The 115,343-nt window shown below is 31.2% G+C and carries 108 protein-coding genes, 1 tRNA gene and 1 riboswitch (2 of these 110 cut by a window edge); of the genes, 49 read left to right on the forward strand and 60 right to left on the reverse strand.

What is annotated here, in order from left to right; genetic code table 11:
- The 21 genes from Ollyesu_RS00315 to Ollyesu_RS00415 form a co-directional block, all read right to left on the reverse strand.
- On the reverse strand, positions 1-718 hold the 5' portion of the coding sequence (locus Ollyesu_RS00315) for an acylneuraminate cytidylyltransferase (protein WP_279301824.1). The gene continues 437 nt to the left of window position 1, outside the view; the window shows 718 of its 1,155 coding nt (coding positions 1-718); the start codon lies at positions 716-718; the stop codon falls past the left edge of the window.
- Between the two features lie 105 nt (positions 719-823).
- Complete coding sequence (locus tag Ollyesu_RS00320; RefSeq protein WP_279301825.1) at positions 824-1,993, reverse strand: DegT/DnrJ/EryC1/StrS family aminotransferase; 1,170 nt, start codon at positions 1,991-1,993, stop codon at positions 824-826.
- Positions 1,986-2,924 carry a GDP-L-fucose synthase gene (locus tag Ollyesu_RS00325; protein WP_279301826.1) on the reverse strand — a complete coding sequence of 313 codons (939 nt, stop codon included), beginning with the start codon at positions 2,922-2,924 and terminating at the stop codon, positions 1,986-1,988. Before Ollyesu_RS00325 ends, Ollyesu_RS00320 begins: the two co-directional genes overlap by 8 nt.
- A gap of 1 nt (position 2,925) precedes the next feature.
- Positions 2,926-3,981: a GDP-mannose 4,6-dehydratase gene (gene gmd / locus Ollyesu_RS00330; protein WP_279301827.1), complete on the reverse strand. Its 1,056-nt coding sequence runs from the start codon at positions 3,979-3,981 to the stop codon at positions 2,926-2,928.
- Complete coding sequence (locus tag Ollyesu_RS00335) at positions 3,978-4,889, reverse strand: hypothetical protein (RefSeq protein ID WP_279301828.1); 912 nt, start codon at positions 4,887-4,889, stop codon at positions 3,978-3,980. The genes gmd and Ollyesu_RS00335 overlap by 4 nt, the downstream gene beginning before the upstream one ends.
- A gap of 1 nt (position 4,890) precedes the next feature.
- Positions 4,891-6,330, reverse strand: a complete 1,440-nt coding sequence (locus Ollyesu_RS00340; RefSeq protein ID WP_279301829.1) for an MBOAT family O-acyltransferase — start codon at positions 6,328-6,330, stop codon at positions 4,891-4,893.
- Positions 6,331-7,215 (reverse strand): glycosyltransferase, encoded by an 885-nt coding sequence (locus Ollyesu_RS00345; protein WP_279301830.1) that lies wholly within the window; start codon positions 7,213-7,215, stop codon positions 6,331-6,333.
- On the reverse strand, positions 7,216-8,367 hold the full coding sequence (locus Ollyesu_RS00350) for a glycosyltransferase family 4 protein (protein ID WP_279301831.1): 1,152 nt from the start codon (positions 8,365-8,367) through the stop codon (positions 7,216-7,218).
- Between the two features lie 2 nt (positions 8,368-8,369).
- Positions 8,370-9,314, reverse strand: a complete 945-nt coding sequence (locus Ollyesu_RS00355; protein ID WP_279301832.1) for a glycosyltransferase family 2 protein — start codon at positions 9,312-9,314, stop codon at positions 8,370-8,372.
- Positions 9,314-10,267 (reverse strand): glycosyltransferase family 2 protein, encoded by a 954-nt coding sequence (locus Ollyesu_RS00360; protein WP_279301833.1) that lies wholly within the window; start codon positions 10,265-10,267, stop codon positions 9,314-9,316. Before Ollyesu_RS00360 ends, Ollyesu_RS00355 begins: the two co-directional genes overlap by 1 nt.
- 1 nt (position 10,268) lies before the next feature.
- The gene (locus tag Ollyesu_RS00365; protein ID WP_279301834.1) at positions 10,269-10,991 is read right to left on the reverse strand and encodes a hypothetical protein; all 723 of its coding nucleotides are present in this window, start codon (positions 10,989-10,991) and stop codon (positions 10,269-10,271) included.
- Complete coding sequence (locus Ollyesu_RS00370; protein ID WP_279301835.1) at positions 10,981-12,009, reverse strand: glycosyltransferase family 2 protein; 1,029 nt, start codon at positions 12,007-12,009, stop codon at positions 10,981-10,983. Before Ollyesu_RS00370 ends, Ollyesu_RS00365 begins: the two co-directional genes overlap by 11 nt.
- A 2-nt stretch (positions 12,010-12,011) precedes the next feature.
- On the reverse strand, positions 12,012-12,833 hold the full coding sequence (locus Ollyesu_RS00375) for an alpha-1,2-fucosyltransferase (protein ID WP_279301836.1): 822 nt from the start codon (positions 12,831-12,833) through the stop codon (positions 12,012-12,014).
- Positions 12,834-13,520: an FkbM family methyltransferase gene (locus Ollyesu_RS00380; protein ID WP_279301837.1), complete on the reverse strand. Its 687-nt coding sequence runs from the start codon at positions 13,518-13,520 to the stop codon at positions 12,834-12,836.
- Between the two features lie 11 nt (positions 13,521-13,531).
- Entirely contained in the window at positions 13,532-14,584 is a 1,053-nt protein-coding gene (locus Ollyesu_RS00385; protein WP_279301838.1) for a glycosyltransferase, read from the reverse strand.
- Positions 14,581-15,423, reverse strand: a complete 843-nt coding sequence (locus Ollyesu_RS00390; RefSeq protein ID WP_279301839.1) for a hypothetical protein — start codon at positions 15,421-15,423, stop codon at positions 14,581-14,583. Before Ollyesu_RS00390 ends, Ollyesu_RS00385 begins: the two co-directional genes overlap by 4 nt.
- A gap of 1 nt (position 15,424) precedes the next feature.
- Positions 15,425-17,317 carry a hypothetical protein gene (locus Ollyesu_RS00395; protein WP_279301840.1) on the reverse strand — a complete coding sequence of 631 codons (1,893 nt, stop codon included), beginning with the start codon at positions 17,315-17,317 and terminating at the stop codon, positions 15,425-15,427.
- Between the two features lies 1 nt (position 17,318).
- The gene (locus tag Ollyesu_RS00400; protein WP_279301841.1) at positions 17,319-18,599 is read right to left on the reverse strand and encodes an ABC transporter ATP-binding protein; all 1,281 of its coding nucleotides are present in this window, start codon (positions 18,597-18,599) and stop codon (positions 17,319-17,321) included.
- A 1-nt stretch (position 18,600) separates the two neighbouring features.
- On the reverse strand, positions 18,601-19,497 hold the full coding sequence (locus Ollyesu_RS00405) for an ABC transporter permease (protein ID WP_279301842.1): 897 nt from the start codon (positions 19,495-19,497) through the stop codon (positions 18,601-18,603).
- Between the two features lie 22 nt (positions 19,498-19,519).
- Positions 19,520-21,982: a polysaccharide biosynthesis tyrosine autokinase gene (locus Ollyesu_RS00410; RefSeq protein ID WP_279301843.1), complete on the reverse strand. Its 2,463-nt coding sequence runs from the start codon at positions 21,980-21,982 to the stop codon at positions 19,520-19,522.
- A 9-nt stretch (positions 21,983-21,991) separates the two neighbouring features.
- Positions 21,992-22,792 carry a polysaccharide biosynthesis/export family protein gene (locus Ollyesu_RS00415; RefSeq protein ID WP_279301844.1) on the reverse strand — a complete coding sequence of 267 codons (801 nt, stop codon included), beginning with the start codon at positions 22,790-22,792 and terminating at the stop codon, positions 21,992-21,994.
- Between the two features lie 221 nt (positions 22,793-23,013).
- On the opposite strand from Ollyesu_RS00415, the gene Ollyesu_RS00420 reads away from it, so the two are divergent.
- The 7 genes from Ollyesu_RS00420 (at position 23,014) to Ollyesu_RS00450 (ending at position 31,718) form a co-directional block, all read left to right on the forward strand.
- The gene (locus Ollyesu_RS00420; protein ID WP_279301845.1) at positions 23,014-24,879 is read left to right on the forward strand and encodes an ABC-F family ATP-binding cassette domain-containing protein; all 1,866 of its coding nucleotides are present in this window, start codon (positions 23,014-23,016) and stop codon (positions 24,877-24,879) included.
- Positions 24,880-25,158: 279 nt separating this feature from the next.
- Positions 25,159-25,938, forward strand: coding sequence for a class I SAM-dependent methyltransferase (locus Ollyesu_RS00425; RefSeq protein WP_279301846.1), 780 nt, complete (start codon positions 25,159-25,161; stop codon positions 25,936-25,938).
- A gap of 47 nt (positions 25,939-25,985) precedes the next feature.
- A complete protein-coding gene (locus Ollyesu_RS00430) occupies positions 25,986-26,558 on the forward strand; it encodes a cob(I)yrinic acid a,c-diamide adenosyltransferase (protein ID WP_279301847.1) in 573 nt (190 codons plus the stop codon).
- A gap of 164 nt (positions 26,559-26,722) precedes the next feature.
- Positions 26,723-26,944: a DUF2795 domain-containing protein gene (locus tag Ollyesu_RS00435; protein ID WP_006989959.1), complete on the forward strand. Its 222-nt coding sequence runs from the start codon at positions 26,723-26,725 to the stop codon at positions 26,942-26,944.
- Positions 26,945-27,223: 279 nt separating this feature from the next.
- Positions 27,224-30,580: a preprotein translocase subunit SecA gene (gene secA / locus Ollyesu_RS00440; protein WP_279301848.1), complete on the forward strand. Its 3,357-nt coding sequence runs from the start codon at positions 27,224-27,226 to the stop codon at positions 30,578-30,580.
- A gap of 107 nt (positions 30,581-30,687) precedes the next feature.
- Positions 30,688-31,104, forward strand: a complete 417-nt coding sequence (locus tag Ollyesu_RS00445) for a hypothetical protein (RefSeq protein WP_279301849.1) — start codon at positions 30,688-30,690, stop codon at positions 31,102-31,104.
- Positions 31,105-31,115: 11 nt separating this feature from the next.
- Positions 31,116-31,718 carry a DUF1801 domain-containing protein gene (locus tag Ollyesu_RS00450; protein ID WP_279301850.1) on the forward strand — a complete coding sequence of 201 codons (603 nt, stop codon included), beginning with the start codon at positions 31,116-31,118 and terminating at the stop codon, positions 31,716-31,718.
- A 59-nt stretch (positions 31,719-31,777) separates the two neighbouring features.
- Here Ollyesu_RS00450 and Ollyesu_RS00455 read toward each other — a convergent pair whose 3' ends face one another.
- The 5 genes from Ollyesu_RS00455 to Ollyesu_RS00475 all read right to left on the reverse strand — a co-directional run bounded on the left by Ollyesu_RS00455 (position 31,778) and on the right by Ollyesu_RS00475 (position 41,732).
- A complete protein-coding gene (locus tag Ollyesu_RS00455; protein WP_279301851.1) occupies positions 31,778-38,428 on the reverse strand; it encodes an Ig-like domain-containing protein in 6,651 nt (2,216 codons plus the stop codon).
- 260 nt (positions 38,429-38,688) lie between these two features.
- Complete coding sequence (gene yajC / locus Ollyesu_RS00460) at positions 38,689-38,985, reverse strand: preprotein translocase subunit YajC (protein ID WP_279301852.1); 297 nt, start codon at positions 38,983-38,985, stop codon at positions 38,689-38,691.
- Complete coding sequence (locus Ollyesu_RS00465; protein ID WP_279301853.1) at positions 38,985-39,482, reverse strand: DUF1573 domain-containing protein; 498 nt, start codon at positions 39,480-39,482, stop codon at positions 38,985-38,987. The genes yajC and Ollyesu_RS00465 overlap by 1 nt, the downstream gene beginning before the upstream one ends.
- An 89-nt stretch (positions 39,483-39,571) precedes the next feature.
- Complete coding sequence (gene nusB / locus Ollyesu_RS00470) at positions 39,572-40,516, reverse strand: transcription antitermination factor NusB (RefSeq protein ID WP_279301854.1); 945 nt, start codon at positions 40,514-40,516, stop codon at positions 39,572-39,574.
- Between the two features lie 112 nt (positions 40,517-40,628).
- On the reverse strand, positions 40,629-41,732 hold the full coding sequence (locus Ollyesu_RS00475) for a Glu/Leu/Phe/Val dehydrogenase (RefSeq protein ID WP_279301855.1): 1,104 nt from the start codon (positions 41,730-41,732) through the stop codon (positions 40,629-40,631).
- 144 nt (positions 41,733-41,876) lie between these two features.
- On the opposite strand from Ollyesu_RS00475, the gene Ollyesu_RS00480 reads away from it, so the two are divergent.
- Positions 41,877-43,619, forward strand: coding sequence for an ABC transporter ATP-binding protein (locus Ollyesu_RS00480; RefSeq protein ID WP_279301856.1), 1,743 nt, complete (start codon positions 41,877-41,879; stop codon positions 43,617-43,619).
- 84 nt (positions 43,620-43,703) lie between these two features.
- On the forward strand, positions 43,704-44,114 hold the full coding sequence (locus tag Ollyesu_RS00485) for a PUR family DNA/RNA-binding protein (RefSeq protein ID WP_279301857.1): 411 nt from the start codon (positions 43,704-43,706) through the stop codon (positions 44,112-44,114).
- Positions 44,115-44,172: 58 nt separating this feature from the next.
- Here the strand turns inward: Ollyesu_RS00485 and Ollyesu_RS00490 are convergent, their stop codons facing one another.
- The 7 genes from Ollyesu_RS00490 to Ollyesu_RS00520 form a co-directional block, all read right to left on the reverse strand.
- Entirely contained in the window at positions 44,173-45,201 is a 1,029-nt protein-coding gene (locus Ollyesu_RS00490; protein ID WP_279301858.1) for a 1-acyl-sn-glycerol-3-phosphate acyltransferase, read from the reverse strand.
- Between the two features lie 8 nt (positions 45,202-45,209).
- Positions 45,210-46,109 (reverse strand): bile acid:sodium symporter family protein, encoded by a 900-nt coding sequence (locus tag Ollyesu_RS00495; protein WP_279301859.1) that lies wholly within the window; start codon positions 46,107-46,109, stop codon positions 45,210-45,212.
- 3 nt (positions 46,110-46,112) lie between these two features.
- Entirely contained in the window at positions 46,113-46,448 is a 336-nt protein-coding gene (locus Ollyesu_RS00500) for a tRNA-binding protein (protein ID WP_279301860.1), read from the reverse strand.
- A 168-nt stretch (positions 46,449-46,616) separates the two neighbouring features.
- Positions 46,617-46,692, reverse strand: a tRNA-His gene (locus Ollyesu_RS00505).
- A 75-nt stretch (positions 46,693-46,767) separates the two neighbouring features.
- Positions 46,768-47,484, reverse strand: coding sequence for a bacillithiol biosynthesis deacetylase BshB1 (gene bshB1, locus Ollyesu_RS00510; RefSeq protein ID WP_279301861.1), 717 nt, complete (start codon positions 47,482-47,484; stop codon positions 46,768-46,770).
- Positions 47,485-47,487: 3 nt separating this feature from the next.
- A complete protein-coding gene (rlmF, locus tag Ollyesu_RS00515; protein WP_279301862.1) occupies positions 47,488-48,381 on the reverse strand; it encodes a 23S rRNA (adenine(1618)-N(6))-methyltransferase RlmF in 894 nt (297 codons plus the stop codon).
- A gap of 10 nt (positions 48,382-48,391) precedes the next feature.
- Complete coding sequence (locus Ollyesu_RS00520; RefSeq protein WP_279301863.1) at positions 48,392-49,540, reverse strand: PLP-dependent aspartate aminotransferase family protein; 1,149 nt, start codon at positions 49,538-49,540, stop codon at positions 48,392-48,394.
- Between the two features lie 139 nt (positions 49,541-49,679).
- On the opposite strand from Ollyesu_RS00520, the gene Ollyesu_RS00525 reads away from it, so the two are divergent.
- Positions 49,680-50,051 carry a hypothetical protein gene (locus Ollyesu_RS00525; RefSeq protein ID WP_279301864.1) on the forward strand — a complete coding sequence of 124 codons (372 nt, stop codon included), beginning with the start codon at positions 49,680-49,682 and terminating at the stop codon, positions 50,049-50,051.
- A gap of 32 nt (positions 50,052-50,083) precedes the next feature.
- Here the strand turns inward: Ollyesu_RS00525 and Ollyesu_RS00530 are convergent, their stop codons facing one another.
- Both Ollyesu_RS00530 and mscL read right to left on the reverse strand, forming a co-directional pair.
- Positions 50,084-50,233: a hypothetical protein gene (locus Ollyesu_RS00530; RefSeq protein ID WP_279301865.1), complete on the reverse strand. Its 150-nt coding sequence runs from the start codon at positions 50,231-50,233 to the stop codon at positions 50,084-50,086.
- Positions 50,234-50,235: 2 nt separating this feature from the next.
- A complete protein-coding gene (gene mscL, locus Ollyesu_RS00535) occupies positions 50,236-50,682 on the reverse strand; it encodes a large conductance mechanosensitive channel protein MscL (protein ID WP_279301866.1) in 447 nt (148 codons plus the stop codon).
- 564 nt (positions 50,683-51,246) lie between these two features.
- On the opposite strand from mscL, the gene Ollyesu_RS00540 reads away from it, so the two are divergent.
- Positions 51,247-52,092: a hypothetical protein gene (locus tag Ollyesu_RS00540; protein ID WP_279301867.1), complete on the forward strand. Its 846-nt coding sequence runs from the start codon at positions 51,247-51,249 to the stop codon at positions 52,090-52,092.
- Positions 52,093-52,162: 70 nt separating this feature from the next.
- Here the strand turns inward: Ollyesu_RS00540 and ccsA are convergent, their stop codons facing one another.
- Both ccsA and Ollyesu_RS00550 read right to left on the reverse strand, forming a co-directional pair.
- Positions 52,163-55,375: a cytochrome c biogenesis protein CcsA gene (ccsA, locus tag Ollyesu_RS00545; RefSeq protein ID WP_279301868.1), complete on the reverse strand. Its 3,213-nt coding sequence runs from the start codon at positions 55,373-55,375 to the stop codon at positions 52,163-52,165.
- A gap of 85 nt (positions 55,376-55,460) precedes the next feature.
- Positions 55,461-55,871, reverse strand: a complete 411-nt coding sequence (locus Ollyesu_RS00550; protein ID WP_279301869.1) for a group III truncated hemoglobin — start codon at positions 55,869-55,871, stop codon at positions 55,461-55,463.
- A gap of 59 nt (positions 55,872-55,930) precedes the next feature.
- Here Ollyesu_RS00550 and Ollyesu_RS00555 point away from each other — a divergent pair, with 59 nt between their 5' ends.
- The 7 genes from Ollyesu_RS00555 to corA are packed head-to-tail and all read left to right on the forward strand — an operon-like array spanning position 55,931 to position 61,375.
- Entirely contained in the window at positions 55,931-56,689 is a 759-nt protein-coding gene (locus Ollyesu_RS00555; RefSeq protein WP_279301870.1) for a DUF2520 domain-containing protein, read from the forward strand.
- On the forward strand, positions 56,679-57,209 hold the full coding sequence (locus tag Ollyesu_RS00560) for an HAD-IIIA family hydrolase (protein WP_279301871.1): 531 nt from the start codon (positions 56,679-56,681) through the stop codon (positions 57,207-57,209). Before Ollyesu_RS00555 ends, Ollyesu_RS00560 begins: the two co-directional genes overlap by 11 nt.
- Positions 57,210-57,253: 44 nt before the next feature.
- Entirely contained in the window at positions 57,254-58,189 is a 936-nt protein-coding gene (locus Ollyesu_RS00565) for a geranylgeranylglycerol-phosphate geranylgeranyltransferase (RefSeq protein WP_279301872.1), read from the forward strand.
- A 3-nt stretch (positions 58,190-58,192) separates the two neighbouring features.
- Entirely contained in the window at positions 58,193-58,786 is a 594-nt protein-coding gene (locus Ollyesu_RS00570) for a Maf family nucleotide pyrophosphatase (protein WP_279301873.1), read from the forward strand.
- 31 nt (positions 58,787-58,817) lie between these two features.
- Positions 58,818-59,723 (forward strand): septum formation inhibitor Maf, encoded by a 906-nt coding sequence (locus Ollyesu_RS00575; protein WP_279301874.1) that lies wholly within the window; start codon positions 58,818-58,820, stop codon positions 59,721-59,723.
- A gap of 32 nt (positions 59,724-59,755) precedes the next feature.
- On the forward strand, positions 59,756-60,286 hold the full coding sequence (locus tag Ollyesu_RS00580; RefSeq protein ID WP_279301875.1) for a mechanosensitive ion channel domain-containing protein: 531 nt from the start codon (positions 59,756-59,758) through the stop codon (positions 60,284-60,286).
- A gap of 9 nt (positions 60,287-60,295) precedes the next feature.
- The gene (gene corA, locus Ollyesu_RS00585; protein ID WP_279301876.1) at positions 60,296-61,375 is read left to right on the forward strand and encodes a magnesium/cobalt transporter CorA; all 1,080 of its coding nucleotides are present in this window, start codon (positions 60,296-60,298) and stop codon (positions 61,373-61,375) included.
- Positions 61,376-61,468: 93 nt separating this feature from the next.
- Here corA and Ollyesu_RS00590 read toward each other — a convergent pair whose 3' ends face one another.
- On the reverse strand, positions 61,469-62,173 hold the full coding sequence (locus Ollyesu_RS00590) for a lysoplasmalogenase (RefSeq protein WP_279301877.1): 705 nt from the start codon (positions 62,171-62,173) through the stop codon (positions 61,469-61,471).
- A 184-nt stretch (positions 62,174-62,357) separates the two neighbouring features.
- Between Ollyesu_RS00590 and Ollyesu_RS00595 the strand changes: the two genes are divergently transcribed.
- The 3 genes from Ollyesu_RS00595 to Ollyesu_RS00605 all read left to right on the forward strand — a co-directional run bounded on the left by Ollyesu_RS00595 (position 62,358) and on the right by Ollyesu_RS00605 (position 67,269).
- Positions 62,358-64,886, forward strand: a complete 2,529-nt coding sequence (locus Ollyesu_RS00595; RefSeq protein WP_279301878.1) for a PIG-L family deacetylase — start codon at positions 62,358-62,360, stop codon at positions 64,884-64,886.
- Positions 64,887-64,997: 111 nt separating this feature from the next.
- Positions 64,998-66,701 (forward strand): sodium:solute symporter, encoded by a 1,704-nt coding sequence (locus tag Ollyesu_RS00600; protein WP_279301879.1) that lies wholly within the window; start codon positions 64,998-65,000, stop codon positions 66,699-66,701.
- Between the two features lies 1 nt (position 66,702).
- Positions 66,703-67,269, forward strand: coding sequence for a hypothetical protein (locus Ollyesu_RS00605; RefSeq protein WP_279301880.1), 567 nt, complete (start codon positions 66,703-66,705; stop codon positions 67,267-67,269).
- A gap of 31 nt (positions 67,270-67,300) precedes the next feature.
- On the opposite strand, the gene Ollyesu_RS00610 is transcribed toward Ollyesu_RS00605, so the two are convergent.
- Positions 67,301-68,545, reverse strand: coding sequence for a glycosyltransferase family 4 protein (locus Ollyesu_RS00610; protein ID WP_279301881.1), 1,245 nt, complete (start codon positions 68,543-68,545; stop codon positions 67,301-67,303).
- 33 nt (positions 68,546-68,578) lie between these two features.
- Complete coding sequence (locus tag Ollyesu_RS00615) at positions 68,579-69,052, reverse strand: heme-binding domain-containing protein (RefSeq protein ID WP_279301882.1); 474 nt, start codon at positions 69,050-69,052, stop codon at positions 68,579-68,581.
- 36 nt (positions 69,053-69,088) lie between these two features.
- On the opposite strand from Ollyesu_RS00615, the gene Ollyesu_RS00620 reads away from it, so the two are divergent.
- From Ollyesu_RS00620 to Ollyesu_RS00630, 3 genes are all read left to right on the forward strand, one after another.
- Complete coding sequence (locus Ollyesu_RS00620; RefSeq protein ID WP_279301883.1) at positions 69,089-69,655, forward strand: adenylosuccinate lyase; 567 nt, start codon at positions 69,089-69,091, stop codon at positions 69,653-69,655.
- Between the two features lie 87 nt (positions 69,656-69,742).
- A complete protein-coding gene (gene purB, locus Ollyesu_RS00625; protein WP_279301884.1) occupies positions 69,743-71,086 on the forward strand; it encodes an adenylosuccinate lyase in 1,344 nt (447 codons plus the stop codon).
- Positions 71,087-71,088: 2 nt separating this feature from the next.
- Positions 71,089-71,274, forward strand: a complete 186-nt coding sequence (locus Ollyesu_RS00630) for a hypothetical protein (protein ID WP_279301885.1) — start codon at positions 71,089-71,091, stop codon at positions 71,272-71,274.
- Positions 71,275-71,346: 72 nt separating this feature from the next.
- Here the strand turns inward: Ollyesu_RS00630 and Ollyesu_RS00635 are convergent, their stop codons facing one another.
- The 4 genes from Ollyesu_RS00635 to Ollyesu_RS00650 are packed head-to-tail and all read right to left on the reverse strand — an operon-like array spanning position 71,347 to position 73,470.
- The gene (locus Ollyesu_RS00635) at positions 71,347-71,889 is read right to left on the reverse strand and encodes a DUF4252 domain-containing protein (RefSeq protein ID WP_279301886.1); all 543 of its coding nucleotides are present in this window, start codon (positions 71,887-71,889) and stop codon (positions 71,347-71,349) included.
- 5 nt (positions 71,890-71,894) lie between these two features.
- Entirely contained in the window at positions 71,895-72,485 is a 591-nt protein-coding gene (locus Ollyesu_RS00640; protein ID WP_279301887.1) for a DUF4252 domain-containing protein, read from the reverse strand.
- Positions 72,486-72,497: 12 nt separating this feature from the next.
- Positions 72,498-72,974, reverse strand: a complete 477-nt coding sequence (locus tag Ollyesu_RS00645) for a hypothetical protein (RefSeq protein ID WP_279301888.1) — start codon at positions 72,972-72,974, stop codon at positions 72,498-72,500.
- Positions 72,961-73,470, reverse strand: coding sequence for a sigma-70 family RNA polymerase sigma factor (locus tag Ollyesu_RS00650; RefSeq protein WP_279301889.1), 510 nt, complete (start codon positions 73,468-73,470; stop codon positions 72,961-72,963). Before Ollyesu_RS00650 ends, Ollyesu_RS00645 begins: the two co-directional genes overlap by 14 nt.
- A 107-nt stretch (positions 73,471-73,577) precedes the next feature.
- Between Ollyesu_RS00650 and Ollyesu_RS00655 the strand changes: the two genes are divergently transcribed.
- On the forward strand, positions 73,578-75,041 hold the full coding sequence (locus Ollyesu_RS00655) for a S41 family peptidase (protein WP_279301890.1): 1,464 nt from the start codon (positions 73,578-73,580) through the stop codon (positions 75,039-75,041).
- 41 nt (positions 75,042-75,082) lie between these two features.
- Here Ollyesu_RS00655 and Ollyesu_RS00660 read toward each other — a convergent pair whose 3' ends face one another.
- Positions 75,083-77,008 (reverse strand): TonB-dependent receptor, encoded by a 1,926-nt coding sequence (locus Ollyesu_RS00660; protein ID WP_279301891.1) that lies wholly within the window; start codon positions 77,006-77,008, stop codon positions 75,083-75,085.
- A 66-nt stretch (positions 77,009-77,074) separates the two neighbouring features.
- A riboswitch (cobalamin riboswitch) is annotated at positions 77,075-77,296 on the reverse strand.
- A gap of 70 nt (positions 77,297-77,366) precedes the next feature.
- Between Ollyesu_RS00660 and Ollyesu_RS00665 the strand changes: the two genes are divergently transcribed.
- The 12 genes from Ollyesu_RS00665 to Ollyesu_RS00720 all read left to right on the forward strand — a co-directional run bounded on the left by Ollyesu_RS00665 (position 77,367) and on the right by Ollyesu_RS00720 (position 85,848).
- Positions 77,367-78,512: an ABC transporter substrate-binding protein gene (locus Ollyesu_RS00665; protein ID WP_279301892.1), complete on the forward strand. Its 1,146-nt coding sequence runs from the start codon at positions 77,367-77,369 to the stop codon at positions 78,510-78,512.
- Positions 78,509-79,540 carry an iron ABC transporter permease gene (locus Ollyesu_RS00670; RefSeq protein ID WP_279301893.1) on the forward strand — a complete coding sequence of 344 codons (1,032 nt, stop codon included), beginning with the start codon at positions 78,509-78,511 and terminating at the stop codon, positions 79,538-79,540. Before Ollyesu_RS00665 ends, Ollyesu_RS00670 begins: the two co-directional genes overlap by 4 nt.
- 12 nt (positions 79,541-79,552) lie before the next feature.
- Positions 79,553-80,206 carry a hypothetical protein gene (locus tag Ollyesu_RS00675; RefSeq protein WP_279301894.1) on the forward strand — a complete coding sequence of 218 codons (654 nt, stop codon included), beginning with the start codon at positions 79,553-79,555 and terminating at the stop codon, positions 80,204-80,206.
- Positions 80,199-80,993, forward strand: a complete 795-nt coding sequence (locus Ollyesu_RS00680; protein ID WP_279301895.1) for an ABC transporter ATP-binding protein — start codon at positions 80,199-80,201, stop codon at positions 80,991-80,993. The genes Ollyesu_RS00675 and Ollyesu_RS00680 overlap by 8 nt, the downstream gene beginning before the upstream one ends.
- Positions 80,994-81,069: 76 nt before the next feature.
- A complete protein-coding gene (gene rmuC / locus Ollyesu_RS00685; RefSeq protein WP_279301896.1) occupies positions 81,070-82,389 on the forward strand; it encodes a DNA recombination protein RmuC in 1,320 nt (439 codons plus the stop codon).
- Positions 82,390-82,400: 11 nt separating this feature from the next.
- On the forward strand, positions 82,401-82,769 hold the full coding sequence (locus tag Ollyesu_RS00690) for a 6-phosphogluconate dehydrogenase (RefSeq protein ID WP_279301897.1): 369 nt from the start codon (positions 82,401-82,403) through the stop codon (positions 82,767-82,769).
- The gene (locus tag Ollyesu_RS00695) at positions 82,769-83,020 is read left to right on the forward strand and encodes a hypothetical protein (protein ID WP_279301898.1); all 252 of its coding nucleotides are present in this window, start codon (positions 82,769-82,771) and stop codon (positions 83,018-83,020) included. The genes Ollyesu_RS00690 and Ollyesu_RS00695 overlap by 1 nt, the downstream gene beginning before the upstream one ends.
- On the forward strand, positions 83,017-83,574 hold the full coding sequence (locus Ollyesu_RS00700) for an acyl-CoA thioesterase (RefSeq protein WP_279301899.1): 558 nt from the start codon (positions 83,017-83,019) through the stop codon (positions 83,572-83,574). Before Ollyesu_RS00695 ends, Ollyesu_RS00700 begins: the two co-directional genes overlap by 4 nt.
- A 71-nt stretch (positions 83,575-83,645) precedes the next feature.
- Complete coding sequence (locus tag Ollyesu_RS00705) at positions 83,646-84,023, forward strand: hypothetical protein (protein WP_279301900.1); 378 nt, start codon at positions 83,646-83,648, stop codon at positions 84,021-84,023.
- 7 nt (positions 84,024-84,030) lie between these two features.
- Complete coding sequence (locus Ollyesu_RS00710; protein ID WP_279301901.1) at positions 84,031-84,876, forward strand: DUF5777 family beta-barrel protein; 846 nt, start codon at positions 84,031-84,033, stop codon at positions 84,874-84,876.
- An 11-nt stretch (positions 84,877-84,887) separates the two neighbouring features.
- Positions 84,888-85,253 (forward strand): hypothetical protein, encoded by a 366-nt coding sequence (locus Ollyesu_RS00715; RefSeq protein ID WP_279301902.1) that lies wholly within the window; start codon positions 84,888-84,890, stop codon positions 85,251-85,253.
- A gap of 40 nt (positions 85,254-85,293) precedes the next feature.
- Positions 85,294-85,848: a YceI family protein gene (locus Ollyesu_RS00720; RefSeq protein WP_279301903.1), complete on the forward strand. Its 555-nt coding sequence runs from the start codon at positions 85,294-85,296 to the stop codon at positions 85,846-85,848.
- A gap of 68 nt (positions 85,849-85,916) precedes the next feature.
- On the opposite strand, the gene Ollyesu_RS00725 is transcribed toward Ollyesu_RS00720, so the two are convergent.
- The 4 genes from Ollyesu_RS00725 to rpmH form a co-directional block, all read right to left on the reverse strand.
- Positions 85,917-86,708 (reverse strand): T9SS type A sorting domain-containing protein, encoded by a 792-nt coding sequence (locus tag Ollyesu_RS00725; RefSeq protein WP_279301904.1) that lies wholly within the window; start codon positions 86,706-86,708, stop codon positions 85,917-85,919.
- Positions 86,709-86,715: 7 nt separating this feature from the next.
- Positions 86,716-87,204 carry an ankyrin repeat domain-containing protein gene (locus Ollyesu_RS00730; protein WP_279301905.1) on the reverse strand — a complete coding sequence of 163 codons (489 nt, stop codon included), beginning with the start codon at positions 87,202-87,204 and terminating at the stop codon, positions 86,716-86,718.
- Positions 87,205-87,412: 208 nt separating this feature from the next.
- The gene (gene carB, locus Ollyesu_RS00735; RefSeq protein WP_279301906.1) at positions 87,413-90,268 is read right to left on the reverse strand and encodes a carbamoyl-phosphate synthase large subunit; all 2,856 of its coding nucleotides are present in this window, start codon (positions 90,266-90,268) and stop codon (positions 87,413-87,415) included.
- 102 nt (positions 90,269-90,370) lie between these two features.
- Complete coding sequence (gene rpmH / locus Ollyesu_RS00740; RefSeq protein WP_028281753.1) at positions 90,371-90,532, reverse strand: 50S ribosomal protein L34; 162 nt, start codon at positions 90,530-90,532, stop codon at positions 90,371-90,373.
- A gap of 209 nt (positions 90,533-90,741) precedes the next feature.
- Between rpmH and Ollyesu_RS00745 the strand changes: the two genes are divergently transcribed.
- Positions 90,742-91,320: a DUF2892 domain-containing protein gene (locus tag Ollyesu_RS00745; RefSeq protein ID WP_279301907.1), complete on the forward strand. Its 579-nt coding sequence runs from the start codon at positions 90,742-90,744 to the stop codon at positions 91,318-91,320.
- Between the two features lie 8 nt (positions 91,321-91,328).
- Here Ollyesu_RS00745 and Ollyesu_RS00750 read toward each other — a convergent pair whose 3' ends face one another.
- The 5 genes from Ollyesu_RS00750 to Ollyesu_RS00770 all read right to left on the reverse strand — a co-directional run bounded on the left by Ollyesu_RS00750 (position 91,329) and on the right by Ollyesu_RS00770 (position 98,197).
- Positions 91,329-94,607 (reverse strand): T9SS type B sorting domain-containing protein, encoded by a 3,279-nt coding sequence (locus tag Ollyesu_RS00750; RefSeq protein WP_279301908.1) that lies wholly within the window; start codon positions 94,605-94,607, stop codon positions 91,329-91,331.
- 100 nt (positions 94,608-94,707) lie between these two features.
- A complete protein-coding gene (locus tag Ollyesu_RS00755) occupies positions 94,708-95,082 on the reverse strand; it encodes a sulfite exporter TauE/SafE family protein (RefSeq protein ID WP_279301909.1) in 375 nt (124 codons plus the stop codon).
- A gap of 17 nt (positions 95,083-95,099) precedes the next feature.
- Positions 95,100-96,557, reverse strand: coding sequence for a cardiolipin synthase (gene cls / locus Ollyesu_RS00760; protein ID WP_279301910.1), 1,458 nt, complete (start codon positions 96,555-96,557; stop codon positions 95,100-95,102).
- Positions 96,558-97,487 carry a lytic transglycosylase domain-containing protein gene (locus Ollyesu_RS00765; RefSeq protein ID WP_279301911.1) on the reverse strand — a complete coding sequence of 310 codons (930 nt, stop codon included), beginning with the start codon at positions 97,485-97,487 and terminating at the stop codon, positions 96,558-96,560.
- A gap of 50 nt (positions 97,488-97,537) precedes the next feature.
- A complete protein-coding gene (locus Ollyesu_RS00770) occupies positions 97,538-98,197 on the reverse strand; it encodes an alpha/beta hydrolase (RefSeq protein WP_279301912.1) in 660 nt (219 codons plus the stop codon).
- Positions 98,198-98,319: 122 nt separating this feature from the next.
- On the opposite strand from Ollyesu_RS00770, the gene Ollyesu_RS00775 reads away from it, so the two are divergent.
- Positions 98,320-98,616: an N-acetyltransferase gene (locus tag Ollyesu_RS00775; protein ID WP_279301913.1), complete on the forward strand. Its 297-nt coding sequence runs from the start codon at positions 98,320-98,322 to the stop codon at positions 98,614-98,616.
- A gap of 41 nt (positions 98,617-98,657) precedes the next feature.
- On the opposite strand, the gene mtaB is transcribed toward Ollyesu_RS00775, so the two are convergent.
- Complete coding sequence (mtaB, locus tag Ollyesu_RS00780) at positions 98,658-99,989, reverse strand: tRNA (N(6)-L-threonylcarbamoyladenosine(37)-C(2))-methylthiotransferase MtaB (RefSeq protein ID WP_279301914.1); 1,332 nt, start codon at positions 99,987-99,989, stop codon at positions 98,658-98,660.
- A gap of 132 nt (positions 99,990-100,121) precedes the next feature.
- On the opposite strand from mtaB, the gene Ollyesu_RS00785 reads away from it, so the two are divergent.
- On the forward strand, positions 100,122-101,750 hold the full coding sequence (locus Ollyesu_RS00785) for an ABC transporter substrate-binding protein (RefSeq protein ID WP_279301915.1): 1,629 nt from the start codon (positions 100,122-100,124) through the stop codon (positions 101,748-101,750).
- Here the strand turns inward: Ollyesu_RS00785 and Ollyesu_RS00790 are convergent.
- From Ollyesu_RS00790 to Ollyesu_RS00805, 4 genes are all read right to left on the reverse strand, one after another.
- Entirely contained in the window at positions 101,737-102,453 is a 717-nt protein-coding gene (locus tag Ollyesu_RS00790; RefSeq protein WP_279301916.1) for a lysoplasmalogenase, read from the reverse strand. The two genes, Ollyesu_RS00785 and Ollyesu_RS00790, sit on opposite strands and share 14 nt — an antisense overlap.
- A gap of 104 nt (positions 102,454-102,557) precedes the next feature.
- Complete coding sequence (locus Ollyesu_RS00795) at positions 102,558-103,274, reverse strand: lysoplasmalogenase (protein WP_279301917.1); 717 nt, start codon at positions 103,272-103,274, stop codon at positions 102,558-102,560.
- A 96-nt stretch (positions 103,275-103,370) separates the two neighbouring features.
- Entirely contained in the window at positions 103,371-104,546 is a 1,176-nt protein-coding gene (locus Ollyesu_RS00800) for a GlmU family protein (protein WP_279301918.1), read from the reverse strand.
- A gap of 118 nt (positions 104,547-104,664) precedes the next feature.
- A complete protein-coding gene (locus Ollyesu_RS00805) occupies positions 104,665-104,916 on the reverse strand; it encodes a type B 50S ribosomal protein L31 (protein WP_279301919.1) in 252 nt (83 codons plus the stop codon).
- Positions 104,917-105,075: 159 nt separating this feature from the next.
- Here Ollyesu_RS00805 and Ollyesu_RS00810 point away from each other — a divergent pair, with 159 nt between their 5' ends.
- The 7 genes from Ollyesu_RS00810 (at position 105,076) to Ollyesu_RS00840 (ending at position 112,010) form a co-directional block, all read left to right on the forward strand.
- Entirely contained in the window at positions 105,076-105,606 is a 531-nt protein-coding gene (locus tag Ollyesu_RS00810) for a DUF4199 domain-containing protein (protein ID WP_279301920.1), read from the forward strand.
- Positions 105,607-105,642: 36 nt separating this feature from the next.
- Positions 105,643-106,596 (forward strand): glycosyltransferase family 2 protein, encoded by a 954-nt coding sequence (locus tag Ollyesu_RS00815; protein ID WP_279301921.1) that lies wholly within the window; start codon positions 105,643-105,645, stop codon positions 106,594-106,596.
- 71 nt (positions 106,597-106,667) lie between these two features.
- Positions 106,668-108,398, forward strand: coding sequence for a phospho-sugar mutase (locus Ollyesu_RS00820; RefSeq protein ID WP_279301922.1), 1,731 nt, complete (start codon positions 106,668-106,670; stop codon positions 108,396-108,398).
- Positions 108,399-110,228 carry an ABC transporter ATP-binding protein gene (locus Ollyesu_RS00825; protein ID WP_279301923.1) on the forward strand — a complete coding sequence of 610 codons (1,830 nt, stop codon included), beginning with the start codon at positions 108,399-108,401 and terminating at the stop codon, positions 110,226-110,228.
- A gap of 263 nt (positions 110,229-110,491) precedes the next feature.
- Positions 110,492-111,037, forward strand: a complete 546-nt coding sequence (locus Ollyesu_RS00830) for an RNA polymerase sigma factor (RefSeq protein WP_279301924.1) — start codon at positions 110,492-110,494, stop codon at positions 111,035-111,037.
- 33 nt (positions 111,038-111,070) lie between these two features.
- Positions 111,071-111,553: a hypothetical protein gene (locus Ollyesu_RS00835; protein ID WP_279301925.1), complete on the forward strand. Its 483-nt coding sequence runs from the start codon at positions 111,071-111,073 to the stop codon at positions 111,551-111,553.
- Between the two features lie 10 nt (positions 111,554-111,563).
- Complete coding sequence (locus tag Ollyesu_RS00840; protein ID WP_279301926.1) at positions 111,564-112,010, forward strand: hypothetical protein; 447 nt, start codon at positions 111,564-111,566, stop codon at positions 112,008-112,010.
- Between the two features lie 33 nt (positions 112,011-112,043).
- Here the strand turns inward: Ollyesu_RS00840 and Ollyesu_RS00845 are convergent, their stop codons facing one another.
- Complete coding sequence (locus tag Ollyesu_RS00845; RefSeq protein WP_279301927.1) at positions 112,044-113,147, reverse strand: oxidoreductase; 1,104 nt, start codon at positions 113,145-113,147, stop codon at positions 112,044-112,046.
- Between the two features lie 105 nt (positions 113,148-113,252).
- Here Ollyesu_RS00845 and Ollyesu_RS00850 point away from each other — a divergent pair, with 105 nt between their 5' ends.
- Entirely contained in the window at positions 113,253-114,464 is a 1,212-nt protein-coding gene (locus Ollyesu_RS00850) for an RsmB/NOP family class I SAM-dependent RNA methyltransferase (protein ID WP_279301928.1), read from the forward strand.
- Between the two features lie 124 nt (positions 114,465-114,588).
- Positions 114,589-115,343, forward strand: the 5' end (the start) of a protein-coding gene (locus Ollyesu_RS00855; protein ID WP_279301929.1) for an endonuclease. The gene runs 1,117 nt beyond the window's last position; 755 of the gene's 1,872 nt are visible here — the first part of the coding sequence; it begins with the start codon at positions 114,589-114,591; the stop codon falls past the right edge of the window.

Here is a 115,343-nt window from a genome sequence, read left to right on the forward strand (position 1 = left end):
CACCATCTACATCTAGTATTAAATGTGTGATTTTTTGGGCTGATTTGGCACGTTTTTGACGTTCAATCAACAATTGCTCAACAACAATCCAATCGCTTTCGCTATCAATCTCTTGTAAACTATCCTCTGGCATTTTAACAATACCTATGGTATCGCCTAATCTATTTTTTTTGTTTTGAAGCACTTCCTTTTTACAAACATAAACTGCTCCGTTTTCTATTAATAATCCCTCAAAATCTTGACGTCTTGGACGTTGTAACGGATTATAATTTATAGGTGTTCCATCTTCTTTCCATAAAAAACGATGTGTGTTGACTACAGTTAAAGCAGAATCTTTTCCGTTTTCAACTTCTTGCAAACATTTATTAATATCGGAAGCTTTTGTAAAAGGCGAAGTCGCTTGTAATAAGCAAAACACGTCAAAATCATAATTGATTTTTTTAGCTAGTTCAAGCATAGCACTTTCTGTAGACGCAGTGTCTGTAGCACTTTCGTCGCTTCTTAATAGTCCTTTAATTTTTGTGGTGTAATGGTATTCTTTATTGATAAAATCGATGATAGATTGATCGTCAGTATAAACATAAACTTCATCTAGATTAGATTGAAATGCCTCACCCAAAACCCAAGTAAACAAGGGTCTACCGACCATTTTACGTTTGTTTTTATTGGGAATACCTTTAGAGCCTTTACGTAAAGGAATAAAACCGATTTTTTTCATTTAATATTAAAAGATTCGAATTCTTAATTTATCGCTAAAATACACTTTTTTTCGGATGAAAGTTAAGAAATTTCGGATAAAAGGAGGATTAAAGATGATTTGAAATTAAAAGTTTTTATTTGAAACTTCGTGTAAATATTCAATTTCAGTTTTTAATGGAATTTGGTGATTTCCTACAAACAATCCATTAGCGTCAAGATACTTAGCATTTGTCATCTCTCCGAAGACTTCATAATCAAAATATTTTAAGACTTCATTTTTAGTAAAATCTCCTGTAACTATGGGTCTACAATCAATATGATGCGCTGTTAATACCTCAACTACATCCTTACGTTTAATGTTAGATTCTGGTTTAATGATTAAGCTAAATCCAAACCAGCTACTTTTATCTATATTTTTCTGAATATAAAAGTGTTTGTGATTTTTAAACAGATTAACAAAATACTCTGCATTTGCTCTTCTGTGTTTCAAAAAATCTGGAAGTTTTTTTAATTGCTCAACTCCTATAGCACCACTCATTTCTACAGGACGCAAATTATAACCTGGTAATACAAAACGGAAAGACTCTGTAAACCAATCGTCCGATTTGTTTGATACTTTGTTTTCTTTTGGTAAATGCCTAGTCCAACCATGTGCTCTTAAACTAATTAACACGTGGTATAATTCTTCATCGTCTGTTGCAACCAAACCACCTTCCATAGTAGCCATATGATGCGAAAAAAACGTTGAAAAAGTACCCATTAAACCAAAAGTACCAGCTTGCTTTCCTTTGTACTCTGCTCCCATAGACTCGCAATTATCTTCTAATAAAATAATATCTGTTTTGTCTATGTATGATTTTATGATATCAAAATCGTTAGGGTTTCCCAATAAGTTAACTGCAAAAATCATTTTTGTCTTATCTGTAATTGCAGCTTTTAATTGATTTAAGTCAAAATTTAATGTATGTAAATCAACATCTACAAACTTTAATTTTAAACCGTATTGATATAATGGAAAATAAGTTGTAGACCAAGATACTGCTGGTACAATGACTTCATCACCTTTTTTTAATTTAGGGTTTTTAGTATAAAACAATGCAGCTACAGCTAGTAAATTAGCTGAAGACCCAGAATTAACCATCACACAGTATTTGGAATCTATAAATGATGCAAATTCGGTTTCAAATTTAGCAACATGTTTACCCATAGTGTACATATCACTATCGATAACCGTTTTAATAGCTTCAATTTCTTTATCATCCCAAGTGGATGTTGCTAATGGATATTTAGTCATGTTTTACTTCTGTTTTATAGTAACTATAGGTTAATTGCAATCCTTGTTCTAAATCTGTTTTTGCAGTCCAACCAAAAGCTTTAAGTTTTGTATCATCAATCAATTTTTGATACATACCAACTGGTTTTGATAAATCATGTTCAAACTGTCCCTCAAAACCAATAACTTTAGCTATGGTTTTATAATAGTGATTAATAGTAAAATCATACCCTAATCCTACATTAATATTTTGTGGCATAGCAGTAAAATTTGATACTGCATAAAATATAAAATCTGCTAAATCTTTAGCGTACATAAACTCTCTTCTAGCTTCTCCATTTCCCCAAATTGTAATTGTTGAGTTTCCATTTAGTTTGGCTTCATCTATTTTTTTAATCACTGCAGGAACCATATGAGAGTGTTCTGGAGAAAACTTATCATACTTCCCATATAAATTACATGGAATTACCGTTTTGTATTGAAAATAATCATCCTCTTTATTGATGTACTCACAAAGTCTTGTCGTTACTATTTTAGCCAATGCATAGCCTTCATTTGTGGGTTCCAATTCGCCTTTTAAAATTAAGTCTTCTTGTAAAGGATTTTTGGCCTCTCTTGGATACATACAAGAGCTAGACAGATTTATAAAGTTTTTAACTCGGTTAGATTTAGCAGCCATAATCAAGTTACGACCAATATCAAGGTTTTTTATTAAAAAATCTACTGGTCGTGCTATATTGTCTTGAATACCACCTACCAATCCTGCTGCGTGAATAATAAAGTCTGGTTTTTGTTGCTTTATATAATTAAATACCGCATTATAATCTTCAAGATTTATTTCTTTTCTATTTGGTGCTAGAATAGTAATGTTAGGGTTTGTATTATATTCTAGAATATTCTTACCAACCATTCCATTGCCTCCTGTTAAAAAAATCTTGATTTGTTGAGGCATGTTATTTGTTTTTAATCAGTTTTAAATCATGTTGGGTCATAATTTTTACTAACTCTTTAAAAGAGGTTTTATTAGGATTCCAGCCCAAATTAGCTTTGGCTTTGGCTGGATTACCTAATAAGGTTTCTACTTCGGCTAGGCGGTAATAATTTGGATCAATTTCTATTAAAACACGTCCTGATTCTGCACAGACTCCTTTTTCGTTCTCGTCTTTACCTTCCCAATTAATTGTAATATCAGCTTCTTTAAACGCCAGCTCACAAAATTCTCTAACGGTATGCTGTTCTCCTGTTCCAATAACATAATCTTCAGGAACCTCTTGCTGTAACATGAGCCACATACATTCTACATAATCTTTAGCATAACCCCAATCACGTTTGGCGTCTAAGTTTCCTAAATATAGCTTATCCTGAATACCATGTGCAATTCTTGCTGCTGCTAATGTAATTTTTCTAGTGACAAACGTTTCACCACGACGCTCAGACTCATGATTAAATAAAATTCCGTTAACCGCATACATATTGTACGATTCGCGGTAGTTTTTAGTAATCCAAAAGGCATATAGCTTAGCAACTCCATAAGGCGATCTTGGATAAAACGGAGTTGTTTCTGTTTGTGGCGTCTCTTGTACCTTACCATATAGTTCTGAGGTAGATGCTTGATAGATTCTAGTTTTATTGGTCAGTCCACAAATGCGAATTGCTTCTAATAATTTTAAGGTACCTATACCATCTGTTTCTGCGGTATATTCTGGTAAATCAAAAGAGACTTTTACATGGGACTGTGCTGCGAGATTATAAATCTCGTCTGGTTGGATTTCTTGAACTAAACGAATCAAATTAGAACCATCTGTCATATCTCCATAATGCAATTTTATATTTTGCTGTTTATGAATATCTTTAAGTATGGTGTCAATATATAAATGCTCTATACGTTCTGTATTAAATGTTGAACTACGTCTAATTATACCATGTACCATATAGCCTTTATCAAGTAAAAGCTCTGCAAGGTAAGATCCATCTTGTCCGTTTATTCCTGTAATTAATGCAACTTTCATTGGTTGTTTATTGAGTTGATAAAGGTACTAATTTCTGAAGTGAATATTTGTGCTCCGTTTTTAAAAAGGTGCGAATAGTCGTTATAATATTCTTTTTCTCTGTAAATTGGATTTAAGGTATCATAAATAAATAATCTCTCCTTTGGATTCATTAATGATTTAAAACGTGATACAAATGTTGAATTGAAAGTTTTAAAATTTGGTGGCAAGGCAAAAATTAATTCAATATTATTCATTTTACACATATATTGAATATTTGTAAACGAGGTTAGCTTATTTGTAAGTTCTTCTTTTGCATTATATGAAATCACATTATTTGAAAAATCTAATTTTTTCTTGTTATTTCTTACAATATACGGTCTAGATCCTGAACTATCTATTGGATTAAAATGAAACGGTTTTCTTTTATGAAATTCAAGATTAGAACGATTAATTCTTGATAACATAAAAAACCACGAAAGAAAATTTTTCTCTTTCTGTTTAATTAATTCAGAATTGATATAATTGTATTTAGATAGTGGTATTAATCGATCTATCCTAAATTTAAGAGACGCTTCTTCAATAAACTCATAAGGAGTATCTATGACTAAAACAACAATTTTAGGTACACTATTGTATTTTAAAAGAGTTTTTAAAACAAACTCATGAAATATGACATTTGAACCTTCATAGGATAAATTATAAGATGTAAACCCTGTCTCATTCTCTAGTTGTCCTGCTAATACATCTGAGGCTCCTTTAGAAGAACCTAGTACTATTAACTCTTTATTCATTTTACCTTCTAAAACAGTTTCTAGTCTTTTATCATACTCACGTTTTGGTGCTTCTAGCAAAAAAATATAGGTGATTTTTTCTACAATAAAAAAGAGTAGCACAAATAAAACGATATGTTTTAAAAAACGTTTCATCTTAAAACTGGAAATAAATAAATTCTTGTTGTTTTTCGTTACTAAATACAAATACTAATGCTATAATAACCATATAAAAAGCCCATCGTAACACTCTGGATTGTTTTAATAACATGACCTCAATTGCATATTGTTGTCGTCTTCCAATCCACTCAACTACTATAAATATAAATATCAATATGATTATATTAGTTGGCCTTATCGTTGGTAAAGACAATAAGCTTTTACTAAAAATACTTTTTAGGTAAGAAATTGCATGCGTAATGGTCTCTGCCCTAAAAAAGACCCAAGCTAAAACAGTAATCCCAAAAGTAATAAGCATTTGTACACTTTCTTTTAAATTAGGAAAACGTCTATCTTGAGCTATAACATTTAGATTATTACGGTTACGTTTTGCTAGTAATAAAGGTAAAAAATAAAGTGCATTTAAAAATCCCCAAACCAAAAACGTCCAATTAGCACCATGCCAAAAACCGCTAACTAAAAAAATAATAAATGTATTGCGGACTTTCATCCACGTGCCACCTCTACTTCCTCCTAACGGAATGTATAAATAGTCTCTAAACCAAGTAGATAAAGAAATATGCCAACGTCTCCAAAATTCAGCAATATCACGCGAAAAATAAGGGAATGCAAAATTTTGTTTTAAGTTAAATCCAAACAATCTAGACGTCCCAATTGCAATGTCTGAATACCCTGAAAAATCACCATAAATCTGAAAGGTAAAAAACAAAGCACCCATCAATAAAGTACTTCCTGAATGTTCTGCAGAATTATTAAATATTTGATTGGCATATTCTGCACAATTGTCTGCAATCACAACTTTTTTGAAAAATCCCCAAAGGATCTGTCGGCATCCATCAACCGCTTGACTGTAATGGAAATGACGTTTTTTATAAAATTGAGGTAATAAATTAGTAGCACGCTCTATAGGTCCTGCAACTAATTGTGGAAAAAAGCTGACAAACGCTAAAAAAGACACAATATCTTGAGTGGGATCTAATTTTCTTTTATAGACATCAATAGTATAACTTAAGGTTTGGAAGGTGTAAAAACTTATTCCGACTGGAAGAATAATATCCAAAGTATTAGGTTGAATTTTAGTCCCGAAAAACGAAAACGCTTCCACAAAATTATCAACAAAAAAATTATAATATTTAAAAAAGCCTAAAAACCCTAAATTAACAAGAATACTAGTCCATAGCAGTAATTTTCTTTTGCTGGGTAAATCTTCTTTTTTTAATTGTAAACCTATAGTATAATCTACTAAAGAACTGAAGATAATTAAAGACAAAAAACGCCAATCCCACCAACCATAGAACACGTAACTGGCTAATACTAGTAATGCATTTTGCAGTTTCAGGTTTTTATCTGTTATAAACCAATACAGTATAAATACTATAGGTAAAAAAACAGCAAAATCTAGTGAGTTAAATAGCATTTACGCAGAATAATTTAGCGGTTTTAAACTTAATTTTCTAATAATAGTGTCTTGTTGTACAGGTTGTCTGTATTTTAATATACTTGGTAGTTTAATTAGCGTAGTAAAACATACAAAAACAAACGACTTAAAATAGTTCCAATCTTTTAAAGCATACTTATTAAAGTTATGCCATAATGTTTTAAATACCTTTTTAATTGGTTTAGGGTAATAGACCAAATAATAACGTAATGTGTTTTTTAATTGTCGTTCAAATCTAAAATAGTTGCGACCTTGTAATTGTCTTTTTTTGACATCAATACGATGGTTGACTTTAATATTTGGTTGATAAATAATATCAAATCCTAAATCCAAAACTTCTAATGCTACTGCTGGTTCTTCACCATAAATATCTATCCAAACTGGAAAACCGTTTGTAGCTTGATACACTTCGTTTTTAATCGCAAAACCACAACCTACAAAGTCATTGGTCAAATGTGACTCTAAATCTTTAGAATGCTGTAAAGCGTCTTCATCGGTTTTAAACATCCCTCTAACTTCCTGAAATGCAATAATGCCCAAATGTGTATTGTGTTGAAATTCGGCTTCAATTGCTTCAATAAAATGAGGACTTATCGGATGTGCATCATCATCTAGTCCTATAAAAATTCTTCCTTTTGCTTTTTTATATAATATATTTCTTGCAGGAGACGCACTAACACTTTGCTTTGAAACTGTCCAATGTACCCAATAAAAATCTGCAATAATACTTTCGGTATTAGAACAACCATCAATAAATACCAACACTTCATGAATAGATAAATCTATTATAGTCTTCAACTTATTTAAAGTTAAAGCCAAATCTTCTGGTCTATTTTTAGTGACTATTAAAAATGAAAGTTGCATTTATGAATGTTCCGACAAAACGGTTTGATATAGGGTTTGTATTTTGGGTTGCAATGTAGCACGATTATACTGTTTTTGTATAAGATTAGTATTAAAAACTTGAGATTGCTCTCTTAAATTTTGATTTTGAAGTGATTTGTTAATGTGATTAGCAATTTCTTTTTCATCAAACGGATTAGCAATTAGTAATCCATTTTTACCATGTATAATGACTTCTTCAGTGACTTGACCTGGATTTGATTGAATTGGGAATGCTCCCATTGACATCGCTTCCAATAAGGCGTTAGGCATTCCATCTGAAATACTATTGGCTATATGAAGACAGCTTCTACCCATTAACTCTAACAAGTGTTGATTTTGAATGAAGGCATATCTAGAGTGAATGGTTATAGCTAAAGTTGGCAATATCTTAGATTGATTTATTTGTTTTTGGATACTATCATCTGCACTATAAATAACAATTTGCTTATCTTCTAAAAGTTCTACTGTAACTAACTCCAAAGCGTTTAATACTATTGAAGCTTTACCCACACCATCGTCGTAACCTTTAATTAAAATAACTGGTCGTTCTGAAACAGATTTAATTTTAGAATTATCGATAGTTAGTCCTCCATTTCCAGGGAAAACGCCTAAAAACTGATTGTTAAATCCATTTTTAACTGCTAAATGATAATCCCGTTTGCAATCTGTTATCAGATAATTGGCACGCTTATAAAAGCGTTGCAATTCGTTTTTTGAAACGCCTAATTGTTCAAAATAAAACACATCGCTTCCCCAAGACGAATAGATTAATGGAATAGTATTCTGTTCCATAATAGGAAGAATAGGCAGTCCTGCTAATTGCATTTCAAAACAATGGATAATATCTGGTTCTATGGATTCTACAGCTTTTTGAAAAGCACTTGACACACTATTTTCATTAATCTTCTTTATACTTTTATATATTTTTGGGAACCTTTTTTTAATTGCACTTCTAAACGGAAAATTCAATTTTAATTTCCATCCTTTTATTTGAGTCACCCATTCTATTTTTGGCGATTGTGGTCCACCATCTGTTATGTCAAACCAATAGACATCATACCCAGAATCTTTCAATTGGTTGACCCATTGAAAGAAATGATGGTTTGGTATGGCGACCATTAAAATCTTCATAATTACAACTTAAATAAAGGTTTAAATTTTGTATCTCCTTTTTTGATGACTTTAAAAATACCATAGAAAAAACGAATTCGAGATAGTTTTGATTTTAAATCATCGTTATAAGCTAATTGTTCTTGTTTTATAAAATTTAAACAGCTCTTAGCTGCTTTAAAATTTCGTTCTGCCAAAGCTTGCCTGAAAAATCCTAAAGTCATTTTTAAGATGGCTAGCTTAATATTTTTGGAATCTGACGACCTCAATACGGTTCTTTTAGCTTCAAAATAAGAGGCTAAACCATAATCGACATTAGTATAAAAACTATGGGTTGAAGAGTTTAATCCAACACGATAAAAAATCAATGGTTTGTTTATTATCGCATAAGTTTTATTCTCAAAAAGCGCACGTGCATACAGCTCGTGATCTTCCAAAATATGTAAATCCTCTCTAATGGGCAAATATGGTAACAAACTTGAGGCTTTCCAAAGTGGAGCTACCATCATCATAGGGAAAGTACCTGTAGCAAAATCTTCAAACAAGTTTTTACTTTCTTGTATTTGAGGTTGAGATTTTGCATATAAATTCTCATTAAAATCTCCTGTAAATTCCTGTAATTGGCAAACTACAAAATCATTATCTTGAATCGCTTCTATCTTCAACTTAAGATGTTCTGGATGCATAATATCATCACTATCAAAAAACTGAATGTAATGGCCTTTAATCTTAGTAATTGCATAATTCCTGCAACTGCTAGGTCCTTTTTTTAAATTAGATGGACGCTCAAACAGTTGAAAACGCTTATCTGCTTCAATTATTTTTTTAGTAATGTTAACAGTCGTGTCTGTACTACCATCATCTACAATTATACACTCCCAACTGGTATAGGATTGTGCTTTAATAGAAGCTATAGTTTCTTCTATTAAATGTTCACGATTGTATATGGGAATGATGATAGAAATCATTATCTAAAAGCTATAATTTTTAAAATATAAAACTGAGATTTAATGCTATCTAATGGCGACATCTGAGGACTTGAATACACGTATTGAAGTCTTCTGTAATACTTTATAAAATCTTTTAATCTTTGTTTTAAATTGGTCTCAAAACGCAAACCTGCATAAAAAGCCCACAATGTTTTTTTGGCTATTATTTTATTAAAATTAGCATCTACACTAATGCTATTATCCTTAGCCAATTTTAAACATTGGTAACGGTAATAAAACACGTCATATAATTTTTGCTTAGTGATGTTTGCTTTTGCGCTGATTTGACTATCATGTCCATCACCACTTCTAATGGTTGCTAATACTTTATCAAGAATTACTAGTTTAGGTTGTTGGGCAATCATCCGTATATGAAACTCGTTATCTTGATAGCGCATAATGGCTTCATCAAATAAGGGTTTTCCTTCAAGAAAAGTCTTTTTCCACATAAAACCACAGGTTTGTATTTCTATAGTTTCCATTGCGTAATTATAGAATAGAGACTTTCCGTTTTGATATTCAAATTTACTGTCTCTAAATACTGTTAATTGATAATTTGCGTAATTGTTTCTGTGGATAACAGCATCGGTATTAGTTGTAAAGGCATTTACTTTGTCTTCTAAAAATGTAGACTTCATGACATCGTCACTATCAAACCAATTAATATATATTCCTTTTGCTAAAGTAAAACCATAATTACGACAACTATTGGCACCTTTTACTAAGTGATTTGGTCGTATTTTATACTGTATTCTATTGTCTTTATTACTATACTCTGCAATGGTTTGTTCTGTATGATCACTACTACCATCATCAATAACTAAACACTCCCAATTATTATAAGTTTGTGCTTGTATAGAATCTAGTGTCATTTTTATAATAGACTCACGATTAAAGACTGGAATTATAATAGAAACTAATGGTAAATTCACTTTAAAAAGAAGTTACATACTTATACTTTTTTGTAGCTATTACAAAAACACTCTTATTACCAACATATTCCTTAGTAAAAACTTCAATATTTATGAGCTTTAAAAGATCCAAAATAGATTGTGTTGTTTCTTTCTCTCCAATTCGTTCATAATCATCTATAATAACCATAAATTCATCTCCTTTAGATTTAAGCTTTAAAAGAGCAACAATATCATGACGCGAAAAATGAGGCGATCCAAAAGGACCATCAACAATGTATAAATCAAAAGCTTCTGTTATTTTGCTCTCGATATCTTTGTAACCATTACTGTTATGACCATTAATTTGTTTTTTTGTTAATTCAAAAATTTCGATTTTAGAGTTAGTTGATGCTTTAAAATTATTTAAAAATAATGTTTTCCAATTGTCATCATGTTCTATAGTTAGTAATTGAGAGTTTGATAGATAATGATCTAAAAATGTAGAAATAAACTTAGTAGACTCACCAAGTCCAAACTCTATAATTTTTTCAGGTTTATACTCAGATAAAATCCTATTCAACAAATAAAAGAACGTATAGTTTCCAGCCCATCTACCAACATTTATTGGTAAATTTTCAATCTCTTTCTTCCCTCTAATACTGTCATGATAAATTTGAGCCCATTCCAACTCTTTGGATTGTAAATACATCAAACGTTGTAACTTTATTTGCTCTCTAAGTATTCTTTTAATTTTACTTATCATTTTTAAAAAATATTAAAGACTTTATATATAATTTTACTTTGTCTAAAAAACTAAAATTTGTCGCTGTTAATCTTGAAATTTCTTTCAACTGATTAATCATTTTTGGACTGTATTTTTTATTTGCTTTAAAATACTGATTTATAGCTTCTGTTTGAAAAGTTTGCAGAATAGTTTTTAAATTTTCTTGATTAAAAAACCCTTTAGCATTTGCTTTAAAGGCTTTATTGTTCAATTTAATCAAAGCAACTAACTCTTCAAAATTAAGTCTTTCAGTATAAGAAAACTGTTTGATATAAGCTTGTTTTTCTAACTCTGTATAATCTAAATTTAATTGATTTAACATATTAAATCTTGATAAACTAGCACTTTTACGCTGTATTTCTTTTTTAGTTATTGACACTTGATTGTCGTGCACGCGATACAAAAACAAGACGTCTTGGATGTTGTATAATTGACCTACTTGAGACAGTCTTACCCATAAATCATAATCTTCTGCAGGTTCATAAGCAGTATTATAATTAATGTTATGTGTGTTTAACACTGATGTTCTAATCATAGCAGTTGGATGACCAATACAAGACTCTTTTAGTAAACCTAGCTTTATAGCATCATGATGCTCTGGAGCTTCTATGATAGTTTCTGTATCTATTAGTTTAAAAATAGAACCACAGACAACAATATCGTCATTTTGTTCAAAAATAGCGACTTGTTTTTCAAATCGATTTGGTAGACTAATATCGTCGCCATCCATTCTAGCAATATACTTTCCTTTTGCAATGGTCAATCCATAATTTAAGCTATTGGTATAGCCAGAATTTTTTGGTTTAACAATTAGGTTGATGCGTGGATCGTCAAATGTTTTTATAATATCTACTGTACCATCTGTACTACAATCATCAATTATAATACACTCAAAATTAGTATAGGTTTGGTTTAAAATACTTTGTACTGCATCGTGTACATATTGTTCACAATTATAAGTTGGTATTAAAACGGTTATAAGTGGTTGTTGAATCATAACTATAGCTTTATCCAACTTTTAGGAACAACATCAGTGTAGTCATATTGGTCTCCATTAAACCATTGTTTTGGTGCAATAACTATTTTATTTGGATTGGTATTTAACCAAGCAGACCACCAACTAAAACTGCTATTTGCTATAATATTATGTTTACAATTAGACATGAGTTTAATGTCTTCAAAAGCTGTTGCAGCATCATTACAATCGACATAAACTGCTTTATGATTAGTTTTAAAGTTCGCTTTTACCCATTCCATATCATCCGAAAATAAATAATAGGTTGGTTGTTCTATTTTACTTTCAATAACTGCCATAGCGTCTTTATAGTATTGCGCTTTAGAAGTATTGTGCACCTCATGTTTTAAAAAATCCCCTCGTCTAATATGAATGGATACTGCATTGGTCTTAGCCATTTCTGCTAATAAATATTGAGTTTGTTGTTTTAATGGTGAAACAATTTTAAAGTTGTTTAAAATATCGTTTCGATAATTTATAAAATAGTCTTCTGACTGAAAGTAACCGTTTAACTGAATGTTTTTAGTATTAATATTGAATACTTCTGGGTTAAATCTAAAAGATTGCTCATTATAGTAAGTGGTTAAATTTAGCTTGTGTTCTAGCTTTCTAATCCACTTGCTTTTTTGATTAAAGAGTTTAGCATTAATATTAAAATGATGCAACCCATAATCATGTAAATTATAATCGTCAAAACCTGATGTGTCTAATTTTAATTCTTGTTTAGTATGTAGTGCTACTGCTTTTGCAGCAGCATACTGAAACATTTGATTACCCAAACCACCTATTAACTTTATAACGATCACTTAGTATTGTTTTAATGTCCAATTTTCCCAAACAAACTCGTATTGATAGGTTAATTGGTGCGTTTTTGACAATTCGTTTTGAATGGCTTTCATTCTTTCAGCAGCATTTGGTATAATAAAATCATGAAACTGAATTTGTAAATCTGTAAATAAAGGAAGCATATTATGAGCTATTAACGCTTCTAACACGTCATATTCGCCACCTTCGATATTTATTTTTATTAAATCAATATGCTTTATGTTATTAGCTTTTATAAAATCTACAATGGATTTAAGCTGAATGGTTTCCGCATGTTTAGATTTAATATAGACTGAGGACGAATTGTCTGTTAAACTAATTTGCATGGTTTGATCTTGACCTGCTAAACCATACTGATACGCTTTAATTTTAGGGTTATCTGCAAACTTCTGCTTAATAATATTATAAAACGATTGAATAGGCTCAAAAACATAAATTGTGGATTCATATTTATTGTAAATATCTGATGCAAATTCACCTTTATAACCTCCTAAATCAAACACAACAGAATCCTTATTTAATGGATAATTTAAACGTAACGTTTCATCGCCTTTTACAGTAAACCAAGGTTTGCAACGCTCATATTGCAACTGATTTTGTTGATTTTGTTGGTCTATTTGCTTTTTAAATAGAATGTATTTTAATTTTCTTTTAATTTTTTTAATCATTTTACTTCTATTTAGTCTTTATCACTCAAAAAGTCACGTTCTAAAAAGTTATAAATTTGCTCTTTAGTGAGTCCTTTTTGTTTATAAATCCATTGTTTAAAACCTTTATATTTAAATAATTTTTTGAATATTTTTTCTGAAATTATATATTTTAAAGGACTTGCTTTTAACGTACTAATAGCTTCAAAATCGTTATAATGTTTTTCTTCTGTTTTTAAATTTTCAAATTCCTTTTCTATCCATTCTTCAGAAGCATTACCCATATGATACGCATAATTATCATACGTTGCTAACTGGTAACCTCCCATTTTAAGGATGGGTAAATCATTATACAAATACTCGCTTGTACCACCAAGTTTATAGTTGCTATTGGTATCTGGAATTTTATTAAATACTTCATTTTTATAGGTTCCAACAAAATGAGAGTTACCAACTACTGCTTTTGTATTGTTTTTACCTTCTAAAGTAGCTATGACGTCTTTTAAATGTGGTTCTAAATCTGGCCAACCTACACTTTTTGCAAATTTGGTTAAGCCTTCTGGGCTTTTAACTGGACTAAACTTTAGCTTGCTTGAAAATAAATAATCCATCCATATATTTCCTGTATGACGTAATTGGGTTCTATAAATTGGTACAGGACTTACCATTCCTGCTTTTGGAAAGGCTTCAAAAGTTGCTAAAACTGCTTTCTCCCAATCGTTTAAAAACAAAACGTCTGCATCTGTAATTGTGATTAAGCGTTCTTCTGCGGTCCGTAAAGCTTTTAGTATACTATTTATTTTACCTATGGTTTCAGTTTCTATAATAAGCTCGTCAATGTGATTATCTTCATATAATTTGAATAGTCTTTCATTGACTTTAGATGTACTTCCGTTTGAGACTACAGATATTTTTAAAGGTGATACAGCTGTTTTTTGCACTGACAATACACACATTTTAAAAATCTTAAAAGCATCTTTATAATAGCCTTCCTCATTTGGAATATATAAAGGAATAATTACACGATGCGAGCAAGGTTGTAACTCTAGTGTTTTATTACGTACTATGTTTTCCCCTTTTCTCATGAATGCGTTATGATAAATCTATTTAAATATCCTAAACCTAGTTTAGATACTGTATTAGCTAAAAATAATTTTATTTTTATGGTTTTTCTACTTCCCCATTTATCATGAAATAATATTAAACCTTCAATCATTTTTTTATTATTTAATACCCAAGTCCAGTTTTCTTTAATGATATAATTTGGTGTTTTTGCTGGTAACTCAAACGATTTATTTTTATTATCTCCAACACTACTTTGTCCATGTAAATGGTGTACTATTGCGTTAGTGACTAATGCGTGTTTAATATTATATTTTTGTAATTGCATAGCATAGTCATTATCTGCATAATAAAAACCGAAACGTTCATCTAATTTTTTTATAGCTTCAAACACCTTTTTATGTGCTACAATACACCAACCTGTAAGGTGTTTTTGTATTTGATAACCAACAATATAATTATTATTTTCTAATGCCTCTTTAGGTAAGCTATTAGCTTTAGGATCTAATGGCGAAACGGATAACAATTTGGGATTATGTTGCAAAACGTTATTAGTTTCGACTAACCAATTTATATCAAAAACGACATCGTTATTGCTTAAAATATAGTACTCTGCATTAGCATGACTTACTCCAATATTTAAAAACTTATGAAAACTAAACGCATCCTTGGGTGTAATAATTTTTAAATGCTGAACGTTGTATTGGTAATGGCTGTTTTTGTTGCTTTCTATCAATAATATCTCATAATCTACTTTGGCCTTAATAGCACTTTTTATAAAGGTGTCAAAGCATTCTACATTCATATCGTACGTAGATTGTTGATCTGTTTTTGACAATACTATTAAAGAAAATTTTGGCATATTATGATTTAAACCTTTTTAAAAAACTCATTATTTTCGTCACATTTTTGACTCCTATTAAAGCTTTACCTTTTTTTAAGGCAAATTGTTTTCTATCGTTAAAACTTAACTTATTTTTTTTATTTAATTGTTCCTTAATTTTAGATAGTTTGAAAGTTGTTTCATCTTTACTTAAAGAGGAATCTAAACCAACTTTAATTAAACTATTAATCGTTTTTTTAGTAAAATCAAACTTTCCAATATATTCATTTAAAGTTAATGCGACAGAGTATATATCTGAAAATCTATCAGATTGTAGTTTAAATTTATCGCCTAATCCAACAGGAGTAATTTTATTTTTATCGTAATTATAGACACTCCATCCAAAATCTATTAACCTTGGAGATAATTTGCCTCTATCATTGCTTACTACTAGTATATTATTTGGTCTAATATCTCTATGTATAATATCATTATTATTAAGTTCTATTAGCATGTCTATTAAGTCTTTAATAAAATCATTAATACCACTTGTAGACCAAAATGAAGCAATATTATTAATCTCTAAAAAAGAAACACCATTAATTTTCTCAATTTCAACTTTATCGTAGTCTCCTACTTTACTAAAAGACAATACTTTTGGAAAATAAATGGAATCCTTAAGTGTATTTAGAAAACGATTTTCGTTATGACTAACAGGGAACGATGCGATTTTTATTATGCTATTAGGTGTTTGGTAAACCTCAGTAAAAAACGACTCGTTTTCAGTTCTAGTAGTACTAGATGTAATTAGTGTCCCTAAGTTAGTTGTTACATTTTGAATATTAGAAAATTCAATATTCTTTTTATTAAAATGAACCGAAAAGTCTTTTGGAAGCGAATATTGGTAACCGTTTTGAAGCATAAATTGATTTAATAACTCGCCTGTTTCTTTTAAACTAAGCGTTTTATTATAATTGATATCACTTCTTTCTGCAATAGTTTCTAGTTTGATTTTATAATCTTGTGCAATATGTCTTTTTTGTACATAGGCATGATATAAGAGTGAATAAAAATGATTTTTATCATCTGGTATATAAAAGTTATAATCAGATAATTGACGGTTTTTTAAAATATTAAACTCCCATTTTTTATCATAATAATCATCACCCAAATACCTGAAATCAAATGGTACTTCTTCGTTATTAATATTTATATAATGGTAAACACGATGCTTTAAATCTGGAAAAGCAGTCTTTGCACCTGTTATGTATTTAGTATAATTAAGATGCTCTACCAATAAATCAATATCGCCATGTCCTTCTACGTGATAGTCGTTTGGTAGGCAATCAAAATTTCTAAGCACAACGTATTCCAGACTATTATTTAAAGCAAAAAACAACTCGTCTATTGATTTCCAAAAAGGAACACCTAGAACATTATTTTTCTTATTTATAGTTTTTGAAGTCTGTTTGTAATTATTTTTATAATCTTTTAATGTGGTATTTAATAAAAATGAAATGTCTTTATTAGATTCAAAGTAATTGTCTGACGCGTGTATTTTGTGTCCTCCACCTGTTAACGCTCTAAATTTTGCTTTTTTATCAAAAACATTTGTGTTTACAGTAGTAATACCGTTTGAAGTCTTACGGTTTTCAAATTTAGGATTTTCATCTTCAAAAATTAAAACAGTAAAATCATCTGATCCACAATGTTCAATTTTTCCTGTTATTATTGCATCAAATTCAGCTTCGGTTTTATCTTTTTGAGAATGTGAATAAAAACGTTTTAGATTTTCATGAAACAATTCTTCTTTCCATGAAAATTGAAACGTATTTAATACATTAAATGAATTAGAAATGTCTTGAGAAATTGCTTGTAAATGCGATTTTCCTTTTGACCAAACAATTAATATATGAATTAAAGCTTCATTCATATTATTTAGTAAAATGCCACTCGTTACGTTTTAAAATAAGTGGGATATCTGATGTCACTAAACGTCCAGAATTAAAATAATCTGTAGGATCAATAATTAAATCTGAAACTTTTACTATATGATCTAAAAGTGCATCGGGTGATTTAACCGAAATATTTATATAATATTCTCCAGGCTTAATTTCTAGACCGTTTTTTAATGAACAGATAAGCGTATTTTCGCCTTTAGATAAATCAAAGATTGTTGAAGTGTCTCTAGAATCGAAAGCTAAAATCCTTGTTTCATTTTGATCAAATATAGTTATACGTACAGTTACTTTAACATCAACTTTACTGCTCAATTTTATTTCAAAATATGTAGGTTCATTAATTAATAGCCTATCAGTAATTTCTTTTTTATTATTTAACGTTTCAAACCCAATAAAACTAACAGGTTTGTTGGCTCTATTTCTATTTAAAAAATCAAACTTATTAACCTCTTGTGTGACTTGTTTTCTATAATTTTCAATAGTCTCTTCTATTGGACCTTCAAAAGCTATTGTACCATTAGACAACAACAAACCTCTTGTACATAGTTTTTGTACAGACGCCATGTTATGGCTTACAAACAACACTGTACGTCCTTCACCTCTTGAGATGTCTTGCATTTTTCCAATTGCTTTCTTTTGAAACTCAGCATCACCTACAGCTAAAACCTCATCTATAACTAATATTTCTGGTTCTAAAAAAGCAGCTACTGCAAAAGCTAAACGGACTGTCATTCCAGAACTGTAGCGTTTTACAGGAGTATCTATATAGCGTTGACAGCCTGAAAACTCTATGATTTCTTCAATTTTTGAGGAGATTTCTTTTTTGGTCATTCCCAAAATGGCTCCATTTAAGTATACGTTTTCACGTCCTGTCATTTCGCCATGAAATCCTGTACCCACTTCTAATAAAGAGGCTATACGTCCTCTGGCTTTAATTTCACCAGTGGTTGGTCCTGTGACTTTTGATAAGATTTTTAGAAGGGTTGATTTTCCTGCTCCATTTTTTCCAATAATCCCTAAAACTTCTCCTTTTTTGACTTCAAAATTAATATCCTTTAAAGCCCAAACATATTCCGAGTCTCCTTTAGTACTTCTATCATTAGACTCACCAACTTTTAAATACGGATCCTCTTTACCACGTACTTTATGCCACCAACGATTTAAATCGTGACTTATGGTGCCTGTTCCAACCAAACCTAAACGGTATTGTTTGGAAATATTTTCTGCTTTTAATATTACACGCTGCTCTGACATACTAAACGGTATCTATAAAAGATTTTTCTGTTTTATTGAAAACCACTAACCCTAACAAAGCTATAAATACAGTAACAAACAAGGTTATTAGTATACCTTTTATTGAAAAACTACCTTGAGAAAAAAACATGTATCTAAAGGTTTCCACAACATTTGCTAACGGATTATTTTCTATTATAGGATTAATAATATTTGCTGTTTTCGGGAAATTATTTTGAATTTTTTCAACCGCTACATTTATTGGGTACATTACAGCAGAAATGTACATAAGTAATTGCACGCCAAAACCAACAAGAAAAGTTAGGTCTCTATATTTTGTAGTCATAGACGATATAATCATCCCTAAGCCTAAACCCAACAATCCCATTAGTAAAACCAAAAGGGGAAATAGCATTAAAACTTTAAAGTCTATAATACCTGCATTATTTTGCATTGCAAAAAACACATAAAAACCAATAAATATTAAAAATTGTATAGCAAATTTTAATAATGCAGAAATAACTACAGTCATAGGCATAATGACTCTTGGAAAATAGACTTTACTAAATATACCTTGATTTTTTTTAAACGAATCACTAGTACCTTTTAAACATTCTGCAAAATAATTCCATATAGTGATTCCAGCTAGATTAAACAAAAAAGGATGTACACCTGTACCGACGTCAATATTAGCAATACCATTAAATATTATTGTAAAAATTACAGATGTTATTAAGGGTTGTATTAAATACCATAAAGGACCTAACACAGTTTGCTTATACATAGTAATAACATCTCGTTTTACAAATAGCACAAGCAAATCACGATAACGCCAAATCTCTTTAAAATTAAAATCGACAAGCTTTTGCTTTGGTGAAATGGTATATAACCAATCTGATTTTAGATTATCCTTTTCCAAGTTTTCAACTTTTTATAGATGTTTATTTAAAAGGATTTAAAAAAGTAGTTACTTTTTTAATAAATGAGTCCTTATTTTTTTCTTCTTCATGATAACCATTAGTATAATTACCATAACCGTAACCATAACCGTAGCCATAACCATAGCCATAACCATATTTTCCTTTTTGGTCATAACCGTTATACAAGAAACTAATATTATTAATCTCGCCTTTTTTGTGTTTATCGTTAATAAGGTTAAGCATTTCTTTTTTGGTATAATCTTGTCTTACTACATACAATGACGCATCTGCGTAGGTTAATAATTCCATTGCATCTGCAACCAAACCAACAGGAGGTGTATCTAAAATAATATAGTCATAATTAGCTTTAAGGTGATTCATTAACTCATCCATTTTTTCACTAATCAATAATTCAGACGGATTTGGTGGTATGGGTCCAGAGGTTATAACATCTAAATTGTTAACTTTTGTACTTTGTGTCACCTCTTCCAAAGTTTTTTGACCTATTAAGTAATTAACTGCTCCAATATCGTTTTGGATATCAAAATCTCCAAAAATTTTAGGCTTACGTAAGTCTAAGCCAACTAATACTGTTTTTTTACCACTTAAAGCAAAAACGGTTGCAATATTTATAGAGCAAAATGTTTTCCCTTCTCCACTAACAGACGACGTAATCATAACGGTTTTAGTACTATCCAAATCGTGTTGCTTATACATATATTGCAAACTTGATCGTATAGCACGAAACGCTTCCGCAACTGCAGACTTTGGTTTACGGTGTACCGCTAAATTATTATCTAATAAATTTTTACCGACAACACCTAATAATGGTATATTACTTAAATTTTCTAAATTTTTAGGTGTATGTATTTTAGTATCAAAAAAGATAACTAAAAACGCCAGCAATAATGGTGGCAAAATCCCACCAAAAAATGCAAATAAATATCTAGAGCTTAGTTTTAAATCTATTGGACGCGCGCCTGTATTTTTAGCAGAGTCAATCCATAAAATATCAGAGACTGTTGCTGCTTTAATAATATCTGCCTCACCACGTTTGGACAGAAATAGATTATATGTTTTTTCGTTTAATAGATATTGACGTTCTATATCTAATAAGTTTTGTTGATCTCTTGGTAATTTATTAAACTGTCCTTTGGCAGTTCCAATTTTACCATTTATTAAATTAAGTTCTCGGTTTAATCCAATTGATGCAGAACTGATATTTTCTAGCAATACCATTTTAATACTTTCAATTTGTCTATCTAAATCATCAAATATAGATGCTCCTGGTTGTACAGTAGCTTCGTATTTAGCACGTTGTACAGATAGTGCATTAATTTTTGAAATATTATTTAAAATATTACCGTCGTCTATTCCAGCAACTGATGGTGCTGGTAAGTCTGTAAACGTTTTACTGTTTTCTAAATAGGATTTTAAACCTGCATAATAGGCCTTTTTACGATTAATATCATCTCGCTGAAATTCTAAATCTGTTAACTTTTGTGAGATTTGCTCACTTTCTTGATCTAAGTTGTAAATTCCGTTTCTAGAACGGTATTCATTTAAAGCATCCGCATTTCCTGTTAAAGAGTCTTTAACGCGATTTAGTTGACTATCAATAAACTCAATTGTATTAGTTACAAACTGATTTTTTCGTTCTAGTTGCTCTTTTGTGACTACCTTGACAGTTTCATTTAAATAATCTTCAATCTTCTTAGTATTATGATCAACCATACTTAGGCTAATGATGGCAGAATTTCTAGGATTATTAATAGTTAATTTTCCTCTGTATTTTGCAACAACAGCATCAAATGGCAGTAGCTGTAGAAAATAAGAGTCTCCAGATTTAGGTGTACTGTCCTCAACAATATTTATAGTTCCTTTTAAGTAGGGTAAATCAATAAACTCTCCCAAGGTAAAGCGTTTTGTATTTACCCCTTGAGGCACATCCACTGATTTAACTGCAAAATTAGAATACTTTTGAGCACTAGCGACTGTAGTTTCAAAATTAAATTCCAATTCAGCTTCACCTTGTCCTAAAAAAGTAATTTTAATAGGCTTATTTAGTAATTGAAATCCAGTAGTATCTAAAGTAAATCTAAATGGTGCGTCCTTATAGACATCATCTTTTCTAAATCTAGATTGTTTCAAATACGTTACATAAAACTCTAAGTTTTTTACAACTTGTTCATGCAAGCTTCTAGATTGCAATGTATTTATTAATGTTTGTACTTTACCAGAAACTCCTCCATAATTAAAGGTTAAATTAGTGTTGGAGGTAAACAACGGGTTTTTATCGTCTTCAATAGATATTTTAGTACTTAATCTATAGGATTGCTGCTTGCGTATATTTTGTTGATAGACAATAAAAACACCAATCCCAACACATAATATAAACAGCTTCCAATAACTAAGCGCTTTAAATAAAAAGGCTTTAATATCAAATGCAGGACTAGAGTCTAAAACATCAAATTCTTCATTCATAATAACTAATTAAAGGTTTTTAGCTAAAAAATAAGTAGAAATCAAAACAGAGAAGATACTTGCTATTGTAGTAAAGGTTTGCGTAGCAGTTTGACCTGCACCTAATGCCTTACGTTTAAGAGGTTTTACTAATATCATATCGTTTGGCTGTATGTAATAGTATGGTGATTTCATAGCTGCTTTATCTGTTAAATCGATATGATGAATTTTTTGTCCATTAGGATATTGCCTAATCACCAATACATCTTTACGGTCACCAGTATCTGAAATATCTCCAGCATTAGCTAAAGCCTCGATGATATTTACACGATCTTGAAATAAAGTTAGAACTCCACCTCCACCTACTTCTCCTGTTACAGTATAACGCAATCCTGCTAGTTTAACAGTCACAAATATTTTAGATACATCTTTTAAGTACTTATCTAACAATGCTTGCTTCACTTTATCCTCAATTTCATCTGTTGTAAATCCTAATACATTCACTTTTTCTAAAATAGGAAACTCAATATTTCCGTGTAAATCGACAGTAAACCCATTAAAATATAAATTCTGACTGTTACCAGAACCTGCAACTTGTTCTGTTGGTTGAAAAATTTCAACTAATTTTTTTAATTCACTATCTGTAGATTTTATACTAACACTTAATATATCATTAATTTGAACTCGGTAAGGTGTTGCTAATGCTTGGATTTGAAGTGAGTCATCTACAATCGTTCCTTTATCTTGTAGATAAACCACGTCTTTATTTGTAATACATGACGTACTTAAAAGGCTAAATACTACCATGATACAGACTATAATTTGCTTCATTGTTGAGGCGTTTGTTAATTGACAAATATAACCTTTCATCGTGAAAAACAAAACATTTATCGGTGTTTTTGGTTTTTAATCTAACATTTCTAGAAAATTATACTACATATTCTATTATAAAAAAAGCAAGTTCATTAAATATGTCACAAAGCGTGTAATATTTAAACTTCAAAACTTTCTACTTTTAAACTATAATAGCATCTTTGTAAAAAAATCGAATATTGAATTATCTAACAGTAGAACATATAGCCAAATCTTATGGCGAGCTTACCTTATTTGAAGGCCTATCCTTTAGTGTACACAAGGATCAAAAAATTGCTTTTGTTGCCAAAAATGGTACTGGAAAAACCTCCATTTTAAATATGTTGGCTGGACTTGATGTCCCTGATACTGGGAATATAATTTACAGGAAAGACATAAAGGTTGCGTTTTTACCTCAAGAACCTATCCTTGATACAAATTTAACTGTAGAAGAAACTATCTTTAACTCAGACAACCCTATTTTAGATATTATTAAAAACTATGAGAAAGCTTTATTAAATCCAGAAGATGAAGATGTCTATCAAAAAGCGTTTGAGCAGATGGACAGGCACAATGCATGGGATTTTGAAACCCAATACAAACAAATCTTATTTAAACTAAAACTTGATAATTTAGAGCAGAAAGTAAGTAACTTATCTGGTGGACAAAAAAAGCGTTTAAGCTTAGCTAACGCCTTAATTAATAAACCTGATTTATTAATATTGGATGAGCCTACCAACCACTTAGATTTAGAGATGATTGAGTGGCTAGAAGCCTTTTTTGCAAAAGAAAACATCACTTTGTTTATGGTCACACACGACCGTTACTTCTTAGAACGTGTGTGCAACGAAATATTAGAACTGGACCATGGACAATTATACAGTTACAAAGGAAACTATTCGTATTATCTAGAAAAGAAAGAAGATCGTATTGCTAGAGAACAAATCGAAACTGGAAAAGCCAAACAACTGTATAAAAAAGAATTAACGTGGATGCGTCGCCAACCTAAAGCGCGTACCACAAAATCTAAATCTAGAATAGACGATTTTGCAGACATTAAGCATAAAGCGCATCAACGTAGAAAAGATCATGTGGTCGAGTTAGAGCTTAACATGGAACGTCTTGGAAGTAAAATTGTCGAGCTAGTTAAACTCTCCAAATCGTTTAAAGACAAAATAATTCTGGATAAGTTTGATTATAACTTCCAACGTGGCGAACGTGTTGGTATTATTGGTAAAAACGGAACAGGAAAATCTACGTTCCTAAATATGCTAACCCAAACCATACCTCCTGATAGTGGTAAAATTATTATTGGCGAAACGATTAAGTTTGGATACTATACCCAAGCTGGAATTACCCCAAAACCAGATCAAAAAGTGATAGATGTAGTTAGAGATTTTGGCGATTATATTCCGTTAAAAAAAGGACGCCAAATTAGCGCACAACAACTATTAGAACGCTTTTTATTTGATCGTAAAAAGCAATATGACTTTGTTGAAAAACTTAGTGGTGGCGAGCGTAAACGCTTATATTTATGTACGGTGTTAATCCAAAATCCAAACTTTTTAATTCTGGATGAACCTACAAACGATTTAGATATTGTAACTCTAAATGTGCTTGAAGATTTCTTATTAGATTTTCCGGGTTGCCTCATTGTAGTGTCTCACGACCGTTATTTTATGGATAAGATTGTGGACCATCTATTAGTTTTTAAAGGAGAAGGCAAGGTTGAAAATTTTCCTGGAAATTATTCAGATTATCGTGCTTATGAAGACAGTAAAGCTCCGGAAAACACAGATAACACCGAAGATAAAAAAGAAAAGAAAAACTGGAAAAAAGACAGCAACATAGCGCTATCTTATAACGAGCAAAAAGAGTATAAAAATTTAGAAAGCAAAATCAAAGCACTAGAATTTGATAAAAAAGACATAGAACAACAGTTTTTAAACCCAGATTTAACACAAGATCAAATCACAGAACTGTCTAACAAAATTCAAACTATTATAGATAGTATTGAAGAAAAAGAGTTACGCTGGTTGGAGTTAGCAGAGAAGATGGAGAGTTAGTTTCAGTATACAGTAAGCAGTAAGCAGTAATCAAAAAATAAAACTTGGGATTAAAAACCATACAGAGTAAAAAGGTCTAATCCTAAAATCAATTCGTAGAATTGAACATTGAAATGCAGAAATAATGAGCGAAGGAATGGAGATGCAAAGCGAAGCTTTAAGCACGTAATTCCGAAAGCGAATGGTACTTTAGTAATTTCCTCATTTCAATTTGATTTTTTGGTTCGTTTTGTATCAAGACAAAATGAACAGAAAGATAGAAAAAAGAAATAGCAAAAAATGAGCACTTCTCATCAAATAACATCCTACTTCAAATTTTTAAAACGCTCCACCAATCAACATGGTGTCCACTCCCCTTTTGTATTTGACTTAGTAACTAAATGCTTTTATAATAAATCAAATCACGTTGCTTATAAAACAATTAAAGACTACATCAATCAGTTATTAAAAAGTAATCAAACCATTGATGTCAAAGATTTAGGCTCGGGAAGCCAGGTGTTTAAAACCAACTCGCGATTGGTTTCAAAAATGGCAAAGGTTGCAGGTTCTAGCTTTAAAGACGCAAAATTATTATATAGACTATCAAATTATTTTCAATTTAATTCTATTTTAGAACTAGGCACATCGCTTGGTATAGCAACACATGCGATGCATTTAGGGAATCCTAAAGCCAAAATCACCACTGTTGAAGGCTGCCCAAATATTTCAACATTTTCGCAAAACACGTTTAATAATTTCAATTTAAATAATATAGATCTCTTAACAGGTGACTTTACTATTGTTATTAATCAATTAAAAACAACAACTTTCGATTTGATTTACTTTGATGGAAATCATCAAAAAGAAGCTACTTTAAATTATTTTGAAACGTTACTACCCAATAGTCATAACAATTCTGTGTTTATTTTTGATGACATCTATTGGTCCAAAGACATGACAGACGCTTGGGAGAGTATTAAAAAACACCCTAAAGTCACAGTAACTATCGATACTTATCATTTTGGACTGGTATTTTTCAGAAAAGAACAGGCTAAAGAGCATTTTACTATTAGAATTTAGCAATACTAACTTTTGCCTTTTGCCTTTTTACTATTAACTTTACGATTATGAAAATTTACACAAAGACAGGAGATAAAGGAACCACTGCATTATTTGGTGGTACACGTGTACCAAAACACCATATACGCATAGAAAGTTACGGAACAGTAGACGAGCTAAACTCGCATATAGGACTAGTTAGAGACCAAAACATCAACCAACATTACAAAGACATCCTTATAAACATACAGGACAAACTATTTACAGTAGGTGCTGTCTTGGCAACAGATCCTGAAAAAGCCATTTTAAAAAACGGAAAAGAGCGTTTAAACATAGAAAAAATCACTTCCAAAGATATAGAATTACTAGAAACAGAAATGGACACCATGAATGAAGCTTTACCACCTATGACACATTTTGTATTACCAGGTGGTCATCAAACTGTGTCATTCTGTCACATCGCACGTACCGTTTGCAGACGTACAGAACGCTTAGCATCAGCACTTAACGATTTAGAACCTTTTGAAGCGAATACATTAACCTATTTAAACCGTCTTTCTGACTACCTTTTTGTATTGGCACGAAAATTGTCTCATGACTTACAAGCAGACGAAGTTAAGTGGATACCAGAAAAAAAGTAAACTACTTTACAAAGTGCTGTTATTAGTAACACTGCAAAACACTTTAGTATCAAGTAGTTTCAGTTTAGAAGACGTTCTTTTTTTTAATGAAAAAAATAATTCACTTTTTACTTGACTATTTAAACTAAAAATTTATTTTTGCAAAAATTAAAACCGCATAAAAAATGTATTGGACATTAGAATTAGCATCTTATTTAAGTGATGCACCTTGGCCAGCAACTAAAGATGAGCTTATTGATTACGCTATTAGAACAGGCGCACCTTTAGAAGTTGTAGAAAACTTACAGTCTATTGAAGACGAAGGTGATTCGTACGACTCCATAGAAGAAATTTGGCCAGATTATCCAACTGATGAAGATTACCTCTGGAATGAGGACGAATATTAATAACCTATAAATAGTATCAAAAAAGTCTCAATTAGAGACTTTTTTTGTGCTTTAAAATTTAGCCAAACGCAGCTAAAAACGTATATTTAAACCCTATTTAAAAGGAATAAATATAAACTACTGTTATTCTGAGCAAAAGAAAGAATTTCATTATATATCAAAATATATCAAACCAAAATGATAATGCTAAGCACTGTCGAAGCATCTCATTATAAAAAAACTAAAACATGAAAGACTTTATATAATAAAGGATTTCATCTTAAATAAAACACAAAACCTATGAGTTTTTTAAATTCCGTACTAAAAGTGTTTGTTGGAGACAAGTCTAAACAAGACGTTAAATCCATCACACCTATAGTAGATAAAATTAAAACCTTTGAAACAGCTTTAGAAGCTTTATCACACGATCAATTACGAGCTAAAACTGCCGAGTTTAAGGCTATTATAGCAGAAGCACGTGAGCCTTACTACACAAAAATAGAAACGCTTAAAACAGAAGCAGAAGCAACTGAAGATATTGACCAACGTGAGGATATCTATCAAGAGATTGATAAAATTAAAGAAGACGCTTACAAAGTAACTGAAGATGTATTAAACCAAATCCTTCCAGAAGCATTTGCTGTTGTTAAAGAAACTGCTAAACGTTTTAAAGACAATACAACTATTACTGTAACTGCTAACGAGTTTGACAGAAGCTTATCTGGAGACAAAGACTTTATAACCTTAGATGGCGACCAAGCTGTATGGTCTAATTCTTGGGATGCTGCTGGTAAAGCCATTACTTGGGACATGGTCCACTATGATGTTCAACTTATTGGTGGTGTTGCGATGCACCAAGGTAAAATTGCAGAGATGCAAACAGGTGAAGGTAAAACTTTAGTAGCAACATTACCTGTCTATTTAAATGCTTTAGCTGGAAATGGTGTGCATTTAGTAACTGTAAACGATTATCTAGCAAAGCGTGATAGTGCTTGGATGGCTCCTATCTTTAACTTTCATGGATTAAGCATCGATTGTATAGACTACCATCAACCAAATAGTGATGCACGTCGAAAAGCCTATAACGCAGATATCACCTATGGTACTAACAACGAGTTTGGTTTTGACTACTTACGTGATAACATGGCACATGCACCAGGAGATTTGGTACAACGTCCTCACCACTACGCGATTGTTGATGAGGTCGATTCGGTATTAATTGATGATGCACGTACGCCTTTAATTATTTCTGGTCCAATCCCTAAAGGTGATGAACACGAGTTTACAGAACTAAAGCCTAAAGTAGAAAACATAGTTGCTGTACAACGCAAATATTTAACCCAAGTCTTAGTTCAAGCTAAAAAATTAATTGCTGAAGGTGATACTAAAGAAGGTGGTTTTCAACTATTACGAGTGTACAGAGGTATCCCTAAAAATAAAGCTTTAATTAAGTTTTTAAGTGAAGAAGGTGTAAAACAAATTCTTCAAAAAACAGAAAACTTTTACATGCAAGACAACAATCGTGAGATGCCTAAGGTAGATGCGGAGTTGTATTATGTTATTGAAGAAAAAACTAATCAAATTGAGTTAACAGATAAAGGGGTTGAATTCCTTTCAGGAAAAGACAATCCAAACTTTTTTGTGATGCCAGAAATTGGTGTTGAAATCGCAAAAATTGAAGCTCAAGGCTTATCAAAAGAAGAAGAAGCTGACGCCAAAGAAGACTTATTTAGAGACTTTGGTGTTAAATCAGAACGAATTCATACCCTAAACCAGTTACTTAAAGCCTATGCTTTATTTGAAAAAGACACGCAATACGTAGTCATGGATAATAAAGTAATGATTGTAGATGAGCAGACTGGTCGTATTATGGATGGTCGTCGTTATAGTGACGGATTACACCAAGCAATTGAAGCTAAAGAAAATGTAAAAATTGAAGATGCAACGCAAACTTTTGCAACGGTAACGCTTCAAAATTACTTTAGAATGTACAAAAAACTGTCTGGAATGACAGGTACTGCTGTTACAGAAGCTGGCGAGTTCTGGGAAATTTACAAATTAGACGTTGTAGAGATTCCAACTAACAGACCAATTGCAAGAGATGACAGACAAGATTTAGTTTACAAAACCAAGCGTGAAAAATACAATGCAGTTATTGATGAGGTGACTAAGTTATCGCAACAAGGTCGTCCTGTATTAATTGGTACAACCAGTGTTGAGATTTCTGAATTGTTAGGAAAAATGCTATCCATTAGAAAAGTACCACACAACGTCTTAAACGCAAAGCAGCATAAAAAAGAGGCAGAAATAGTTGATCAAGCTGGTAAAGCTGGACAAGTTACCATTGCAACCAACATGGCTGGTCGTGGTACAGATATTAAATTATCTGATGAAGTAAAAGCTGCAGGTGGATTGGCAATTATTGGTACAGAACGTCACGATTCGCGTCGTGTAGATAGACAGTTACGTGGTCGTGCTGGTCGTCAAGGAGATCCAGGAAGCTCGCAATTTTACGTGTCGCTAGAAGATAATTTAATGCGTTTGTTTGGTTCAGATCGTATTGCTAAAATGATGGATAGAATGGGATTAAAAGAAGGTGAAGTAATTCAGCATTCTATGATTTCTAAATCTATTGAGCGTGCTCAGAAAAAAGTAGAAGAAAACCAATTTGGTGTTCGTAAGCGATTATTAGAGTATGATGATGTCATGAACTCACAACGTGAAGTAGTTTACAAACGTCGTTATCATGCCTTATTTGGAGAGCGTCTTCGCGTGGATTTAGCCAATATGATTTATGACACATCAGAAGGTATTGCGGAAACTAACAAGGAAGCTAATGACTTTAAGAATTTTGAATTTGAGTTGATTAGATATTTCTCTATGTCCTCACATATTTCTGAAGAAGAGTTTAATAAACTATCTGCTTTAGAGGTTGCACAAACCATTTATAAATCTGCGTTTACACATTACAAACAAAAAATGGAGCGCAATGCAGAAATTGCTTTTCCTGTTATTGAAAACGTATATCTTAATCAACGTGATAAATACAAACGTATAGTCGTACCGTTTACTGATGGTGTAAAAAACTTGCAAGTTGTTACGGATTTAGAAAAAGCATATGAAACTAAAGGAAAGCAATTAGTAACTGACTTTGAGAAAAATATCTCATTAGCTATTATTGATGACGCTTGGAAAACGCATTTACGTAAGATGGACGAGTTAAAGCAATCTGTGCAATTAGCAGTCCATGAGCAAAAAGATCCTTTATTAATTTATAAGTTTGAAGCTTTTGAATTGTTTAAAAGTATGATTGACCAAGTGAATAAAGATGTGATTTCATTTTTATTTAAAGGTGAATTACCTACAGAAACTACAAATGCTATTAGTGAAGCTAGAGAAGTCCGTAAAAAGGAAAATTTACAAACCCAAAAAGATGAAATCCCTAATATGGATGAGCGCGCAGCACAAAGTAGAGCTGCAGGAAACACGCAACGTCAACAACAAGTGGTTGAAACTATTGTTAGAGACCAACCAAAAATTGGACGTAATGATAGAGTAACCATTAAACATGTGATGAGTGGTGAAAACAAAACCTTAAAATATAAACAAGCAGAGCCTTTAATTGCTAAAGGCGAATGGGTTTTGGTTAACGAGTAACCGCTTACACACATTAATTAATACAAATCCTAAAGTACAATACTTTAGGATTTTTTTGTAAATTGAAATACTAACTAACTCAGTATTGAGTATTAATTCTTTATATTATGCTTAAAAATATACTAGCAACTATTGTCGGCTTAGTGATTGCATCAGGAGTCGTCTATCTATTTGAGTCACTAATTGGACATCATTTTTTTCCGTTACCAAAAGGTATAGACCCAATGAATATGGAATCCATAAAAGCAAATATGCATTTAATACCAACAGGAGCCAAAGTATTTGTGGTTATTGGTCATTTTGCTGGGATTATATGTGGGATGTGGATAGCAGGAATAATATCTAAAACAAGTATGATTCCAGCTTACATAGTAGGAGGTGTTATGCTTGCTGCTACTGCCTTTAATATTATTATGCTTCCAAAAGAATTATGGTTTAGTTTGGCAGATGGTTTATTTGCAATTGCAGCTTTTTTCTTTGGAAAATCTTTAGCCAATAGATATGTTTATGGAAAGTTAATTTAGGATTTAATACTATGAAAAAAGTTTATTCAGTAGAAGAATATATAGAAAATAATGCGCACTTTAAAGATGCTTTAGAAACTTTACGAGAACTACTTCTATCCACTAATTTAGAAGAATCCATTAAATGGAGCGCACCAGTATATAGTTACCAAGGTAAAAATGTTGTAGGATTAGGTGCTTTTAAAAATCATTTTTGTTTGTGGTTTTTTAATGGTGTGTTTTTAAAAGATGAACAAAATTTGTTGTACAATGCACAAGAAGGTAAAACCAAAGCCTTACGTCAATTAAGATTTACAGCTATTGACGACATAAACAAACCTATTGTTTTGGCTTACATAAAAGAGGCAATAGACAATCAAAAATTAGGTAAAGAATTAAAACCTGTAAGAGCAACAAAAAAAGATGTCGTTATTCCTACAGAGTTAAAGGATGAATTAAAAAACAATACTGAATTAAACGCTGCATTTAAAGCACTGTCACCTTCTCACCAAAGAGAGTATTGCAATTATATAGCAGAAGCAAAACGAGATGCCACAAAAGTCTCTAGGCTAGAAAAAATCAAACCTATGATTATTGAATCCAAAGGTTTGCACGACAAGTACAAAAACTGTTAAACTAAAAAAGCGGTTATAAATTAATATAACCGCTTTTAGTATTAATAGCTTACATAAAACTATTCAATAACTATCTTTTTAATACCACTACTAGATTCAGCTACTACCCTAACCAAATAAGCTCCAGAGCTTAATCCAGTAATTGATATTCCATTTTTAGCTTCTTCTGTTGTCACATCTTTAAACGAAACAACTTGTTGACCCAACATATTTATTAAACTAATGGATTTAATGTCTTCTTTTAATCCACTAATTACTAATAAGTCTTTGGTGTTATTAAAGAAAACTGTGACTCCATCTCCTAACAGTAAATCATCAGTAGATAAAACTGTTTGCTCTTTAAACACAACTTCAAATCTATCATTAAAGCTACCTGCTTGACTTGTAAATGTGAAGTCTGATTGTCTGATATCATGAAAAGTATTTGTATAATTATCTTTAATAAATACATCTTGATCAGAATCAAAATCAACAAAACCACCTATACTTATTGTAAAAGACTGATTAGTTGAAGCGCTAAAAATTAACGGTATTACTTTATTTGGTGTTATTGGACTATACGCTTGCATAACCATTGGTATGTCATTTAAAACCAAGTTTAAATCATCATTTTTAAAAGATTCACTTCTTGCATCGTAACCATAATCAAATGTATCAGTAGTGTTGTTGCTAAATCCTAAAACTAATTCTCTTGTTGCTCCATTTTCTGCATTCATAAATAGCCTAAACTTACTTATTGTAGTATCAGAATTATCAGAATCTGAGTTTGATTGGTTGTTTGTTGTTCTAAAGAATACTGATCCAGCATAAAATGATCCGTTTGCATCTGCTTCTTTAACAAATACACGTTGAGAATTATTGAATTCAATAGTTCCATCAGCAACCACTTCAGTAATAAAACCTTGTCCTACAGGCAAATATCTTGTTGCAGATAATGTACCGTCTTGAGCAGAACTATCTATGCCTCCTTCTATGCCAACAAATTGATATGCATCTACAGATGCAAGTTTATTCACTACAGCATACCCACCATTATAGTCGGATAAGTTGTGAGAACTACCACTCCATTGTTGCCATAATTTAATACTTCCATCTATTACACCTGCATTATCATCTATAAATTTAAAAAGATCTATAGCAGAAGGATAAGGGTTTCCTAACAAGTATTCTGTTTTTGTATAACCACCAGCTTGAGTTGGATCAGAGCCTGGTCCACCTACATCTACAGCATTAATATGAATAACGCCGTTATTCGGTTTACCTTTAAATATATATTGTTGTTCTGTTCCCATTCCTGTACCTTTTTGAGTATACCCAGTACCAGCAGGTATTACATCTGATGGACTAATGTGTGACCAATCATAATAGGACACTCCATTAATAAAATCGTATAACCAATAAGTACTTATACTACCATTTGCATGATAAGCATTAGTAAATGATACAGGACTTTCATCTCCATATTGTAAATTATTTAATGAATATCCAATATTATTTACATTATTGAAGGCATTATTATCTGTTAATGAAGATGCTGATGAGTTACTTACTGGTGAGCTAAAATAGTTGTACCAATAAACGCTTGATGTCCCTTCTTGTCTTCTTAAGATTTCTCCTGTACTAGAAGTTACTAAATCACTCTGGATCCCTTGTATTAACTGAGAATCATCTTTTAAATCAATAGTACCATCTAAACCTAAATACCAACTATTAACAATCTCATTATCATTATTGACAGTTATTTTTTTATTTGGACTTACAAGTAATCCTAGTGTGTTAAATGACTTATCAACAATAATATCATGATCCACTTGTATAATTGCATTTCCTGAATCACTTAATTCATCTAAATTCCATACATCACCATATAACCAACTATTAACGTTGTTAATATTGCCTGCTCCAGAAGTTCTGTATGGCATTGGAGCGGTTTGTTCTTGATAAGTTGTTATATTATTTAAGTAAAGAGTGTTACCATTACCCGAATAATCTGTAGTTCTTCCTCCTACAATATCTGTCATTGGGTAGTAGGCTTTTAAGTTAGACCAAGAAATAGTTAATGAAGTGTTTTTATCCACAATCGTTTTAGGGATAATTAATCCTGATACACTTCCAGAGTTTTCTTCAATTTCTTGATGCATAATTTTTTTCATCTGGTCTTCTGATAAGGTAACATCAAAAACTCGAATTTCATCAATACATCCTTTAAAATACCCTGAATTATCATAAGGTCCTTTTCCAACATTAAAACTAACGTCTTCTGTTATTAAAGGATTTTTTAAATCTGCATGACTACTAGTGCCCAAAAGTTGCCCGTCCACATAAACTTTTAAATTATTTGATGGCAAAGAACTATCAAAAATTAGTGCTATGTGATACCAAATATTTGAATCCAAAATAACATCTGTTGAAAAATCAGCATTCACATTATTGACTTCTACAATTAGTTTTCTTGTGGCATCAACTTCAATATTTAAAGCACCTTGACTTAACACATATCCACTATTAGCAAAAGATGGGTCTAATTTTACCCAAGCCATAATAGTTGATTTAGAATAACCTCCAACATTTAAATTACTATCTAAATAATCATCTACTCCATCGAAATCTAAAGTTGATGCTGAGTCAGAGAATAAACAATAATTTGCTGGAATTTCAAGCTCATAATCCTGTATTGAACAATTGCCTGAATCATCTGTTATAGTAAAAACAAAGGTGGTATTTGTATTGTTAAATGGTCCCAATATTAACGGTGTTCCGTATGTACCAGTTCCAGATATATCTCCTGTAACAGTATAAGAAGCTCCTAATCTAGATCCTTCTGGATTTATGGAAATGTTAAAACCATCGTCTGTAGAGTCTTTAGGTGTACCGTTATCATCACATACAATATTTACATTTGGATTTTCTAAATAGCATCTAAGTAAACCAAAATCATTTGATTTTGAGCAATTTCCAAAACTTCCTGGAGCAAAAGTAGCTACTTCAATATTATCAGTACTGAATATATAACCAGATGGCAAAGTGGAAGTATCTACTTCCATTACAATATCTTCACCACTTACTTTATATCTAATTACTATATCATCAAAAAAGAAATATTCATCACTAGCAGTATAGCCATTTACTACAGCTCTAATGGTTGTTGTAGCTGTTAGTTTATCTGCGTCTATTGCTAGTCCATTAATTGTAGAACTTATAAAATCGTTAGCTTTAAAAAATAAGGTTTGACAGTTAGTAAAAGAATTGTTGTCACAAATTTGTATAGTGATATCATCAGAAGCATCTATTTTTCCTCTTTCTAATACTTTAAAAGAAATATTTGCTTCTGTTACACCAGATAAGTTTACGCTTCTGTAAGCAGAAACATTATCATGCATTCTAAGTCGCTTTTTACTCCCCCAAATTTGTACGTCACCTGAGGCACTATTGGAGTCATCCCCAACTTCTGTCCAATTTGTTGACCATCCATTTCCTCCACTATAATTGTTAGAATCAAAACTATCTGAAATTTCTACATTATAATTTGGAGACTCAAAGTAATAAAAACCGTCTTCTTTAGTTGTCACTTGAGTAAACAATACGTCTGTACCAGCATCTATTAATCCATTGGTGTTTATATCATCATAAATATTTATATCAATATTTCCAATTCCAATATCATCATTATTGACGGTATCTTCGTTTAAATCAAAAAAGACTTGACCATAAATAATATTTTTATTTCCTGGTGTTGGACAATCTGCAACATTTACAGTTACTAGAGCAGTATCACACGTTCCTGGAAACTCTAAAGAACAAATATTGTATTCAAAAGTATCTTCGCCAATAAAACCAGTATTAGGTGTATACGTGATTGTACCGTCGTCATTTACAATTAAAGTACCATTTTGAGGTTGTATTAACCCATCTGTAGTAATTGAAGTTAAATCTATATTTGTTAAAAACTGCGTGTCATTATAGGAGACATTTACATTAATTGGTGTTTCAAATAACGCATAAGCATTATCATTATTTGCAAAAACTAGCGCTTTTAAACACAATGGTTGCATTGTTGTACCAACGTCCAAGGATCCAGTACCAGCACCACTTGCTGCTATACCAGCATCTTGACCAAAAACTGAAAATATTTTTGTACCATCACAAGTAAATACCGCTAGTCCACTTTGGTCATTGTCTGCATTTAGCGTATCAAATATTTGAGTATAATTTAGCGCATTTAAAGTTCGTGATTCATCATAAGGAATGTTACATGGGCTTAAAGCTGCGCTGGAGTCTGTTAAATCTCCATCATATTTTATGTATATAGTTGTATTACTTGTTGGTGTCACCCAAACTGGATTATAGTTATTTTGAAAATCCAAAGTACCAGGAGCCCAAGCAATAGCAGCAAAATCTGTTAATCGTTCTTCTGATATTAAATTAAAAGCCCAATCGTAAGCTTGTCCGCTTGAATCTGAATCAACTACTTCACTTGCAACATAAGATGACCCATCTTGACTTTTAAATTTATATCCTGAATTATCACTTAAACTTATGGATGAAGATGATTTTGCAGGAATAGTTATTGTTCCGTTATTACTGTTAGAATTCCAATCTATAGCAATACTTCTATTTAAACTGTTATAAAAATAAACCACAGCTGGAGCTGCACTATTAGTAGTAGGAACTGGTGAATAATATGTATCTGAATAAAATTTTGAAGGATATATATTTATTTGACGTGTACCAAAACAATCTTTAGCTCCAAAAAACAAATCAACTCCTACTGGTAAATCACTTGTAATAATTGCTCCAGATTGCACGCCACCATCAACAAACATAACTTCTCCTTCATCTAAGTTATCTGTAACATCGACAACTCCATCATTATCCAAGTCCACATTAACAGTAGTACCGTTCTCTGAAGCTCTAACAAATAAAGCTGTATATATAAATTCTTGTCCTAAATCTTCACCAAAAGGAACTGTAAAGGAAGTTCCAAACTTATCAATACTGTAAACATCTGTTTTAGCTAATTGCACCTCAAATCTGTCAATATCTCCTGCAATAGCAGACATCGCAATATCATTAGATGTCACAATTTTATCTCTTCCATCATAAACAATAGTAGATGAATTTCTAGGATTATAGTTATAAGTGTTCTCTAAAACAATATCTCCTCCAGAAGGAATATAATCCGTAGAGTAATTAGGCGAAGTACCATTTGTAATATCCTCATCTCCCCAAACTTGCGTTGTTGCTTGTACTGGGTTATTAATGTCAACTTCATAACCATCTTCCCAGTGATCATAAACTATAACTGTACCTGGATAAGGACTTTTTATACTTACAATTCTATTGACCTCATTTGTAACAGGAAGATTACATACTGCTGTATTAGTATTTCCAGAATTATTAAAAGCTGTTCTTAAATCGTCGTCAGAAAAAGGCACATAATAGACTTGTTCTTGTACTGCTTGTATACAAGGATCTATATAATTCTCATCAACATCTATAGTTACTGTGGCTGTATCACATAAAGGTATTGGTAATGTTGTATCACAAATTTCATATGAAAATGTATCAGTACCAAAAAAGTTACCATTAGGTGAATAAATAATATTACCAGAACTATCTATACTTACACTTCCATCCATTGGTTGGGTTGTAATAACTAATGATGAGCTATCAATATTATCATCTCCATCTGTATCATTATCTAAAACATCAATCGATACTGATTCTCCTTGAATTACTGTAGCAAAATCATCTTGTGCTACAGGATTACAATTGGGACCACACATATATAGTCCAAAATTGTTATTACAATCTCTCTGACCTATATTGTTAAAAGATACAGCAATTGTACTTGCTGATGTTTTTGTCATACCAGAAGGTATAGTTGCATCATCAAGACTTACTATTAAATTTTCGTAAAAACCACCACCTAAAGCTAAATCTAGATTTACATTATCAAAATACAAATAATTACTTCTTTCTTCTCCTATACTACCACTACCTAAAAATCGAATGTAAGTACTTCCTCCAATAACCGATGATACATCATAAGAATAATTTTGTTCTGCATCAGAAAAAGAGATGTTATCTATAGTAGTAAAATTAGTTCCATCTGAAGATATTTGAACATTGACTGAAAAATTTTGTCCACTTGAAGAGTTAATATTTTTGGTGAAATCAAATGAAAGAGTTCCTGAAGCATAACTGGATGTAGTTATTAACCTTACTACACCATCTCCGTTTATGTTAGATCCGTCTTCTGCATATCTACCAAATCTTAATTTATTGTTATCAACCCTAACATTTCCAGAAGTTACTCCACTTTCACCCAATTCTTGCCAATTGTTATCCCAATTGATTGATCCATTATTTCCAGACCACGATGTAGCATCAAAGTTATCAGCAACGTTATCGTAAGTAAATAATTCGGGAGCTACTAAAGTATAGTTACCTGTGGCATCAGATATATCAGAATCTATTAAAACATCTTCCGAATCTAAAATACCATTAACATTAACATCTTGATACAGATTAACACCTATATTTTGTATGGTAGGCTCAATTCCGCTTTTATTACCATTTTGATTTAAGTCATTAAAAACTAAACCGTAAACGGTGTTTTGATTTGGAATAACTGATCCACATTGCGCAGTTAATTTTTGTGCACAAAAAAGCGCACAAACAACTATGGTTAATAAAATTTTCTTCATTTGTAGGTTATAGTTATTAAACTTGGGGTTTAATGTTAATTAAGTACTTTTTTGAGGGTATAAAAGTACAGACTAACAGACAATAATACATTTTCACAATGCAATAATACAATATTTTCTGACAAAATGTATGAAAAATCGGATAAAATGCATTTTTATTAAAAAATAGCATCCTGATTTAGAGACAAGTATCTTTTAGTACATCACAAAAAAGGCGACCAAAATTGGTCGCCTTTTTTGTAATAAAAATTATATAAAAACTACTTTTTTAAGTCTGTAGTTGTTTTGTTAAGGGCTTTGCTCATTTCCATAGAAATTGCAGAACGGTCAAACTTTAACTTTCCAGACATCGTCTCAATAATACAACTGTTGTCTTTATCATTAAGGTCGGCAATCTTTCCGTGCATACCACTTTTTGTTATTACTTTATCACCACGCTTTAATGCAGAAGCAAATTGTTTTTCTTGTTTAGCGCGTTTCATCTGAGGTGCAATCATAAAGAAATACACTACAGCAAACATGGCTATAATCGGTAAAAATCCGCTAATTCCTTCCATTACTGCGTTACAGGTCCTAAGTTAGTGTTAGCTGCTGGCTTTGGTGCATTAGGATCTGGCTTAATAAAAGCAGTAATCTTAACAGATTCTTTTCCTGTTGCAGTATTTGCAGTAATATTAATCACTTTTGAGGTTTTATTAGCACCTTTTCCGTTAAATTTAACTGTAAATTTATCAGACTCTCCTACTGCTAATGGCTCTCTTGACCAATCTTTTGGTACAGTACATCCACAAGTACTTTTAATATCTGTAATAACTAAAGGTGCTTCTCCAGTGTTAGTGTAAGTAAATACAGTTTCTTGAGGTGTTCCAGAAATTATTTCTCCAAAATCGTGTTCTTTTTTATCAAATGTAATTACTGGTAATTTGTTAGATTTTGCATCTCTCTCTGCAGCTTCTGCTACATTTCCTGAATTAATTTTTGCTGTCGCATCTTCTTTACAAGATGTTAAGCTTATTAAGCAAATTGCGCTTAATAGAATCATTACTTTTTTCATAATACTTATTTTTAGATTTGGTGAAGTCTTTATGTAATGGACTTCTATTGTTTTAAATTTTGGATTGTAAAAATAATAATATTTTTTAACTACATCAATCCTCGACCAACTTTATTTAGTTTGCCTTGTTCTTGGTACTCTTTTAATAGTTTATCTAAAATACCATTAATAAAAATACTACTTTTTGGTGTAGAATATTCTTTGGCTATTTCCAGATATTCATTAATTGTGACTTTGGTTGGTATAGACGGGAAGTTTGTTAACTCGCTAATAGCCATTTTTAGTAATACTAAATCTAAGCTTGCAATACGCTCTGTATCCCAATTATTAGTTTTTCCTGCTATTTCTTCACCTAATTTAGATTGGTTTAGTAATGTTTTTTTAAACAAGTCTATTGCAAACTGTTTGTCTTCTACATCTTTATACAGTTTAGGTGTTAACAGATATGCATTGGAAGTTTCTTTTAATTTACGAAGCAACTTTACAATAGAAGTGTTAACCGTTGGTAAATCATCTAACCATGTTAAGTTTTTATCTTCTATATAGTCATATAACTTATCATTTGGTGCAATAATTTCTTTATATATATCAATTAAAAACTCCTTATCTTCCTTAAAAGTAGATGTCTTAGTTTGCATATAATCTTTATACAATTCACTTGCAACTATCGCTTTGTAAATAATATCTACATACTCATTATCTAACTGCCAATTATTAATTTTATTGGCTTCAAAAGCTGATTGTAACGCTTCGTTGTTAGCAATTAGCTGAAGTACCTGGTTATTTATAAATTTTTTATTTGGATTTTTTTCTTCTGGAGTCGCTAAGTGCTTTTTTTGGATATTTTCTAATTGAACTTTAGATTTTTTATTAATCTCAATAAGTAAGGACATCATCATCAAGTATAAATTATACATATTGTCTATACTGTATAATAAAAACTTCTGATCTTTTGAGAAATCGTCACTTTCTGTACCATTAAATGCATATAATACTTGCATTACTTTAACACGAATATGTCTTCTACTTAGCATACTTACAAAGAACTTTAAATTTCAATTGAGTTTGAAATACTTTTTTTTAATGAATTAAAAAGGCGAAAGTCTTAACTTTCGCCTTGCAAAAATAGTATAATTTATATGATATTTATTGCTGATTTTCTTTTTTTCTAGCTTCAATTCTACTTTTAGCAATATTCAATGCTGCTTGATGTGTAGTAATACCATTAGTATTGGCATTGTTTAAAATTTCTAAAGTAGTATTATAGATATTTTCGGTTTTACGCATAATCTCTTGCTTACCATAATTTTCAAGTTCTGCATAGACATTTATAATTCCACCAGCATTGATTAAAAAGTCTGGTGCATACACAATACCTTTTTGCTGTAATAATTGTCCATGCTTCAGCTCGTCAGCTAACTGATTATTAGCAGCTCCTGCAATAACTTTAGCTTGTATGGTATTAATTGTAGCATCATTGATAGTAGCACCTAAAGCACATGGTGCATAAATATCTACATTTTCGGCATAGATATTTGATCCATTATAAATAGTGGCACCATACTTATTACTAATAGATTCTAAACGCTCCTCGCTGATATCATCAATAATAACTTTTGCTCCATCATTAGTTAAATGCTCTACTAAAGATTCACCTACATGACCAATACCTTGTACAATTACCGTTTTATCCTCTAAAACATCTGTTCCAAATTTGTATTTAGCAGCAGCTTTCATACCCATAAATACACCATATGCAGTAATTGGTGACGGATTACCTGCTCCACCTTTAGCTTCAGAAATACCTGTAACGTAAGGTGTAACATCTCTTACTAAATCCATATCTGCAGTTTCCATACCAACATCTTCAGCAGTAATGTATTTTCCGCTTAAACTGTGTACAAATTCCCCAAAACGCTTCATTAACTCTGGAGTTTTCTGTGTTTTAGCATCACCTATAATAACTGCTTTTCCTCCACCTAGATTTAAACCAGTAATAGCAGATTTAAAGGTCATACCTCTTGATAAACGCAGAACATCGTTTAGTGCTTCCCACTCGTTAGCATATTGCCACATTCTAGTTCCTCCTAATGCAGGTCCTAAAACCGTATTATGTATTCCAATTATTGCTTTTAATCCTGTATCTTTGTCATTGCAAAAAACGACTTGTTCGTGATTGTCAAATGATAATTGCCCAAAAACAGGATCTGCTTTTGATAATTGATTAGTGTTAATTAATTCTGAAACCATTTAATAAACATTTAATTAATGTATAAATATTATGTTATTTATAAAATAAGCACGCAAAATTAATTCATAATTAATATTAAAACAATTATTAGCATTCAAAATTGCGAAATTGTTAAAAACTTTCGAAACCACCATTTATATTAAATGAAAGAATTACAGCATCTAAACAAATACTTTTATAAATATAGAGTCCAAATTATAATAGGTATCTTAATTACCATTGGCTCTAAATTGTTTACCGTTTTTGTACCAAAATTTATAGGGTCAATTATAGATGTTGTTAATAACCAGCTACTTCAACCTGACATTGACGAAACGGTTTACAAAGCAGAATTATTAAAATTTATTTTGCTTCTACTTGGATCTGCTGTACTCTCAGGAATTTTAACCTTTTGGATGCGTCAAACCATTATTAACGTGTCACGTTATATTGAGTTTGATTTAAAAAATGAGATTTATCAACAATACCAAAAACTGTCCTTAAATTTTTACAAAAAGAACAGAACTGGCGATTTAATGAATCGTATTAGCGAAGATGTTGGTAAAGTCCGTATGTACGCTGGTCCAGCTATTATGTATAGCATCAATACACTAACACTATTTGCTGTAGCATTGGTATTTATGTTTAGACAAGCACCAATGTTAACCTTATACACTATTATACCATTACCCATTTTATCTGTGATTATCTATAAAATAAGTTCTGAAATCCACAAACGCAGCACCATAGTTCAACAATATTTATCTAAACTATCTACATTCTCTCAAGAGACGTTTAGCGGAATTTCAGTAATAAAAGCTTACGGAATAGAACCCGAAACCTTTACTAATTTTGACGAATTATCTGAAACAAGTAAAGACAAGCAACTAAACTTAGTACGTATTCAAGCCTTATTTTTTCCGATGATGATTTTATTAATTGGATTAAGTAATGTGTTAGTTATATACATTGGAGGAAAACAATATATGAATGGCGAAATAAGTTTAGGTACCATTTCGGAATTTATTATGTATGTTAACTTATTGACTTGGCCAGTTGCAACAGTTGGTTGGGTAACTTCTATTGTACAAGAAGCAGAAGCCTCTCAAAAACGAATCAATGAGTTTTTAAAAACCAAGCCAGAAATACAAAATAATAGTAACGAACTGTCTGACATCAAAGGTGATATAGAGTTTAAAAATGTATCATTTACTTATGACGACACTAATATACAGGCACTAAAAGAAATTAGTTTTAAGGTGAATTCTGGCGAAACCTTAGCAATTATAGGAAAAACTGGCTCTGGAAAATCTACAGTTTTAGATTTAGTGGGACGTTTATACGATGTGGACACAGGTGAAATACGTATCGATAACCAACCTATCGAATCCCTAAACTTATACAGCCTACGTGATGCAACTGGATACGTTCCACAAGATGCTTTTTTGTTTAGTGATACCATTAATAACAATATAAAATTTGGTAAAGAAAATGCTACTGATATCGAAGTTATTGAAGCAGCCAAACTAGCACAAGTACATAAAAATATTATTAAATTTAATAACAAATACGATACTGTTTTAGGTGAACGTGGAATCACACTTTCAGGTGGTCAAAAACAACGTGTTTCTATAGCCAGAGCTATTATTAAAAAGCCTCAAATCATGTTATTTGATGACTGCTTATCTGCAGTAGATACTGAAACAGAAGAAAAGATTTTAAATAATCTAAAAACTATTACCGAAGGTAAAACAACTATAATTGTTAGTCACAGAATATCTTCTGCTAAAAATGCAGACCAAATTATAGTATTGGATGATGGACACATTGTACAATCAGGTACGCATGAAGAGCTTATAAATATTGACGGTTACTATAAAGAGCTATATTTAAAAACGACCAAATAAAAAGAATTGTTCTAAAATGTTGTGTCATTCAACTTTTTTTTTGATTTTTGAGATTAAGAATTAACTAACAAATAAATTCAAATTATGCGCAATAACGAGATGATGGAGAAGGAAGAAATTTTTTCGAAAGTATTAAGAGCAGGACGACGTACTTACTTTTTTGATGTAAGAGCTACTAAAGCAGATGATTATTACTTAACTATCACGGAAAGTAAAAAGTTTACTAATGATGATGGATCGTTTCATTACAAAAAACATAAAATCTATTTATACAAAGAAGATTTTAATGAATTTAATGATATTTTAAAAGAAATGACGGATTACATCATTACTGAAAAAGGAGATGAAGTAATTAGCGAGCGTCACCAAAAGGACTTTAAAAAAGAATACGATACACCAAAAGCAGAATCAACTGAAGATACTGCAAGTACAGAGTCTACTGATGCATCAAGTGCTGAAAGCAGATTTACTGATGTAGATTTTGATGATATTTAAAAAAATACAATTATAGTTTTATTACTAAAGGTCAATTTTAATAAAAATTGACCTTTTTTTATGACTTTATGTAAACTAGCATTAATAGTATTATAATGCTAAACCCAATACTTGCTATTATTAGCCCAAACGCATAAAATAATATTACACATAAAACCAAAACCCATAAAGGAACCAAAGTTAAACAGATCGCAAATCTAAAGGTCGATAAAAACTCTTCTTCATCAACTTTAGGTTTGACTAAGGTCCTCCAAATAATAACTGGAACACATAATATAAGATACACCAAGGGTTGTAATAATATTTTGATAAAGGAAGCCTTATTAGGCTTAGACACACAGTTTTCAAACCCATTATCAATGCAAGCATTAACTTGCTCTGGATTAGTAAAATCAACATTTAAATCTTGTAACTGTTGTAATGTGGCTTCATAATTAGTCTCAGGAATTTGAGTGGTCAATTTACTCATTGCCTCAAAAACATCTTGTTTTAATAGATTAGTAGCTTCGACTGTACTTAAATTATTATACGATGAAGATAAGATTGGCTGTCCAAAGTAAATAGACACACGACTACCTTTTTCTTTTATATTTTCATAATTAAACCCAACTGGAATAAGGTAAATAGTTTGATCGGGAAACTTTTCAGCAAACTCTAAAATAATTCTAGTAAACCCTTTACTTAAAGGTCTAACGCGTCTAACTAAATTATGGCTACCTTCAGGAAAAATAGTAATTGCGTTATTATTGCTTAGCAATTGAACACTTTTATTAAAAATTAAATTATTTTTAGTTATAGTGCTCCAACCATCTCTAACACGATAAACCGGAAGCATATTTAAGCTTTTTAATAAGCGACTTACTAATGGTTTTTTAAATACTGCAGCTCTGGTTAAGTAATAACAAAATCGTCCAGATTGGGTTGCAATTAATAAAGGGTCTAATAAAGCATTTTGATGATTACCTAAGAATAAAACAGGTTGTGTTTTAGGTATGTTGGTTTTTCCTTTTATGATGATTTTTTTATAATAAAAAAACATTCCTATTTGGATGTATAATCGTACACTATGTAACCATAAAGACTTCAAAATAAATACTAATTTTTATTAGTTTTAGACCAGAAAAACGCCAATATCAATCCAGATACAATATGCCAAATTCCCCAAAAGGCAACTAAAACAGCCATTCCACCCAAGCCATTAAAAAAAGTAAACACTAGCAACAGACCTAAACCAGAATTTTGAATTCCAGTTTCTATACTTAACGTTTTTTGATTTTTAAAAGATAGTCTAAATAGTTTAGCTATACCAAAACCTAGTAGTAAAGCTAAAATATTATGACCAATACCTATTGCTAACACATGATGTATAAAACCTATAAACACCTCTAAATTTTTAGAAAACGCAATAACAACAATACTAATAAAAATCAAGATAGATATTGGTTTTAAAATAGTGGAGAGCTTAACTGCTAGTTTAGGCTTATAATTATTGAATAGCATACCTAATAGTAACGGAATACCAAGAATTAAAATCATAATCTTAAAAATATCCATAGGATGCAGTGTTACAGCTTTTAAAATAGTAGCTGTAGGTTGATAAAAGTTTCCATACAACTGAAAATTAAATGGTGTAAAAAACAAAGCTAAAGCAGATGCAAAAGCTGTTAAACTTACAGATAATGCGGTGTTACCTTTGGACAAATGAGTCATAAAATTACTAATGTTTCCACCAGGACAAGCTGCTACCATAAACATACCTAAAGCTATACTTGGTACAGGATTAATTAATATTACAAGAAAAAAGGTTACTAATGGTAATACTATAAACTGAGATAATAACCCAATAAGGATAGGTTTAGGTTGCTTAAATAGCTGTTTAAAATCTTTAATATTAATACCTAAAGCCACGCCAAACATTACAATTGCCAATGCTATATTAAGCATAAACAATCCGTTAGCATCAAATTGGACTTGTGCTTGATTAACGTCTAGCATAAATTAAGATACGACTGTTCCATTAGGCACTTTATTTTCTGGATTAAGTAAAATAACATCTTTATTATTAACTGCTCCAAGCACTAAGCACTCACTCATAAATGTAGCAATTTGCTTTTTAGGAAAGTTTACTACAGCTATTATCTGTTTATTTAGCAAGTCATCTTTTGTATATAAAGCAGTAATTTGTGCGCTACTTTTTTTAATGCCTAAATCTCCAAAATCTATAGTTAGTTGATACGCTGGGTTTTTAGCTTCAGGAAAATCGATAACCTCAACAATAGTCCCTACTCGTAAATCTACTTTAGTAAAATCGTCAAATTGAATGGTATGACTCATAGAATTAGTTAGTTATTAGTATGCAATTTAATGTTTTATATTGAAACCAATAAAATGAATATTTAGATGACACTATGAATCAAGCTCAAAACCATTTAGCGAGACCAACACATCGTAAATATTTAATAACAAAAAAAGCTTCTCTAAAAAAAGAAGCTTTTTGCTTTTGGGTGGAAGACCGGGTTCGAACCGGCGACTTTCGGTACCACAAACCGACGCTCTAACCAGCTGAGCTACAACCACCATTTGTGTGCATTAAATAATGCGTGTGCAAAGGTAAATTATTTAGTAGTTATTGCAAACGTTTTTATTAAAATTTTTATTTTAAATCAAATAAACTATCTACTGCAACGTAACGCTCTACAGTAAAGCCTTCTGCATAATCTACGTGTATTAATCGTCCTAAATCTCTTGCTCTGTAAGTCACACTATCTGTAAAATTTTTACTTGATATAGGTGTTTCTGGCTCTTTGCTACTAGGATCAAAAAATTGAGTTTTATAGGCTAACACGCTTTTTAATTTTACATCCATAAAATCTGATACATCAACCACAACATCTGGAGTTATATTTTTCCATTGAATATAATGATAGACTTGTTTTGGTCGATATTGCTTTTGTTGCTGACCATTATATGTGGTTTCAATTTTAATTAATCCACTTAAAAAACATGCATCACTAATAAGCTTACTGCCTTTACTATGATCTATATGTCTGTCGTCAATAGCATTACACAACACTATTTCTGGTTGATACTTGCGTATCATTTTAATAACTTCTAATTGATGTTGCTTGTCATTTACAAAAAAACCATCTGCAAATCCAAGGTTTTCTCTATGTGAAACTCCTAAAATATTTTTAGCGTCTTCAGCTTCAGATTGTCGTGTAATGTCTGTTCCACGAGTACCCAATTCTCCTTTAGTTAAATCTACAATCGCTACAGTTTTTCCGTTAGCAATTTCTTTAGCTATTGTAGCTCCTGCTCCTAACTCGACATCATCAGGATGTGCACCAAATGCTAGTATATCTACTTTCATATATTATTTATTATTCCAATCTTGTTGTTCTTCTTTGTTTAAAAACGTCCAAGCTACTATCCTACTCTTTTTATTTCCAATATTCATTCCAATAGTTAATACAGCTGTTGCGCCTAATTTTTTTAGAGATTGATTTATAGTTTTTACATTATCCTTGTTAGACACTAAACTAGTGTACCAAAAGCTATCTGTTTTTTTTAATGAGCTTTCATATAAATACGTATGTAAAAAAGCCTTCTCACCTCCTTTATACCAAAGCTCGTGTGCTTGACCAGCAAAGTTGCGTACCATCTCATCTGTAGGTTGTCCTAATCCTTTTAACTTTCGTTTTGTTGCTGCTAGTGCATCTGCTTCATTTTTAAAAAAAGGTGGATTACACATGGTAACTGTAACTTTATCTTTTTTGGTTAAAACACCTTCCAGAACATGAGACGTGTCATTTTGATGTCTTAATGTTATCTTTTCTTGCAGATTATTTTGATTGATAATATTTTGTGCAATTGCCAATGCCTCTTTATTACTGTCAACTCCAATAAAATTCCATCCATATTCTGAAGTACCTAACAAAGGATAAATGCAATTGGCTCCTGTACCAATATCCATAACTATGACGTTTTCATTAATTTTAGAACGCTCTAGCAAATCTGCTATATGATGGATATAATCTACGCGACCAGGAATTGGAGGACATAAAAAATGATCTGGAAACTCCCAATAATTGATATTATAGTGCTCTTTTAACAACGCTGTATTTAAAGCTTTTACTGCTTTAGGGTTAGCAAAGTCTATAGTCTTTTTGTTGGTAGCATTAGTAAAAATATAAGGTTGTAAGTTTGGATAGACTATGACCAATTGATCAAAATTATAATTATCTGTGTGCTTATTTTTTTTGTGCATTGTATTGTAATTATAGATTTTGAATGGCTTGTAAAATATCTGTTTTTAAATCTTTAACGTCTTCTATTCCAACTGAAAATCTGATTAATCCATCAGTAATTCCAACCGCTTCGCGTTGTTCTTGAGTTAATAATGAATGAGACGTTTGTGCAGGTGATAGCATTGTACTTTCAATACCTGCTAAACTCATTGACGATTTTATTAAATGTAATTGCTTCATAAATTGATTAGAATCTATCGAGTCTAATAATTCAAAGGATAACATAGCTCCAAACCCTTTCATTTGTGAGGCTGCTAATTGATGCTCTGGATGCGACTTTAGTCCTGGATAGTAAACCTGTTTAACAAATGCTTGCTTATTTAACCATTTAGCTAACTTCATAGCGTTTTTGGTTTGTGCTTTAACACGTAAACCCATGGTTTTCATACTACGCTCTAACATCCAGACTGTAAAATCGCTTAAACTTCCTCCATAGTTTTTAGACACATTCCATATTTTATCCATATGACTTTTACTTCCAGCAACAGCTCCTGCACAAATATCACTATGACCTCCAAAATACTTAGTTGCAGAATGCATGATTAAATCTATACCAAAATCTGCTGGATTTTGGTTAACAGGACTAGCAAATGTATTATCAATACTTGTCACAATGTTTCTTTGCTTAGCTAAGGTAGCAATAGCTTTAATATCTGTGATAGTTAGTAACGGATTTGATGGTGTTTCTATATGTATCAACTTGGTGTTGGGCTGGATTGCTGCCTCAAAATCTTCAACTTTATATCCATTGGTAAACGTAAATTTTATATTGAGTTTAGGAAATTCTTCTCTAATAAAATTAGTTGTACCACCATACAAGGTATTTTGTACAACAATATGATCACCCGATTTTAAAAAAGCTAAAAACATATGGCTAATAGCAGCCATTCCGGAACCAAAAATCATAGCAGTATCTGTATGCTCTAAAGCTGCAATCTTTTTAGCTAAGTATTCTTGATTTGGTGTATTAAAATAACGAGGATAACGTTTGACATCTACATCCATAAACTCATAAGATGACGATAAATAAATAGGTGAAATTGCACCTTTAAACTGGTTGTCAGGTACTTCTCCTACGTGCGTACATACAGTATTTAGACCAACGTTTTTAGATTTCATTTTTAGACAGTGATTTAAAAGTTCTAAATTACTAATTAAAAAGATGAATATTAAATTGTAATGACATTAAAACTGACTGATTACATGTTTTAACGTGTCTTTAACGGAGTTTTCAGGATTAATTTTGTATACTATTAACATGATAGCACAAGATAAAGAAACACACGAAGACATTTTAAAACAATCTATTAACCATTTAGAATTTTTAGGTTACGAAAACATTAAAGCAGATCTAGAAGGTTATGAGCAACCTAAAGCATTTGTAAAAAAAGAAAATGATTTGGTCATGACTCCAGATATTACAGCTTATAAACGTACCAAAAAATATTTTTTTGAATTAGGTATCAAAAGCGAAAAACCAAAGCTACTAAAAACCAAATGGCGACTATTAGATGTTGTAACTAGAATGAAAGATCAGCGATTTAAAATTATTACAACTAGAGGTCATTATAGTTTTACCAATAAAATATTAAATGATTTGAATCTGGATAAAACTTTGATTAAAATCTAAACAAAATAAAAAAACAGCTTCCGCTGTTTTTTTTATTTCTCTTTATTTTTTTTATTAATAATAGCTCTTAGCTTTTCCTTTCTTAGAGCTTCTTCCTTTTTCTTCTTATTGATTTTTCTAGCCATTAAATTGGAGTGCTTTGCCTTGTTTTTTGTATTTTTTTGACCTTTAGGTTTAGGCATTTCTATTTTTTTGAAGCTTTTAACAAAGCGTTTTGCTCTTCCATTAAATCAGATAATTTTGCTAAAAGCTCGATATCTTTTGGTGTTTTTACCGTTTTATTTTTTACATCTTGAGATTTATCCCGCAATTTATTCATGGCTTTTACCACTAAAAAAACCGTTAACCCTACGATTAAAAAGTCTAACACAACTTCAAACAGTTCTCCATAATATATTGCAACTTCTTCTGTTGTAGTTTTACCTTTACTATTTAAAACCTCTTCTCTTAATATGTAGCGTTTATTTTGAAAGTTTAAGCCATCAGTCATTAACGATAATGGTGGTAAAAACACTTTTTTTACTAATACATCTATCACTTTATTAAAGGATGCACCTATTATAATACCAATAGCCATATCCATCATATTGCCTTTAACAGCAAATTCTTTGAATTCTTTTAGAAATTTCATTAAAAAATAAATTTGATTAGGAAACTCACCGAGCTGAGTTAGTTATTGATTACGAGTTTTATTATAGGCTCTTACCATAACCAAAGCCCATGCAAAAACGCATAAAAACACAATAATAGAAAACCAAAATACTATACTATCTCCTTCCATTATTGACCATTTTAATATAAATCATTACACCCAAGAGTGTAGGTGCCCATAAGCCTATAAAGATACCATGTAGTTGATCTCCTTGAAGAAAAAGATACTCTGCAACTAAAATAATAGCTAGGCATAATACTAATAATAAAAAGTTGCTTACTCCAAAATTTTTAATGTATTCCATTAATGTATTTATAATTTTTCAACAAGTTAATAAATAATTAAATGATATCAAACAAAGCGAATGGAAAGAGATAAAAAAACATTTTAACGATTAAATATGCTTTTTGTCGATATAATTTAATCATAAAAAATTATTTTGAGTATTTCATCGAAAAAATATGTGTTTTATGGTGTTTTTGTAAAAACATATATATATTAGTCGAAGAAATTAACTGTTTAACCGATTTATTATCCCTTATCATGAAAAAAGCTACTTTATTTTTATTGTCATTAATCTTTTGTCATTCTATTTTTGCAACAACCAAAGACCAAAACACGTCATCTGCAATTAATAATGTTCAAATAGTCAGATTAGATTTTACTGCTCCAAATGGAGCTTCAAGAGAACTGATATTAGGTTTCACAGCAGACAACTCTGCATCGGATGGTATCGATTATGGTTATGATGCTTCAGTAAGCTCTCCGTTTGCTAATGATTTAAATTGGTTAATTGAAGATAATAGATATGTAATACAAGGTGTTGGATCCTACCAAGAAACTAGTCAATATCTTTTTGGAATGTATAGTGAGATAGGTGGATCTGCTAAAATTGAATTAATCAGTTTAGAAAATTTTGAATCAGATATTAACGTATATATCTACGATGCATTATTAGACACTTACACTAACATTAATGATTCAGCCTATATTGGTAATATTGACGCAGGAAATTACACAGATAGATTTTATATTACATTTAATGAACCTGCAGCAGAAAATGACTCAGTAGACACAAGCGATATTTCAGATAACTCAAACTCTTCAAATTTATTAGGACCAAACGGTATTTCAAGCTTAAAACCAAAGAAGAAATCTAATATTAGCTACCTTATTTCTAATAACCAATTAAAAGTAAGTGCAAACGATGAAGAGTTAATAAAAGAAATTACTATTTATGATTATAACGGAACAGCTTTAGAGTCTGTAAAAGACATTAATAAAGTTAATACGTTAATAAATATTGATGCTGACAACAAAATACTGATTGTACATATAGTTACAGAAAATGAAACAATTGTAAAAAAGATTATCTTAAGTAAAAAATAGAAGATAATTTTCAACATAAAAAAGCTCACTAGAAAATAGTGAGTTTTTTTATGCTTACAGTTTAAAATATTTACTTTTTATAATGAAGGTTATATTTTCTGTAAGAGAAAAAACCAATTATAGCAATTACAACCAGTGTACCAGCTATAAATTGGAAACTCAATATTTGGTCTCCACTAGCATAACTATGTAATCCTGATAAGTAAAAGTTAACCCCAAAATAGGTCATTAATATACTTCCAAAAGTAAGGACAGACATTAAATTAAATAACCAACGTCCACGTAAGCCAGGAACTAAACGCATATGTATTACAAATGCATATAACATAATACTAATTAATGCCCAAGTTTCTTTTGGGTCCCAACCCCAATATCTTCCCCAACTTTCATTAGCCCATTGTCCACCAAGAAAATTACCAATAGTCAACATAACTAAACCTACAGTTAAAGCCATTTCATTAATAATGGTTAACTCTTTAATATTTAGGTCCATTTTAGTTTTATTGTCTTTATTAGTTAAAATCATTAAAACTAAAGTTACTAAACCTAATATCATTCCTAAGGTAAGTGGTCCATAACTAGCAACTATAACAGCAACATGTATCATTAACCAATAGCTGTTCAATACAGGTTGTAAGTTAGCAATTGCTGGATCCATCCAATTCCAGTGTGCAATCATTAAAATCATTGCTGTTACAAAAGCGGTTGACGCTAATGTTAAATCACTTTTTCTTCCAAATGCTAATCCAAAAAACATGGTTGCCCAAGCAACATAAATCATAGACTCATATGCATCACTCCAAGGAGCGTGACCAGAAATATACCATCGAGCAATTAAACCTAAAGTATGGATAATAAACAATCCTAAAATAACAAATTTAAATATCGTGACACTAGTATTTAACCACTTATTGGTAGTTTTAAAAATTTGCCATATTAAAAGAATAAACAGCAAAGTACCTGCGTATAAATACCAACTGAATAATTTTTTAAACACATCGTATTTATTATATATTATTTCAGCATCAATCTTATCGTCACTTAGCATCACCTCTGCTCCTACTTTTGATTGCGAGGTTTTAAATGCATTTAATAGTTTTTCTGGTTTGGTATAATCTCCTGATTCTTTAGCCTCATTTAACGAGTATAGATACCAGTCAAAGCCAGAGCCTATAAAACTACCATAAGTACTGTCTTTAATTTTTTGATTATAACCTTCATTTTTATATTCAAATGGAGATATCCAAGTATTATTTTCATCTTCTGGCACAGGAAAAATCTTTAACGATCTACCTTCAATAGCATTACTAAGCAAATTAACACGCTGGTTTGTATCTAAAAATTCTTTTTGTATTCCTGTTTGCGCCTTTACTGCTGAAGCTTCCTCTAAATAAGGATCTAATTTATATTTAAAATCGTCTGTAAAAAAGTCTAATAAACTAGCATAATCTTGGTCTTTAGGAATACCAATAACACGTCTAATAGAGTCCGCTTTTTTGGGTTTTATATAAATAATAGGCACATTATACCATAACATCGGACTTTCTTGAATACTCAAAAAGATCTGATTAGCAGTCATTCCCTCATAAGTATCATATTTAGTTAATTTACGCAACAATTCTGAAGCATAGGTATCAACAGGCATCATACGTCCATCTAAATCTTGGATAACAATTCTACCAAATTTATCCGCATGGACTTTAGGCGCAACATTAGCTTTTAAAATAGAATCAACTTGAAATTTTGAAGCTCCTTTACGTTCCGTTTTTTGGTGGTCGTGCCCATCATTCTCAGAATGTTGTACAATTTGCCCAAAACTTGATAAACCAAAACATAACAACAATACTGTAGTTAGCTTTGCTTTTTTATTTTTTATTTTTTCTAATCCGTTTTGTAAATCTCTAAATCGAGTATGGTTTGCAAACAAAATAGCCATCATACCAAAATACAGTAAAAAGTAACCAATATAAGTCACCCAAGTACCCCAAAAATCATGATTAACAGATAAAATGGTTCCTTTTAAATCTTTATCAAAATCTGCTTGAAAAAACCGATATCCTCTATGATCTAAAATATTATTCATGTAAATATGAAAATCAAAATCGCCCTGTTCTTTGTCGATTACAGTCACTTTGCTCTCATATGACGAGTAGTTTTTCTCAGTTCCTGGGTATTTTTCTGCAATAAAGTCATTCAACTTGACCTCAAAAGGGAGTTCTAAAACCTTAGACCCATATTTTAATGCAATATCCAGTCCACCCACTTGTATTTGCTTAAACGGATTATTTGACCATTGACTTCCTAATAATTTTACTTCTTTAGTTTCTCCATTAGCAGTTACATTTAACACTACTGCGTTTTCATCTTGTTTTAATAGTGTTGACTTTTTAACGACATCAAAAGTACCTTTTACTACAGGTTTAGGAAACACCAACTGCATATCTCCAATGATGTATCTTGAGCGTAACATTAAAGGTTGCAAACTATCCTTTACTAACTTACCTTGCGTCATAGTAGCCATCTGCAAATACTCACCTTCAAAAGGCGACTCAACCATTAATCCATTATCTGTTGTGGTAATATTTACAGCTCCAGGAGTTGGGTTATCTAGTGCTACTAGAAGGTTGTGGATATTCTCAACCTCACCTTGTTTTAAAAAATGATTATGTGGATTATCCCCTCTAGCCTCTACTATTTTTAGGTAGTTTTCACCATTTTCATCTGGCACGACATCCATTTCTGCACCTTGAATAAAATCGGTTAATTCAAAGCTAACAGGTGTTTTATTATATTTTACATCAAGGTTAAAACTATTATCCATACGTGGAGAAAAATCCACCTCAGCTTCAACGGGTAAACGTTGTGGAACACCATCAATTTTATAGTCGCCATCAATGTAAGCTGTAATGTAGGTTTTTTGAGATAAAAAAGCACGTTCGGTTTCGCCTTCTCGAATAGCTATCATCCCTTCAAAGCTAAAATAACGCGTGATTCCTGCACCAACAATAATTAAAATAAATGCCAAATGCAGAATTAATGTGGCCCATTTCTCTTTACGTAACAATCTGAATCTAAAGATATTTCCAATAAAATTAATTATAAAAAATACCATAATAGCTTCAAACCACCAGGCATTGTATATTAAATTTCTAGTGTAAGGAGTTGGAGACGTATCCATATTTCTATCCAAAATAGTTCCTGCAGCCATAGCAACAGCAAATACAATAAATAAAATAGAGGTTAATCGTGTAGAAAATAGGATTTTGGCGATTTTATTTTGCATAATAATAGGCCTTTTTTAGCTCGTGCAAAGATAATTGTTTTTGTTGGTTTTAATTCCTCAAAAACATCCAAATCTTGTGTTAAAATTATAGTTTTTTATTATGTCTAGCTTCAAAGATTTTTAGATACATAAAAGTGCCCATTTTTCTGGCACGTCGCTTTGCATTATCTGCAACGTCACCCTCAAAATACTGGTCAATTGTAGCATACCATAAGTTTAACCATACACCAAAATGTAATTCGGTAATTGTCTGATTATATCTTGTATCTATTTTTACATGCGCTTCAAGTGGGTTTCCTGTGTACTTGTGCTCTAATTTTCTACCAATAAACAAGCTAGTTTCCCAAAATGTAACTAAATGATCAAGGTGTGTTTCCCAATCTGTAATAGCATCATTAAAAATTGGTCCTAATAACGCATCAATCCTAACTTTTTTGTAAAACTCATGGACCAATAAAGTCACATCATCTCTAGTACTAATTGTTTTTCTATTCATCTTAAACAAAGATAGAGCTTTGTTATTTCAATTATGTAATTTCTTAGTATTTTAGCACTATGATTAAAATAGTTTTGCTTGGCGCAGGAAACGTTGCCACACATCTTTATAAGGCTTTTAAAAGCCCTTCTAATATAGAAGTTGTGCAATGGTATAACCGAAACAAAAAAACCATTGAAGCTTATAAAAATGAAGTTAACGTTACAGACAATATTAATCAATTGGTTGACGCAGATGTATACATCATAGCAGTCAATGATGATGTAATTGAAACTTTAAGCAGCGCATTACCCTTTGACAATAGATTGGTGGTACACACCTCTGGTAGCGCTAGTTTATATGATATTGACAAAAAACAATATAGAGGCGTGTTTTATCCATTACAAACTTTTAGCAAAACGGTTGATTTAGATTTTACTACTGTACCGATTTGTATTGAAACCCTTAGAAAACAAGATTATAAGCTACTTAAAACGTTAGGCGAATCTCTTGGATGCAAAACCTACAAGGTAAATCCAGATCAAAGACCTGCTTTACATCTGGCAGCTGTTTTTGTAAATAATTTTACTAATCAGATATACAGAATTGCTCATGAGATTACCGAAAAACATGGTGCCGAATTTGATATTTTGAAACCGCTAATTACAGAAACTGCAAGAAAAATACAAGACGTTTCACCATATATGGCACAAACAGGACCAGCAAAGCGAAATGACAAAAAAACTATAAAAAGACATTTAAAATTACTGGATAATCAACACCATGAAGCCATTTACAAATTGCTAACCTCATCTATCAAAAAAACGCATGGACAATAAAAGCTATAAAGAATATTTACATCAAATAACAACATTTATTTTTGACGTAGATGGTGTATTAACTAACGGGATGGTTACTATCACTACTTCTGGAGAAATGATAAGACATATGAATGTTAAAGACGGTTATGCTATAAAACAAGCACTAAACCATGGATTTAATGTTTGTATTATCTCTGGAGGTACTAATGAAGGAGTAAGACTACGTTTGCAACACCTTGGCGTTAAAGATGTGTATTTAGGTGCTCATAAAAAAATTGAACCATTTGAAGAGTACTTACATAACTACAAAATCAAACCAGAACAGGTGTTGTATATGGGTGACGATATACCTGATGTGCCAGTTTTAAAATTGGTTGGTTTGGCAACTTGTCCGCAAGATGCTGTTCAAGAGGTGAAACGTATTTCAAAATATATTTCTCATAAATTAGGAGGTGAAGGTTGTGTAAGAGACGTTATTGAGCAAGTACTAAAAGTACAAGATAAATGGGATAGCAATTTTGATGCACAGACGTATTAACAGCATAATTAGATAATTAACCATCAATTTAAATAATTACAACCTTGAAACTACTTAAACTTATAAGATATAAAAACTTGCTACTCATTGCATTAGTACAAATTTTAATTAAGTATGCGCTATTTCCTTCGTTAAATATGCTTATTGATGGTCAACAAGTATTTGTATCAACCACACTAACTCATTTTCAATTTGTATTATTGATACTTTCTACACTTTGTATTGCAGCTGGAGGATATATTATTAACGACATTTTTGATGTTGAGGCTGACAAAATTAACAAACCCAAGCAACAAATTATTGGTCAACATATTACTACAGAACAAGGTTATAACTATTATATGGCTTTAACAGTTATAGGTGTTGTGCTAGGGTTTTATTTATCGCATATTGTAGGTGTTAGTAGCTTTTTTGCCATTTTTGTTATTATTGCTGCGCTACTCTACATTTATTCTTCTTTCCTGCAACACATGCTTCTGGTTGGCAATATTATAATAAGTATGTTGGTTGGTCTAAGCCTTATGATTGTTGGTGTTTTTGAATTATTTCCAGCTATTACACCTCAAAATCAATTTATTCAATCGTCCATGCTAGAGGTACTTTTTGATTATGCTGTTTTTGCATTTTTAATATCATTAATAAGAGAAATTGTAAAAGACATACAAGACGTAGATGGCGACTATAAAGCGCAACTTAAAACCTTACCAATTGTATTGGGTAAGGATAGAGCAGCAAAAATAGCGTTTGGAATAACAGTAATTTCAATATTGGTTTTAGTGTATTATTTAGCATCGTTTTTATTCATGCAAAAAATTGTTGTTATTTATTTTATAGTAACAGTTGTTGGACCATTAATATATATTGCAATAAAACTATTTACAGCTGAACATAAAAAAGACTTCAAAACCATAAGTAATTTGCTTAAATTAGTCATGCTATTTGGTATGTTGTCTATGATAATATATTTATTAACAAAATAAATTATGCTCAAAGAAAAACTTAAAAATCGACATATTATTTTAGCATCTGGATCACCCAGACGTCAACAGTTTTTCAGAGATTTAGGTTTGGATTTTGAAGTCCGTTTAAAACACATAAAAGAAGAATATCCAAATAAATTACTCCATTTTGAAATCAGTGACTATCTAGCACAACTTAAATCGCTTCCCTTTTTAGATGAACTAAAAGATAACGATATCTTGGTAACTAGTGACACTATTGTTTGGCACAATAATACTGCTTTAGGCAAACCCAGAAATAAAGATGAAGCATTTGCTATGCTTAAGGCCTTAAGCGATGACACACACGAAGTTATCACTTCTGTTTGTATGCGTACAAAAAAGTATCAAAAAACGGTTAATGCTGTTACAAAAGTTAGCTTTAAAAGTTTTACAGACGAAGAAATTTGGCACTACATAAACACTTATGCTCCTATGGACAAAGCAGGTGCTTATGGCATCCAAGAATGGATTGGACAAATTGGTGTTATTGGTATAGAAGGCTCTTTTTTTAACGTTGTTGGTATGCCAACACATCTTGTTTACGAAACGTTAAATACCATTGCAGACGAGTTTTAGAGTTGTATTTTTATACTAAATAAAATCGACTATGAAAACCCTTAAAACACTCCTATTTGTTACAACAATACTACTTTTTAGCTGTAATAAAAATAACAGAGTTAATATAAAAGATGTTGCCAAAACTACAGTTATAGATTTAGACATAACAGAAGAATCAACATACAAACCCAACAAACAATTCAATGACTATTGGTATGCAGGTGAAGCAGAAATCACGTCCTACAAATTAGAACAAGCACGTTACGGAGAAATTAGAGAAGGTCATGCAGTTTTAGTTTACGTCACAGAATCTTTTTTAGCAGAGGCACAAGTTAAAGCAGACCAGAGTAACACTTCAAATATTAATGTTTTAAAATTAAATAGTACTAAAAACTTCAATACAGGAATTTACCCTTATTCTATAATGCAAAGTACATTTTATCCTGTAGCAAACAACCAACATGCTATAAAAGTTAGTGCCTCTATACAAGAATGGTGTGGACAAGTCTACACACAACTTAATAACAGAGAGCAGTTTCAAGTAACGTCTCACTCGTATTTTCAATGGGAAGCAGACCAACAATTTACGTTAGAAAAAACAGTGTTAGAAAACGAAATTTGGACACAACTTCGTATTAACCCAAACAGTTTACCAACAGGTTATTTTTCTATAATTCCAAATTTAGAATTTATTAGACTCAATCATAAACCTTTAAAAGGTTATAACGCTTTCGCGGAAAACGCGCCAGGAAAATTTAAGCTTACCATTAAAGATTTGGATAAGATATTAGAGATATACTACAATCCAGAATTTCCTTATGATATTAAATCTTGGTCAGAAACCACCAATGGTTTAACTACAAAAGCAACTAAACTTAAAAGTATAAAATCTGCCTACTGGAATAAAAATAGTAATACAGATTTGGACTTAAGAAAAACCTTAGACTTAGAATAAAAACTATATTTGTTTTACAATTAAACTAAGTTATGTTTTTAGACAATTTTAAAACAGAATTAATCAATTCGGCTATTATTTTAGCCATATTTCTTGTTATTCGTTTTACTGTAAAACTATTCATTAAAAAAATTGGTCAAAAAAGCGGAATTAACGATGCTAGAATCGGATTAATTTCTCGTTACACAACAGTGACACTATTTTTAATTTTCATCTTATTTGTAGCCTATATTTTTGGAGCAAAATTTGAAGATTTAGCAGTAATTTTCTCTTCTGTATTTGCAGTTATTGGTATTGGTCTATTTGCCATTTGGTCCATATTAAGCAACGTGACTTCGGGAATAATTATGTTTTTTTCGTTTCCATACAAAGTGGGAGACAAAATTAAAATTCATGATAAAGACGCACCAATTGAAGCCATAATAGAAGATATACGTGCATTTCAACTACATCTTAGGTTGGATAATGGCGACTTAGTCACTTACCCGAACAATCTAATTCTACAAAAAGCTGTAACTTTAGTTCAGAAAGATGCTATCGAAGATTTTGGAGATATGCATTAAACGGTAAGTATGGCTAAAAAAAGACAAAAAAAACGTACCCAAAATTATAAAAAACAGATAGGTCAAGTTCCTGGTGCATTAATTTATACAGGAGCCAAAGAAGATAAATCTTTACATCTGCATGTTTTTGATTATAATGATGATGACTGTAAGGAAGCAGATCTGGACTCTGTAGAAGATGCCTTTCGTTTTAAAGATTCAGAAACCATAACTTGGTTTAATCTTAACGGTCTAAACTTTATTAATGAAATTGAAAAAATTGGTAATTACTACAAATTACATCCACTAATTCTGGAAGATATTGTAAATACTACTCAGCGTCCTAAAATAGACGAGTATAATGACTATATATTTATTGTCTTAAAAATGATGTACTACGATGAAACCGAAAACATCGTTGCAGAGCAAGTTAGCTTTGTACTGGGTAAAAATTACGTACTAACCTTTCAGGAAGCCGAAGGCGATGTTTTTGATAACGTTAGAGAACGAATACGCACTAAAAAAGGACGCGTTCGTGTACATGAATCGGATTATCTATTATATGCCTTAATAGACGCCATAGTTGATAATTATTATGCAATCATTGAGACTATGGGTAATAAAATTGAGGATTTAGAGGACGATCTATTTACAGGCTTAACTCAAGAAGAAATTTCACAACAAATACAAAACCTGAAAAGAGAAATTCTAAAAATAAGACGTGCTATTTTCCCACTTCGTGAAATAATCAATCGACTTGAAAAAAGTGAAAATGGATTAATTGACGAAAAAACCACACACTTTTTTAGAGACGTTTACGACCATGTTATACAAGTCACAGAAACCATAGACATTTACCGTGAAATGATTTGGAGTTTAATGGATATGTATATGACAACCATTAGCAACAAAATGAATGAAGTCATGAAAGTATTAACCATTATTGCTACCATATTTATACCATTAACCTTTATTGCTGGTATCTATGGGATGAATTTTGTAAACATGCCAGAACTACACTATAAATACGGTTATCATATTGTTTGGATTGTGATGATTGTAATATTTGTTGGAATGCTTATTTACTTTAAACGTAAAAAATGGCTGTAAACAAGTAAGCAGTAAAATACTCCATTGAGTTGGTTTAATTAAACTTCTACTTCGGGCAAAGTCTGAAATATAAAAATCAAAGTATAGTTTTTACTAGTATTGCATCATTATCAATTTTTTTCTCTCTTTTACAAGTCCAATCACAATAAAATATTGAGATAATGCATAAAATAACATAATTGTATACTGGTTGTAAGCTATAGTTTCGCTGTAAAACTCTTTTAAAAGCGTAATACTATCAGAAAACATAGAAAACACAACTCCAATTAAAACTAAAAAATAACTAATATTATTTACTTCAGAACGTCTTAAAAAAGCAAACTGTGCAGTTAACATAACAATAAATAAATAAATTAAAACTGGAATAAAATAGCTATTAAGATTGTCATAAATAATCATCATAACTACACTCATATATGAAAAGCAAAACAAAAGAAAAGGTAATAATTTTAATGTATTAAAATCTTTCTTATGAGAAAATCTAATACTATATAATATCTTTCCAATTCCAAAAAAAATAACACCTAAAACAAAAAAATATCTATTTATATTTCCTGCAATAATTAACTCATCACCAATTAAAAAACTACAGATTGCTAATACAATTAATCTAATATTTCGTTGGCTTGTATCATTATTATTTAAAATAAAATAATACAATAGCGCAATAATCAAAGCTCCCTTTGTAATGTACCTTAATAGGCTATGCAAAAAAAACACTTTTACGTAAGCATCTACCGCAAACAGAAAAAAGTAAAATAGGGTGAAGTATGTTAAGTTTTTAAATATAGATTTCATATGATTTGGGAAAAATATGAATACAATAATAACATAATTATTTTTAACTTACTAACAACTTGCCATTTACGACTTGAGATTTTCATTATTAATGACCATTCATAAAGTTAAAGAAATCTAAAAAACTAGTATTCCTATTCCTATTGTTTATATTTGAAAGACTTTCAAATTATTAAACACAACCATGCAAAAAATAATTGCTTCTCTCCTATTTATATGTTGCTTTACAGTAAGTTTACAAGCACAACAACCAGAAAAATTAAATGCGTCAGAGATACATCAAGCTATAAAAAAACTTAATTTTTTAGGTTCGGTTTTATACATAGCTGCGCATCCAGATGACGAAAACACACGTTTAATAAGCTACATGTCTAACCATGTAAAAGCACGGACAGCCTATTTGTCGTTAACACGTGGAGATGGTGGTCAAAACTTAATTGGTCCAGAATTAAGAGAACTTTTAGGCGTAATTCGTACTCAAGAATTACTAGCTGCAAGACGCACAGATGGTGGTGAGCAACGCTTTACTAGAGCAAACGATTTTGGCTACTCTAAACATCCAGACGAGACTTTAGACATATGGAATAAAGATGAAGTACTTAGTGATGTGGTATTAGCTATTAGACAATTTAAACCAGATATTATTATTAACAGATTTAATCACAGAACTCCAGGTACGACTCATGGTCATCATACCAGTTCTGCAATGCTAAGTTTGGAAGCATACGATTTGGCTAACGATAAAAATGCTTATCCAGAACAAGTAAAACAATATGGAACTTGGCAACCAAAACGTGGTTTTTTTAATACCTCATGGTGGTTTTATGGTAGTCGAGAAAAATTTGAAGAAGCCGACAAAACCAACTTACTTAATTTTGATGTTGGTGTGTACTATCCTGCTTTAGGATTGTCCAATAACGAAATTGCATCACTAGCTAGTAGCAAACATTTATGTCAAGGCTTTGGAAGGTTAACAACCAGAGGTAGTCAAACAGAATGGGTAGAATTGATTAAAGGCGATTTACCTAAAGACAAATCCAACTTGTTTGATGGTATTAACACGACTTGGACACGAGTTAAAGGTGGAGATAAAATTGAATCTATTTTAAAAACAGTTCAAAAGAATTTTAATTTTGAAAACCCTTCTATTCATTTAAATGATTTGTTAAAAGCTAGAACACTCATTCAAAATCTTGAAGATAATCACTGGAAAACCATAAAAACTAAAGAAATAGACCGTATTATTGAAGCTTGTGCAGGATTATATATCGAAGCTTCAGCTAATACACCAAACAGCAGTACCAATCAAACTATAGACATAACTATTGAAGCACTAAACAGAAGTGATGCCTCTATTAGGCTAGACAGTTATTCCATAATTAATAAAGGTGTTAGTATGTCCTCAGGAATGCTATTAAAACCTAACGAAAAAGAACAGATTAAAGAAAGTGTAACCATCCCAACCTATCTTAAACCAACAACTCCATATTGGTTAAACCAAAAAGGAAATTTAGGGATGTACAATGTTGAAGATAAAAGCTTAATAGGTAAACCTGAAACACCTCGTGCTATTACTATTGATTTTAATTTAAACATCAATGGGTTTTCTTATAAAACCACTAAGGATTTAATTTATCGTTATTCTAAACCAGATAAAGGTGAATTATATAGACCGTTTGAGATTATTCCAGAAGCTTCAGCTAAAATTGCAGAAAAAGTAATCATTTTTGAAACAGACCAACAAAAGGATATTCCTGTTATTGTTAAAGCAGGACGTGATAATTTGGAAGGTTTCGTACAAATAGCACACCCAAATGGATGGTCCGTATATCCTGAAAAACAAAAGTTTTTAATTGCTAATAAAGGTCAAGAACAAACATTAATTTTTACTGTAATACCTCCTAAAAACCAAAACGAAGGTCTTATGACACCAATGGTGCATGTTGGTGATCAAATTTATACTAGAGAGTTGGTAGAGATAGATTATAATCATATTCCGTTTCAAACTGTAGCGTTACCTAGCGAGAGTAAAGTCGTGCGTTTAGATATTAAAAAACGTGGTGAAAACATCGCTTATATTGAAGGTGCAGGAGACGTAGTACCAGAAAGTTTAAGACAAATTGGTTACAACGTGCTAGTGTTAAAACCTGAAGATATCACTACTGAAAGATTAAGTGCTTTTGATGCAGTCGTTGTTGGGATTAGAGCCTATAATATTGTGGAAGACTTAAAATTTAAACAAGATATTTTATTTGATTTTGTAGAAAAAGGAGGAAATATGATTGTGCAATACAATACTAGTCGAAGGATTAAAGTAGATAATATTGCACCTTATAGTTTAAAATTATCTAGAGATCGAGTAACTGATGAACAGGCTGAAGTCACCTTACTAAATCCTAAACACGAGTTGCTTAACTTTCCAAATACAATTACTTCTCAAGATTTTGAAGGTTGGACACAAGAACGTGGGCTGTATTTTCCAGACGAATGGGCTCCAGAATTTACACCAATTTTATCCATGAATGATTCAGGTGAAACACCAAAAACAGGAAGTTTGTTAGTAGCAAAACACGGAAAAGGACATTATATCTATACAGGACTTAGCTTTTTTAGAGAATTTCCTGCTGGTGTGTCTGGTGCTTACAGACTATTTGCTAATATGTTAAGTATTGGTAAAGACCATTTAAATACTGATACTGGATTAAAAAACTAAAACATGCAAGACCAACCAAAATACCAATGGAAATCTCTGTACACAGTGCTTTTAGTGGCTAATGCTTTATACATTTTAGCTTTTTACTTTATCACTAAACTGTTCTAAATTATGCAAACATTAGATTGGATTGTCTTATTAGGAACATTATTTACAATAGTTATTTATGGTACATACCAAACTAGAGGAAGTAAAAACGTACAAGATTATTTAAAAGGTGGTAACACAAGCAAATGGTGGACTATTGGCTTATCGGTTATGGCTACTCAAGCTAGTGCCATTACCTTTTTAAGCACACCTGGACAAGCATTCCATTCTGGAATGGGATTTGTCCAATTTTATTTTGGATTACCTATTGCTATGATTGTGATTTGCATGGTTTTTATCCCATTATATCATAGATTAAAAGTCTATACTGCTTACGAGTTTTTAGAAAATCGGTTTGACCGAAAAACCAGATCGTTAACTGCTATTCTCTTTTTAATACAACGTGGATTGGCTGCAGGAATTACCATTTTTGCTCCAGCAATTATCTTGTCTGCTGTATTAGGTTGGAACTTATTAGTACTTAATATTTTAATTGGTGTTTTAGTGATAATATACACAGTGTCTGGTGGTACAAAAGCAGTCAATGTGACTCAAAAACATCAAATGATTGTGATTTTTACAGGAATGATTATTGCTTTCATTTTAATATTAAATCATTTACCAGACGATATCACATTCAAAAAAGCACTAGATATTGCAGGTGCTAGTGGTAAAATGGAAGTGCTAGATTTTTCTTTTGACTTAGACAATAGATATACAGTTTGGACAGGATTAATTGGTGGTACATTTTTAATGCTCTCTTACTTTGGGACTGACCAAAGTCAAGTACAACGCTATTTATCAGGTAAATCTGTTAAAGAAATGCGTTTAGGGTTGATTTTTAACGGATTGTTAAAAGTGCCTATGCAATTTTTTATCCTGTTAGTTGGTGTTATGGTGTTTGTGTTTTACCAATTTAATGAAGCACCAATTAACTTTAATCCTACAGCTACAGAAGTAGTATTAAATTCTGATTATGCAGACGAATATAAAGCACTGCAAATTAAACAACAGGAAGTGTTTGACCTTAAAAAAGCAGCTATAACCGAATTTGCTAATGCTAATGGAACTGTTAACCAAGAATTAATTGCAGATTACAATGCACAAAGTGACACATTAAGAGCAAACGCAAGAGCACTAATTGTAAAAGCAGGAGATGCTAAAAACTTAAAGGTTGAGGATAACGATAAGGACTACGTGTTTATCCATTTTATACTTAATAATTTGCCTAAAGGGTTAATTGGACTATTGTTAGCAGTTATTTTAAGCGCAGCCATGTCTAGTACTGCATCAGAACTAAACGCACTTGCTAGTACAACAACTATCGATTTATACAAACACAGAGTAGGCCCAAAAACAGAATCTGAAATGGTTAAAGCCTCAAAAGGATTTACGTTACTTTGGGGAATTATTGCAATTGGTGTCGCCTGTGTTGCTAATCTAGCTGAAAATTTAATTCAATTAGTTAATATAATAGGTTCTATTTTTTATGGAAATGTGTTAGGGATTTTCTTATTAGCATTTTTCTTTAAATACATCAAAGCCAATGCAGTCTTTATTGCTGCACTAATCACTCAAGTATTAGTGATTGGATTATTTTTCTTAAATGAATATGGTTTTATAAATCTTCCATTTTTATGGTTAAATTTTGTAGGTTGTGTGATAGTTATAATAATTGCTTTTGTATTACAAACCCTAATGAAAAATGAAGATATAGAAACTTCTTGAAATGAAACTATTTAAAATTCTTGTTTTAGTATTATTAATTTTTTCATGTCAAGATGATTATAAAATAATTAGTGAATCGGACTTAAAAAAACTTACTATTCAAGATACCTTAGTAAATAACCCAAGTCATTTAATAATGACAGTAGGGAAATCGGAGTCTGACGAATTCCCTAAACTACTTTTAAAAAAAAGACATATGTATATGTTTGATAGAGATTTTGAAGTAGCAAATGATTCTACAATTATTTCTTATTATTCAGCTTTTTTAATTGATAGTGATGGTGCGTTTCGTAAAAATGGAATTTGGTTATATGCACAATTTAAGAACGAAGGTGTTTTTCCTTTTAATTCAAATAGTATAATATATAGTGTAGATTCTATCCCAAAAAACTGGAATACAAAACGACCAACTACAGAAGGAATATACTTTTATGAAAATGATTCGCTACAATTACTTTCTAAAGAACAGTCAGAAGAAAAGTTTAAAGAAAAACGAAAAAATGGATTTTATTTTATACCAAATAAAGGAAGACTATTTGATAAAATAAATGTCAATGATTTAGAGTAAAACGCATTTACAATTACAATTAATAAGAATACTAATCATTCTTAGAGTTTTTCTCCTCAATCCATTTACTCATATACTTTGTACTTTGCATAGTTTGATGCATCAAGATTTGACCTAAAAAGTGTTGCTGTCTATGGTTATTTAATCCTGTTTGAAGTAGCTCTAATTTGTATAACACATCTTTAGTATAGATAGCCTTATCGTAAAGTGTGTTAATAATCATAAAACCATTTTTTTGCTTACCATTCCAGTATATTTTATTGGAGTATAGCTCTACTGCTTGCTTAGCAAATGCTTTAGCATCGTCTTCAATAAATGCATTAGTATCTTTTAAGGTACCATACATACCTTCTGCTCCAATAGTTGTAGTAATACAAGGCGTACCATTTATCATGGCATCAATCAGTTTACCTTTTAATCCTGCTCCAAAACGTAAAGGTGCTAAACATACTTTAGCCTCTTTCATCACTTGGTTAACATCTTCTGCAAAGCCTTTAATTAAAAAGCCATCTTTATCGCTATGCAATTGTGTTGCTTTATCAGACACATAGGACCCGTAAATATGCATTTCTGCTTTAGGTAATTCTTTTTTTATGAGTGGCCAAATCTCTTCTTTTAAAAATAAAACTGCATCAAAATTAGGCTCGTGCATAAAGTTACCTATGGTAATAAAATCGTTACGGTCTTTAAACTTTGGACTGTTGCGCTGTGCTTCTGGAGAAATTGGGTCTAATAAAAACGGAAGGTAATACAACAAGTGTTCATCTACTTTAAATTGATTAACTAATATTTCTATCTCTACTTGAGATATCATTAATGTTAAATCGCATCTCAAAATACTTGCAATTTCACGTTTTGCTGTGTCGTTTTGCAAATAATTTTTATCAAAAAACGCTTGATCTTTTAAGGCTTGTTGACGTCCTTTGCGTAAACTGTGCAAATCTTCTGTATCCAATACTCTTAAAGCATTAGGACAATGCTCTGCCACACGCCATCCAAATTGCTCTTCAACCATAAAACGGTCAAACAACACAATGTTTGGATTTAATGTTTTAATAAAAGAATCAAAACTACTATCGTTTAAAACAATGTGTTCTGTTTTAACACCAATACTTGATAAATCGAATGCGTTTTCTGTTTTAGCGCAGGCAGATGCAAATGTAATATCATAATTACCTGTCTGAAACACGTCTATTAATTGCATCATTCTGTAGCCAGCAGCAGAACTTTTAGGTTCTGGCCATACAAAGCCAATAATGAGGAGTTTTTGACTCAAAAGAGGGATTATTTTTGGATTAATAATTTAATTTTATTCTGCTCTAGGCGCTAATGCGTAATCAGCTCTAACCTGTCCAACCCAATCCACAATAGCTTGTATCTGTGCATCTGTTAGATTGGCATCTCCATGGGTCCAAGTATAACTTGGTAGAGGCATTTTTTTGTCAACTACTTCTTCTGCAATTTCTTCAAACTTATGGTCTTTTCGCTTTACAGAATAATCAGCCCATTTAGAAAAATTTAAATGCTTTTTACCATCTTCTACATGACCAGCTAACCAATAATTAACTGGAGTTATCTTATTATACCAAGGGTATTTTGTTTGACTACTATGACAATCAAAACAGGTTGATTTTAAAATAGTTTTCACCTCATCTGAAGGCGTTGTTTCAGCTAAAAATGCTGTCAAATCCTCTGTATTCCCTTCATTTTTTTCAGGTGAAAAAAATTGAGCAACAATAAAAACGATTAATAAAGCCAACCCTATTTTTTTAATTATTTTCATTTTAACTATTTTTAGATTTTAAAAATACTAAAATCTTTGACTTCTAACACGCTATATCAAGAATTAAATTACGTTAATCATTCGCGAGAAAAACGTTTGCATTATGCCAATCTTTTATTAGCAGATACTAGTTTAATTCCTAAGGTTTTAGATATTTTATTTATGGTAGATGATAAAATCTCTCCTCGTGCAGCATGGATTTTAGAATTTATGTGTGGCGAGAATCTAGAAGCTATCATTCCACATTTAGACCAATTTACAGAACATATGAATAAAGTTCATTTAGATTCTGCTGAAAGACCTGTCGCAAAAATTTGTGAATATCTTGCAAAAGCTTACTATGGAAAAGAGCCTTCAAAACTTAAACAGGCATTACTCCCTAAACATCATGAAAAAATTGTAGAACTCTGTTTTGATTATATGATTAATGATGTGAAAGTGGCACCTAAAGCTTATGGTATGAACACCTTATACCTATTTGGAAAAGATTATGATTGGATCTATCCAGAGTTGATTTTAATCTTAGAACGCGATTTTCATACACAAAGCGCAGCTTTTAAAGCTAGAGCAAGGCATATCTTGAAAAAAATCAAAAAAAAGTAGTCCATTTTGTTGAATTCTTAAAGCGGATTGTTTTAGTCTTCCCTTTAAAAAAACTATCTTTATGGCTTGTTAAAAAACAACCTTTTTATGTCTTTAAACCAACTAAATGCCATCTCACCAATTGATGGTCGTTACCGCAATAAAATTGAAAAACTGCAAGCCTTTTTCTCTGAAGAAGCACTTATTAAATATCGTGTTTTAGTAGAAATTGAATACTTTATTGCATTATGCGAAATCCCTTTACCTCAGCTAAAAGGTGTAGATAACAGTAAATTTGAAGACTTACGAGACATTTACCAATCGTTTACATCTAAAAACGCACAAGCCATCAAAGACATTGAGAAAGTAACCAACCATGATGTTAAAGCAGTTGAGTATTTTATTAAAGAACAATTTGATGCTTTAGGTTTAAGTGACTATAAAGAATTTATCCACTTTGGATTAACCTCTCAGGATATAAATAACACTGCAATTCCTTTAAGCATCAAGGATGCCATGAATGATATTTATGTCCCAGAATATTTTAATATTTTAAAAGAATTAAAGCGTCTTGCAGAAGAATGGAAAGATATCCCAATGTTGGCCAGAACCCATGGTCAACCAGCATCTCCAACCAGATTAGGTAAAGAGATTGAAGTCTTTGTTGTAAGACTTGAAGAGCAATTTAATTTATTAAATGATATACCAAGTGCTGCAAAATTTGGTGGTGCTACAGGAAATTTTAATGCTCATAAAGTAGCCTATCCAAATATTGATTGGAAAACGTTTGGAAGCACTTTTGTACAAGAACAATTGGGATTGCAACACTCCTTTCCTACTACACAAATAGAACATTATGACCATATGGCTGCGTTATTTGATTGCTTAAAACGCATTAATACCATTATTATAGATTTAGATAGAGACATATGGACCTATGTGTCCATGGATTATTTTAAACAAAAAATTAAAAAAGGTGAAGTTGGTAGTAGTGCCATGCCACACAAAGTTAACCCAATAGATTTTGAAAACTCGGAAGGTAATTTAGGTCTAGCTAATGCTATCTTTGAACATTTATCTGCTAAATTACCAATATCGAGATTACAACGTGACTTAACTGATAGTACAGTACTGCGTAATGTTGGTGTCCCTTTTGGACATACTTTGATTGGTTTTAAATCTACACAAAAAGGTTTAGGTAAGTTATTACTAAATGAAACCAAATTTGAACAAGATTTAGACAATAATTGGGCAGTAGTCGCAGAAGCCATACAAACCATTTTAAGACGTGAAGCTTATCCAAATCCATATGAAGCCTTAAAAGGATTAACAAGAACCAACGAAGCAATTAATAAAACGTCTATTTCAAATTTTATTGATACCTTAGAGGTTAGTGATGCTATTAAAACCGAATTAAAAGCTATATCACCTAGTAATTATACAGGAATTTAAATATGTTTAACGATAATACAGCAATAGCACTTTGTGGTATAACCTTGCTTCTCTTTTTTATAGGAGGTGTGACAGGGTTTTTAAGTAATCCATATTACATAGGGTTTGTTGTTATTATTTATGTTATCATTATTGTCAATCTTTTTATGAATAAAAGTCCAGACGTTAATGACAACGACAATTTGTAAGAAAAATTCAAAAAATAAAAAAAGGCTTATCCATTGGATAAGCCTTTAACATTCACATTAAACTATAGATTATTATTTAAAAAAATCCATAAGATTATTAAGTTGTCCTTGATCAACATCTGCATTTTGCAGTTTATTAGTCAATTTAATCAACTCTTCGGGTTTCATGTCATCACCTAAAACTCTAATAACAGTAAAACCCACTTCTTTTGAGCTTGCAAGTACTAAAAACTCGTCAACAGTATCGTTATCACCAATAGTGCTTATTTTGACGTTAACACCATTGTCTTTAAACTCCATCAACTCTTCATACTTTTTATTATTTAAAACCGTTTTAGCTTTATTTAATTCAAGCTGATACTTATCTTTATTCTTGTCGTTAACTCTGTAAGCTAAAATATCTAATTTTCTAATGGACTCGTAAGCATCTTTCTCTTCTTCTGTTAGATTAGCATTAGAAAAATCAACTAGCTTTGCGGATACATCAAACGAGGTAAACTCAGGTAATTCTTGATGGTCTACAAAATAAGTTTGTATAGAGTTTTCGTCTTTACAACTCACTAAAACAAGTGATAAGCAAAACAGTGTGAAAACAAATTTAATTGACATTTTCATAATGCTTATTTTTTGCTTTTCTTCTCTAATTCCTCTCCACCTGGAAGATTCATTTTTTGAGTCAATTTAGAAATCTGATTTAAGTCGATGTCTCCAGTTAAAGAAATAACAACGGTTTCAATAGAGCGATTTTCACCATTTATTTTAATTTCAGAATCTTTCATTACAGCATCCAAGCCATTAATAAACATTAGTAACTCGCTAATATGGTCATCGTCTTTACCTTGCTTTACATAAAACTTCATGACCACGCCATTATCTTTAACCTCCATTAATTCTTCTAAAGATGCAGTACGTGATGTTACCCATTTTGTAATATCTTTAGCTATGGTTTTATCGTCTGTAGCCATAGTTTTAAAACTGGTAATACTATTTACCATATCTAAATAGGCTTTAGCTTCAGGATCATCTGTATCAATATCCATTTTAGCTAACATTTGAAACATTTTAGGTTTTATAGAGACGTAGGTAACATTGTCATCATCACTATATTTTTCAAATATATCTTGAGCCATAGCGGTTAAAGGCAACATTAAAATTGCCATTACTAATAGTATTGCTTGTTTTTTCATTGTATTAATATTTAAAGTTTTCATTGTCTTATTGTTTTATTGGTTATTAATTTTTAAAATTCGGCCAATTGGGTTTTCCATTTCTTTTAAATAGTCAACATGCATGCCAGCTTTGTTCATGACTCCTAAATAATTAACTTGAGCAGTCCCTTTATTAAGTGTTTTAGACACCAACTCTAGGTAAGATTTTGCCTGATTGTAAGCCAATCGATCTGCTTCTGTAATGTCATTGTCTTTAGAAGGTAAATTAAAATATATACCAACCATTAAAACTGCTACAGCTGCGACGCTTAACCACCTGAAATTAAATGACTTTTTAGTGTTTAGTGGCACGTCTTTAGTAAAAGTCTCTTGTTGGTTTACCAAAAAATATCCAAAAATAGCTTTGTAATGCTCTAAATGTGGTGCTACAGTATCTTGCGAAAAATAGTCTTTTAACTGTGCTTCTTCTTTTAGAGTGGTTTCTCCGTTTTCGTACTTTTCTAGTAAGTCTTCTATATTATTTAACACCATAATTATGTGTTTTAGTTAATTTTTCTCTTATTACTTTTCTTGCTCTTGATAATGCGACTCTAACAGCTGTAGGATTCATGTCTAACATTTTTGCTATTTCATCAAAATTATACTGTTCAATATCTCTTAATTGAACAACCAATTTTTGTTGTTCTGGTAACTCTTCAATGATTTTAGCTACCCATTGCATACTATCATTTAATTCTACTTGCTTTTGTAATGCGACGTTGTGGTCTTTATAATTACTATGTACAATTTTTAAATTTTGAGATTGTTTAGATTTTAACTTATCCAAACAAAAGTTTTTAGTCATAGTCATAGAAAACGCTTCAACGTTTTTATAATTTTCTATTTTACTCTTATTATTCCATAATTTTAATAATACTTCTTGCGTCGCATCTTCTGCTTCTTCACGCGACACAAGTAATCGCTTCGCTAAACGAAAGACCTTATCTTTAAAAGGCATTACAATGTTTAAAAACTCCGACTGTGTCATTTTGGTTTGTTGGTTTCTATTACGACGAGCAACTATTAAATTTGTTACAATTTATTTTCAATATAGAATAAAGTAAGTACTTTTATTAAAAAAAATTCTTTTAGCTTATGAAAAAGACATGGATATACACCATCCTGCTTGTAGTTTCTGTAACTTTTACCAGTTGTTTTGAAGATATAGATGATAACGCTATTTCTGAAACCGATATCAAAGATTTTGTTTGGAAAGGTTTAAACCAATGGTACTTTTGGCAACAAACGGTAACAGATTTAACGGATGATAGATTTGCTAACAGTACTGAATACACGGACTTTTTAAATAGTTACGAATCACCTGATGCGCTTTTTGAAGCCTTATTATCTCCAGAAGACCGTTTTAGTTGGATTGTAGATGATTATTTTGCACTAAATAATACTCTAAATGGTGTCACTAAAAATAACGGAATGTCCTTTGGAGTTGGTACAATAACTGTTGCATCACAGACTACTTTTGGAGGTATTGTTCAATATATATTACCTAATACCAGTGCATCTGATAGTATATTAGAGCGAGGAGATATTTTCTTAACTGTTAATGGTACACAACTTACACAGAATAACTACTTAAGTTTATTGTTTTCTAGTAGTGATACTTATACTATAGGTTTAGCAGAGATTGACGCTAACGACAATTTAGTATTGACAGGAGAAACAGTAACACTTACTAAACAAGTGTATGAAGAAAACCCAATATTTATTGCCAATACATTTACTGTAGATGGTATTAAGGTTGGTTATTTAATGTATAACCGTTTTACTAGTAATTACGACCAACAACTTAATGATGTTTTTGCTAACTTTTTTGCTGAAGGTGTGCAAGACTTAGTAGTTGACCTTAGATATAATCCTGGTGGTAGCGTAAATTCCGCAATACACTTAGCAAGTATGATTGCTGGAGAACCAGCAACTGCTTTATTTTTAAGACAGCGTTGGAATGATAAAATACAAGCAGTATTTACTGAAGAAGAAGTTAGTAGATATTTTGCAAATCAATTACCAGATGGAACAACAATTAATAGTCTAAATTTAAATAAAGTTTACATCTTAGCGCAACAGTCCTCTGCATCTGCTAGCGAGTTGCTTATTAATGGATTAGAACCCTATGTTAGTGAATTAATCCATATTGGTAATACTACAAGAGGTAAAAATGAATTTTCGATTACATTGTATGACAATCCAGATTGTTCTTATTTAAATATTAGTGGTTGTTCTGGCGGTATTAATCCAAACCACACTTGGGCTATGCAACCTTTAGTTGGTAAAAATGAAAATGCAAATGGTTTTTATCAATATGAAAATGGGCTAACTCCTGACTTTGAAGTATTGGAAGACATTGAAAACTTTGGTGTTTTAGGTGACCAAAACGAGCCACTTTTAGCTAGAGCCATTCAACACATTACTGGAAATGGTCGATTTGGTTTGGCTACTGAACCTAATGCATCATTTTATAACATAGACCATTCAAATTTCCATACACTAACAAAAGATAATATGTATTTGGAAACGGAAGATATTCCAACTCTTATAAAATAAAATTAAAAAAGCCTCTAAATTAATTAGAGGCTTATTTTAGATTATAAATTTAATTGAAACCCAAACTTAAAGTTTCGACCAAGGGTTGAAAATCTGTACAACTCTTCATAATCTTCATCAAAAAGGTTGTTAACACTAACAAACAAAGTCATTTTATTATTTAACACGTTATGGTTTAGTGATAAATTAACTAAACTGTAACTCTCTAACGTACGATTAGTTACAAAATCGTCTTCAAAAAAAGGAGATACTCTATCGCTATTAAATTGGTAGCTTATATTAGCATTAGTACTTTGGCAAATTTGATACCCTAAACTAGCATTTACTTTTTGTTTTGGAACTCTAAAAATAATATTATCTTGTCTTTCAGTAAACGTATAGTTTGCATTAAAATCTAATGAGGCTATAGGCTTGTAGCTTAACTCTACCTCTACGCCTTGTACTTTAAAGTCTTCATTTATATTTTGATATTCTCCAGCAAAGGTTACAAAATCTGTAGTCACATAATCAATGTAGTTATCTTGATTTCTATTAAAATATACAGCACTTAATCTCAGGTTATCATGTAATGCAAAACCTAATCCAGCTTCAATAGTTGTGTCTTCTTGTGCTTCAAGGTTGGCATTTCCAAAACCAGGTACAAACAATTGGTATAAACTTGGTGTGACATAAGCAGTACTATAAGATGCTAACAATTTTAATGAAGCATTCTCTTTTAATTTAAAAACGTACGATGGATTAATATTATAAACAATATTACTACCATATTCGCTATGATTATTTAATCGTAAACCTGCATTGAGATTAAAACCAAAATCTGTTAAATACGTCACACTAGCATAAGGATCAACTATTTGGTCATTTGCTTCGTCTGCCATGATTGGGCTAAATGGGCTTGGGTTATTCATTTCGTTTTTAACGACGTTTACACCTAAAACAGTATACAACTTATCGCTAAACGCATACTTATTAAACGCATCTACACTTAACGTTTTAGCATCAAAAGTTGCTGGAAAATCAGATTGAAACTCGCGATCTACTGTTGTTAAAGCTGCATTTACAGTTACGCTACCATTGTTGTAGCTATATTTAGGTGAAACAGAGACTCTAAGTTGTTCGTTTTTAGAGACATTGTTTTCGTCTATAAAAAAGAAACCACCATCATATTGTGTGTTATACTTATCGTGACTAAACATTGTATTCAGTACAAAATGTTCAGAAAAATCGTAACCAAGTTTGACATTGGTATTAATTTTAGAAAACCTGTCACTATCATTAGCTTCTGCACCTTCTATTTCTCTTACAGCAGATAAACCATCAGTAAATCTATTACTAAAATTAACCAAGTAATTAAAGTTATTTGCACGACCATTTATTCCAACAGAATTTGTAAAATCTTCAATAGCAAAGTTAGAATCGTTTGCAGCTTTGTTAGTACCTAAAAATGAAGAAAATGTAGCGTTTACTGAACCTTTTTTTGCTTTTTTTAAGGTAATATTTATTACAGCAGTACTGGCTCTATTACCATATAAAGCACTGGATGCACCTTTTAAAATTTCAATCTCTTCAATTTGACTTAATGATAATAATTGTAAATCAAAATTATTTTCAATTAGTGAGGCATCATTAACTGCAACACCATCTATCAAAACTAAAACCTGGCGGTTTTGTCCACCTCTAACACTAGTTGTCAATGGTTGTCCAGCTTGACTGTTGCTTCCTACAATATTAATTCCTGATTTGGTATTAATGATTTGTGCAACGGTTTTGTCTGCATGTTGCTGTAATTCTTCATCAGAAATTTTAACAACTGTTTTACCAGAATTTTCACGTTTTAACTCAAAACGCGAGTCTGTAATGGTGACTTCATCTAATAACGTCACACTTTGATTGTTGTCTTGCTCTTGTGCAAAAACAAAACTACTAGCTACAATACATAGCGTAGTCAGAACCTTTTTTTTGTTCATTTTTAATTACTAATTACTCGAGAATCGCATGGATTATCATACGTAAACTTTTATCCCGAAAGTTTGACTTATTTGTTTGAATTTGGCAGGTCTCCTGACTTGTTTTCTATTATTCTACCTTCCCAGCAAAAAGCCAGTGGTTTTAAGAGCAAATAATAGCCTTGTAAAAAGGAGTTCAATATGATTGAACATTAACTTACAGTTGCGGGAACAGTTCTGGATTTTAACCAGATTCCCTTTTAATCCATTCAAGTAAGCTTGAATGAAACCTAAATTCGGTGCAAATGTAACCTTATTTGTTTAATGTTATTTATAAAAGATTAAATAATCTTATTTTTGAAATTCTAAATCATTCATTTTGAAAAAGATTGTATTAATATGTATTACGCTAATACTAATGTCTTGTAAAGAAGATAAAGGTATGTCTGTACAACTTCCACCATTAGATAAAGTTCAAAAAACAAATATATATGCTGAAGGATTTACAATTTACAATTCTGGAAATTTTAAAGTTATAACGGTTAGCAATCCTTGGCCTAAAGCAGATAAAGATTATAAATACGTTTTAATATCCAGAGAAGAATTAGCAAAAACTAGTTTTATGAAAGGTGAATATGATGGTATAATCGTAACACCAATCCAAAAAATAGTCACGACATCCACTACACATCTTCCAGCTTTAGAACTATTAGGGGTTGAAAATTCTTTAGTCGGTTTTCCAGGAACAGACTATATTTCTTCAGAATCCATTAGAAAAAACATTGACCAAGGACAGGTTAGAGAATTAGGAAAAAATGAAGGATTAAACACTGAGGTTTTACTAGAATTAAAACCAGATGTAGTCGTTGGTTTTGGTATTGACGGAAATAACAAATCGTTAAATACTGTTCAAAAATCTGGGATTCCTGTAATTTTTAATGGAGATTGGGTAGAAAAATCCCCTTTAGCTAAAGCAGAATGGATTAAGTTTTTTGGAGTACTTTACAATAAAGAAAAAAAAGCTGATTCTATTTTTAAAACCATTGAAACCAATTATAACAAAGCAAAAGCACTTGCCAAACAAGTAACTAAACAACCCACAGTACTTAGTGGAGCCATGCATAAAGATGTCTGGTATTTACCTAACGGAACAAGTACAGAAGCACAGCTTTTAAAAGATGCTAATGTTAATTATTTGTATGCAGACACTACAGGAGAAGGTAGTTTAGCACTAAGCTTCGAGTCGGTTTTTGAAAAAGCCAAAACTACAGATATTTGGTTAAGTCCATCTTACTATACTACTATGGATGCGCTAAAAGAGGCTAACCAACATTACGCCCAATTTGATGCGTTTAAAAATAATAATATCTACACCTTTTCTAATACAACAGGTCAAACAGGTGGTGTCTTATATTATGAATTAGGTTTAGCAAGACCAGACTTAGTATTAAAAGACATCATTAAAATTTGTCATCCAGAATTATTAACAGATTACCAACCTTACTTTTTTAAACCCTTACAGTGATTAATACTAAATCCTATAACACTTCTTTTGTATTATTAGCAGTTTTGCTATTAGTATTATTTGTTGTTAATATTAGTTTAGGTTCTGTGTCAATCTCTTTAGATACTATTTTTAGTAGTTTTTTCACTAAAACAGATCAGTTATCTAATCACGAATATATTATACAAAATTACCGTTTACCCAAAGCCATAACAGCTATTTTAGTAGGTTCTGGTTTGGGGATTTCTGGGTTATTAATGCAAACGTTATTTCGTAATCCTTTAGCTGGTCCTTTTGTTTTAGGGATTACTTCTGGAGCTAGTCTTGGTGTTGCTTTAGTCATTTTAGGCAGTAGTATTTTTGGTGGGTTTTTAGCGACGTTTTTAGTCTCAAAATGGAGCTTAGTAATAGCTGCTAGTTTAGGTAGTTTTTTAGTCTTACTATTGGTGCTAATAGTGTCTTCTAAAGTTAGAGATACTATGGCTATTCTAATTATAGGATTAATGTTTGGTAGTATTACTGCAGCAATAGTAAGCGTACTCTCCTACTTTAGTAGTGCAGAACAATTACAACAATACATTTTTTGGGGATTTGGAAGTTTAGGCGATTTAGATTGGTCTGAAGTTAAAATTTTTGGGTTAATTTTTAGTATTGGTATCTTGTTTTGTATACTATCCATAAAAGGATTAAACACTTTGTTGTTAGGTGAAAATTATGCTAAAAGTTTAGGATTAAACATCAAACAAAGTCGATTGTTAATCATAATAGCAACAAGCCTTTTAGCAGGAACCATTACTGCATTTGCTGGACCTATCGCGTTTATCGGTTTAGCCATTCCACATGTGACACGTCAAGTGTTTAATACGTCCAACCATAAAGTATTATTACCAGCAGTATTTTTATTTGGCGCTATAATTATGCTTATTTGCGATAGTATAGCACAGTTACCAAATACGGATTATATGTTACCTATAAATGCTATTACTTCTTTATTTGGTGCTCCAATAGTGGTTTGGCTATTGGTAAGACAACGTAAAATGGTGTTTTAAAGTAGAAAAAAGATGAAAGAGATTAGAAAAGAGATATCTTACTATTTAATATTAAGCTTATTGGTTATTATTACGACATTAATTTCTTCATGTAAAGAAAATAACACTAGTGAAACTCTAAAAAATCATTTTACAGAGGATCAAATACAAGACTTCAACAAAATAAATAACTTCTTTATTTCTCAAGCATTAAATAATAATAAGTCAAATTATAAAAAAGAACTTCAGTTATTAATAGATGAGTTAATCAACAATGATATTATAGCATTAATTAAAAAAATAGATTTTAAAAAACAAAAGGAATTATATACGTTAATTTCTAAATCTTCATTTAATGAATTATGGGTTTTCTGTAAATCTTTCAGAAAAAAAAGAATCGAGAGCGAGAGTTTTATAAGTATTTGTCCAAACCATGAACTTAATAATTTCAAAAATTATCTAAAAGAACTTAGTAAAACTAATTCTTTTGCAGAAGTATGTTTAAAAAGTATGGAAGATAGTGGTGATTATCATATTGCTAGGTTTAGTAATTATTTATTTCAAAATATTAATTCTATAGATTTAAATAATTTTGATAATCAATTTATTATAGCTGTATATTTTTTATCACTAAATGATAATGAACAACGAAACGAAAAGTGGTCAGAAAAAAATAAAAATGAATAACAATAACCAACATACCATCCTAAAAACCAATAATCTAAACATAGGTTATTCCTCTAAAAGAGAGGACATTATTGTTGCTTCCAACATCAACATTTCATTACAAAAGGGAGAGTTAATCGGATTGGTTGGTGGTAATGGTATTGGCAAATCTACTTTATTAAGGACACTCACTAAGGTTCAACATCCTTTGCAAGGAACAATTATTTTAAACAATAAAGACATAAAAGATTACACAAATCTTGAATTAGCAAAAACACTAAGTCTGGTATTAACTGAACCATTAGCTTCAAAAAATCTAACCGTTTTTGAGGTTGTTGCATTAGGTAGACAACCCTATACTAATTGGGTTGGTAACTTATCAGATAATGATGTTTCAATTATCAATACTGCAATACTTCAAACTAATATTGAAGTATTGAAGCATAAAAAATGCTTCGAGCTTAGCGATGGTCAACTCCAAAAAGTTATGATAGCTCGTGCATTGGCACAAGATACTGACTTAATAATTTTAGACGAGCCTACGACGCATTTAGATATGTACCACAAGGCTTATATCCTAAAATTGTTACAAAAACTAACTAAAGAGACCAATAAAACCATCTTATTTTCTTCACATGAAATTGACTTAGCCATTCAATTATGTGACAGTATGATTGTGATGTCAAAGGATGGAATTGTAAGCAATGCGCCTTGTCAATTGATTGAAGAAGGTGCTTTCAACAATTTGTTCCCAAAAGATATGATTGTTTTTGATGACAAAACTGGGAGTTTTAGAGTTAGAAAATAATACTCTAACTTTTTGACTTACTACTTTCATCTTGCAACTTTATATTTATATATTTGATAAAATTCAATTGTTTTAAATGAACGACAATATCATACTTATTATTTCTATTGTAATAGCTGCAATTATTGGTGCTTATTTAGGTATACTAATTACAAAATTAAAAAGTAAAAGTCAGCAAAGTACTTTGGAGGAACGTCAAAATCAAATGGGATTGTCTATAGAATCACTTAAAAGAAACCTTGCAAAAACAGAATCTGAACGTGAAGATATAAGACGAGAAAAAGACTTTTTAAATGCAGAATTAGCCAGAAAAAATACTGAGTTTGAAAATCTACAACAACTCAACTTAAAACGTGATGAAGAGTTAGAATTACGTCAAGAACAACTTCGTAAAGATTTTGAATTATTAGCTACTAAAATTTTAGACGAAAAAACAGAGAAATTTACCCTTCAGAATAAAGAAAATATCAAAAACATCCTGAATCCACTACAAGAGAAAATTCAAATTTTCGAAAAAAAAGTGGATGATACACAAAAGGAAAGTATTAGCATGCATAGTGCTTTAAAAGAACAATTGTTAGGACTAAAAGATCTTAACCAACAAATGACTAAAGAAGCTACCAACTTAACCAGAGCCTTGAAAGGTGATAGCAAAATGCAAGGAAATTGGGGCGAATTGGTGCTGGAGCGTGTTCTAGAAAAATCTGGTTTAGAAAAAGACCGTGAATATTTTGTACAGCAAAACTTCACGCGCGAAGATGGTACAAGAGTATTACCAGATGTGGTATTACATTTACCAGATAACAAGAAAATGATTATTGATTCTAAAGTATCATTAACCGATTATGAGCGTTATGTCAATGCAGAAGACCATGACAGAGAGTTGTTTTTAAAAGCTCACATCAATTCTATCAGAAAACACGTCGAGCAACTTGCAGACAAAAACTATCAAGACTTATACGATATAGAAAGTCCAGATTTTGTTTTACTTTTTATACCTATAGAACCTGCGTTTGCAGTAGCCATCAATCAAGATAATTCTATATACAATAAAGCATTTGAAAAAAACATTGTCATAGTAACACCTGCTACACTTTTAGCCACTCTAAGAACGGTAGATAGCATGTGGAACAACGAAAAGCAACAACAAAACGCCATAGAAATTGCGCGTCAAGCTGGTGCATTATATGATAAATTCGAAGGCTTAGTAGCAGACTTGACTGGTGTTGGTAAAAAAATTGATGATGCTAAAAGAGACTATTCTTCAGCAATGAATAAATTAGTAGAGGGAAGAGGTAACTTAATAAGAAGCGTTGAGAAGATTAAAAAACTAGGTGCTAAAGCTAAAAAATCATTACCAGAGAGTATTATAAAACGTGCTGAATCTGAAGACTAAAACATAACAACATGATAAAATTTCTAGTAAAATCTCTAGTAGCAATATTATTAATAGTAATTGCATATTTCTGCTTTATTTATTTTGTAACTTATAGCGAAGGTGTAAGAGCTGGTGAGTTGGTAAAATTCAGTAAAAAAGGAGTCGTTTTTAAAACATGGGAAGGAGAAATTAGTCAAGGTGTGTCTGAAGCACAAATCTTTAAATTCTCTGTTGAAGGTAATGAAACACAAGTGATTGAAGATTTAAACAGATTACAAGGTCGTTTTGTAAAACTGACCTATTTTGAGCGTTATGCCTCTTTTTTTTGGTTAGGTGACACCAAATACTTTATTACTAAAGTAGAAGAAAAAGATAGAGAACCAAGAGGTAATTATTAATGAAAGAATCCACTCAAAACATAATATACAAATGGATGTTAAGAGCTAGGTATATTTATATATTTTTGGCTGGAGCTGGATTAGTATCTTTTGGTTTAGATACCTTAATTGAACCTGGAAAATTTAGTCAACGTGAGGAGTTAAATAATTTTATTACTATTGGTTCAATCTTATTTGGAATTATAATAATAATTATAGGTTTTCAAAGAAAAAAAGACATCGAATACTACATTCAACAACAAAAACTATGAGTAAGTCCTATATAAAAGTAGATGCATCCAGAATTAGTATTTCAGAATTAATGCTACCGTCCCACTCTAATTTTAGTGGAAAAATTCATGGTGGTTATATTTTAAACCTCATGGATCAAATTGCATTTGCTTGTGCTTCAAAACATTCTAAAACCTATTGTGTCACTGCAAGTGTCGATACAGTGGATTTTTTAAAACCTATTGAAGTTGGCGAGCTGGTGACTATGAAAGCTTCAGTTAATTTTGTTGGTAATACGTCTATGGTTGTGGGAATTCGTGTGGAAGCAGAAAATATACAGACTGGTATTATCAAGCATTGTAACTCGTCTTACTTTACTATGGTTGCAAAAGATGATCATGGACAATCTGTAGAAGTACCTGGACTTATTTTAAACGATAAAATTGAAGTGATACGTTTTTTAAAAGCGTTAAAACGTATTGAAACAAAACAACAACGTCAGTACGAATTTAACCACCAAGACTTTTCGCATATTGACTACCTACCTATCCTAAAATCTCACAAAGTTAGAATAGATTTACCTGATAATTATTAATTTCACTACTTAACGTGAAGTAATTTTCAAAAAAAAATTGTAAATTAGTTTCCAAGGAAATTAAAAATATCATGAAAAAGAAACTTCTTATACTCCTTGGTATTCTAGCAATTGGCGCAGTAATAGCCTATAACTACATCTATCAAGACCACAGAAACATTAGTGAAGAAACTGCTAAATACAATGTAACTGCATCAAACTTAGTTAAAGATTTTATTAAGGATGTCTCTACAACTCAAGATAAGTATTTAAACAAAACCATTGAAGTTACAGGTACAATAACAGCAAAGGATGCTAATTCTGTAACCTTAGATAACGCCATATTTTGCACGCTTTCTAATCCAACTAAAGTAGCATTAAATACAACAGTAACTGTAAAAGGACGCTGTATTGGGTTTGACGATTTATTAGAAGAAGTCAAACTAGACCAATGCACCATTATAAAATAACTACATGATGAAACAACTTTTATTACTAATCTTTTGCTTCCCTTTTTTTAGTTTAGCTCAGGATGATTTATTAAATGAAATTGATACAGAAGTTACAGACAATTATGCTACAGCCACATTCAAAGGTTTAAAAATTGTCAATTTTGAATCGACTAAACTAGTTGCAGATAAAGAATTTACTTTTGTTGTAGCGCATCGATTTGGGAGTCTAAAAAATGGATTAGATACTTTTTTCGGTTTAGATGATGCAGTCACACGATTAAATTTTATTTACGGTTTAAGTGATGCTATTAATATTAGTGTGTCTAGAAGTAGCTTTCAAAAAATATATGAAAGCGCTATAAAATATAGATTAGCTCAACAACAAGACAATGGATTTCCGTTTACAATTGTTGGATACAATTCTATTTTAATCAATACAGCTTTAGACAAAGCAAATTATCCAAAACTAGAATTTAAAGACAGAATGGGTTATACTGCTCAATTATTAATAGCTAGAAAAGTTAGCACAAACTTGTCTTTAGAATTGGCACCAACTTTGTTTCATGATAATTTTGTATTAGACAACAATCAAGACAATACACAATTTGCTTTAGGAATGGGAACACGTTATAAACTAGGTAAACGTTGGAGTTTAAATGCTGATTATGGTTGGCATTTAAATAGATCCAGTACTTCTCCTTTTAAAAATCCACTATCTATTGGTATAGATTTAGAAACAGGTGGGCACGTCTTCCAAATGCATTTTACCAATGCACAAGCAATGAATACTAATGGTTTTTTAGGTCAAGCAACAGGAGATTGGAGCGATGGCGATATTTACTTTGGGTTTAACTTAAGCAGACGATTTTAAAACATTTTAACATGAAAAAGATAACCTTAATAATAACTTTTGTAAGTCTAACTATTTTTAGTTGCTCTAATAATAGTGAAGACGATTTAATTGACACTACACCTATTCCAGAAGGGCAAAAAGTAACTTACACAGCAGATATTAAATCTATTATGGATAACAATTGTACTAGTTGTCATAGTAACCCTCCAGTTAATGGTGCACCAAACAGTTTAATGACTTTTCAAGACGTTTCTAATCAGGCAAATACTGTATTAAACCGTATTTCATTACAATCTGGTGAAGGTGGAGCAATGCCTTTAGGTGCTCCAAGACTACCACAAGCTTCTATTGATTTATTTCAACAATGGATTGATGATGGTTTATTAGAAAATTAATTGGCAAGCTATTTGCAATAATTAAAAAAACTAGAAAAAAATGAAAATAGTATTAACGTTTATAATGGCTTGTTTTTTAAGTATATCAAGCATTGCTCAAGATAAGTATTTGACCAAAACAGGTGAAATTACTTTTGAAGCCTCAGTTCCTTCTTTTGAAGAAGTTAAAGCCAAAAACCAAGCTACGACCGTTATCTTAAATACTGAAAATGGCGAATTTGCTGCATTGGTTTTTGTAAAAGCATTCAGGTTTAAAAATGCTTTAATGGAAGAGCATTTTAATGAAAATTATGCCGAATCTGACACCTATCCAAAAGCTAATTTTAAAGGTAAAATTAGTGGCTTTGATTTTGAAACATTAGATAATACTAATAAAGAAATGTTATACTCAGGTACTTTAGAGTTTCATGGTAAAACTAAAACTTTAAAAGATTTACCTATAAGTGTATCTAAAAATGAAGAAGGTCAAATAGTCTTATCAGGAACTTTTAGTGTTAACGTTGACGATTTTAATATTGAAATACCTAAAGTGGTAAGCAATAAATTATCTAAAACAGTAGACGTTGCCTTTAACTTTATATTAAAAAAGAAATAGTTTTATGATATAAAAAAGCCTTAACAGATTTGTTAAGGCTTTTTTATTTCTACTAAATTAAAGTAAGTCTAAATTTTCACAAATCGCTTGGTTACAGACTTGCCATCTTTAAGTGATGATATCTTCATTAAATACACACCATCATTCCATGCAGAGATTGATAAACTTGTATTTAATTGATTAATTGTTTGTAACAACACTCTCTTTCCTAACACATCGTAAACTTCAATTGTTAAACCGTCTTCAAATTGAGTTGGCACCTCTATATTTAAAGTTGTAGATGCTGGATTAGGGTAAATTTGTATAGATGTTAACGTATCTTCAAACGTAGGAACACTTAATGTTGTAGATGCCATTGTTGCATTTCTACCACCAGAATGATAAGCTAAAGCATTTTCAGAATTTGCTCCACCTTTAGCCCAAACAATTACAAAATTGTCATCACTAGCTGGAAACACAAAGTCGTTACTGTCGCCAGTATCTCTCGCTCGAGTACCTACTATAGTTCTAACAGATCCAGAAACAGTATTAGAGCTTACTGACCAATTTTGAGTTGCATCAGTATTTGGTGTACCATTACCTGATGGCATAAACCTATCAGATAGTGAATTACTAACGTAAATGACAGTATCATCTCCGCTAAACTGTCCCATTGAACCTCCTCCAGAGTAATTAGTATTTGTCAAAGCTACACCTAACCATCTGTTACTTGGACCTATCATGGTCATAGTAACAGTACTAGAAGTAATATCAAACTGTACAGTAAAATCTGAGTCTAAGGTCACTGTTCCAGTACTCCAAGTTTGCGCAAACGCAAATGGAGCTGTTATTAAAAAAAGTAATAAAGTAATTTTTCTCATAGTCAATCTATTTAATGTTTAATAATTCATTTAACTTTTCATCTTTGTAGCTAATAGCAAAATCTAAAGCAGATTTATTTGCATTATTTTCAATATTAAAATCAGCATCAGCGTCTACAAGTAATTTTATAATATCATATTTTTTAAACAATACGGCATAATGCATTGCAGTTCCACCTTGTGTATCTTGAATATTTGGGTTAGCGTTATGCTGTAACAATATAGCTACTATTTTATCATAACCTTTGTATACAGCTGCCATTAAAGGCGTACCATAATTACTATTACCATTAATATCATCAACTTTTCCCGCTAAAAAATTGGCAATTACTTCATTCCCATTATAACAGGCTAAAGTTAATGGTGTATAGCCTTGATCATTTTTTTGATTTATAGATTGCTTGTCTTGCTTATATATGGCCTCAATGTCTTCTAGAGTTCCATTTCTACTTATTTCAAAAATATCTGATTGTGCAAAACTCAAAAATGAACACATTAACAATGTGCTAAGCAATAATGCTTTAGCGAGATTTGTAATAGAAAAAAAAGCAATTTTCAGTATCATAAGGTACTTTCCTAGGTAATTATCTATAGTAAATTTAGCATTTTTTTTAATAAAAACCGCATTTTAAACCAATTAGCTTAAGTTAAAAAAACAAAAAAAGCTCCAAATTGGAGCTTTTATTATGTTTGTGAATGTTATGTTATTTACTTAAATACATTTTACGTCTTGAATATAAATCGTAAAATTCGTCTTCTTTAAGACTTTCTATAAATAAGATACTTTCTCCTGTAGATTTCATTTCTGGGCCTAAAGTTTTATCTACATTAGGAAATTTATTAAATGAAAATACAGGCTGTTTTATTGCGTATCCTTTTAACTGAGGATTAAATTTAAAATCAGTTACTTTATTTTGACCTAGCATCACTTTAGTTGCAAAGTTTACATAAGGTTCTTTATACGCTTTAGCTATAAAAGGTACAGTTCTAGAAGCTCTCGGATTGGCTTCTATTATATAGACTGTATCATCCTTAATAGCAAATTGAATGTTTATTAAACCAACCGTTTTTAATTCTCTAGCAATAGTATGCGTATGATCTTTAATTTGCTGCATAATCAAATCACCTAAATTAAATGCTGGTAAGGTAGCGTTAGAGTCTCCTGAATGCACACCACATGGTTCAATATGTTCCATTATACCAATGATGTAGACATTTCCGTCTGCATCACAAATTGCATCAGCTTCAGCTTCAATTGCGCCATCTAAGTAATGGTCTAATAGTAATTTATTACCAGGCATACCTCGTAATAAATCTACAACATGTGCTATCAATTCTTCTTTATTGATAACAATTTTCATGCCTTGACCTCCTAATACATATGATGGTCTTACTAAAATTGGAAAATTTAATTCGTCAGCTAAAGCTAAAGCTTCATCAGCCGATTCAGCAATACCAAATTCTGGATATGGTATGTTATTGTCTTTTAACATTGAAGAAAAACGTCCTCTATCTTCTGCAATGTCTAGTGCTTCGTATGATGTTCCTATAATTTTAATTCCGTATCTGTCTAATTTTTCGGCAAGTTTTAATGCAGTTTGCCCTCCTAATTGCACAATGACTCCTTCTGGTTTTTCATGACGAATTATATCATAGATATGTTCCCAAAAAACAGGTTCAAAATAGAGTTTATCTGCGGTATCAAAATCGGTTGATACTGTTTCTGGATTACAATTAATCATGATGGTTTCGTAACCACACTCTTGTGCTGCATAAACACCATGAACACAACAATAATCAAACTCGATACCTTGACCAATTCTATTTGGACCAGAGCCTAAAACTATAATTTTTTTCTTATCGGATACTTTACTTTCATTATCAGTAATGATCTCTCCAGTTTTAGTTTCTATAACATTTTCAAATGTAGAGTAGTAATATGGTGTTTGCGCTTTAAACTCTGCTGCACAAGTATCTACTAATTTATATACACGTTGTATGTTTAATTCTTCACGTTTATTATATACTTGGCTTTCTAAACAGCTTAGCATATGCGCTATTTGTCGGTCTCCATATCCTTTTTGTTTGGCCTCTAGCAACAATTCTCTATCAAGTGTATCTATTGTATATTTTGAAATTTCTTTTTCTAATTGATATAACTCTTCGTACTGTTTTAAATACCACATATCAATTTTTGTAATGTCATAAATCTGACTTAACGGAATACCCATTGCAATTGCATCATAAATAACAAAAACACGATCCCAGGACGCATTAGTCAATTTATCTATAATTTGGTTGTAGTCTTTATACCCTTTTCCGTCTGCACCTAAACCATTACGTTTGATCTCTAAAGACTGCGTTGCTTTGTGTAAGGCTTCTTGAAAAGAACGTCCAATTCCCATTACCTCTCCTACCGCTTTCATTTGCAGTCCTAAAGTTCTATCTGAACCTTCAAACTTATCAAAATTCCAACGTGGAATTTTAACAATTACATAATCTAAAGTAGGTTCAAATAACGCAGATGTCGATTTTGTAATTTGGTTATCTAATTCATCTAAAGTATAACCTATAGCCAATTTAGTTGCAATTTTTGCAATTGGATAACCTGTTGCTTTACTTGCTAATGCTGAAGAACGTGATACACGTGGATTAATCTCAATAGCAATAATGTCTTCTTTTTCATCTGGTGACACTGCAAATTGTACATTACATCCACCTTCAAAATCTCCGATAGAACGCATCATATGTATAGCCATATCACGCATTTTTTGGTATGTTTTATCAGACAATGTCATTGCTGGCGCAACTGTTATTGAATCTCCTGTATGAATACCCATTGGATCCATATTTTCTATCGAACAAATGATGACAACGTTATCGTTTTTATCTCTAAGTAATTCTAACTCATACTCTTTCCAACCCATCATAGCCTTATCTATCATGACTTCGTGGATAGGAGAAATTTCTAAACCTCTACGTAAATTAGCATCAAAATCTTCTTCATTATATACAATTGCTGCACCTGCTCCTCCTAAAGTATAAGACGCCCTAATACATAATGGAAAACCAAATTCTTGCGCAATTTCTTTTCCTTTTAAAAATGAAGTTGCAGTAGCTTGAGGCGCCATAGGCACACCAATTTGTCCCATTAATTCTCTAAACTTCTCTCTATCTTCAGTAATATTAATAGCATCAATATCTACACCTATTTGCTGAACATTAAAATCGTCCCAAATTCCTTTTTCGCCAGCTTCAATACATAAATTCAATGCTGTTTGTCCACCCATAGTCGGTAAAACAGCATCAATCTGAGGGTGTTCTTTTAAAATTTTTATAATCGATTTTGTGTTAAGAGGTAATAAATAAACATGATCTGCCATACTTGGGTCGGTCATGATGGTTGCTGGATTAGAATTAATTAAAATAGTTTCTATTCCATCTTCTCTTAAAGATCTTAATGCTTGTGAGCCAGAATAATCAAATTCACATGCTTGTCCAATAACGATAGGACCTGAACCAATAATTAAGATAGATTTTAACTTCGGATTTTTTGGCATTTTTTATCTGGTTTTTATGTTATCAAAAATAGGGTAATCTTAAATACAAAAAAAGGCGTTACACCTAAGTAACGCCTTTAAAATATTAACAATTGTTAATCATTATTTTTTATGTCTAGTTTCAGATGAAACAGATATTTTCTTTCTTCCTTTAGCACGACGACGCGCTAATACTTTTCTACCATTAGCAGAAGCCATTCTTTCTCTAAAACCATGTTTATTTCTTCTCTTTCTTTTTGATGGCTGAAACGTTCTTTTTGGCATTGTCTTATATTTTAAAAATCTTTATAGTAAATATTTTAGTGCTTTAGTCTTTCTCTAAAACTGAGCGCAAATATACAAAGGGTTTTTTATTTGACAAACCTAATTTTAAAAATATTTTTAAAGAAATTTTTAGTTTCTTTGTACTCCAATTAAAAAAACGTTTAAAAACGTGAAAAATCAAGTAATACAAGACTTTTAAACTTTAAAAAATGTACAATAAAGTAATAAAATTAATTTTAGCAATCGGAATATTTGGAGTAGCCATTTGGCAATTTACTGAAGGAGAGATAGGAAATGGGATTATGTTTATCTTTTTGTCACTGATATTTTTGTTCTTATACTTTAAAAACGAATTTATTTTACTTGCCTTTTTACGCTTAAGAAAGCAAGATTTTCCTGGTGCTAAAAAATGGTTAGATAAAATTAAAAACCCAGAAACTGCTCTAGTTAGAAAACAGCAAGGGTATTATAATTTTTTAAACGGGATTATGGTCTCTCAAGACAACATGAATGAAGCTGAGCGTTATTTTAGAAAAGCAGAACAGTTGGGATTATCTATGGACCATGATATGGCTATGGTAAAACTTAATTTAGCTGGCGTTGCTATGTCTAAAAGACGAAAGCAAGAAGCTACAAAATTGTTAGCTGAAGCCCAAAAATTAGACAAACAAGGCATGTTAACGGAACAAATTAAAATGATGAAAGATAACATGAAACGTGCCCAAGCACCAAAACAACATTATGGTCAAGGTGGATCTTTACGCGCACAAAAAAGACGTGGTAGATAATAAGATATTTACCTTTTTAAGGTAAAATGCCCTTTATAAACAGCTCCATTAGCTCTTGTTACTTCAAACCAATAGTCATTAGTTGGCATATCTAGACCATTATAGGTTCCATCCCAACCTGTGTCTTGGCTTCCAAATTTTGTGATTAATTTTCCATACCTATCAAAAATAACCACTTGTAATTCTGGTTCGGAATTAGAAAATTTTATTTGCCATACTTCATTTTCATTATCACCATTAGGTGTAAAAAAACGTGGATAATTTAATAAATATACCTCTCGTGCTACTGTGTCACAACCGTTTAAATCCTTAATATAAACTGTGTAATCCCCTGGTGATAAATTAGAGAACGTATTATCTGTTTGGTAAGTAATATTGTCTATAGAGAATTGATATTCTCCTAATCCAGTAACTAGTATAGTAATCGTGTTTTCAGTAGTAGTCCAATCTAATGTGACTACTTCCTGAATAATTGCTGGCTCAGAACTAATAACCACAAACTCTTTTGAGGTTTCACAATCAAAAACTCCGTAATTATTGATAACTGTGACTTGATAGGTTCCTGCTTGATTAACTACAATGGATGGAGTAGTTTCTCCTGTTGACCATAAATAATTATCAAAACCTGAATCTGCTGTTAAGGTTACAGTATCTTCAGGACATATAAAGCTTGATGTTTCTGGACTTAAAACTGGAGTTTGTCCAACAAAAATCTGAAAAGAAGTAGTTGCATAACATACTATTAGGTTATCATGAAACACCCTAGCATAAATGGTTTGTGGATTAGTGATATTAGAATAAGAATCTGGCAACGGATTGTCACCTGTGTTGGCATCTTCTTGACTAAGATGATAGGTTACATTATAGTTATTTGGGTTTTGGTTACCTAATATTTGAGCGTTTTGACTTGTTAATGTAAATACATCTGCCTCAATTAAATCATCCCTACAGACTGACATATTTTCTGGTGTATTTGCTCTTGCTAACGGTAATAAATTTTCAAGATTAATAATAATATTTTCAATACTTCCACAAGAATCTTCCACTCTAATTTCATAGGTACCTGGAGCTAAATCTGAAAACGTATTATTATTTCCATTATCAATGTTACTTGGAGCAAGTATACTAAAATTGAAAGGTTCTACACCTATTACATCAACTATGACATCGTTATTATCAGATCCTCCTGTACAATCTAAATTATATACTCCAGAGATTACTAAGTCGGAAAAGATGGTGAAATTTGCAAAAACATCAAGACAAAAAACATCTGGATTAGCTGTATTTAAAGGCTGAAATACTTTAATTAATCTAAATTCTCCAGTTAGAAATACATTAAAAAGTGTTTCTGAATTTTCAATTTGTATAGCAGTTGTCGTATCTGGTATTTGATCTTCGATATACTCAATACCTGTATTTGGATGTGTCCAAATATTAGTGTCTTGATTTAATCTTTGAAGCCAATAGGTTTGATTCATTGTACTTTCGTCATTATCATTTATTGTCACATCAAACGAGCCACAATTTCTAGACAGTGCATAAATACCTGGATTACTTGAATAACTATTAATAGTAATATTAGTAGAATACTGAAACCCACATTCATCTGTCGATTCAATACTATAATTACCAATAGGCAATTCGCTTATAAACAAACTACCAGAATCGTTTATATTGGAGCTGACATCAAGCGGAAGGTTTTGATTTATTGTTGCTGGTGCAGAAGTAATAACCGCAGAGGTCAAACTTCCATGATTGCTAGATAGATTTAAAGAGCCAGTTGGAGTCTCACAATTAGGTAATGTTAATGTGTTTAATTCTTGGAATTCAAAATCTGGTACTGGTGCTTCAATAGTATACTCTACTCCACAATCATCTGTTACTAACAAAGTATAATTTCCTGTTATAATATTGTCTTGAATTGAAAATATACCATTATCAATATAAGCACTAACATTATAAGGTAAAGGTTGGCTATAATTTGCTGGAGCAGCAATAATAATTGCAGAAACTAATTCTCTATTTGACACATTTACACTAATAAAACCAGATGATGTAGAACAGCCACTATTACTAGTATTTACTATTGGCTCCACCAGAATTTCTTCAACAGTAATAGTACTACTTCCTACTCTACCACATTCGTCAGTTATATCTAAGCTATAGGTTCCTAAAGGCAATAAATTACTTTCATCACCAAAAGTTGTCGTAGCTTCTGTGTATGGACCAGGGTAATCTACATTGTAATTTGATGGATTAAATCCCGAAGGAAAAGAAGTGAAATTTATAGTGTATGGCGGAACATAATTTTCGATATTTATATTCAAGAACTCTCCGCAAGAGGCTTCCTCTTTGAATAAATTAACTTTTGGGTTTGGATTAATGGGATGATTGACTTCAAATAAGTTATTACAAGAGTCCGTAATTTGCATATTGACAATAAATTCATCTGTCCCAAAAAGTGGTATTATTTGGTTAATAGTGATCCCTTCTGGAGGTCCAGAAGGGATGTTTTGAGTTATTATAATATTGGGTGAACCATCTGGTGGTATAACTGTATATGTCACTAACAAAGGATATATAATTGGGTAACCTTCAAAAGCTATAATATTATTAGACATATCGACTTCATCACAACTGTTATAAGTTATTGGTAGAGTTACATTTGATATACTAAAATTATTAGTATTTAAAACCATGGTGTAGGTCTTTGAAACTGCATTATCACAATCATCAAACACTCTAATAATATAGGTTCCAGCTTGAAGGTTTGAAAATACATTTGAAGATTGAAGACTTACTGTCACAGGACCCGAAATAATTTCAAATGAAACAGCATTTCCTGACAAGATATTCACTGTTATTGTTCCTTCAGGATCACAATCTGTTGTCGTAGTATGTGACACTTGGTAGTCTAATTCTGTAGTTAAATCATCAATAGAAATATCTTGCTGTTGCGTGTTTTCTTCATTATTTAAAATTTGAGTGGCTACAACACTGTAATTTCCAGCTTGAAGACTGTTAAAAATATTTTCTGAAGTCTCTGCAATTGGATTTATTGTATCTGGTAATAAAAACAGTGTATAAATTATAGTTGAGCCAGGAGATGTGTTGGATACAGACATTTGTAAAGCACCATTACCTGTACACGTTTGGTTAGTAGCAGTAACGGTTAAATTAAAGTCTGAAAGCTGAGAATAACAAAGTCCATTTACTAATAGAATAATGAAAGTAAAAAAAGCTCTCAGTCTTTTTTTTTCAAATAATATTTTTGAGGTATTTAGCACTTTACTTTAACTCTATTAGTGACTTATAAATATACGATTAAATAGCTAATACAGTTGTAAATGTACTTACCTCAAATGTTATTTTTTACTAAATTTAATATTATTTACTAAAAAACATTTTAACAGCCACTAGAACAAGCAAGACGCTAAATATCTTTTTTAAGAAACTTTCATTAATGTTTAGAGCCACTTTTGTCCCTAAAAAACCACCAACTATAAATGTTATTGCTATAATTAAAGCATATTTCCAATTTAATGGGTCTTCTCCAATTTTATGATATGTATAAGCAGCTAAAAGTGTTACTGGAACTGCTAAAACAGCAAGACTTGTACCTTGTGCTTGATATTGAGTATAACTTAACAAAAACACCATTAGCGGTACCATAACTACTCCACCTCCAATCCCAAACATTCCGCTAAAAAAACCTGCTAATAATCCTATGATTATTAATAATAGTAATGTTGTAAAACTCATTGTTACTTTCATTTTAATTATAATAATGGAGCCCAAAGCCTACAATAGGCTTCTTTTATTATGGTAATATTAGACCTATTTTGCCATCTTTTAAAATCTATTAGCTCTGCATTTTCTAGATCCTCATTAAATATAGCTTTGGCTTGTTTTGCTTTATCTTTATTGTAGATTAAAGCATTAATTTCAAAATTAATATTGAAACTTCTATAATCCATATTACAAGTGCCAATGGTGGTGAAAATATCGTCAACCACCATGGTTTTTGCATGTATAAATCCTTTTTTATATCTATACACTTTAATATTTGCTTTTAGTAATTGTTCTAAATAAGAGTTTGTAGCATGTTTAGCAGTCCAAGAATCTGATTTTTCTGGAATCAACAACCGTACATCAACACCGCTCTTAGAAGCCACTTGCATAGCGGTAATAATCTGGTCATTAGGAATAAAATAAGGCGTGGTTATATACACGTAATCTTCTGCTGTAACAATAGCAAAAAATATAGCTTCCATAATGTTTGCCCAATCTGTATCTGGTCCACTTGCTGCTATTTGAACAGGTTGAACCTTTTTTATTTTATTTTGAGGAAATAGTGAGTGATCTAAATCTAAAGTTTTATCAGACACAAAATTCCAATTGGTTAAAAACTGTGTTTGTAGAGAAAAAACTGCTTCGCCTTCAATTCTCAAATGCGTATCTCTCCAGTATTTTTCATTTTCAGGGTAATTTACATAAGTATCAGAGACATTAATCCCTCCAACATATCCTACCTCTCCGTCAATAATTACTATTTTTCTATGGTTACGATAATTCATTTTACCAGTAAATCTTGGAAATAATACTGGCATGAAAGCGTGAAATTGAATTTTAGAATCCTTCATTTTACTTTTCATTTTTGAAGAAATCTTACTACCCACATCATCAAAACTTAATCTAACTTTTACACCTTCTTCTGCTTTTTGACAGAGTAAGTCTAAAAATTTAGTCCCTATTTTATCGTCTTTTAAAATGTAATATTCAATATGAATGTGCTGCTTAGCAGCTTCTATATCTTTAAATAGCTTATCAAATTTATTTTCACCATCAATTATAATCTCTACATCGTTATACTTTGTTAGTGGAGATTTATCGTTTTTTTGAAGTAATTGTATCAGTCTAATTTGGTCATCGTCAGCATTAGCTTCATATTTAGCTATTGATTCTGGATCTATTTTTAGCTTTTCATTAATGGACTTTATAAGCTTATCATTAAGTACATCCTTACGATTAAATATTTTGTTTTTTCTGTATTCCTGACCGAAAAAGTAATATACAATTAATCCAAAAAAAGGAAACACTAACAATACAATGATGTATGTTAGTGTTTTTGTTGGGTTTATAGATTTAAATAATATTGTGGTTACTGCTATGATGGCTAATATATAATTTAGCACGATTGCTATAGTCCACCAATTATCCTTTAAAAACTGTATCATTTAAGGGTTAGTTTGGTAAAAGCCTTCTCTTGGAATATCAATAAAATATTGTTTTCTAGATTTATTATTTAAATGTGGCTCTCTTAACCAAGGGTTATGCAATTTTAAAATTTTATAATTAATTCCGAATTGTTTAGCAAAGCTTGCAAAATCTGCTACAGCAGTATCAACCGCTACTTGATAGGTAGGAACTGTATTATATAAATCTTTATCTCTAAAGTTAAAACCGTATTTATCTGGGTTTGATAAAATTTCTTTTAAAGCAATAATTCTAAAAACGTATCGTCCTGTTTCTTCTCCTAATAACAAATCGTAATAGCTACTTACCTTTTGTGCTTCTAATCGCTTAGAAATACCATAATTACCTGCATTATAAGCAGCAGCTGCAGAAGTCCATGACCCTAAACTAGCTTTGGCTTTTTTTAGATAGTTACATGCTACTTCTGTTGCTTTTTCAAGGTGATAACGTTCATCTACATTATCATTTACTTCTAACCCATACTCACGTCCTGTAGCTTTCATAATTTGCCAAAACCCACTTGCACCAGCTGGAGAACGTGCTCCTGTTAATCCACTCTCTATGACTGCTAGGTATTTAAAATCGTCAGGCACACCATGCTTTGCCAATATAGGCTCTATTATTGGAAAATATTTTTTGGCACGTTTAAACATCAATAAGCCATTAGATTGCCAGTAGGTGTTTACTAAAAGCTCTCTATCCATACGCTCATAAATATCAGGATTAGAAAGTGGAACAGCCTCGCCTGCAAACTCTAAATAAGGTGGCATTTGTATGGCATATACATTATAATCGTTTATGATTTTCTTTTCGAAATTTTCATCAGTTGGAGCGTTTTGAAAGGCATTAATAAATAACATTCCCAGGACTGCTAAACCAACTATAGCTAAACTTTTTTGTACTATCTTCATCTTCTTATCTTTTGTCTAAAATTAAAAAAAATTATCTAAATCGCTTCTTTTTAAGCAATTAGTTTTGGTAAATTTTCATTAAACCATTTATACTTATTTATAATCATAATATGTGTTCCGCCTTTAATGGTTACACAATTTTTAACTTTAGAAAACGGAAAAACCATATCGTTATCGCCATGAATGTGTATTACATTTTCTAAAGGCTGATCTTGCTCCCAGCACACGACCTGTTCTATTGCCCAATCTAGATACGTCCTATCACTTACAGATAGGTACTTTTTATATAATTCTATGCGCTTAGTAATTGTTTTTCCGTACGCGTATTTTGCTAATAAATCTATATTACTTAGTAATCGCGTTGGTAAAAACTTATACGCTTTAGTCATTTTTAATAATTGCATTCTTTTAGGCAACTCATGCTTAGTTTTTACACTAGATACTATTATTAATTTTCTTAAAGGTATATGCTTACTCATTTCTTGAACTAAAATACCTCCAAAAGACACACCTAATAATACAGGATTATCATGTTTTATATCTTGACACATACGTCTAGCATAACTAGATAAAGTTTCGTTCTTTTTAGGTAATTTCCACTCTAACCAGTAAACTTTATATTTATCTTCTGGTAATTTTATATGCTCAAAAATTGTTGGATTAGCAGCCATTCCTGGCATTAAATATATTGGTATTACTTCCTGATTCATAAGGTTTTAACAAAAATTGAGTGTATTACTATTAGAATTTTTCGTACATTTGCATGGTAAAGCTATAAAATAGTTTGGTACTATTTTTGAAACTCCCTTAATAATTATTAAAACTTTATACTATGATTGATGCAGCTGAGTTAGTTGACAATGATTTTTTACGTCAATTTGAACTGAAAATTGATAATCATTTTGCTAAAATTGAATACTCTTTACAAGAACGAAAGATTTTTTTAACCAAATTAATTGTTCCAGAAGCGTTGAACAATGATGATTTTGTTGCAGAATTTTTAAAAACTGTTTTTGAAAATATTGAAGAACGAAATTTAAGTGTTGTACCTACAAGTCCAGAAATTGCAAAATTTATTAGACGAAATAGACAATACAAAAAATTATTACCAGTTGGCGTAAGAATCTAACAGTAAAAAATTAAATGACCGAAACGAGAGTTTCGGTTTTTTTATGCCGAATATTCCTTTAAAAATTCAAATCTAACTAAACCATCATCATCAATTTTAGTTAACAGTACTTCATACAAAGTATTGACTAGTTCGGGATTCCAAGGTGCTTTAACCTTAACGTAATTATCTGTAAATCCGTGTATGTAACCTTCTTTGTTTTCGGATTCAAATAATACTTTTCTAGTTGATCCTATTTGACTTTCATAAAACGCACGACGTTTTTTTGCACTTAAACCACGTAGCATTTTACTACGCTTAGAACGTATGTTTTTTGGTACTACACCTTCTAATGATGCTGCAGCAGTATTAGCTCTTTCAGAATAGGTAAATACATGTAGATAACTTATATCTAAGTTGCTTAAAAAATTATAGGTTTCTAAAAAATGTTCGTCTGTTTCTCCAGGAAAACCAACTATAACATCTACACCAATACAAGCGTGAGGCATTACTTGTTTAATTTTATTAACTCGATCTACATACAACTCGCGCATGTAACGACGACGCATGGCTTTTAAAATAGAATTACTTCCGCTTTGAAGTGGAATATGAAAATGAGGTACAAACGTATTACTATTAGCAACAAACTCAATAGTTTCATTTTTAAGCAAATTAGGTTCTATTGAAGATATTCTAAGGCGTTCTATACCATCAACATCATCTAAAGCCTGTACCAATTCATAAAAGGTATGTTCATGTTTTTTATTACCGAATTCACCTTTACCATAGTCGCCTATATTAACACCAGTAAGAACAATCTCTTTAATGTTTTGTTCAGAAATTTCTTTAGCATTTTTTAAGACATTAGTTAAAGTATCACTTCTAGAAATCCCTCTAGCTAAAGGTATTGTGCAATACGTACACTTATAATCACATCCATCTTGTACTTTTAAAAACGCTCTGGTACGATCACCTATAGAATAACTACCAACGTAAAAATCTGCTTCTTCAATTTCGCAAGAGTGTATTTCGCCTAAATCATTTTTTGACAAATCATTTAAGTAATCCGTTATTTTAAATTTTTCAGTAGCACCTAATACCAAATCCACACCATTTACATTTGCTAATTCTTGTGGCTTAAGCTGTGCATAACACCCAACCGCAACTATAAAAGCTTCAGGATTGGATTTTTGTGCTTGTTTAACTATAGTTTTAAAACGCTTATCCGCATTTTCTGTAACAGAACATGTATTGATAACGTAAATATCTGCAGCATCATTAAAATCTACACGATCAAACCCTTCTTCTTTAAAGGAACGTGCAATTGTTGATGTTTCAGAAAAATTAAGTTTACAACCTAAAGTATAAAAGCCAACTTTCTTTTTGGTATTCAATTTAAATAACTTTAATGCTAAGTAAGATTGTTTATATTTACCTAGTCTAATTACAAATTTGCGAATGCAAAATTACACATTTTTTTTAAGCCCTAAAAGCTGTATACACTGCTAATATTATAATCTCTTCTAATGAATCCTATTAAAAGAAGTATACCAATTGTTTTACATTTACTAGTTTTTGTATTACTGTTTTATTCTTGTAATAAAGCAACTAAAAACAATAGAGACCATCTTGTTTTTAGGTATAACGAACATAAAAATATTGGCTCTTTAGATCCAGCATTCGCTAAAGACAATGCAGATATTTGGGCTGTAAACCAATTATTTAATGGCTTGGTACAAATGAATGATAGTTTATTGGTAAAACCAAGCATTGCAAAGGATTGGTCAATTTCTGAAGACGGATTAACTTATACTTTTGTATTAAGAAACGATGTGTTTTTCCATAAACATGAATTATTTAAAAAAGACTCGACTAGACAGGTAACAGCTTATGATTTTGAATATAGTTTTAATCGAGTTTTAGACCCAAAGATAGCTTCGTCTGGACGTTGGGTATTCAATAAAGTAGCAGGTTTTGAGGCAGAGAATGATAGTATATTTAGAATAGAATTAAAGCAACCATTTCCAGCGTTTTTAGGATTATTAACTATGAAATATTGCAGTGTGGTCCCAAAAGAAATAACAGAATATTATGGAAGTGATTTTAGATCTAATCCTATAGGTACAGGTCCATTTACATTTAAACGTTGGGAGGAAAATGTCAAATTAGTTTTTAGAAAAAACAAAAATTACTTTGAAACAGACAAAACTGGTGTAAAACTACCCTATTTAGAAGCTGTTTCTATTACTTTTTTACCTGATAAGCAAAGTGAGTTTATGCAATTTATACAAGGGAATTTAGATTTTTTGAATAGCTTGGATGCGTCATATCAAGATGAGATTATCACGACCAAAGGTGAGTTGAGAGATAAATACACCTCTACTGTTGATTTAATTAGGAGCCCTTATTTAAATACGGAATATTTGGCATTTTTCATGGAGTCTAATTTAAATGAAATACAATCAAAGCAACTCCGAGAGGCAGTTAATTATGGTTTTGACAGACAAAAAATGATGACCTATCTGCGTAATGGAATTGGGATACCTGCAACTGGTGGATTTATTCCAAAAGGGCTACCTGGTTACCAATCTACTATTGGATACAATTATCAACCAGAAAAGGCTAAACAGCTTATTGCAGATTATAAAGCCGAAACTGGTAATTCTAATCCAGAAATTACCATAACCACAACAAGTAATTATCTTAATTTTTGTGAGTATATCCAAAGAGAACTAACAAAAACTGGTTTAAAAGTTAATGTAGATGTTATACCTGCTTCTACATTAAAAGAAGGAAAAGCAAATGGTAAATTAAACGTATTTAGAGCAAGTTGGGTAGCAGATTATCCTGATGCACAAAATTATTTGTCACTATTTTATTCTGAGAATTTTGCACCAAATGGACCTAATTACACACATTTTTCAAACAAGCAATTTGATGAATGGTACAGGCAAACTTTTTTTGAAACTGATGTTAACAATAGGATTGAGCTTTACAAAAAAATGGATAGTATCGTATTAAAAAACGCACCAGTTGTTCCTTTATATTATGATGAAGTGATACGGTTTACTCAAAAAAACATTTCTGGATTAGGTAGCAATCCTATAAATATGCTAGAGTTAAAACAGGTCAAAAAAAACATTAAAGCCTTATAAAGTTATCTTCAAGTGTTTTATCATCCAACGTTTTTTCTTTAATCAAACCTATAACAACTAAATACTGAAATAAAGCGTAAAACAGCATAATAGTTATTTTATGATAAGCAATATCAGGATTATAAAAAGATTGTAAAACACCTATAGTATCTGATATAATACTAAAAAATATTCCTAAAATAACTAAATAAAAACTCGACTTATTAACCGAGTCTTTTCTTAAATAAGCAAATAAAGCCATAAGCATCGCTGCAAATAAATATGCTAAAGTTGGTAAAAAGAAGTCGTCTAAATTATCATATACATATAATATAACAATTACCATGTAGCTAAAAATAACTACGAAAAAAGGTATTAAACTGGCTATGTTAAAATCGTTTTGATGCGAAAATCGTTTAGAATAAAATAATTTACCAATAATAAAACATGTCAATCCAGACATATATAATATTGGTGTTTCATACAATAACAAAAGGATATCACCTATCCAAAACGATAATAATCCAAAAATGAAATATTTATTTTTCGGATTGTTCTCGTCTCGATTATAAAAATAAAATAAGAAAAGAATAATGATTAGTACAGATTTTGTAAAGTATCTAATTGGTAAAGGATTTTCACCAAGCTTGACATAAATATCAATCCCTAAAACAATAAAAAATAATATTGAAGCGTACAGTTGGTTTTTAAAAAAGGAAAGCATTTAAAGTAGGCGCTAAATTAATTTGTTTATAAATTTAAGGGATTACAATATAGCACTATTTTTGATTTTACTAGTGATTTATAATTGGTTAGATTAAAAAATAATTATGAATCTATAATTTGCATACTTTCTTTCTCACTAGTTTCATTTAATATTCCTAAAACAATCAAAAACTGAGAAAGTCCATAAAAAAGCATTACCGTTATCTTATTGTAAGCAATGGATGAATCATAAAACATTTTAAGTATGTTAATACTATCCGCTACCATAGATAGTACAACACCTATAATAACCAACCAAAAGCTTTTTGTGTTGACTTCGCTTTTTCTTAAATAGGCAAATTGCATCAACATCATAACGACAAACAAATATAACAACAGAGGAATAAAAAAATCACCTAAATTGTTATAAACTATATACATAATAATGCTCATATACAAAAAACAAAACAGTAAGAATGGAGCTAATTTAGAAATATCAAAATCTTCATTATTTAAAAACCTAATAGAATAGCAAACCTTTGCTATTATAAACAACAATGCAGCAATAACAAAATGTAAGCTATTACCACTATTTCCAGTTATAAAGAAAATATCACCAACAATAAAACAGCATAATGCACCAATAACTAACTGTTTTTTTAAATTATGATTTTGATTAGTGTTAATCACATAAAAAACTAGTAAACTTATACTAAGTAATGTTTTGGAAATATATCTGTAAGTAATTAAATGCTCGTTATTTTTAAAATAAGAATCTATTAAATAAAGCAAAAAGTATAATACAGAAAAATAAAAGGTTTTTTTAAAAAGTATTTTCATGTTAGTGTTAGGGATAACTAATATAAAAATTTTTACCTAAAATCTAATACACTTTTAACAAAAAAAAGTTATATCTTATTGATTACCAGAAGCAACTTATTCTTTTCTATATTGTTTTGTATCTTCAAATACATGAGATAAAATGGCTTCATCTTGTACCGTAAATTCAACGTTGCGTCTAGCCATAACTACTTTAGCAACTTCAAATGCTTTAGAAGTTAAGTAAGTAGTAAAACCCGAAGCACCTCCCCAACTATAGCTAGGCACAAAGTTTCTTGGAAAACCGCTTCCAAAAATATTGGCATTAACACCTATAACAGTACCTGTATTAAACATAGTATTTATACCACATTTACTGTGGTCTCCCATCATTAAACCGCAAAATTGTAATCCTGTTTTAGCAAAACGACCAGATTGATAATCCCAAAGTTTGACTTCTACGTAGTTATTTTTAAGGTTAGAGTTATTGCTATCTGCACCTATATTACACCATTCTCCTAATACAGAATTCCCTAAAAATCCATCATGTCCTTTATTGGAATAACCAAATAATACAGAATTATTCACCTCTCCTCCTACTTTACTGTGCGGACCAACAGTTGTTGGTCCGTAAATTTTTGCACCTAATTTTAAAGTCGCATGGTCACACAATGCTAATGGTCCTCTAACCAGACTCCCTTCCATGATTTCGGCATCTTTACCTATATAAATGGGTCCTGAACTAGCATTAAGAGTAGTAAATTCTAGTTTTGCGCCTTCTTCTATAAAAATATTTTCTGGTGCAATTACATTGTTACTTGATGGTATTGGTTGTGATTTTCTATCATTAGTTAGTAACTCAAAATCTTGCTGGATAGCCTCACCATTTTTAGAAAAAATGTCCCAAGTGTGTTCTATCTTAATAATATCGTTATTAAACTCTATGGCTTCAAAAGTAGAAAAATCTATATCCTCTTGTGCTTCGGTAGTATAAAAAGCAATCACATCTTCTTCACAAAATATAGCTTGGTTTTTTTTAAGTCCTTTTACCAATTCTATCAACTCACTATTTGGTAAATAGGATGCGTTGAGCATAATATTCTCCTCCATTTCCACCATAGGGAATTTATCAGATAGATAATCTTCAGTAACCGTAGTGGTTGTGGTTTGCAAGTGATGCTCCCATTTTTCTCTTATAGTTAAAATACCAACTCTAATATCTGCTACTGGCCTTGTGTAAGTAAAAGGTAGTAGTTGGTTACGTACTGGACCATCAAATAAAATATAATTCATTTTAAAACTATTAAAATAATAAGGTTAAATGCTCTGTAATCAAAAGTAACTTAATTAAAAGAAACAAAAAAGCCTTTCATAAAAATGAAAGGCTTTTAAAATATGATTAACGCTAAAATTATTTTTTGAATTTTGCGTATTTATTTTTGAATTTATCAATACGTCCTGCTGTATCAATTAATTTAGACTTACCTGTATAAAACGGGTGAGATGTTCTAGAAATCTCCATCTTAATTAATGGGTACTCAACACCATCAACTTCTAAAGTTTCATTAGTATTTGCAGTAGATTTTGTTAAAAACACATCGTCATTTGACATGTCTTTAAATGCTACAATTCTATAATTTTCTGGATGTATATCTTTTTTCATCGCTAAATGCTTTATGGTCTTTACTAAATTCGAGGTGCAAATTTAAGTATTTTTTACAAACCAACAACTTATTTATTAAAAAATTTTAATACACTAAATTGTAACGTTTTATTGTATTTTTATACTAATGTAATATTAACTAACCTAAAACATTAAATTATGGACAAAACAGTCAAATCCATTGCAACTAATTACGGACTTTATCTAGGGATACTCTTAGCCAGTGTTACAGTATTAGCCTACGCGTTGAATTTAGAAATACTAACCAAATGGTGGGTCGGAATTTCACTTTTTTTAGCTATAGTAATATTTGGAATTATTTCTATTTCTAAATCTAAATCTGCTCTTGATGGTTTTATAAGTTTTAAAGATGCTTTTACTTCATATTTTATAACGGTTTTAATTGGTATTTTAATTAGTACAATAGTAAGCGTTATTATATTTAATTTTATTGATCCCGAAGCTGCTTTAACTTTAAAAGAAAAAATCATTGAAGCCTCTGTAGAAATGATGAGAAGCTTTAATGCACCAGAAGACGATATTGCTGAAGCTGTAACAAAAATGGAAGAAGCGCCTAGTCAATTTGCTATTGGAAGCTTAGTACAATCTTTATTTATTCAATTAGTAATATATAGTGTGATTGGTCTTATAGCATCATTAATAATGAAAAAAACCAACGAAGACATTTAATAGTTTTATATTTGAAATATATTTTCAAGTTAAATTATGAATATATCAGTAGTCATACCACTACTTAACGAAGAAGAATCACTAACAGAATTACACCATTGGATTGCAAATGTCTTGCAATCCAATGGTTTTTCTTATGAAATACTTTTTATTGACGATGGTAGCACAGATAACTCTTGGCAAATTATACAATCGATTCAAGACAAAGATACCAACGTTAAAGGCATCCGATTTTTAAAAAACTTTGGTAAATCTCAAGCACTTCATGCTGGTTTTGCACAAGCAAAAGGAGATGTTATTATCACAATGGATGCCGATTTACAAGACAATCCAGAAGAAATCCCTGAACTGTATAACATGATTACCAAGCAACATTTTGATTTGGTATCGGGTTGGAAAAAGAAACGTTTTGATAATAAATTGACTAAAAATTTACCTTCAAAATTATTTAATTGGGCTGCACGTAAAACCTCTGGTGTAAAACTAAACGACTTTAATTGCGGATTAAAAGCCTACCACAAAAACGTGGTTAAAAACATTGATGTTAACGGAGAAATGCACAGATACATTCCTGTGCTAGCAAAAAATGCTGGATTTTCTAACATTGGCGAAAAAGTGGTCCAACATCAAGCTAGAAAATATGGTGTTACTAAATTTGGGATGGATCGTTTTATTAATGGATTTTTAGACTTAATAACCATTTGGTTTTTGTCTAGATTTGGTAAACGACCTATGCATTTGTTTGGCGCACTAGGTGTTATAATGTTTGGAATGGGATTTATTTTTGCATTATACTTAGGTATTGACAAATTATTTTTTAATCCAGATAGTCGGTTAATCACACAAAGACCACAATTTTACTTAGCATTAGCCACCATGATTTTAGGATCTCAATTTTTTGTTGCAGGTTTTTTAGGCGAAATCATTTTACGTCAAAGAACAGATAAAAAGCGATACTTAATTAAAGAATCGCTAAATTTAGAAGACTAAAACAAATTTACTATTTGTATATAACTAACATTTCTGCAATTGCTTACTTTTGCTATTAAATATCATTACATATGAGATATATAGAACCTGAGCTTTTAAAACGAGTAAACACCTGGTTAACTCCTGCTTTTGATAAAGACACACAAGACCAAATAAAGCATTTAATTGCTTTAGAACCAACAGAGCTAAAAGAAAGTTTTTATAAAGACTTAGAGTTTGGCACTGGCGGAATGCGAGGTGTAATGGGTATTGGCACCAATAGAATTAATAAATATACGTTGGGTAAAAATACACAAGGTATAAGTAATTATATGCATCAAACCTTTCCTGGAGAAGACCTAAAAGTTGTTATTGCATATGACTGTAGACACAATAGTAAAAGTCTTGCAAAAGTAGTTGCAGATGTGTTTTCTGCCAATAACATAAAAGTGTATTTGTTTGAAGACTTACGTCCTACTCCAGAATTGTCTTTTGCTTTAAAACACCTTAATTGTCATTGTGGAATTGTTTTAACCGCATCACACAACCCACCAGAATATAATGGCTACAAAGTCTATTGGCAAGATGGTGGACAATTAGTACCACCACAAGATTCAGAAATTATTGATGTAATAAATGCATTAGATTATGCCGAAATTAAATTTGAAGCTAATCCTAAATTAATTCAATATATAGGACAAGAAGTAGATGATGTTTTTATTGATGCATCCGTGAAAAACGGAAGCTTTGACACCTCAAAAGACGCCAAAAACAATCTAAACATTGTGTTTACTTCCTTACATGGTACCTCAATAACAACCATACCAGAAACCTTTAAACGCGCAGGCTATAACAATGTCCACATTGTTGAAGAACAGCGTGAACCTAATGGTGATTTCCCTACTGTACAATCGCCTAACCCTGAAGAACCTGAAGCACTAAAGATGGCTTTAGAATTAGCTGAAAAAGTTAATGGTGATATCGTAATTGGTACAGATCCAGATAGTGATCGTGTTGGTATTGCTGTAAGAGGATTAAATAACGACATGTTGCTGTTAAACGGTAATCAAACTATGGTAATGATGACCGCTTTTTTATTAAAACAATGGAAAAACAACAATAAACTCAATGGTAACCAATTTATAGCTAGTACCATTGTATCTACTCCAATGATGCAAGCGGTTGCAGATGCGTATCAAGTAGACTATAAAATTGGACTAACAGGCTTTAAATGGATTGCTAAAATGATTAAAGACTACCCAAACCAAGAATTTATTGGTGGTGGTGAAGAAAGTTTTGGGTATATGGTTGGCGATTTTGTTCGCGATAAAGATGCAGTGACTTCTGCCTTATTAGCATGTGAGATTGCAGCGCAAGCCAAAGCAAATGGTAGTTCGTTTTATAAAGAATTGATTCAACTTTATGTAGATAATGGGTTTTATAAAGAACGTTTAATATCCATGACTAAAAAAGGTATTGAAGGTGCTCAAGAAATTAAACAAATGATGATTGATGCTAGAGAAAACCCTCTAACAGCAGTTAATGGGTCAAAAGTTATCAAGATAGAAGACTATCAATTATCTGAAGCTAAAAACGTTATTGAAGGTACTACAACTTCAATAGATATTCCTAAATCAAACGTATTAATTTACTACACAGAAGACGGAAGCAAAATAGCATTAAGACCTAGTGGTACAGAACCTAAAATTAAATTTTACATTAGTGTCAATACCACATTAGACAATGTGACAGCATTTAAAGCTACGGAACAAAAATTGGAAAACAAGATTGATGCTATCATTAAAGATATGCAACTAGATTAAATGAAAAAAATAATAAATCAGCTTTTACCATTTATAAAAAAGTTTAAAAAGCACGTTTTTTTTAATGTGCTTTTTAATTTATTATATGCGCTATTTAGCGCATTAGCATTTGTATCGTTAATACCAATGCTAAATGTTTTATTTGATAAAACAACGGTTGTCACAGAAGCTCCTGTGTGGAAAGGTATTGCTGATATTAAAAACTACGGAGAACAGTTACTAAATTATAAAGTAAGTAGTTATCTACAAGAAGGTAATGCGCAAATGGCATTAGTTATAGTAATTGCACTGGTAATAATTACTTTTTTACTTAAAAACCTATTTGGTTATTTATCTATGCAACATTTAATGTACCTTAAAAATGGTATTTTAAATGACCTTAGAAAAGACATGTACCAAAAAATTATAAATCTACCTTTAAGTTTCTATTCTAAAAGACAAAAAGGAGATGTTATGGCTAGAATTTTAGGTGATATTAACGAAATGCAGAACTCTTTTTTCATTGCTTTAGAGTTGGTTATTAGAGAACCTGCAACCATCATATTTTCTTTAATTTTCATGTTCACCTTTAGCTGGAAACTCACTTTATTTGTGCTATTTTTTATACCTGTAGCTGGATTTTTAATTTCTAGAATTGGAAAAAGTTTAAAAAGCAACTCGTTAAAAGCGCAACAAGAATCTGGCAAATTAATTTCAATAGTAGAAGAATCTTTAACAGGTCTAAAAATTGTTAAAGGTTATAATGCAGAACAAACGTTTACTTCAAATTTTAAAAATTCAGCAGACAAAATTCTTAAATTAAGTAATAAAATTGGTCTAAAAAACAACCTTGCAGGACCAGTAAGTGAGGTACTTGGTATCGCAACTATAGCTGTTTTATTATGGTATGGAGGACAATTAGTTTTAATAGAAAATATTATAAAAGGCACAGACTTTTTAGCGTTTATGGGATTAGCTTACGCCATTTTAACACCAGCAAAAGCCATTAGCAAAGCCTCTTACAGAGTTAAAAATGGTATAGCAGCAGCAGATCGTGTTTTCGAAATTTTACATGAAGAAGACCACTTAGCAGATGTACCTAATGCTACTGTGTTAGATGGATTTAACAAAGAAGTTTCTGTTGAAAATATTTCATTTAAATATGATGACGACTATGTGCTTAAAAACTTTAGTTTAAAAGTACCAAAAGGTAAAACTGTTGCGCTTGTAGGCCAATCTGGTAGCGGAAAAAGTACCATTGCTAATTTGGTAACTAGATTTTATGATATTAATCAAGGTAGCATTAAAGTAGACGGAATTGACATTAAACAAGTCACTAAAAAATCGTTGAGGCATTTAATGGGATTAGTTACCCAAGATTCCATTTTATTTAATGACACCATCAAAAATAATATATTAATTGGTGATCAAACTGCAACCGATGATCAAATTATTGACGCTCTAAAAATTGCAAATGCTTGGGAATTTGTTAGTCAATTACCTAATGGAATTGAAACTAATGTTGGTGATGCAGGTAACAATTTTTCAGGTGGACAAAAACAACGTTTAAGTATTGCAAGAGCTGTACTTAAAAATCCTCCAATCATGATTTTGGATGAGGCTACCTCTGCATTAGATACTGAAAGCGAGCGTTTAGTGCAAGTTGCATTAGAGAACATGATGAAAAACCGTACTTCTATTGTTATAGCACATAGATTATCTACTATCCAAAACGCAGATGAAATTATAGTCATGCAAAAGGGAGAAATTGTAGAACAAGGTACACATACAGAGCTTCTCAATAAAAATGGGATGTATAAAAAACTGGTAGAGATGCAAAGTTTTGAATAATTAAAACCTCAACAAATCAAAAAAGGATAAGCAGTTGCTTATCCTTTTTTTAGTTAATAGTTAGATTTGGGGCTAACTACATAAGTATGTTTTACGATGTAAACTTATAATAAAAAAGCATACAAAACAAGAAAAAAATGCATTTTATCGTATTTATCTACCTTTAAACGGTATTTTTTAATATAATCATCTGTTTTTCAGGAACATATAATAACATAAATTAATATTAAACTTTTCTGTTAAATTAGAGTCTTATATAAAATATGTCAGACAACGAGACCAAACTAGTTAAGCAGCTACAATCAGTTTCTAACAAGGAAGCTGCCTTTAAAATTTTAATATCGCTATATAAAGAGCGGTTATATTGGCATATAAGACATATTGTAAAATCTCATGATGATGCAGATGACGTTTTACAAAACACGTTTATTAAAGTATTCAAAAATATTGATAAATTTAAAGGTGATAGTAAATTATACTCGTGGCTCTATAGAATAGCGACTAACGAGTCACTAACTCATCTTAAAAGAAATGCAAAACTTAAAAATAGTAATAGTATAGACACACAAGACATAGTGATTAACAACTTACAGTCTGATGTATATTTTGAAGGTGAAGCGATTCAATTAAAATTACAACAAGCAATTGCTACATTACCAGAAAAACAACAATTAGTATTTAATATGAAGTATTTTCAAGAATTAAAATACAGCGAATTATCAGAGATTTTAGAAACTAGTGAAGGTGCCTTAAAAGCATCATACCACTTAGCAGCTAAAAAAATAGAAGCCTACTTAAAAGACCATTAAACTTTTTAATATTATTTTAGTCTAAGTATTAGAATGAAAAAAGAAAACTTAAATACAATTAAAACGTCAGGTTTTAAAGTTCCTAAAGATTACTTTAAAGGAATAGAAGGCCATATTTTAGAACAAATACAACCAAATGCTTTACCAAAAACAAGTGGTTTTAATATTCCTGAAAGCTATTTTGATACAGTTGAGCATTCTGTTTTACAGAAATTAAATAAATCAGAACCAAAAACTATTTCAATATTTAGAAAAAAAATATGGGTATCTGTGTCAAGTATTGCAGCAACCATTGTGTTGTTATTTAGCCTAAATGTGTTTGATACCACTCCCACTTTAGCAAAATTAAATAACGATACAGTAGAAAATTACATTATAGACGAAATAGAAATACACGACCTTAATCTGTTAATTGAAGACTCAGAACTCTCTCAAACAGATTTTATAGATTACAATTCATTAGATGTAGAAGATTATATTGATGATATTGATTTAAACGAGCTATATCAAGAATAAACACATGATCATGAAAAAACACATAATAACATTACTATTTTTATGGATTGCTTTTGGTGCATTTGCTCAAAACGATAATCAAAGAGAAAAACTAAAAGCTTTAAAAATAGCACATATTACAGAGCAATTAGACCTTACTAAAAAAGAAGCGCAAGTGTTTTGGCCCATTTACAATGCACACGAAGAGAAATTAAATACGCTTAGAAAAGAGTCTTTTGACAAAAGAAAAGAAATAAATGTTGATGAATTGTCTGAAGATGAGGCCAAAAAAATGTTACTTAACATGCTAAACACTGAAAAACAAAAACAAGAACTTGAAAGTAAATATGTAAACGATTTATTAGCTGTTTTACCAGCAACTAAAGTTATAAGTTTGTTTAAAGCAGAGCGTTCTTTCAAACGCAAAATGATTGAAGAGTTTAGAGGTCGAAGAGGTGATCGACCAAGAAGAGAATAACTAAATAATAAGGAAGCTAAATAGCTTCCTTTTTTATTTGAAAGTTAATTTACTAATCCTACCATTTCCTGCAGCATAAGCCACACTATCGTTTAAAAAACGTAATGTATAAAAGCCTTCATCACTTAAATGTGTCCAACTATTTCCAGCATCACTACTATAATCAATCCCTTTAAAGCCAATTGCTACTAATTGTTTTGCTTGGCTATTAGGCACATATTGCACACAACTTCTGTAACCAGGTCCTGCTCCATCAGACACTACAGTCCATGTTTTACCACCATCTGTGGTTCTAATTTTATTTTTAATATTAGCGTCTGCTTTTGTGTAGTCGCCACCAATAGCAAAACCATTTAACTCGTCATAAAAATCAATACTATACATACCAGTAGTCTCTAAACCTTGTATGATTGGCGTCTCAAAAACTTGCCAAGTATATCCTTTATCTGGAGAATATAAAATACGACTAGCCTTCCCTCCAGTTGCTACCCAAGTGTTTTCACCAACAATAGAAATATTAGTATCACTTGCTGCAAAAGCAGCTTCACCTTCTTTAGCTTGTGGTAAGTCATCACAGGACAGCTTGTTCCATGTGTTTCCACCATCTCTGGTTATGATAACACTCATACAATTGTCTGTTGGATCACCTATTGCAATACCTTCTTGGTCGTTCCAAAAGTCCATGGAGTCATAGAAAGCTTTTGGGTGGTTTTCTTGGTAGACAACTTTATTCTTATCGACATCCACATCTAAGCTAAATAATAAAGCAGGTGAACCAATACTAATTCCATAACCTTTTTCTGCTGTTACTGCAAGTGCTCTAAAATTTGGAGTTATTGTATCGTACGTTATGGCTACAGGAAAAGCTTCTAATAATTCTTTTGGAAAATTTAATTCTTTATTATAATAAGCACCTAATTCACCATTAGAAGTTAAATAAGCAAAACCAATAGAATCAACAACTTCAAGAGCTCTAACATTTAATGTTGAATCCTGAATAAGCGCTTCAATATCGACTGTCGAAAAACGTTTTTGCACAGGATTTTCAACAGGTTTATACTTATTGATTCCAATACCGCAACTTCCAAAACCTATAATTAATAAAAGACTAAGAAAGAAAAAAACTGTTTTTTTCATAAATCTAAATTTTTATAAAAGTAAAAAAGCGCAACGAATAAACGACTAAACGAATTGACAAATAAACATTTTAACGTACCTTTGCACGCTTTTAAAACTTAAAAAATGCGCTTACACAGAAACTTATGCTTTGCAACCGTAGATGGCTTGTTACTTATTTTTAACGAAGGTCATTATGCAGATAAAGTCGTACAACAATTGCTTAAACGTGATAAACGTTGGGGAAGTCGTGATAGAGGATTTGTCGCCGAAACGACTTATGATATTGTACGTTGGAAACGTTTGTATGCAGAAATTGCTGAAGTTAAGGAACCGTTTAGCAGAGATGACATCTGGCGTATGTTTGCAGTTTGGGCAACTTTAAAAGGGATTACATTACCAGATTGGAAATATTTTGAAAATACACCAACTAGAAAAATTAAAGGTCGTTTTGACGAGCTCTCTAAGGTTAGAAAAATAAAAGAATCGTTTCCAGATTGGATGGATGCATTGGCTGCTAAAGAACTTGGCGAAACCATTTGGGATAAAGAGGCTAATGCACTAAACCAACAGGCTGACGTAATTTTAAGAGTTAATACACTTAAAACGACTAAAGAAAAACTAAAAGCAGATTTATTTGATTCAGACATTGAAACTGAAGATATTAAAGGATATCCTGATGCCCTAAAATTAAAAGAACGTGCAAATGTCTTCACAACAGAAGCTTTCCAAAATGGACATTTTGAAGTACAAGATGCTTCTTCACAACTAGTTGCAGAATATCTAGATGTAGAGCCAGGAATGCGTGTTGTAGATACTTGTGCAGGTGCTGGAGGTAAAACTTTACATCTATCATCCATAATGCAAAATAAAGGTCAAATTATTGCTTTAGACATTTACGATAATAAGCTAAAAGAATTAAAGCGTCGTGCAAAACGTAATGGTGCACATAATATAGAACCACGTCATATCGAATCGACCAAAGTCATTAAAAAATTATACGACAAAGCAGACCGTGTATTGATTGATGCACCTTGTTCTGGATTAGGAGTCTTACGCAGAAACCCAGATGCAAAATGGAAAATGCAACCAGAATTTATTGAAAGAATTAAAAACACACAAGCTGAAATTTTGAGCACCTATTCTAGAATGGTGAAATCTGGTGGTAAATTAGTCTATGCAACTTGCTCTATTTTACCCTCTGAAAACCAAGAACAAGTCGAAAAATTCTTAGCGTCAGAATTCGGAAAAGACTTCTCTTTAGTCAAAGATAATAAGATATTATCTCATGAAACTGGATACGATGGTTTCTATATGGCTTTACTGGAAAAGAAATAATTTACGTATTTCATCTATAAAATTCGTATTTTATCGTTAAAAAGATTAAATTTGCCTCAATAATAAAGACTAAAATAGTTGCATTGTACTTTTGCAAACAACTTATAACAACCCAAATTACATTATGAAACACATTTACTTACTATTAACTGTATTAATTTCAACGTTCACTTTCGCGCAAGTGCCAGCAAACTATTATAGTAGTGCTACTGGAACAGAATATACGCTAAAAACACAGTTAAAAGACATTATTAATAACGTCAATGATGGACTATCTCCAGAATACATCTCTACAGATCCAGGTTATGGTGCACTTTATAATACCTATTTAACATCTGATGTTGATTTATATTACGAAAACAATGGATCTATGTTAGATATGTATACAGAGAACCCAACTGGTGCAGATATACACGAATTTTTCTATAATTCAAATCCAAGCCAACAAGATATGGGAACTGGAGGAACAGCTGAAGGACAATTTTACAACAGAGAGCATATCATTCCGCAATCTACTTTTGGAAGTGCTTCACCAATGCGTTCTGATGCACACTTTGTGGTGCCAACAGATAAATACATCAATGGACAACGTGGTAGTTTTCCTTTTGGAGTTGTAGCTACTCCAAGTCCTATGCCATATTCTAATGGATCTAAAAGAGGGTCAAGTGCTGTTGTTGGTTATTCAGGAACTGTTTTTGAACCTATTGATGAATTTAAAGGAGATATTGCCAGAATGCATTTTTATTTTGCAACACGTTATGAAAGCACTGTAGCAGGTTATAATTACGACATGTTTAATAATACAAGTGATCAAGTATTTACTGATGCCTTTTTAGATTTGTTACTAACATGGCACAATAATGATCCTGTGTCGCAAAG

The organism is Olleya sp. YS (assembly GCF_029760915.1).
In the GTDB taxonomy this organism is placed as follows: domain Bacteria; phylum Bacteroidota; class Bacteroidia; order Flavobacteriales; family Flavobacteriaceae; genus Olleya.

Excerpts from the sequence above, each read along its gene's own strand:
- purB (WP_279301884.1), top strand. The coding sequence starts at position 69,743 with ATGTCTTTAAACCAACTAAATGCCATCTCACCAATTGATGGTCGTTAC.
- Ollyesu_RS00550 (WP_279301869.1), bottom strand. The coding sequence starts at position 55,871 with ATGAATAGAAAAACAATTAGTACTAGAGATGATGTGACTTTATTGGTC.
- Ollyesu_RS00370 (WP_279301835.1), bottom strand. The coding sequence starts at position 12,009 with ATGATTCAACAACCACTTATAACCGTTTTAATACCAACTTATAATTGT.
- Ollyesu_RS00615 (WP_279301882.1), bottom strand. The coding sequence starts at position 69,052 with ATGAAAATAATTAAAAAAATAGGGTTGGCTTTATTAATCGTTTTTATT.
- Ollyesu_RS00355 (WP_279301832.1), bottom strand. The coding sequence starts at position 9,314 with ATGATTTCTATCATCATTCCCATATACAATCGTGAACATTTAATAGAA.
- Ollyesu_RS00655 (WP_279301890.1), top strand. The coding sequence starts at position 73,578 with ATGAAAAAGACATGGATATACACCATCCTGCTTGTAGTTTCTGTAACT.
- Ollyesu_RS00415 (WP_279301844.1), bottom strand. The coding sequence starts at position 22,792 with ATGAAGCAAATTATAGTCTGTATCATGGTAGTATTTAGCCTTTTAAGT.
- rlmF (WP_279301862.1), bottom strand. The coding sequence starts at position 48,381 with ATGCACAAAAAAAATAAGCACACAGATAATTATAATTTTGATCAATTG.
- Ollyesu_RS00365 (WP_279301834.1), bottom strand. The coding sequence starts at position 10,991 with ATGATAAGTAAAATTAAAAGAATACTTAGAGAGCAAATAAAGTTACAA.
- Ollyesu_RS00485 (WP_279301857.1), top strand. The coding sequence starts at position 43,704 with ATGCGCAATAACGAGATGATGGAGAAGGAAGAAATTTTTTCGAAAGTA.
- Ollyesu_RS00640 (WP_279301887.1), bottom strand. The coding sequence starts at position 72,485 with ATGAAAACTTTAAATATTAATACAATGAAAAAACAAGCAATACTATTA.
- ccsA (WP_279301868.1), bottom strand. The coding sequence starts at position 55,375 with ATGCAAAATAAAATCGCCAAAATCCTATTTTCTACACGATTAACCTCT.
- Ollyesu_RS00590 (WP_279301877.1), bottom strand. The coding sequence starts at position 62,173 with ATGAAATCTATATTTAAAAACTTAACATACTTCACCCTATTTTACTTT.
- Ollyesu_RS00680 (WP_279301895.1), top strand. The coding sequence starts at position 80,199 with ATGAATAACAATAACCAACATACCATCCTAAAAACCAATAATCTAAAC.
- corA (WP_279301876.1), top strand. The coding sequence starts at position 60,296 with ATGGCTAAAAAAAGACAAAAAAAACGTACCCAAAATTATAAAAAACAG.
- Ollyesu_RS00380 (WP_279301837.1), bottom strand. The coding sequence starts at position 13,520 with ATGATTAAAAAAATTAAAAGAAAATTAAAATACATTCTATTTAAAAAG.
- Ollyesu_RS00465 (WP_279301853.1), bottom strand. The coding sequence starts at position 39,482 with ATGAAAAAAGTAATGATTCTATTAAGCGCAATTTGCTTAATAAGCTTA.
- Ollyesu_RS00450 (WP_279301850.1), top strand. The coding sequence starts at position 31,116 with ATGAAAAAAGTTTATTCAGTAGAAGAATATATAGAAAATAATGCGCAC.
- Ollyesu_RS00400 (WP_279301841.1), bottom strand. The coding sequence starts at position 18,599 with ATGTCAGAGCAGCGTGTAATATTAAAAGCAGAAAATATTTCCAAACAA.
- Ollyesu_RS00695 (WP_279301898.1), top strand. The coding sequence starts at position 82,769 with ATGAAAGAATCCACTCAAAACATAATATACAAATGGATGTTAAGAGCT.
- Ollyesu_RS00430 (WP_279301847.1), top strand. The coding sequence starts at position 25,986 with ATGAAAATTTACACAAAGACAGGAGATAAAGGAACCACTGCATTATTT.
- nusB (WP_279301854.1), bottom strand. The coding sequence starts at position 40,516 with ATGCTAAGTAGAAGACATATTCGTGTTAAAGTAATGCAAGTATTATAT.
- Ollyesu_RS00340 (WP_279301829.1), bottom strand. The coding sequence starts at position 6,330 with ATGCTATTTAACTCACTAGATTTTGCTGTTTTTTTACCTATAGTATTT.
- yajC (WP_279301852.1), bottom strand. The coding sequence starts at position 38,985 with ATGGAAGGAATTAGCGGATTTTTACCGATTATAGCCATGTTTGCTGTA.
- Ollyesu_RS00650 (WP_279301889.1), bottom strand. The coding sequence starts at position 73,470 with ATGACACAGTCGGAGTTTTTAAACATTGTAATGCCTTTTAAAGATAAG.
- Ollyesu_RS00455 (WP_279301851.1), bottom strand. The coding sequence starts at position 38,428 with ATGAAGAAAATTTTATTAACCATAGTTGTTTGTGCGCTTTTTTGTGCA.
- Ollyesu_RS00850 (WP_279301928.1), top strand. The coding sequence starts at position 113,253 with ATGCGCTTACACAGAAACTTATGCTTTGCAACCGTAGATGGCTTGTTA.
- Ollyesu_RS00730 (WP_279301905.1), bottom strand. The coding sequence starts at position 87,204 with ATGTGTTCATTTTTGAGTTTTGCACAATCAGATATTTTTGAAATAAGT.
- Ollyesu_RS00325 (WP_279301826.1), bottom strand. The coding sequence starts at position 2,924 with ATGCCTCAACAAATCAAGATTTTTTTAACAGGAGGCAATGGAATGGTT.
- Ollyesu_RS00605 (WP_279301880.1), top strand. The coding sequence starts at position 66,703 with ATGAAACTATTTAAAATTCTTGTTTTAGTATTATTAATTTTTTCATGT.
- gmd (WP_279301827.1), bottom strand. The coding sequence starts at position 3,981 with ATGAAAGTTGCATTAATTACAGGAATAAACGGACAAGATGGATCTTAC.
- secA (WP_279301848.1), top strand. The coding sequence starts at position 27,224 with ATGAGTTTTTTAAATTCCGTACTAAAAGTGTTTGTTGGAGACAAGTCT.
- Ollyesu_RS00425 (WP_279301846.1), top strand. The coding sequence starts at position 25,159 with ATGAGCACTTCTCATCAAATAACATCCTACTTCAAATTTTTAAAACGC.
- Ollyesu_RS00500 (WP_279301860.1), bottom strand. The coding sequence starts at position 46,448 with ATGAGTCATACCATTCAATTTGACGATTTTACTAAAGTAGATTTACGA.
- Ollyesu_RS00495 (WP_279301859.1), bottom strand. The coding sequence starts at position 46,109 with ATGCTAGACGTTAATCAAGCACAAGTCCAATTTGATGCTAACGGATTG.
- Ollyesu_RS00700 (WP_279301899.1), top strand. The coding sequence starts at position 83,017 with ATGAGTAAGTCCTATATAAAAGTAGATGCATCCAGAATTAGTATTTCA.
- Ollyesu_RS00725 (WP_279301904.1), bottom strand. The coding sequence starts at position 86,708 with ATGAGAAAAATTACTTTATTACTTTTTTTAATAACAGCTCCATTTGCG.
- Ollyesu_RS00690 (WP_279301897.1), top strand. The coding sequence starts at position 82,401 with ATGATAAAATTTCTAGTAAAATCTCTAGTAGCAATATTATTAATAGTA.
- Ollyesu_RS00540 (WP_279301867.1), top strand. The coding sequence starts at position 51,247 with ATGAAAAAAGCTACTTTATTTTTATTGTCATTAATCTTTTGTCATTCT.
- Ollyesu_RS00675 (WP_279301894.1), top strand. The coding sequence starts at position 79,553 with ATGAAAGAGATTAGAAAAGAGATATCTTACTATTTAATATTAAGCTTA.
- Ollyesu_RS00830 (WP_279301924.1), top strand. The coding sequence starts at position 110,492 with ATGTCAGACAACGAGACCAAACTAGTTAAGCAGCTACAATCAGTTTCT.
- mscL (WP_279301866.1), bottom strand. The coding sequence starts at position 50,682 with ATGAAATTTCTAAAAGAATTCAAAGAATTTGCTGTTAAAGGCAATATG.
- Ollyesu_RS00825 (WP_279301923.1), top strand. The coding sequence starts at position 108,399 with ATGAAAAAAATAATAAATCAGCTTTTACCATTTATAAAAAAGTTTAAA.
- Ollyesu_RS00445 (WP_279301849.1), top strand. The coding sequence starts at position 30,688 with ATGCTTAAAAATATACTAGCAACTATTGTCGGCTTAGTGATTGCATCA.
- Ollyesu_RS00575 (WP_279301874.1), top strand. The coding sequence starts at position 58,818 with ATGAAAACCCTTAAAACACTCCTATTTGTTACAACAATACTACTTTTT.
- Ollyesu_RS00775 (WP_279301913.1), top strand. The coding sequence starts at position 98,320 with ATGATTGATGCAGCTGAGTTAGTTGACAATGATTTTTTACGTCAATTT.
- cls (WP_279301910.1), bottom strand. The coding sequence starts at position 96,557 with ATGATACAGTTTTTAAAGGATAATTGGTGGACTATAGCAATCGTGCTA.
- Ollyesu_RS00785 (WP_279301915.1), top strand. The coding sequence starts at position 100,122 with ATGAATCCTATTAAAAGAAGTATACCAATTGTTTTACATTTACTAGTT.
- Ollyesu_RS00320 (WP_279301825.1), bottom strand. The coding sequence starts at position 1,993 with ATGACTAAATATCCATTAGCAACATCCACTTGGGATGATAAAGAAATT.
- Ollyesu_RS00745 (WP_279301907.1), top strand. The coding sequence starts at position 90,742 with ATGTACAATAAAGTAATAAAATTAATTTTAGCAATCGGAATATTTGGA.
- Ollyesu_RS00800 (WP_279301918.1), bottom strand. The coding sequence starts at position 104,546 with ATGAATTATATTTTATTTGATGGTCCAGTACGTAACCAACTACTACCT.
- Ollyesu_RS00795 (WP_279301917.1), bottom strand. The coding sequence starts at position 103,274 with ATGAAAATACTTTTTAAAAAAACCTTTTATTTTTCTGTATTATACTTT.
- Ollyesu_RS00710 (WP_279301901.1), top strand. The coding sequence starts at position 84,031 with ATGAAACAACTTTTATTACTAATCTTTTGCTTCCCTTTTTTTAGTTTA.
- Ollyesu_RS00755 (WP_279301909.1), bottom strand. The coding sequence starts at position 95,082 with ATGAGTTTTACAACATTACTATTATTAATAATCATAGGATTATTAGCA.
- rmuC (WP_279301896.1), top strand. The coding sequence starts at position 81,070 with ATGAACGACAATATCATACTTATTATTTCTATTGTAATAGCTGCAATT.
- Ollyesu_RS00390 (WP_279301839.1), bottom strand. The coding sequence starts at position 15,423 with ATGCCAAAATTTTCTTTAATAGTATTGTCAAAAACAGATCAACAATCT.
- Ollyesu_RS00480 (WP_279301856.1), top strand. The coding sequence starts at position 41,877 with ATGAAAGAATTACAGCATCTAAACAAATACTTTTATAAATATAGAGTC.
- carB (WP_279301906.1), bottom strand. The coding sequence starts at position 90,268 with ATGCCAAAAAATCCGAAGTTAAAATCTATCTTAATTATTGGTTCAGGT.
- Ollyesu_RS00525 (WP_279301864.1), top strand. The coding sequence starts at position 49,680 with ATGATAGCACAAGATAAAGAAACACACGAAGACATTTTAAAACAATCT.
- Ollyesu_RS00805 (WP_279301919.1), bottom strand. The coding sequence starts at position 104,916 with ATGAAAAAAGATATACATCCAGAAAATTATAGAATTGTAGCATTTAAA.
- Ollyesu_RS00335 (WP_279301828.1), bottom strand. The coding sequence starts at position 4,889 with ATGAAACGTTTTTTAAAACATATCGTTTTATTTGTGCTACTCTTTTTT.
- Ollyesu_RS00385 (WP_279301838.1), bottom strand. The coding sequence starts at position 14,584 with ATGAGAAAAGGGGAAAACATAGTACGTAATAAAACACTAGAGTTACAA.
- Ollyesu_RS00560 (WP_279301871.1), top strand. The coding sequence starts at position 56,679 with ATGGACAATAAAAGCTATAAAGAATATTTACATCAAATAACAACATTT.
- Ollyesu_RS00720 (WP_279301903.1), top strand. The coding sequence starts at position 85,294 with ATGAAAATAGTATTAACGTTTATAATGGCTTGTTTTTTAAGTATATCA.
- Ollyesu_RS00660 (WP_279301891.1), bottom strand. The coding sequence starts at position 77,008 with ATGAACAAAAAAAAGGTTCTGACTACGCTATGTATTGTAGCTAGTAGT.
- Ollyesu_RS00835 (WP_279301925.1), top strand. The coding sequence starts at position 111,071 with ATGAAAAAAGAAAACTTAAATACAATTAAAACGTCAGGTTTTAAAGTT.
- Ollyesu_RS00555 (WP_279301870.1), top strand. The coding sequence starts at position 55,931 with ATGATTAAAATAGTTTTGCTTGGCGCAGGAAACGTTGCCACACATCTT.
- Ollyesu_RS00520 (WP_279301863.1), bottom strand. The coding sequence starts at position 49,540 with ATGAAATCTAAAAACGTTGGTCTAAATACTGTATGTACGCACGTAGGA.
- Ollyesu_RS00765 (WP_279301911.1), bottom strand. The coding sequence starts at position 97,487 with ATGAAGATAGTACAAAAAAGTTTAGCTATAGTTGGTTTAGCAGTCCTG.
- Ollyesu_RS00530 (WP_279301865.1), bottom strand. The coding sequence starts at position 50,233 with ATGCCTAAACCTAAAGGTCAAAAAAATACAAAAAACAAGGCAAAGCAC.
- Ollyesu_RS00475 (WP_279301855.1), bottom strand. The coding sequence starts at position 41,732 with ATGGTTTCAGAATTAATTAACACTAATCAATTATCAAAAGCAGATCCT.
- Ollyesu_RS00595 (WP_279301878.1), top strand. The coding sequence starts at position 62,358 with ATGCAAAAAATAATTGCTTCTCTCCTATTTATATGTTGCTTTACAGTA.
- Ollyesu_RS00645 (WP_279301888.1), bottom strand. The coding sequence starts at position 72,974 with ATGGTGTTAAATAATATAGAAGACTTACTAGAAAAGTACGAAAACGGA.
- bshB1 (WP_279301861.1), bottom strand. The coding sequence starts at position 47,484 with ATGAAAGTAGATATACTAGCATTTGGTGCACATCCTGATGATGTCGAG.
- Ollyesu_RS00705 (WP_279301900.1), top strand. The coding sequence starts at position 83,646 with ATGAAAAAGAAACTTCTTATACTCCTTGGTATTCTAGCAATTGGCGCA.
- Ollyesu_RS00435 (WP_006989959.1), top strand. The coding sequence starts at position 26,723 with ATGTATTGGACATTAGAATTAGCATCTTATTTAAGTGATGCACCTTGG.
- Ollyesu_RS00630 (WP_279301885.1), top strand. The coding sequence starts at position 71,089 with ATGTTTAACGATAATACAGCAATAGCACTTTGTGGTATAACCTTGCTT.
- Ollyesu_RS00345 (WP_279301830.1), bottom strand. The coding sequence starts at position 7,215 with ATGCAACTTTCATTTTTAATAGTCACTAAAAATAGACCAGAAGATTTG.
- Ollyesu_RS00395 (WP_279301840.1), bottom strand. The coding sequence starts at position 17,317 with ATGAATGAAGCTTTAATTCATATATTAATTGTTTGGTCAAAAGGAAAA.
- Ollyesu_RS00635 (WP_279301886.1), bottom strand. The coding sequence starts at position 71,889 with ATGAAAATGTCAATTAAATTTGTTTTCACACTGTTTTGCTTATCACTT.
- Ollyesu_RS00410 (WP_279301843.1), bottom strand. The coding sequence starts at position 21,982 with ATGAATGAAGAATTTGATGTTTTAGACTCTAGTCCTGCATTTGATATT.
- Ollyesu_RS00600 (WP_279301879.1), top strand. The coding sequence starts at position 64,998 with ATGCAAACATTAGATTGGATTGTCTTATTAGGAACATTATTTACAATA.
- Ollyesu_RS00840 (WP_279301926.1), top strand. The coding sequence starts at position 111,564 with ATGAAAAAACACATAATAACATTACTATTTTTATGGATTGCTTTTGGT.
- Ollyesu_RS00810 (WP_279301920.1), top strand. The coding sequence starts at position 105,076 with ATGGACAAAACAGTCAAATCCATTGCAACTAATTACGGACTTTATCTA.
- Ollyesu_RS00350 (WP_279301831.1), bottom strand. The coding sequence starts at position 8,367 with ATGAAGATTTTAATGGTCGCCATACCAAACCATCATTTCTTTCAATGG.
- Ollyesu_RS00580 (WP_279301875.1), top strand. The coding sequence starts at position 59,756 with ATGTTTTTAGACAATTTTAAAACAGAATTAATCAATTCGGCTATTATT.
- rpmH (WP_028281753.1), bottom strand. The coding sequence starts at position 90,532 with ATGCCAAAAAGAACGTTTCAGCCATCAAAAAGAAAGAGAAGAAATAAA.
- Ollyesu_RS00570 (WP_279301873.1), top strand. The coding sequence starts at position 58,193 with ATGCTCAAAGAAAAACTTAAAAATCGACATATTATTTTAGCATCTGGA.
- Ollyesu_RS00770 (WP_279301912.1), bottom strand. The coding sequence starts at position 98,197 with ATGAATCAGGAAGTAATACCAATATATTTAATGCCAGGAATGGCTGCT.
- Ollyesu_RS00715 (WP_279301902.1), top strand. The coding sequence starts at position 84,888 with ATGAAAAAGATAACCTTAATAATAACTTTTGTAAGTCTAACTATTTTT.
- Ollyesu_RS00815 (WP_279301921.1), top strand. The coding sequence starts at position 105,643 with ATGAATATATCAGTAGTCATACCACTACTTAACGAAGAAGAATCACTA.
- Ollyesu_RS00820 (WP_279301922.1), top strand. The coding sequence starts at position 106,668 with ATGAGATATATAGAACCTGAGCTTTTAAAACGAGTAAACACCTGGTTA.
- Ollyesu_RS00845 (WP_279301927.1), bottom strand. The coding sequence starts at position 113,147 with ATGAAAAAAACAGTTTTTTTCTTTCTTAGTCTTTTATTAATTATAGGT.
- Ollyesu_RS00790 (WP_279301916.1), bottom strand. The coding sequence starts at position 102,453 with ATGCTTTCCTTTTTTAAAAACCAACTGTACGCTTCAATATTATTTTTT.